Source organism: Pseudomonas alkylphenolica, assembly GCF_016009175.1.
In the GTDB taxonomy this organism is placed as follows: Bacteria; Pseudomonadota; Gammaproteobacteria; order Pseudomonadales; family Pseudomonadaceae; genus Aquipseudomonas; species Aquipseudomonas alkylphenolica_B.
On record NZ_JADUCM010000002.1, the window covers coordinates 340815 to 453941 of the forward strand.

Annotated in this window: 102 protein-coding genes, 1 other RNA gene and 3 pseudogenes (1 of these 106 cut by a window edge); 65 read left to right on the forward strand and 41 right to left on the reverse strand. The window is 60.7% G+C overall.

Annotated features, from left to right (window positions below):
- A protein-coding gene (gene arsJ / locus I5S59_RS03845) for an organoarsenical effux MFS transporter ArsJ (protein WP_197875465.1) crosses the window boundary here: on the forward strand, positions 1–588 show its final stretch. The gene continues 645 nt to the left of window position 1, outside the view; 588 of the gene's 1233 nt are visible here — the last part of the coding sequence; its start codon lies off the left edge, out of view; its stop codon occupies positions 586–588.
- A gap of 24 nt (positions 589–612) precedes the next feature.
- On the opposite strand, the gene I5S59_RS03850 is transcribed toward arsJ, so the two are convergent.
- Both I5S59_RS03850 and I5S59_RS26635 read right to left on the reverse strand, forming a co-directional pair.
- Entirely contained in the window at positions 613–1689 is a 1077-nt protein-coding gene (locus tag I5S59_RS03850) for an ArsO family NAD(P)H-dependent flavin-containing monooxygenase (protein ID WP_197875466.1), read from the reverse strand.
- A 254-nt stretch (positions 1690–1943) separates the two neighbouring features.
- Positions 1944–2135 (reverse strand): antitoxin Xre/MbcA/ParS toxin-binding domain-containing protein, encoded by a 192-nt coding sequence (locus tag I5S59_RS26635; RefSeq protein WP_420066432.1) that lies wholly within the window; start codon positions 2133–2135, stop codon positions 1944–1946.
- Between the two features lie 954 nt (positions 2136–3089).
- On the opposite strand from I5S59_RS26635, the gene I5S59_RS03860 reads away from it, so the two are divergent.
- Positions 3090–3371 carry a helix-turn-helix domain-containing protein gene (locus I5S59_RS03860; RefSeq protein ID WP_197875468.1) on the forward strand — a complete coding sequence of 94 codons (282 nt, stop codon included), beginning with the start codon at positions 3090–3092 and terminating at the stop codon, positions 3369–3371.
- Between the two features lie 250 nt (positions 3372–3621).
- Here I5S59_RS03860 and I5S59_RS03865 read toward each other — a convergent pair whose 3' ends face one another.
- From I5S59_RS03865 to I5S59_RS03885, 5 genes and pseudogenes are all read right to left on the reverse strand, one after another.
- Complete coding sequence (locus tag I5S59_RS03865) at positions 3622–4026, reverse strand: hypothetical protein (protein WP_197875469.1); 405 nt, start codon at positions 4024–4026, stop codon at positions 3622–3624.
- Positions 4019–6043 (reverse strand): hypothetical protein, encoded by a 2025-nt coding sequence (locus I5S59_RS03870; protein WP_197875470.1) that lies wholly within the window; start codon positions 6041–6043, stop codon positions 4019–4021. The genes I5S59_RS03865 and I5S59_RS03870 overlap by 8 nt, the downstream gene beginning before the upstream one ends.
- Position 6044: 1 nt before the next feature.
- The gene (locus tag I5S59_RS03875; RefSeq protein WP_197875471.1) at positions 6045–7646 is read right to left on the reverse strand and encodes a hypothetical protein; all 1602 of its coding nucleotides are present in this window, start codon (positions 7644–7646) and stop codon (positions 6045–6047) included.
- Positions 7647–7720: 74 nt separating this feature from the next.
- Positions 7721–9001, reverse strand: coding sequence for a tyrosine-type recombinase/integrase (locus I5S59_RS03880; RefSeq protein ID WP_197875472.1), 1281 nt, complete (start codon positions 8999–9001; stop codon positions 7721–7723).
- Positions 9002–9102: 101 nt separating this feature from the next.
- Positions 9103–9339, reverse strand: a pseudogene (locus tag I5S59_RS03885) (magnesium chelatase domain-containing protein); the annotation flags it as partial.
- A 206-nt stretch (positions 9340–9545) separates the two neighbouring features.
- Between I5S59_RS03885 and I5S59_RS03890 the strand changes: the two are divergent.
- The 4 genes from I5S59_RS03890 (at position 9546) to I5S59_RS03905 (ending at position 13866) form a co-directional block, all read left to right on the forward strand.
- Positions 9546–9932, forward strand: coding sequence for a hypothetical protein (locus I5S59_RS03890; protein WP_232239558.1), 387 nt, complete (start codon positions 9546–9548; stop codon positions 9930–9932).
- Between the two features lie 589 nt (positions 9933–10521).
- Entirely contained in the window at positions 10522–11151 is a 630-nt protein-coding gene (gene ycaC / locus I5S59_RS03895; RefSeq protein WP_128321881.1) for an isochorismate family cysteine hydrolase YcaC, read from the forward strand.
- Positions 11152–11242: 91 nt separating this feature from the next.
- Positions 11243–11809 carry an antibiotic biosynthesis monooxygenase gene (locus I5S59_RS03900; RefSeq protein ID WP_197875473.1) on the forward strand — a complete coding sequence of 189 codons (567 nt, stop codon included), beginning with the start codon at positions 11243–11245 and terminating at the stop codon, positions 11807–11809.
- 218 nt (positions 11810–12027) lie between these two features.
- Positions 12028–13866, forward strand: coding sequence for an amidohydrolase (locus tag I5S59_RS03905; protein ID WP_197875565.1), 1839 nt, complete (start codon positions 12028–12030; stop codon positions 13864–13866).
- Between the two features lie 134 nt (positions 13867–14000).
- On the opposite strand, the gene I5S59_RS03910 is transcribed toward I5S59_RS03905, so the two are convergent.
- Genes I5S59_RS03910 through I5S59_RS03920 form a run of 3 tightly spaced genes read right to left on the reverse strand, consistent with a single transcriptional unit; the run spans position 14001 to position 17040 of the window.
- Positions 14001–14912 (reverse strand): LysR substrate-binding domain-containing protein, encoded by a 912-nt coding sequence (locus tag I5S59_RS03910; protein WP_197875474.1) that lies wholly within the window; start codon positions 14910–14912, stop codon positions 14001–14003.
- Between the two features lie 51 nt (positions 14913–14963).
- Positions 14964–16751, reverse strand: coding sequence for a monovalent cation:proton antiporter-2 (CPA2) family protein (locus I5S59_RS03915; RefSeq protein WP_197875475.1), 1788 nt, complete (start codon positions 16749–16751; stop codon positions 14964–14966).
- Between the two features lie 25 nt (positions 16752–16776).
- Positions 16777–17040 (reverse strand): accessory factor UbiK family protein, encoded by a 264-nt coding sequence (locus I5S59_RS03920; protein WP_028942418.1) that lies wholly within the window; start codon positions 17038–17040, stop codon positions 16777–16779.
- Between the two features lie 407 nt (positions 17041–17447).
- Between I5S59_RS03920 and glnK the strand changes: the two genes are divergently transcribed.
- From glnK to sutA, 3 genes are all read left to right on the forward strand, one after another.
- Positions 17448–17786 carry a P-II family nitrogen regulator gene (gene glnK, locus I5S59_RS03925; protein WP_002555808.1) on the forward strand — a complete coding sequence of 113 codons (339 nt, stop codon included), beginning with the start codon at positions 17448–17450 and terminating at the stop codon, positions 17784–17786.
- Positions 17787–17826: 40 nt separating this feature from the next.
- On the forward strand, positions 17827–19158 hold the full coding sequence (locus I5S59_RS03930; protein WP_197875476.1) for an ammonium transporter: 1332 nt from the start codon (positions 17827–17829) through the stop codon (positions 19156–19158).
- Positions 19159–19632: 474 nt separating this feature from the next.
- Positions 19633–19956 carry a transcriptional regulator SutA gene (sutA, locus tag I5S59_RS03935; RefSeq protein WP_128321876.1) on the forward strand — a complete coding sequence of 108 codons (324 nt, stop codon included), beginning with the start codon at positions 19633–19635 and terminating at the stop codon, positions 19954–19956.
- Positions 19957–20019: 63 nt separating this feature from the next.
- On the opposite strand, the gene I5S59_RS03940 is transcribed toward sutA, so the two are convergent.
- Genes I5S59_RS03940 through lptM form a run of 6 tightly spaced genes read right to left on the reverse strand, consistent with a single transcriptional unit; the run spans position 20020 to position 24594 of the window.
- Positions 20020–20718 (reverse strand): HAD family hydrolase, encoded by a 699-nt coding sequence (locus tag I5S59_RS03940; protein ID WP_128321868.1) that lies wholly within the window; start codon positions 20716–20718, stop codon positions 20020–20022.
- Complete coding sequence (gene xerC / locus I5S59_RS03945) at positions 20715–21614, reverse strand: tyrosine recombinase XerC (protein ID WP_197875477.1); 900 nt, start codon at positions 21612–21614, stop codon at positions 20715–20717. Before xerC ends, I5S59_RS03940 begins: the two co-directional genes overlap by 4 nt.
- Positions 21614–22351 (reverse strand): DUF484 family protein, encoded by a 738-nt coding sequence (locus I5S59_RS03950; RefSeq protein ID WP_197875478.1) that lies wholly within the window; start codon positions 22349–22351, stop codon positions 21614–21616. Before I5S59_RS03950 ends, xerC begins: the two co-directional genes overlap by 1 nt.
- Before the next feature lie 13 nt (positions 22352–22364).
- Positions 22365–23195, reverse strand: coding sequence for a diaminopimelate epimerase (gene dapF / locus I5S59_RS03955; RefSeq protein ID WP_197875479.1), 831 nt, complete (start codon positions 23193–23195; stop codon positions 22365–22367).
- 4 nt (positions 23196–23199) lie between these two features.
- A complete protein-coding gene (lysA, locus tag I5S59_RS03960; protein WP_197875480.1) occupies positions 23200–24447 on the reverse strand; it encodes a diaminopimelate decarboxylase in 1248 nt (415 codons plus the stop codon).
- Between the two features lie 9 nt (positions 24448–24456).
- The gene (gene lptM / locus I5S59_RS03965; protein ID WP_128321863.1) at positions 24457–24594 is read right to left on the reverse strand and encodes an LPS translocon maturation chaperone LptM; all 138 of its coding nucleotides are present in this window, start codon (positions 24592–24594) and stop codon (positions 24457–24459) included.
- Positions 24595–24788: 194 nt separating this feature from the next.
- Between lptM and cyaY the strand changes: the two genes are divergently transcribed.
- The 3 genes from cyaY to rnk all read left to right on the forward strand — a co-directional run bounded on the left by cyaY (position 24789) and on the right by rnk (position 25897).
- The gene (gene cyaY, locus I5S59_RS03970; RefSeq protein ID WP_128321862.1) at positions 24789–25121 is read left to right on the forward strand and encodes an iron donor protein CyaY; all 333 of its coding nucleotides are present in this window, start codon (positions 24789–24791) and stop codon (positions 25119–25121) included.
- Between the two features lies 1 nt (position 25122).
- Positions 25123–25344, forward strand: a complete 222-nt coding sequence (locus I5S59_RS03975; protein ID WP_197875481.1) for a DUF1289 domain-containing protein — start codon at positions 25123–25125, stop codon at positions 25342–25344.
- A 133-nt stretch (positions 25345–25477) separates the two neighbouring features.
- Positions 25478–25897 (forward strand): nucleoside diphosphate kinase regulator, encoded by a 420-nt coding sequence (rnk, locus tag I5S59_RS03980; RefSeq protein ID WP_107026127.1) that lies wholly within the window; start codon positions 25478–25480, stop codon positions 25895–25897.
- A gap of 2 nt (positions 25898–25899) precedes the next feature.
- On the opposite strand, the gene I5S59_RS03985 is transcribed toward rnk, so the two are convergent.
- From I5S59_RS03985 to I5S59_RS03995, 3 genes are all read right to left on the reverse strand, one after another.
- Entirely contained in the window at positions 25900–28749 is a 2850-nt protein-coding gene (locus I5S59_RS03985) for a class I adenylate cyclase (protein WP_197875482.1), read from the reverse strand.
- A 206-nt stretch (positions 28750–28955) separates the two neighbouring features.
- On the reverse strand, positions 28956–29201 hold the full coding sequence (locus I5S59_RS03990) for a TIGR02647 family protein (RefSeq protein WP_128321859.1): 246 nt from the start codon (positions 29199–29201) through the stop codon (positions 28956–28958).
- 84 nt (positions 29202–29285) lie between these two features.
- Entirely contained in the window at positions 29286–29570 is a 285-nt protein-coding gene (locus I5S59_RS03995; RefSeq protein ID WP_197875483.1) for a hypothetical protein, read from the reverse strand.
- Positions 29571–29716: 146 nt separating this feature from the next.
- On the opposite strand from I5S59_RS03995, the gene I5S59_RS04000 reads away from it, so the two are divergent.
- Positions 29717–30379 carry a glutathione S-transferase gene (locus I5S59_RS04000; RefSeq protein WP_197875484.1) on the forward strand — a complete coding sequence of 221 codons (663 nt, stop codon included), beginning with the start codon at positions 29717–29719 and terminating at the stop codon, positions 30377–30379.
- Positions 30380–30431: 52 nt separating this feature from the next.
- Here I5S59_RS04000 and argH read toward each other — a convergent pair whose 3' ends face one another.
- Entirely contained in the window at positions 30432–31826 is a 1395-nt protein-coding gene (argH, locus tag I5S59_RS04005; protein ID WP_197875485.1) for an argininosuccinate lyase, read from the reverse strand.
- 219 nt (positions 31827–32045) lie between these two features.
- On the opposite strand from argH, the pseudogene I5S59_RS26640 reads away from it, so the two are divergent.
- The 8 genes and pseudogenes from I5S59_RS26640 to rsd all read left to right on the forward strand — a co-directional run.
- Positions 32046–32152: pseudogene (locus I5S59_RS26640) on the forward strand (sensor histidine kinase); the annotation flags it as partial.
- Complete coding sequence (locus I5S59_RS04010) at positions 32149–32895, forward strand: LytR/AlgR family response regulator transcription factor (RefSeq protein ID WP_128321855.1); 747 nt, start codon at positions 32149–32151, stop codon at positions 32893–32895. The pseudogene I5S59_RS26640 and the gene I5S59_RS04010, both read left to right, overlap by 4 nt.
- A 116-nt stretch (positions 32896–33011) precedes the next feature.
- On the forward strand, positions 33012–33953 hold the full coding sequence (gene hemC, locus I5S59_RS04015) for a hydroxymethylbilane synthase (RefSeq protein WP_197875486.1): 942 nt from the start codon (positions 33012–33014) through the stop codon (positions 33951–33953).
- Complete coding sequence (locus tag I5S59_RS04020) at positions 33950–34729, forward strand: uroporphyrinogen-III synthase (protein WP_197875487.1); 780 nt, start codon at positions 33950–33952, stop codon at positions 34727–34729. The genes hemC and I5S59_RS04020 overlap by 4 nt, the downstream gene beginning before the upstream one ends.
- 32 nt (positions 34730–34761) lie before the next feature.
- The gene (locus tag I5S59_RS04025; protein WP_197875488.1) at positions 34762–35856 is read left to right on the forward strand and encodes a uroporphyrinogen-III C-methyltransferase; all 1095 of its coding nucleotides are present in this window, start codon (positions 34762–34764) and stop codon (positions 35854–35856) included.
- Complete coding sequence (locus I5S59_RS04030) at positions 35853–37091, forward strand: heme biosynthesis protein HemY (protein WP_197875489.1); 1239 nt, start codon at positions 35853–35855, stop codon at positions 37089–37091. The genes I5S59_RS04025 and I5S59_RS04030 overlap by 4 nt, the downstream gene beginning before the upstream one ends.
- Before the next feature lie 215 nt (positions 37092–37306).
- The gene (locus tag I5S59_RS04035; RefSeq protein WP_197875490.1) at positions 37307–37828 is read left to right on the forward strand and encodes a disulfide bond formation protein B; all 522 of its coding nucleotides are present in this window, start codon (positions 37307–37309) and stop codon (positions 37826–37828) included.
- A 223-nt stretch (positions 37829–38051) separates the two neighbouring features.
- Entirely contained in the window at positions 38052–38522 is a 471-nt protein-coding gene (gene rsd, locus I5S59_RS04040; RefSeq protein WP_197875491.1) for a sigma D regulator, read from the forward strand.
- Between the two features lie 16 nt (positions 38523–38538).
- Here rsd and I5S59_RS04045 read toward each other — a convergent pair whose 3' ends face one another.
- Entirely contained in the window at positions 38539–39204 is a 666-nt protein-coding gene (locus tag I5S59_RS04045; RefSeq protein ID WP_197875492.1) for an FKBP-type peptidyl-prolyl cis-trans isomerase, read from the reverse strand.
- A gap of 226 nt (positions 39205–39430) precedes the next feature.
- Between I5S59_RS04045 and I5S59_RS04050 the strand changes: the two genes are divergently transcribed.
- The gene (locus I5S59_RS04050; protein WP_197875493.1) at positions 39431–40555 is read left to right on the forward strand and encodes an AlgP family protein; all 1125 of its coding nucleotides are present in this window, start codon (positions 39431–39433) and stop codon (positions 40553–40555) included.
- On the opposite strand, the gene I5S59_RS04055 is transcribed toward I5S59_RS04050, so the two are convergent.
- Entirely contained in the window at positions 40531–41013 is a 483-nt protein-coding gene (locus tag I5S59_RS04055; protein WP_197875494.1) for a TIGR02444 family protein, read from the reverse strand. The genes I5S59_RS04050 and I5S59_RS04055 overlap by 25 nt on opposite strands.
- Before the next feature lie 50 nt (positions 41014–41063).
- On the opposite strand from I5S59_RS04055, the gene I5S59_RS04060 reads away from it, so the two are divergent.
- The 5 genes from I5S59_RS04060 to I5S59_RS04080 all read left to right on the forward strand — a co-directional run bounded on the left by I5S59_RS04060 (position 41064) and on the right by I5S59_RS04080 (position 46860).
- Positions 41064–42974 (forward strand): ATP-binding cassette domain-containing protein, encoded by a 1911-nt coding sequence (locus I5S59_RS04060; protein WP_197875495.1) that lies wholly within the window; start codon positions 41064–41066, stop codon positions 42972–42974.
- Positions 42974–43561 (forward strand): mechanosensitive ion channel family protein, encoded by a 588-nt coding sequence (locus I5S59_RS04065; RefSeq protein ID WP_128321844.1) that lies wholly within the window; start codon positions 42974–42976, stop codon positions 43559–43561. The genes I5S59_RS04060 and I5S59_RS04065 overlap by 1 nt, the downstream gene beginning before the upstream one ends.
- 82 nt (positions 43562–43643) lie before the next feature.
- Positions 43644–44276, forward strand: coding sequence for a LysE family transporter (locus I5S59_RS04070; protein ID WP_128321843.1), 633 nt, complete (start codon positions 43644–43646; stop codon positions 44274–44276).
- A 163-nt stretch (positions 44277–44439) separates the two neighbouring features.
- Positions 44440–46338: a cytochrome c/FTR1 family iron permease gene (locus tag I5S59_RS04075; protein ID WP_197875496.1), complete on the forward strand. Its 1899-nt coding sequence runs from the start codon at positions 44440–44442 to the stop codon at positions 46336–46338.
- Positions 46339–46398: 60 nt separating this feature from the next.
- A complete protein-coding gene (locus I5S59_RS04080) occupies positions 46399–46860 on the forward strand; it encodes a YaiI/YqxD family protein (RefSeq protein ID WP_197875497.1) in 462 nt (153 codons plus the stop codon).
- Between the two features lie 156 nt (positions 46861–47016).
- On the opposite strand, the gene elbB is transcribed toward I5S59_RS04080, so the two are convergent.
- A complete protein-coding gene (gene elbB, locus I5S59_RS04085; protein ID WP_197875498.1) occupies positions 47017–47685 on the reverse strand; it encodes an isoprenoid biosynthesis glyoxalase ElbB in 669 nt (222 codons plus the stop codon).
- Between the two features lie 191 nt (positions 47686–47876).
- Between elbB and I5S59_RS26415 the strand changes: the two are divergent.
- Positions 47877–48425: pseudogene (locus I5S59_RS26415) on the forward strand (sterol desaturase family protein); the annotation flags it as partial.
- 501 nt (positions 48426–48926) lie between these two features.
- Here I5S59_RS26415 and I5S59_RS04095 read toward each other — a convergent pair.
- Positions 48927–49571 carry a DedA family protein gene (locus I5S59_RS04095; RefSeq protein ID WP_197875499.1) on the reverse strand — a complete coding sequence of 215 codons (645 nt, stop codon included), beginning with the start codon at positions 49569–49571 and terminating at the stop codon, positions 48927–48929.
- 207 nt (positions 49572–49778) lie between these two features.
- Between I5S59_RS04095 and hemB the strand changes: the two genes are divergently transcribed.
- On the forward strand, positions 49779–50789 hold the full coding sequence (gene hemB, locus I5S59_RS04100) for a porphobilinogen synthase (RefSeq protein WP_197875500.1): 1011 nt from the start codon (positions 49779–49781) through the stop codon (positions 50787–50789).
- A gap of 19 nt (positions 50790–50808) precedes the next feature.
- Positions 50809–53049, forward strand: coding sequence for a polyphosphate kinase 1 (gene ppk1, locus I5S59_RS04105; RefSeq protein ID WP_197875501.1), 2241 nt, complete (start codon positions 50809–50811; stop codon positions 53047–53049).
- On the opposite strand, the gene ppx is transcribed toward ppk1, so the two are convergent.
- Positions 53036–54538 carry an exopolyphosphatase gene (gene ppx, locus I5S59_RS04110; protein WP_197875502.1) on the reverse strand — a complete coding sequence of 501 codons (1503 nt, stop codon included), beginning with the start codon at positions 54536–54538 and terminating at the stop codon, positions 53036–53038. The two genes, ppk1 and ppx, sit on opposite strands and share 14 nt — an antisense overlap.
- A 242-nt stretch (positions 54539–54780) precedes the next feature.
- On the opposite strand from ppx, the gene trxA reads away from it, so the two are divergent.
- The 6 genes from trxA (at position 54781) to I5S59_RS04140 (ending at position 60822) form a co-directional block, all read left to right on the forward strand.
- Complete coding sequence (trxA, locus tag I5S59_RS04115; protein WP_045201042.1) at positions 54781–55110, forward strand: thioredoxin TrxA; 330 nt, start codon at positions 54781–54783, stop codon at positions 55108–55110.
- A 229-nt stretch (positions 55111–55339) separates the two neighbouring features.
- A complete protein-coding gene (gene rho, locus I5S59_RS04120; protein ID WP_010221159.1) occupies positions 55340–56599 on the forward strand; it encodes a transcription termination factor Rho in 1260 nt (419 codons plus the stop codon).
- Positions 56600–56726: 127 nt separating this feature from the next.
- Positions 56727–58193 carry a 4-hydroxy-3-polyprenylbenzoate decarboxylase gene (ubiD, locus tag I5S59_RS04125; RefSeq protein WP_197875503.1) on the forward strand — a complete coding sequence of 489 codons (1467 nt, stop codon included), beginning with the start codon at positions 56727–56729 and terminating at the stop codon, positions 58191–58193.
- Positions 58194–59162 (forward strand): CDP-6-deoxy-delta-3,4-glucoseen reductase, encoded by a 969-nt coding sequence (locus I5S59_RS04130; RefSeq protein WP_197875504.1) that lies wholly within the window; start codon positions 58194–58196, stop codon positions 59160–59162.
- 276 nt (positions 59163–59438) lie between these two features.
- Positions 59439–60089 carry a gamma-glutamylcyclotransferase gene (locus tag I5S59_RS04135; protein ID WP_197875505.1) on the forward strand — a complete coding sequence of 217 codons (651 nt, stop codon included), beginning with the start codon at positions 59439–59441 and terminating at the stop codon, positions 60087–60089.
- 91 nt (positions 60090–60180) lie between these two features.
- Positions 60181–60822: an energy transducer TonB gene (locus I5S59_RS04140; RefSeq protein WP_197875506.1), complete on the forward strand. Its 642-nt coding sequence runs from the start codon at positions 60181–60183 to the stop codon at positions 60820–60822.
- An 8-nt stretch (positions 60823–60830) separates the two neighbouring features.
- On the opposite strand, the gene I5S59_RS04145 is transcribed toward I5S59_RS04140, so the two are convergent.
- Positions 60831–61808, reverse strand: coding sequence for an NADPH:quinone oxidoreductase family protein (locus tag I5S59_RS04145; protein WP_197875507.1), 978 nt, complete (start codon positions 61806–61808; stop codon positions 60831–60833).
- 156 nt (positions 61809–61964) lie between these two features.
- On the opposite strand from I5S59_RS04145, the gene I5S59_RS04150 reads away from it, so the two are divergent.
- On the forward strand, positions 61965–62369 hold the full coding sequence (locus I5S59_RS04150; protein WP_197875508.1) for a flagellar basal body-associated protein FliL: 405 nt from the start codon (positions 61965–61967) through the stop codon (positions 62367–62369).
- Positions 62370–62373: 4 nt separating this feature from the next.
- Here the strand turns inward: I5S59_RS04150 and I5S59_RS04155 are convergent, their stop codons facing one another.
- The 4 genes from I5S59_RS04155 to I5S59_RS04170 form a co-directional block, all read right to left on the reverse strand.
- The gene (locus I5S59_RS04155) at positions 62374–63492 is read right to left on the reverse strand and encodes an ABC transporter permease (RefSeq protein ID WP_128321829.1); all 1119 of its coding nucleotides are present in this window, start codon (positions 63490–63492) and stop codon (positions 62374–62376) included.
- Positions 63492–66215 carry a ribosome-associated ATPase/putative transporter RbbA gene (gene rbbA, locus I5S59_RS04160; protein ID WP_197875509.1) on the reverse strand — a complete coding sequence of 908 codons (2724 nt, stop codon included), beginning with the start codon at positions 66213–66215 and terminating at the stop codon, positions 63492–63494. Before rbbA ends, I5S59_RS04155 begins: the two co-directional genes overlap by 1 nt.
- On the reverse strand, positions 66212–67171 hold the full coding sequence (locus I5S59_RS04165) for an HlyD family secretion protein (protein ID WP_128321827.1): 960 nt from the start codon (positions 67169–67171) through the stop codon (positions 66212–66214). Before I5S59_RS04165 ends, rbbA begins: the two co-directional genes overlap by 4 nt.
- Before the next feature lie 94 nt (positions 67172–67265).
- A complete protein-coding gene (locus tag I5S59_RS04170) occupies positions 67266–67715 on the reverse strand; it encodes an EVE domain-containing protein (protein WP_197875510.1) in 450 nt (149 codons plus the stop codon).
- A 181-nt stretch (positions 67716–67896) separates the two neighbouring features.
- Between I5S59_RS04170 and I5S59_RS04175 the strand changes: the two genes are divergently transcribed.
- Complete coding sequence (locus tag I5S59_RS04175; protein WP_197875511.1) at positions 67897–68037, forward strand: hypothetical protein; 141 nt, start codon at positions 67897–67899, stop codon at positions 68035–68037.
- Between the two features lie 18 nt (positions 68038–68055).
- On the opposite strand, the gene I5S59_RS04180 is transcribed toward I5S59_RS04175, so the two are convergent.
- The 4 genes from I5S59_RS04180 to I5S59_RS04195 form a co-directional block, all read right to left on the reverse strand.
- A complete protein-coding gene (locus I5S59_RS04180; protein ID WP_197875512.1) occupies positions 68056–68664 on the reverse strand; it encodes a 5-formyltetrahydrofolate cyclo-ligase in 609 nt (202 codons plus the stop codon).
- Between the two features lie 83 nt (positions 68665–68747).
- Positions 68748–68925: non-coding RNA, 6S RNA (gene ssrS / locus I5S59_RS04185), on the reverse strand.
- 18 nt (positions 68926–68943) lie between these two features.
- Positions 68944–69261: a cell division protein ZapA gene (locus I5S59_RS04190; RefSeq protein WP_128321824.1), complete on the reverse strand. Its 318-nt coding sequence runs from the start codon at positions 69259–69261 to the stop codon at positions 68944–68946.
- Entirely contained in the window at positions 69258–69467 is a 210-nt protein-coding gene (locus I5S59_RS04195; RefSeq protein ID WP_128321823.1) for a TIGR02449 family protein, read from the reverse strand. The genes I5S59_RS04190 and I5S59_RS04195 overlap by 4 nt, the downstream gene beginning before the upstream one ends.
- Before the next feature lie 151 nt (positions 69468–69618).
- On the opposite strand from I5S59_RS04195, the gene I5S59_RS04200 reads away from it, so the two are divergent.
- The 10 genes from I5S59_RS04200 to gcvP all read left to right on the forward strand — a co-directional run bounded on the left by I5S59_RS04200 (position 69619) and on the right by gcvP (position 81886).
- Entirely contained in the window at positions 69619–70173 is a 555-nt protein-coding gene (locus I5S59_RS04200; RefSeq protein ID WP_197875513.1) for a YecA family protein, read from the forward strand.
- Positions 70174–70196: 23 nt separating this feature from the next.
- Positions 70197–71531 carry a Xaa-Pro aminopeptidase gene (gene pepP, locus I5S59_RS04205; RefSeq protein WP_197875514.1) on the forward strand — a complete coding sequence of 445 codons (1335 nt, stop codon included), beginning with the start codon at positions 70197–70199 and terminating at the stop codon, positions 71529–71531.
- Entirely contained in the window at positions 71528–72721 is a 1194-nt protein-coding gene (gene ubiH / locus I5S59_RS04210) for a 2-octaprenyl-6-methoxyphenyl hydroxylase (RefSeq protein WP_197875515.1), read from the forward strand. Before pepP ends, ubiH begins: the two co-directional genes overlap by 4 nt.
- A 2-nt stretch (positions 72722–72723) precedes the next feature.
- Positions 72724–73206 carry a DUF4442 domain-containing protein gene (locus I5S59_RS04215; RefSeq protein WP_197875516.1) on the forward strand — a complete coding sequence of 161 codons (483 nt, stop codon included), beginning with the start codon at positions 72724–72726 and terminating at the stop codon, positions 73204–73206.
- 9 nt (positions 73207–73215) lie between these two features.
- Complete coding sequence (locus I5S59_RS04220) at positions 73216–74433, forward strand: 2-octaprenyl-3-methyl-6-methoxy-1,4-benzoquinol hydroxylase (protein WP_197875566.1); 1218 nt, start codon at positions 73216–73218, stop codon at positions 74431–74433.
- A 102-nt stretch (positions 74434–74535) separates the two neighbouring features.
- Positions 74536–75537, forward strand: a complete 1002-nt coding sequence (locus I5S59_RS04225) for an extracellular solute-binding protein (protein WP_197875517.1) — start codon at positions 74536–74538, stop codon at positions 75535–75537.
- A gap of 139 nt (positions 75538–75676) precedes the next feature.
- On the forward strand, positions 75677–77299 hold the full coding sequence (locus I5S59_RS04230) for an ABC transporter permease (RefSeq protein ID WP_197875518.1): 1623 nt from the start codon (positions 75677–75679) through the stop codon (positions 77297–77299).
- Between the two features lie 119 nt (positions 77300–77418).
- Positions 77419–78501 (forward strand): glycine cleavage system aminomethyltransferase GcvT, encoded by a 1083-nt coding sequence (gene gcvT / locus I5S59_RS04235; RefSeq protein ID WP_197875519.1) that lies wholly within the window; start codon positions 77419–77421, stop codon positions 78499–78501.
- Positions 78502–78547: 46 nt separating this feature from the next.
- Positions 78548–78931 (forward strand): glycine cleavage system protein GcvH, encoded by a 384-nt coding sequence (gene gcvH, locus I5S59_RS04240; RefSeq protein WP_197875520.1) that lies wholly within the window; start codon positions 78548–78550, stop codon positions 78929–78931.
- An 81-nt stretch (positions 78932–79012) separates the two neighbouring features.
- A complete protein-coding gene (gene gcvP / locus I5S59_RS04245) occupies positions 79013–81886 on the forward strand; it encodes an aminomethyl-transferring glycine dehydrogenase (protein WP_197875521.1) in 2874 nt (957 codons plus the stop codon).
- 86 nt (positions 81887–81972) lie between these two features.
- Here the strand turns inward: gcvP and I5S59_RS04250 are convergent, their stop codons facing one another.
- The 3 genes from I5S59_RS04250 to I5S59_RS04260 form a co-directional block, all read right to left on the reverse strand.
- Positions 81973–82287 carry a DUF2388 domain-containing protein gene (locus tag I5S59_RS04250; protein WP_197875522.1) on the reverse strand — a complete coding sequence of 105 codons (315 nt, stop codon included), beginning with the start codon at positions 82285–82287 and terminating at the stop codon, positions 81973–81975.
- A 53-nt stretch (positions 82288–82340) separates the two neighbouring features.
- A complete protein-coding gene (locus I5S59_RS04255; RefSeq protein WP_197875523.1) occupies positions 82341–84044 on the reverse strand; it encodes a GspE/PulE family protein in 1704 nt (567 codons plus the stop codon).
- A 99-nt stretch (positions 84045–84143) separates the two neighbouring features.
- Positions 84144–84464, reverse strand: a complete 321-nt coding sequence (locus I5S59_RS04260; protein ID WP_197875524.1) for a hypothetical protein — start codon at positions 84462–84464, stop codon at positions 84144–84146.
- A gap of 126 nt (positions 84465–84590) precedes the next feature.
- Between I5S59_RS04260 and I5S59_RS04265 the strand changes: the two genes are divergently transcribed.
- The gene (locus I5S59_RS04265; RefSeq protein WP_128321809.1) at positions 84591–85061 is read left to right on the forward strand and encodes an Lrp/AsnC family transcriptional regulator; all 471 of its coding nucleotides are present in this window, start codon (positions 84591–84593) and stop codon (positions 85059–85061) included.
- A 3-nt stretch (positions 85062–85064) separates the two neighbouring features.
- On the opposite strand, the gene I5S59_RS04270 is transcribed toward I5S59_RS04265, so the two are convergent.
- Positions 85065–86456 (reverse strand): inorganic triphosphatase, encoded by a 1392-nt coding sequence (locus I5S59_RS04270; RefSeq protein ID WP_197875525.1) that lies wholly within the window; start codon positions 86454–86456, stop codon positions 85065–85067.
- A gap of 127 nt (positions 86457–86583) precedes the next feature.
- Here I5S59_RS04270 and argE point away from each other — a divergent pair, with 127 nt between their 5' ends.
- A complete protein-coding gene (gene argE, locus I5S59_RS04275) occupies positions 86584–87741 on the forward strand; it encodes an acetylornithine deacetylase (RefSeq protein ID WP_197875526.1) in 1158 nt (385 codons plus the stop codon).
- Positions 87742–87856: 115 nt separating this feature from the next.
- Entirely contained in the window at positions 87857–89155 is a 1299-nt protein-coding gene (argA, locus tag I5S59_RS04280; protein WP_197875527.1) for an amino-acid N-acetyltransferase, read from the forward strand.
- An 88-nt stretch (positions 89156–89243) separates the two neighbouring features.
- Here argA and I5S59_RS04285 read toward each other — a convergent pair whose 3' ends face one another.
- The gene (locus I5S59_RS04285) at positions 89244–90620 is read right to left on the reverse strand and encodes a glutamine synthetase family protein (RefSeq protein WP_128321805.1); all 1377 of its coding nucleotides are present in this window, start codon (positions 90618–90620) and stop codon (positions 89244–89246) included.
- A gap of 581 nt (positions 90621–91201) precedes the next feature.
- On the opposite strand from I5S59_RS04285, the gene I5S59_RS04290 reads away from it, so the two are divergent.
- The 7 genes from I5S59_RS04290 (at position 91202) to I5S59_RS04320 (ending at position 99488) form a co-directional block, all read left to right on the forward strand.
- On the forward strand, positions 91202–92560 hold the full coding sequence (locus tag I5S59_RS04290; protein ID WP_028942349.1) for a glutamine synthetase family protein: 1359 nt from the start codon (positions 91202–91204) through the stop codon (positions 92558–92560).
- 47 nt (positions 92561–92607) lie between these two features.
- Positions 92608–93966: an aspartate aminotransferase family protein gene (locus tag I5S59_RS04295; RefSeq protein ID WP_197875528.1), complete on the forward strand. Its 1359-nt coding sequence runs from the start codon at positions 92608–92610 to the stop codon at positions 93964–93966.
- 154 nt (positions 93967–94120) lie between these two features.
- Positions 94121–95218, forward strand: a complete 1098-nt coding sequence (locus tag I5S59_RS04300) for a polyamine ABC transporter substrate-binding protein (protein ID WP_197875529.1) — start codon at positions 94121–94123, stop codon at positions 95216–95218.
- 166 nt (positions 95219–95384) lie between these two features.
- Positions 95385–96479, forward strand: coding sequence for a polyamine ABC transporter substrate-binding protein (locus tag I5S59_RS04305; RefSeq protein WP_197875530.1), 1095 nt, complete (start codon positions 95385–95387; stop codon positions 96477–96479).
- Between the two features lie 59 nt (positions 96480–96538).
- Positions 96539–97681 carry a polyamine ABC transporter ATP-binding protein gene (gene potA, locus I5S59_RS04310; RefSeq protein WP_128321801.1) on the forward strand — a complete coding sequence of 381 codons (1143 nt, stop codon included), beginning with the start codon at positions 96539–96541 and terminating at the stop codon, positions 97679–97681.
- On the forward strand, positions 97678–98598 hold the full coding sequence (locus I5S59_RS04315) for an ABC transporter permease subunit (RefSeq protein ID WP_197875531.1): 921 nt from the start codon (positions 97678–97680) through the stop codon (positions 98596–98598). Before potA ends, I5S59_RS04315 begins: the two co-directional genes overlap by 4 nt.
- The gene (locus I5S59_RS04320; RefSeq protein ID WP_197875532.1) at positions 98595–99488 is read left to right on the forward strand and encodes an ABC transporter permease subunit; all 894 of its coding nucleotides are present in this window, start codon (positions 98595–98597) and stop codon (positions 99486–99488) included. The genes I5S59_RS04315 and I5S59_RS04320 overlap by 4 nt, the downstream gene beginning before the upstream one ends.
- Positions 99489–99593: 105 nt before the next feature.
- On the opposite strand, the gene I5S59_RS04325 is transcribed toward I5S59_RS04320, so the two are convergent.
- Complete coding sequence (locus tag I5S59_RS04325) at positions 99594–100049, reverse strand: REP-associated tyrosine transposase (protein WP_197875533.1); 456 nt, start codon at positions 100047–100049, stop codon at positions 99594–99596.
- A 239-nt stretch (positions 100050–100288) separates the two neighbouring features.
- Between I5S59_RS04325 and I5S59_RS04330 the strand changes: the two genes are divergently transcribed.
- The 6 genes from I5S59_RS04330 (at position 100289) to I5S59_RS04355 (ending at position 109623) form a co-directional block, all read left to right on the forward strand.
- Positions 100289–101380, forward strand: coding sequence for an efflux RND transporter periplasmic adaptor subunit (locus tag I5S59_RS04330; RefSeq protein ID WP_197875534.1), 1092 nt, complete (start codon positions 100289–100291; stop codon positions 101378–101380).
- A complete protein-coding gene (locus I5S59_RS04335; protein ID WP_197875535.1) occupies positions 101377–102444 on the forward strand; it encodes an efflux RND transporter periplasmic adaptor subunit in 1068 nt (355 codons plus the stop codon). The genes I5S59_RS04330 and I5S59_RS04335 overlap by 4 nt, the downstream gene beginning before the upstream one ends.
- Complete coding sequence (locus tag I5S59_RS04340) at positions 102441–105494, forward strand: efflux RND transporter permease subunit (RefSeq protein WP_197875536.1); 3054 nt, start codon at positions 102441–102443, stop codon at positions 105492–105494. Before I5S59_RS04335 ends, I5S59_RS04340 begins: the two co-directional genes overlap by 4 nt.
- Before the next feature lie 77 nt (positions 105495–105571).
- The gene (locus I5S59_RS04345; protein WP_197875537.1) at positions 105572–106105 is read left to right on the forward strand and encodes an RNA polymerase sigma factor; all 534 of its coding nucleotides are present in this window, start codon (positions 105572–105574) and stop codon (positions 106103–106105) included.
- Between the two features lie 29 nt (positions 106106–106134).
- A complete protein-coding gene (locus I5S59_RS04350; RefSeq protein WP_197875538.1) occupies positions 106135–107082 on the forward strand; it encodes a FecR family protein in 948 nt (315 codons plus the stop codon).
- Between the two features lie 129 nt (positions 107083–107211).
- Positions 107212–109623, forward strand: a complete 2412-nt coding sequence (locus I5S59_RS04355) for a TonB-dependent siderophore receptor (protein WP_197875539.1) — start codon at positions 107212–107214, stop codon at positions 109621–109623.
- 68 nt (positions 109624–109691) lie between these two features.
- Here I5S59_RS04355 and ilvD read toward each other — a convergent pair whose 3' ends face one another.
- The gene (gene ilvD, locus I5S59_RS04360; protein WP_128321792.1) at positions 109692–111533 is read right to left on the reverse strand and encodes a dihydroxy-acid dehydratase; all 1842 of its coding nucleotides are present in this window, start codon (positions 111531–111533) and stop codon (positions 109692–109694) included.
- Between the two features lie 338 nt (positions 111534–111871).
- Here ilvD and I5S59_RS04365 point away from each other — a divergent pair, with 338 nt between their 5' ends.
- Complete coding sequence (locus tag I5S59_RS04365; protein WP_197875540.1) at positions 111872–112954, forward strand: phosphatidylinositol-specific phospholipase C; 1083 nt, start codon at positions 111872–111874, stop codon at positions 112952–112954.
- The last annotated feature ends 173 nt before the right edge of the window (positions 112955–113127 follow it).

Consider the following 113127-nt stretch of genomic DNA (forward strand, 5'->3'; position numbering starts at 1 on the left):
ATCAACATCCTCTCGGCCGCACGATTGTTTCTCTTTGGCGCTCGCGACGTCTGGTTCGTCGTAGCGCTGCCGGTCTACCTGAGCACCACATTTGGTTGGGACTTCTGGTTGGTCGGCGGCTTTCTTGCCGCTTGGATCATCGGCTACGGCATCGTGCAGTCGTTTGCCCCCAGCATCACCGGCAAGAAGCGTGGCCATGTGCCGGACGGCCAAGCGGCCTTCATCTGGGCCATCGCGCTGGCCGGGCTACCCGCATTAATTGCTCTGGGGCTGAGCACAGGCTGGTCGGCTCAGCTGGTACTGCTCGGTGGGCTGATGCTGTTTGGCGTGCTGTTCGCCGTGAACTCATCGCTGCACAGCTACCTGATTGTCAGCTATGCCAAGGAAGACGGCGTCTCTCTGGATGTGGGCTTCTACTACATGTCCAACGCTCTCGGGCGCTTGGTCGGCACGCTGCTGTCAGGTTGGGTGTTCCAGGCCTATGGGCTGGAGGCCTGCTTGTGGGTATCGAGCGCTTTTGTACTGGCTGCCGCCCTCATCTCAATCGCCTTGCCCCGGCACGGCGACACTACACAGCCGCCAAGCTGACCAACGACCATCAGGCGGGGGCTCTCATGCCTCCGCCTTTACCAGTAATTGTTCGATTTCAGCAACAGTGCTGCGGGCTGTACGGGTCACCCCGATCAAAGTCGCTGACGCCGATCCCGTCCACTCGCCATAGCCCACCAGCCATAGCCTCGGCTCGCTCACAGCACGAGTCCCCTCGACCGCCACGCGCCCATCCTCGGTAACCACTCCAAGACTGGCCAGGTGCCCCAACGCCGGTTTGAATCCGGTGCACCAGATCACCGCGTCGACTACCGTCTCCGTCCCATCGGCCCAGACCACACCATTAGATGTGAAACGCACGAATGGACGTACAGAATGCAGTACACCGCGTTCACGCGCTTCGACCACTGGCGGCACCATAACGACATCACCCAATCCGCCTACGGGCTGATCAATGACACGCCCTTCCATCTGGGCTTTCCAGCGTTCTGTGGCCCTCTCGAACAGCACACGACCATCCACATCGTCAGGCAGGAAAAGCGGATCAGTTGGTGTAACCCAGGTCGCGTCCGCCACCTTGGAAACTTCAGCGAGAACCTGTGCTCCGGAGTTACCGCCACCGACTACCAGCACACGCTTACCCGAGAAGGCCTGTGGTTCAACATAGTAGGCGGAATGCAGCTGTTGGCCACGGAATAACTCGGCACCGGGGTACATGGGAATATTGGGGTTGCTCCAGGTGCCCGTAGCACTGATCACGGCTTTGGCATCCCATTGACCCTGCTCCGAACGCACGCGTAAAGCGTCGGCGATTCGCTCGACTGAGTTGACTCGCACCGGCCGCTCGATGGGGAACTGATAGCGTGCTTCATACTGAGTCAGGTAATCGATGACATGCTCGCGAGCGGGATAGCCATCCTGCACCGGAGGCATCATCCAGCCAGGAATGGAGCTCCAAGTGGCCGGGGAGAACAATCGCAGGGAGTTCCAGCCGTGACGCCAAGCCCCGCCGGGTCCCTGCTCGGCGTCGAGAATGACAAACGACAGCCCAGTACGACGTAAAAAATACGCCGCTGCCAAGGCTGCTTGCCCACCGCCGATGATAACCACATCCCACAAGTGCTTTGTATGAGCTTTCATTCGGGCGCTCCAACGAACCAGTGAAGGGGTTATCTTTTCAGATAGCGAACTTTATTTCTAACATTCTTACCTCCTCAGGTTGAATGGAGGATTGTGGCAAAATCAATAACGCTCAACTGGCCTTCGGCCCAAAGCTCACTATCCAGATGGCTGCCATGACGGTCTGCAGGAGGTCGGGATAGGCCTATGCGATATGCCTGCATCTGAAAAGCGAAGAAAAGTACGGGGAAATGGCCAGAGTGGCAGTTAGATTGTTATGTGTAGACACCATGTTCGAGTCGTACCAAAAAATCTCTCACACTCTCGTATCCCCTATGGGTTTCCAATAGTTTGCAGGGTGAAAGCTGGCCAAGACCATACGCGGGCTGGGTAAACCAGATTTTGGCAAGCTTAGCGCTACCAAGCGCTTCCTCAGCCATTGCCAAAATCAGCTCGCGCCTTCGCATGAAGGAATAGTACTGAGTACTCCAGCACTCGATAGGATATTTTGCACAAGCTTCAAAAAATTGTGGTTTGTTCAGAGGGATCCCCCTAATAAGAACTGTTAAGCTAAATATCCAATTGTCAACGCGCGTAAAACAGAGCTAAATTCAGAAAGTCTAGATCTAGGCCAATACCATAAGTCATAACTGGGCTCGCTCTTAGGGCGGTGGTCGCTCACCACAGAGTCAGAGCTTGTGATGTGTAGATCCACTCGCAGAATTAGATAGTGCACATTATTGAAATTCTATAGGGAACTTTACCGACTTCATAAGTCAGCATATAGCCTTGGCGTAGATTTCACAGGGGGTTTAGCGACGGCCTCTGCATTATGCATATGGAGGAGCCGAGTGTTATAGAGTAGTCGAGTGGTGTTTTTCTTACGAAGGTCTAGTTCTCCAAGTTTGTAACTGGTGTTTTTAGTCTGATAGACCACGGCACTTTGATTGGTTTCGACACCGTTGTAAATAACGATTCGCTCGAGCTCTTCAAGGGCCCAGTGACAATGTCCGTTGATTGATGGTGGGGACATGAGCTGTATGTGCTTGATTGAAACATTCTTCGCGGTGAGCAAGTAATTCCGTAGCTCATATGCACACTCGACTACCGCTGCGCGCTCGTGCCCCGTCTGAATGCAGATGATTGTTACGATAAAACAGAGACCCTCGATCTCACAATAACTCGAAGTCCGTACATCGTGGTGCACGGGGTCAAAAACAAAAATCACTAATGGCTCCAAAGCTGAGTCAGGGAAAACCGCCGCTAACAAGCAGTACCAGTCGGCGTCAGAGAGCGTGGACGTCGATTGGAGGATTGGCTTGCAAGGGGGAGTAGGATACTGCCAAGGGCAAATGAACACTATAGTTTGTAGCGCTATAGGGCTCACAAAGGCTTCATCGTACCTTTTGTAGGGAACGATGATGGAATTGAAGGAAGCCTTTGGCTCTGCATTACGAAGCACGCGTCTCCGTCAACGTCTGACCCAGGAAGATTTCGGTGAAGTCAGCAGCAGAACGTACATCAGCATGCTCGAACGAGGGATTAAAAATGTAACCATTGAAAAAGTGGCAGAGCTTGCAGGAAGATTAGAGGTTCATCCGCTTAGCCTATTGGTCGAAACCTTCATGGTTTTGGATCCTGAGACAGACCTTGAGTCACTTTTCGAGCGCGTACGCAATGAGCTCGCACACCATTCAGGGTAGGTGCCTGTCCGGCAGTTGGCTTCTTCCGACGGCCAGCTCTTAGCCGCTCTGTGCCGGTCGTCATTGCGCCGCGCAATGGCCGAGTTGGACGCAACCACCGATCAGCAAGAATGGACTTGACGGGGCAGCGGCATAGCAAATTTTGCGATCCACCGGCTTGTAAGTAAGGTATGGACACTTTGCCGCGGTCTGCAGTGTCCTTCTTCCTGTCCATGGTCTGTGGGAAATTTTTGACCTCCATGGGTAATAGCTACCGCAGCCTTGTGACGTTGCTAGGAAGCGGTGAGGATCTGAGTTTTTCCAGTTCGAGAGTAAGCTCTAAGATTTTTGCATCGGCCTCTACGAGCTTTGAACAAACGATATCGCGCTGAATTTTCAGGTCCGCAATCTGTTCTCGAAGTGTTCTATTCTTTTCTCTTTGCTTCAATGCTGCCTGGCGGAGCGAAGGCGCTGCCGGAGCCGCATGGTGAGCCACCCAGGATTGGATCTCTATGACCAGTTCGGGGTATCTAGCTTTCTTCAATGCCGTCGGATCTGTGCCAGCTTCTTTTGCAACTAAGTTTTGTGAAAGTATAGAGCCTTTTGGCACCCTCAGTGGTTCATCTTTCTTTAGCCGTTCAAAAGCTTCCCTGAAAGCAAGTTCTGCTTTACCCATTTTTGGAGATCCTCAATGTGTCTAATATGTTGATAACGGCAACTCGTTGAAGCTCCAAAGAGTTATGGTATGGAGAGCCTCTCGGAACTTCAGCCAATCTATCGTCGATGAAGTCATGTAGCTCCATTAGCTGCGGTATTCGATCCTGATCGTACAGCGCATCTGTGCATGCCCCTTTGCCATGTCCACCACCACAATGTACAAGCGTATCTGCACCGCCCAATGAGCAATGCCCCCGCTTGGTACATCCTCCCGCTAGGGTCTCTCTCCAGCTGACAGCCCCTTTTTTTGCTGCCGACGCTAACTTATTGGCTTCTGTCGTCGTGACGATTTTAAGTATTTGAGCTTTGCGTATATCGCCGTGTGGGCTAACAAATCTCGGACTAAGTAGCCTAGTGATTTCTTTGCCTAGGACCTCATACATCGCCTTGAGGTACGTGGAGTAGGCTACACTATCAAGGTTCACCTTCGAAAACCCGCGGCCGTAGTAGAGACTCATCGCCCTAGTGACATGCTTTAATTGATATTGCAATGAGGCGTCAGATACAAGTCCAGAGGCCTGCATATTCACAGAGCCCGTGCGCCGGAGCTGGTGCCATGCAAAAGGCCAAGGTTTTCCGATTGCGTAACTGTTATCAAGTGATGGCGTCAATAGGCGGGCGTACTCAAGATCTAATTCGTTAATCCTGATTTCGTCTTCGCTGAAAAGTAATGGGTAGCTTTTCAATACGGACGAGTAGGATGAATAACTGGGGCGGGTTGTGAACTGTTTATCCATTCCGTTTCCTCGAGCCCAAGGTTCATATTGCCTTAGGTGATGCTGGGGGTTTGACTGTTGATCAAGCGGAATAGAAATACCAGATCGCTTGCTTGCTGTGATCGTCCTCAACTTGGCAACATGAGCTAATGTAGAGGTGGCTAAGGCCACTGACGGAGAAGTAATCCAGCGGGCATCCGGGTCGTTGATAGTCTTGGTGGTGATCCCACTGATAGTATAAATAGGCCCAAGTTGCGGGTCTTTCTCAATTTTGAGGCAGTCGCTACGCAGCCGCCACGCTTCATCTATACGCATTAGAGAGAAGTTTAGTAGATAAGCCACACCTACCTTGGACGCAAGCGTCATATAACTGCCTAGGCTTGAAATAGTACATTTTTCTTTAGGGGCGTTTGGTCCGACTATCCATTTTTTAAGATTTTCATAGATTCCATGTTTGATTGCATAGTCCGTGAAATGACCAAAGTTCCTAACAAAGCCGGACCCTTCAAGGTCTCGCGAGTCGCTACCATTAGTATATAGGGCATCAAGTGATCCAAACTTGCCTTCATACAAGGCTATGCATTCATTATAGCAATTCGAAATTCCGACGCTGACCTTTTGATAGTCATTAAGAAATTCTCTCAAGCGATTAACTTGATAGAGCCAAATTCTAGGTGGTATGTAGGCAGTTTGAGAACCTTCGTGTGCCGGAATTGCTGAGCTAAGGCGTCGAAGCGATTCTCGGTCGAGGATGACATGCCCGAACTCCGAGCGTTGCTCAAATAAATTATGTAAAAGGATAAGAGCTGCTTCGCCATGGGACGAAGAAAAATACGATGCCACTTTATCTACAATATCTGGGTGGCGGTACAGGCTCTCAATATTTACATCGTGCTCACTGCAGAGCTTGAAAATCGGTAATAGGTGGGTGAAGCGAGATTTCAGCGTGCCTGCATTGTTTACTGGTCGGGGTCCCCATAGCCACCATGCAGCAATAAGTTTCGCCATTTTAGAGCTGTTTGCTGATAGCTTTGATCGACCTCGGTTGTATTCAACAAAATTCAATCGCAAACTTCTTCCTGCCCAAGGTGAAAGATCCCATATGTCATCACCATAGTGGCTAACAACTAATCCGTTGGCGTCGATCACTACAGGAAAATTATCGCTGGGAGGCCATGTTTTTGGACGATAATTCGGTGATTTCGTGTTTACAAAGGGCAGATTGAGTCCGAGCGCCATGCGGTTGTTTGTGGATATCATCCTACATCCTCAATTCCATAAGTGTTACAAAGCCGGCCCACTTTGGATGGTAATTTCCTTCCTCGATCCTAACGGCTGATTCATCAACCCATGGTGACATTTTTGGTAAAGTCTTAAATAATTCTAACTTCTCTGTTACTCGCTCCATAGTCATCTCGGCCGGGTGTTTATCTCGGGTCGCGCCGGTTGGTCTATGTGCCGCTAATTCCAGCGATTTCAGGTAGCGATACGTCGTTAAAGACCAAACGTGATCCAAGTCTTCTATATCTCTGTGATGGTCACAGAAGAGGCAGCCAGCAGGATTCACACAGTCTGGTTTCGGGAGGTTTTTGGGGGCTTCAGGACGACCTGCGGGCTTGACTTTGACGCACACGCCTGGCCCTGGAGGTGAAAAGGCAGGGTCGTTTTTCTGATGATATCTGGTCAGCTCAGCGGCCGCGGCCTGATGGTTTGGTTGCTCGTAATTAAGCAAAAGTGTCAGCTCATCATGCTGTCCCATCTCAGCCGTCAGTTCGGGGTCTCTCGTTTTACGTAATAGCCAATTGATTTTAGACAGTCGTAATTGTCTTGGTGATGTGTATGGGATATTCAGCTTTTCTAATACGTTTCTAACCCCCCTAAAATTAGGCGAGGTTGTCGGGGCCCTATGGAAATGCGAAGAAAGCGGGAATAACAAACCGTCTTCCGGGTAGAGCTCATTACGCCAAGCTAGGTATTTTTCAAAATGAGCCCGATACTCGCTATATACATTAAATTCTACTTCGCCTTGTCGGCGATCCTTAAAAATTTTTTTGCAGTGATACCCGCCACTGTAGCTCTGGTATGCGAATCTACCATTTTTCATATCAAGCGTTTGCGCAAGATTAGACTGAGTTTGGGCTACAAAAATTAATAATTCTGCTTCAATTCGCAGATTCATCAAAGGGTGCCGGGTTCGCCAGGATCTATCTTCGACCCACGCCTTTCTTTTTCTGAGAGAGCTGCCTTTAAGGTGCCAGTCACCTTTCAGATTTGAGGGTGGTATTAGTTTGCTCCAGTGTTCGATAGTCTCACCCGTTCGAAATTTCAACATGACAGGTAGATCACCCTTAACGTTTTCAACTGATAGGGACTCGCACAAGTCGAGGAGCACATTGCCCATTTCAAATAAGTTTTCAAAGTTAATTTTGTCGGCAGCCTTACCCCAATTTTTGGGCGAGGATTTTTTCCTCAGTCGAGAGAAGCTCATGATTCGCCTGTCACGATCTAATACGCCGTCTATCACTGTCGCAATCCGTGTAGCCCGGCCAAATGCGGTTTGCAAACCCGTGCTGTTCCCTCTGCTATTGTCAAGCAACCAGTCAGTCCAATCCAAAAAGACTCTTTCAACTGTTGTTGCGGTCATTTCATAGTTGTTTTTATCTGCCCATGCATAAAGGGATCTTAGAATCTGATAAGAGCATTTTACTGTCTTTCCGCTTTTGCCAGCGGTGAGAGCACCGCGGAGGTGCTCGAAGAACCTAATAGCGAGGTCTTCCCGGGCTTGGAGCGGAGGTGATAAGTCTGAGGCTTCAATGGCGGCGGTCGCTTGGTCGATCGGCAACTCACTCAAACCCTTGTACAACAAGGAATTCAAGCTCCAAGGGGTTTCAAGTCGGCCATATGGCTGGCCGCGAAACGTAAGATCTGGAGGACTTCTCATACGTTTGACGCGTCACTATTTGCCGCTTCAAAAAAAGCCTTGGTGAAAGCGTTAGCCATCGATATCTTGATAGGTGTGCGTTCGACGAATTTAATGTATTTAATGGTAGTAGACTCATCTTTATGTAACAAGGCGTCTTTAACTATTCCAATAGCGTGAATCGCGCCGCCCGCGTTGATAGCTAGTCGCGTCAAATCTGTCGCGAAGGTACACCGCGTTTGATGAAACTTGAAGGTGTTGAGAACGCTTATGCCTCGCTGCTTCCCTACTGCCCTAAGTGTATGCATCGCCACATTAATGGCTGGAGACCTATCCTTGTCGCGGTCAGCGTAGGGATTGCCGTGTTTTGTTAGGAATACTAAGTTTTTGTTATGTTTCGACGCTTTGGACTCTCTTAATATCCTATCGGTACTATAGCAATAGCTCAAAAGCTCACTAAGCAAAGCTTTGGTAATCCAGATATGGCCTGTTACTCCATTTTTTGTTGATACTGGAGGAAAGGCGCCTGGCCCAACCGCTATCCTATAGAGCTCAGGAGTAGCTGGGTCTTCAACTGCGGCTTCGAGTGTTTGAATTGTCAGGCTTGCTAATGTTTGAATTCGCATGCCGGTAAAGAAGCCTGTCAAAAGTAGCAGATGAATTTCACGAGGGCAGCATTCTGCAGCCAAGTCTAATATTTTTTTTCGGTCCTGTTCAGAAACAGGAAAAAGACCGTCCTCCAGTTTTTCACCGACGGACGATTTGTTCGGTATGGACAGGCTTGTTGTGTTAACTGTAAGTGTCCGCTCTAGGCCAAAACTATTGTTGATTTTTACATTAATGAAGCTTTCTCTCCACATCGGCCATTCTGGGCTAAGTAGACTATTGTGTCTCAGCCAGCGATAAAACTGGATCACTACCCGCATACGTTGAGAGGTTGTCGAAGGTGCTATGTATGTGGATTTTCTGGATCTGATCAAGAACCCCCGATACTTCACCAAACATCTTTCGCTTTCTTTAATAGGGAAGTCACGCCAATCGGTACCTGTTCCTTCGAGCCATTTGGAGTATGCGTATATTGATGCACACTTGGACTTTACGGTAGCAGGGTCCTTTTTTCCTTGAGTAGCTTGGAGCATTAACCAAAGATTTGCTTCTCGCCATGGAGATCCATTGGACCAGAATATCTGAGGGAGTCCGTCGATGATTCGCGAAGCCGAAAGTTTTGACCATTCAACTTTGCCGTATTGCACTAAGGCACGATGTGGTGTGAATTGTATGTATTCTTGACGTGCCACGATTCGCCATCCTAATTCTGCTTTCGAGGAGAAGCTCTACCTGCTTTGTCCATAGCGTGCCAATTCAACTGTGCTTAGTCCATAGCGCCAACTAACCTGTGTCCGCCGTCTTTGGGCAAGTCGGCCGGGGCGAGGTTGAGGGTGATGCGCCGTGCGGGGAACTCGAGGCCTGAATTGAGGATCGCGCTACGCACCCGGTCCTTGCTTTCCTTCACCGTGGCTTCAGGCAGCCCCACCAGCGTCAGGGCAGGCAGGCCGTTGGCCAGATGGGCTTCAACGCTGACTGCTGGTGCGGACACACCCACCTGGGCGCGGCTGTGGACAAGGGCGAGTGACATGAACGCTCCATGATCTAGACGGGGCCGCGTCCTGCGGCGTTGCAAGGATAGTGGGGCGAACGGGGGGAGGCGGGAGAAGAGTGCGTCCGGGTTTTTCCGGACGACTCAAGGGCACATGAACAGCAGCCTCATTAAAGCCCGAAAGCTTCAGTTGAGTATTGGCTATACTTTTATCCGCCCCATAGTTCGAGCTTGGAGTTATTACCATGAAAAGCACGACACTTGGCAAACATCCGATGTCTATAAAGCGTAGTAAATTTTATTTCATGTGCGCCTTACTGCTACTGGCGGGTTGTGCACACAACCCTGATATAAGAACCAGCGGCGATAACGTTGACGGTATTACTTCAAAGAGTGATAAAGCCTACATCGACTGCGTCAAGGACGAAGTGCAGAGCTACACCTCAACGTACACGGTGGAAAACGGCGGTAAAACCGACCTGTTCATCGGCTCGACCAATCCCGGCACCACCGACGGCCTGGTCGAGGTTTCCAGCACAAACGGCCACAGCCTGTACACCGCCTACCAGCGCGATGCCTGGTATGACAAAGGCCGGCTGCTGGACGCCGCGCAAGCGTGCTCCAGAGGATAGCTGCCAGCCAACGGGTGGCTGCGTGGTAGGGAGATGACGAAAGCCGAGATGACTTGTCAGGGGCAAGCAGGTTGTCTCGATTTCGTCAGTAACACGTTGTTGTTTTGCGACTTTCATTTTTGTTGTGCTTTCTATATGGATACTCTCAACTATTTAGGTGGCAATACTTCTGTTATTCAAGAGAGGCTTGCGTGCTTTGTGCTTGTTTGTGTCAGAAGTTTCTGAATCGATACCATCGAAGGCACTGCGCCATTGAAGTTGCCGCCGTACGCACTTACCCTGCACAAGTCTTATCAGACTCGATTTGTATTGCAGGTCAATGGTGGCTGTGCGTGGGGCACTTTAGAGTGCGCCGGTTCCTGTGCCCGGTCTGCGAACCCGCACACAGCTGCCACCTTTCGATTCGCAGCGAGCGGTGGTTTGTACGTCCACCGACCCAACCCGGTCTGCACTCAGTAATCGTTCATAAAATAGAACGCTAGAGCCAAATTTCACCGTCTACCGCTCCAAAGGTGATGAATTTAATGTGTGTCCATCAACGCGAAACACCCAACACACACTGAGTCAACCACCTTTAGGAGCACCGACCATGACCTCGTTCAAATACAACCGCCTGAACAAAGACGACGCCGCTGTGCTGCTGGTCGACCACCAGGCCGGCCTGCTGTCGCTGGTTCGCGACATCGAGCCGGACAAGTTCAAGAACAATGTGCTGGCCGTGGCCGACCTGGCCAAGTTCTTCAACTTGCCTACCATTCTTACCACCAGTTTCGAGCAAGGCCCCAACGGCCCGCTGATGCCAGAGCTCAAAGCGCTGTTCCCGGATGCCCCGTACATCGCTCGCCCGGGCCAGATCAACGCCTGGGACAACGAAGACTTCGTCAAGGCGGTGAAGGCCACAGGCAAGAAGCAGCTGATCATTGCCGGTGTGGTGACTGAGGTGTGTGTGGCCTTCCCGGCGCTGTCGGCTCTGGAAGAAGAGTTCGAGGTGTTTGTGGTCACCGATGCCTCCGGCACCTTCAACGCGATGACCCGCGATGCCGCCTGGAACCGCATGAGCGCAGCCGGTGCGCAGTTGATGAACTGGTTCGGCGTGGCCTGTGAGCTGCACCGCGACTGGCGCAACGACATCGAAGGCCTGGCCGCCCTGTGCTCGAACCACATTCCGGACTACCGCAACCTGATGACCAGCTACAACGCGCTGACGGCTGGCAAATAAGCCCGAACGCTACAGCGTCGCTGCACAGACCAGGGCCCGCCCACTGGCACACAGTGGGCACCGGCCAGCCGCTCATGCCGAGGGAATGCCGATGAACACTGCAACCCCAGACAACCGCAACGTGGTAACCCTGGTGATCCAGCACAAGGCGCGTGCCGATGCATTGCCGCGCTACGAGGCATGGCTGCGGCGCGCAGTGGCCACCGCCCGCCAGCAACCGGGCCATCTGGACGTCAACGTGATTCGCCCGGATGACGGCGGTCGCCATTTCACCACGGTGGTGCGCTTTGCCGAAGCCGACCTGCTGCACGCCTGGGTGAACTCTGCCGAGCGTCAGGCACTGGTCGAAGAGGTGCTGCCGTTGCTTGAAGAGGGCGATCACACCCAGGTCCACAACGACCCGGAGTTCTGGTTCACCCCGCCCAGCAGCACCACGCCGCCACCGCCACGCTGGAAACAGGCGGTGCTCACCTACCTGGTGATCTGCCCGCTGACCTTGATTGTGCCCCAGCTGCTGGCGCCTTTGTTTGCCTACTTCCCGCAGTTGGGGCATGGGCTGGTCAGCAACCTGATCATCAACCTGTTCATCATTGTGCCGGTGGTGTTCTACATCATGCCCTGGCTGAGCCGTCGCTGCGCCGGCTGGTTGCGCCGCTGAAGCATCGATGTGACAGCAAGTGCAATACAGCGTTGCTAACCTCAACCGGTCGATGCCGTTTTCACATGGAGACCACCATGAGCCAGGACCCCAACGACAAGAGTCGCCGTCAGTTTCTCGCCACCAGTACCGTGCTCGGCGCCGCTGGCGCGCTTTGGTCCGCACTGCCGTTTGCCGGCTCAGCCGGTTCCGCCCACGCATCCACGCAAGGAGCTCCCATGACTGCCGACCTGATCCTGTTCAACGGTAAGCTGCACACGGTCGACCGTGAAAAGCCTACAGCCAGTGCAGTGGCCATCAAGGATGGCCGGTTTCTCGCTGTGGGCACTGATGCCGAGGCCATGACACACCGTGGCGATGCCACGCAGATGATCGACCTCAAGCAGCGCACGGTCATCCCGGGCCTGAACGACTCGCACCTGCACCTGATCCGTGGCGGCCTCAACTACAACCTGGAACTGCGTTGGGAAGGCGTGCCATCGCTGGCCGATGCCTTGCGCATGCTCAAGGACCAGGCCGATCGCACGCCGAGCCCGCAATGGGTGCGCGTGGTCGGTGGCTGGAACGAATTCCAGTTTGCCGAGAAGCGCATGCCGACTCTGGAGGAGATCAACCAGGCGGCGCCCGATACCCCGGTGTTCCTGCTGCACCTGTATGACCGCGCCCTGCTCAACCGTGCGGCGCTCAAGGCAGTGGGCTACACCAAAGACACGCCCAACCCGCCCGGTGGCGAGATTCAGCGCAACAGCCGTGGCGAGCCGACCGGCATGCTCATCGCCCGGCCCAACGCCACGATCCTCTATGCCACCCTGGCCAAGGGGCCGAAGCTGCCGCTGGAGTACCAGGTCAACTCGACCCGCCAGTTCATGCGCGAACTCAACCGCCTCGGTCTGACCAGCGCCATCGATGCCGGTGGCGGCTACCAGAACTACCCTGACGACTACCAGGTGATTCAGGAACTCGCCGACAACGGCCAGCTGACGGTGCGCATCGCCTACAACCTGTTCACCCAGAAGCCCAAGGAAGAACTCGCCGATTTCAAGAACTGGACCCAGAAGGTCAAGCCGGGCGATGGCAGTGATTTCTTCCGGCACAACGGTGCGGGTGAGATGCTGGTGTTCTCAGCCGCCGATTTCGAGGATTTCCTCGAGCCGCGCCCGGACCTGCCGCAAACCATGGAGGCGGAGCTGGAGCCAGTGGTCCGCCATCTGGTCGAGCAGCGTTGGCCGTTCCGTCTGCATGCGACCTATGACGAGTCCATCTCGCGCATGCTCGACGTGTTCGAGAAGGTCAATCGCGATATCCCGTTCAACGGCTTGCCGTGGTTCTTTGACCACGCCGAAACCATCACCCCGAAAAACATCGAACGTGTGCGTGCGCTTGGCGGTGGTATCGCCATTCAGGACCGCATGGCCTTTCAGGGCGAGTACTTTGTCGACCGTTACGGTGCCAAGGCCGCGGAGAAGACCCCGCCGATCCAGCGCATGCTCGCCGAAGGCGTCCCGGTGGGAGCCGGCACCGATGCAACGCGGGTGTCCAGCTACAACCCGTGGACAGCGCTGTACTGGATGGTCAGCGGCAAGACCGTTGGTGGTCTGGCGCTGCACGAGGAGGGCTTGAGCCGTGACACCGCATTGCAACTGTTCACCCAGGGCAGCGCCTGGTTTTCCAGCGAGCAGGGCAAGAAGGGCCAGATCAAGGTGGGCCAGTTTGCCGACCTGGCGGCGTTGTCGCTGGACTACTTCAGTGTCGATGAAGACTCGATCAAGTCGATCGAGTCGGTGCTGACGGTGGTCGATGGCAAGGTGGTGTATGGCGCCGAAGAGTTCGACAAGTACGGCCCTTCAGTACTGCCGGTGTTGCCCGAGTGGTCGCCGGTCACCAAGGTACCCGGGCACTGGCGTGCGGGCGCGCCGCTGGCGGCCGCCCTGCACCAGTGTGTCGGGCCGTGTGGTGTGCATGCACACAGCCATGAAAAGGCACGGCATTCCAGTGTGCCGGTCAATGACTACCAGGGGTTCTGGGGGGCACTGGGCTGTTCCTGCTTCGCTTTCTGATGCAGAAAAGGGGCGCTATGCGCCCCATCGCAGGCTTCGCCTACTCCTACAGTGTTAACTACTTGCCTTGAAACTGTGGGAGCAGGCGAAGCCTGCGATGGGCTGCGTAGCAGCCCCAACTACAGCCTCTGATCTCAAGCCATGTCACTGACGGCAAATTCTTCGGCCAGGTGATCGATCAACGAGCGCACCGACGGCAGCAAGCCGCGCCGCGACGGGAAGATCGCATGGACGATGCCGCAGCGCGGGTGCCATCCCGGCAGCAGTTCCACCAGCTTTCCTGCGGCCAGTTCCTCACGCACGGCCACCCGCGGCAGGTGAGCGATACCCACCCCGGCCACCACGAAATGACGCAGGGCAAACAGGTCATCGGTGACGATCCGTGGCCTGTGCGGGATCACCAGGCTGCGGCTCATGTCTTCACCCTGAAACAGTGTCCACTGGTATTCGCGCTGGTTGCCGCCCCAGTGCAGGCTGGGCAAATCGCCAAGCAACAAGGGATCGAAGCCCTCGGGCAATTGATCAAGAAACGCCGGCTGGCCCACCAGGCACTGGGTGCTGTTGCACAGCACTTTCATCACCATGTCGGTGTTTTCCAGCGGCGGGAAGCGTACCCGCAGTGCAACGTCGAACCCCTCGTGCAGCAGGTCGACGCGGCGGTTGGTGCTTTCGATGAACAGCTCGACCAGCGGGTATTTGTGCATGTAGCGGGTCAGCATCGGGCCCACCCAGGAGTTGAGCAGGGTGGTCGGGCAGCTGATGCGAACCAACCCCCGCGGCTCGCTGCGGTTGCGCTCGATCACTTCGGAGGCGCCCTCGGCCTCTACCCGCATCGCCAGGCAACTGCGGTAATACTCCTGGCCGATCTCGGTCAATGAACAGTGGCGGCTGGTGCGGTGCAGCAGCCGTACGCCAAGCCGGTCTTCAAGGTCGGCGATGCGCCGGCTGAGTTTCGACTTGGGCATGTCCAGCGCCCGGCCCGCTGGGGCGAAACCGCCGTGTTCCACCACCTGGGTGAAGAAGTAGAGGGAGTTGAGGTCTTCCAACGGTCGTTCTCCATTAAGACGCCAGGGTGCTCTTCAACTGCTTGCGCGCGATCAGTTTGAGTCGGACTCAAACAACCGTGCCAGCTCCACCCGGGCCTCCTTGGCGTTCTGCATGACCTTGGCGCGGTCATCGCGTACGCGGCCCTGGGTTTCCAGAAGCTGTTCGTCATGCTCGCTGAAACGCTGTATGCGGTCTGCAGCCTGCTCACGGGTAAGGCCCAGGCCAACGAGGGCGCGACGGGTCATTTCCAGGCTGGAGTAGAAAGTTTCGCGAATCGGTTCGGCGCCGACATCGGTGAGCTTGTGCACATGCTGGCGGTTGCGTGCGCGGGCGAGCACTTTCATTTGCGGGTACAGGCGCTTGATGTGTTCTGCGGTGCGGGTGGTGATCTCCGGGTCATCGGTGGTGATCACCACGTACTCGGCTTCGCCGACCTTGGCGGCATGCAGCACCTCGGCGCGCAACGGGTCGCCGTAAAACACCGGGGCCTGCTCGAAGGTGCGGGTCATCTCGATGGCATCCACCGAGGTGTCGAGGGCAATGAACGGGATTTTTTGCGCACGCAGAATGCGCGAAACAATCTGGCCCATGCGGCCCATGCCGACGATCACCACCCGCGGCGCATCGGTCTGGATGGTCTTGTACTGCTCAGGCACTTCGTGAGGCACAGGCGGGCGCTTGAGCAGGCGCGTGCAGGCCAGCATCAACAGTGGCGTGAGGGCCATCGACAGGGTGATGGTCATCAACAGCAGGTCATAGGTATGAGCATCGAACAGGCCTTGGTCCTTGCCCAGCTTGAACACCACGAAGGCGAACTCGCCACCGGCCGCCAACACCACGCCCAGGCGTATCGCACTGGCGGCGCCCAGGCCGCCGACGGTGCGACCGACAACAACCAGCAGCGGCAGCTTTACCGCCACCAGCAGCAAGGTCAGGCCAAGCAGCAGGCCGGGGGTCTCGAACAGGATGCTCAGGTTGGCACCCATGCCGACGCTGATGAAAAACAGTCCCAGCAACAGCCCCTTGAATGGCTCGATCTGCGATTCCAGTTCGTGGCGGTATTCCGAGTCGGCCAGCAGCATGCCGGCCAGGAACGCGCCAAGGGCCATCGAGACGCCTGCCTGTTCCATCAACCAGGCGGTACCGATCACCACCAGCAATGCGGTGGCGGTGGAGACTTCCGGCAGGCCGGTGCGGGCCACGGTGCGGAACACCGGGCGTAACAGGTAGCGACCGCCAACGATGACGATGGCGATGCTGGCAAACACTTTCAGGGCGTGCTGGAGGCTGTCGCCCTGGCCGGTATCCGGGCCGTTGGCGGCGAGCAGCGGTACCAAGGCAATCAACGGAATCGCGGCGATGTCCTGAAACAGCAAGATGGCAAAGGCCAGGCGCCCATGCGGGGCATTGAGCTGCTTGCGCTCGGCCAGGCTCTGCAGGCCCAGGGCCGTGGACGACAGCGCCAGGCCCAGGCCGACCACGACCGCGGCTGATAGCGATTGGACAAAGCCGAAAAAGGCAATCGCGCCGATCGCCGCGCCGCACAGCAGTACCTGGGCGAGGCCGGCGCCGAACACCGACTTGCGCATCAGCCACAGGCGCCGGGGCGAGAGCTCCAGGCCAATGATGAACAGCAGCAGGACCACGCCCAGTTCGGAGATGTGCGCAACGCTTTGGGTGTCGCGAATCAGACCCAGGGTTTGCGGCCCGATCACCACGCCGGCCAGCAGATAGCCGATCACCGCTCCAAGCTGCAGGCGCTTGGCCAGCGGCACCGTGATGACGGCGGCCAGGAGGAAGATCACCGCAGTTTGCAGAAGGCTGCCTTCATCTGGCATTGCGCGTCCTCCTTGAACGCAGGGTTTACTCGGCGGCTGGAGGGCTCAGGCGTGCTTCCATTTCAGCAACCTTGGCTTCCAGCGCCTCAAGGCGGGCACGAGTACGGGCCAACACCACCATCTGGCTGTCGAATTCTTCCCGGCTCACCAGCTCCAGTTTGCTGAAGCCGCTTTGCAGCAGGGCCTTGAACTGGCTTTCGAGTTCGGCGCGAGGTTGCGAGGTGTCACCGCTGAACAGGCGCGAGGCTTGGTCGCTCAGGGCGTCGAGAAAGGCTTTGGGCGCGAGCATGTTCGGCTATCCGCTGTATCCAAGAGGGGCGCCAGTGTAACACGCAGTATTGGCGTGCTTGCGCTGCACGCTTTTTGCGCATTGCAACGGAACGCGGCGCACCGTTGTTGTGCAGGCAAACGGTGCTGGCGACTGGCCAAGCGCCGGGTGTTATCGCAAGTGCCTGTAATTGGGAGACTTAGTAGATCTGGCAAGGTTTCTGCAAAGACCTTGGTGACCCATGCACTGATGCAGTCACCGTGACGAGGCAGGGTGCAGGCGGAGCATCACGCTGTTTCGTCAGGAGCGGTTTCTGGTGTCGACCGGGGAGAAGAGGTCGACGGTGCGTTACAAAGCCAGGCGCTGCGCTTAGACTTGAGTCGGGTTTGTTTTCCTGGGGCAAGTCCACCAATTCGGGAGAAAGTTTCATGAAGCTAGTCACTGCCATCATCAAGCCGTTCAAGCTGGACGACGTGCGCGAGTCGCTGTCCGAAATCGGCGTGCAGGGCATTACTGTCACTGAAGTCAAAGGCTTCGGTCGTCAGAAGGGTCACACCGAGCTGTATCGCGGCGCAGAGTATGTGGTCGATTTCCTGCCCAAGGTGAAGATCGACGTCGCCATCGACGACAAGGATCTGGACCGGGTCATCGAAGCGATTACCAAGGCAGCCAACACCGGCAAGATCGGTGACGGGAAGATTTTCGTGGTCAATCTGGAGCAGGCGATTCGCATCCGTACCGGCGAAACCGATACCGACGCGATCTAAAACAGCCTCACCAAACCCCAACGCCCCAGGAGATAACAATATGACTCTGCGTCAATTCGCAGGGCTAGGAGCCCTTTTGTCCCTCGTAATGCCCGGCATGGCCCTGGCAGAGGAGGCAGCCCCGGTCCTCAACTCCGGCGACACCGCCTGGATGTTGACCGCCACAGCCTTGGTGCTGTTCATGACCATTCCCGGTCTGGCGCTGTTTTACGGCGGTATGGTGCGTTCCAAAAACGTACTGTCGGTGATGATGCAGTGCTTTGCGATTACCGGCCTGATCAGCGTTCTGTGGGTGGTGTACGGCTACAGCATGGCGTTCGATACCACTGGTATGGAACAGGGCGTGGTCAACTTCAATTCCTTCGTTGGCGGTTTTTCCAAGGCGTTTCTTGCCGGCGTGACCCCAGCGAGCCTCACCTCTTCGACGGCATTGTTCCCCGAGGCGGTCTTCATTACCTTCCAGATGACCTTCGCGATCATCACCCCGGCACTGATCGTGGGTGCCTTTGCCGAGCGCATGAAGTTCTCGGCCATGCTGATCTTCATGGCCATCTGGTTCACCCTGGTCTACGCACCGATCGCCCACATGGTGTGGAGCGGCAACGGTGGCCTGATGTGGGACTGGGGCGTACTCGACTTCGCGGGCGGCACCGTGGTGCACATCAACGCCGGTATTGCCGGGCTTGTAGCCTGCCTGGTGCTGGGCAAGCGCAAAGGTTTCCCGACCACGCCGATGGCGCCGCACAACCTCGGTTACACCTTGATGGGCGCGGCCATGCTGTGGATCGGCTGGTTCGGTTTCAACGCAGGCTCCGCTGCTGCGGCTAACGGCACTGCCGGCATGGCCATGCTGGTGACCCAGATCGCCACCGCCGCCGCCGCCCTGGGCTGGATGTTTGCCGAGTGGCTGACCCACGGCAAGCCAAGCGCACTGGGTATCGCTTCGGGCGTGGTCGCAGGCCTTGTCGCCATCACCCCGGCGGCCGGTACTGTCGGCCCGATGGGCGCCCTGGTGATCGGCCTGGTGGCCGGTGTGATCTGCTACTTCTGCGCCACCAGCCTCAAGCGCAAGCTCGGCTACGACGACTCCCTGGATGCCTTCGGCGTGCACGGTATCGGCGGTATCGTCGGTGCGATCCTCACCGGTGTGTTTGCTGCCCCCGCACTGGGTGGCTTCGGCACCGTGGAAGACATCGGCGCGCAAGTCTGGATTCAGGCCAAGGGCGTGGGCTTTACCGTGATCTACACCGCGATCGTCACCTACGTGATCCTCAAGGTCCTGGACCTGGTGATGGGCCTGCGGGTCAACGAAGAAGAAGAGTCGGTCGGTCTCGACCTGGCGCAACACAACGAGCGCGGCTACAACCTGTAACGGCCTCGGAAAAAATTTGCCCGGCTTGCCGGGCATTTTTTTGTCTGCAGTTTGTCGCTTTCAGTCAGCGCAAACGGTTTACCACGGCGCTTTTGGCGTTACTTTTCCGACGCCGCTCACGTAGGCAGAAAACTTACAGCTCAGAGTGCTAGTTAGGCACTTTGCTTTTTCTCTGAGCGCGCTAGAATGCGCGCCGAAGGGAGCTGACAAGCTGTCCGCAAATTTCGTTACCCTTTGCTAGGCTTGCCAATGAGCGGGCCGATCATGCCAGGGTAGGCCGACGACTTCTGTCGGCAGCTCTTTAATTTCGTCAGGCCTTGCCAAGAGCGGGGCCTGCACGGTGCTCACCAGGTACCTGGCGGGCACCCGAGGTGGCGGCAAACCCGCGACCCTATGGATTTTCTCCGGCCGCTGTCGATTCCCGGCGCAGCTGGTCTATAACTAATCTGCTTTTCGCAAGTCATGAGGTAGAACATGAGCGACGACGATCTGGAAAATGACGACCTCGAAGTAGGCGATGATGACGAAGGCGACGAAGGCCTGGAAGCGGCAGCTGATGACGTCTCTGACGACAGCGGCGACGACAGCCCGGCACCGGTAGCCAAAGGCAAGTCCAAGGCGGCCGTTTCGGTTGACGAAATGCCTAGCATGGAAGCCAAGCAAAAAGAGCGCGACGCGCTGGCCAAGGCCATGGAAGAGTTCCTGTCCCGTGGTGGCAAGGTGCAGGAAGTGGAGGCCAACGTGGTCGCCGATCCGCCCAAGAAGCCGGACAACAAGTACGGCAGCCGCCCTATCTGAGTGTCCCGCCCACAAAAAAGCCCGCCGTCGCTGCGGGCTTTTTTGTGGGCGTAGGGTCGGTGTTCAGCTGCGCCAGCTGTTGAGCAGTTCGGGCAGTTGCGACAGGCGTTGGATCTCGGCGTCGGGCCGGTAGTCGGCGTCCCATGCCTTACCCTGCGGGTTGAACCAGACCGCACGCAGACCGGCGCGCTGGGCTCCGGCAATGTCGTCGCCGGGATGATCGCCGATATGAACGGCTGCCTGAGCCTCGACCTGACCTTGGCGCAGCGCCTCGAGGAAAGGTTGCGGGTCGGGTTTGCCGATCCCGATGTCTTCGGCACACAGGGCGAACTTGAAGTAGTCGGCCAGCCCCAGGCGGCGCACGTCGGCATTGCCGTTGGTGACCACCCCCAGGGTGTAGGTGTGGCGCAGAATCTCCAGCACCGGCTGGACCTCAGGGAAGATATCGACCTGATGGCGGGCATGCAGGAAAACTTCAAAGCCTTCATTGGCCAGCTCGCGGGCCTTGTTTTCGCTGTAGCCGACATCTTCGAGGGCGTGAAACAGCACGCGGCGGCGCAAGGCGCTGATGCGGTGGCGCAGGCCAGGCTCGGCGCTTACCAGGCGCTCACGGATGGCGTACAGGTGCTCGACGGGCACCGCACCGAGGTCGGGGGCATTCGCCGCGAGCCAGTCGCGCAACACGGCCTCGGCGCTGACGATGACCGGGGCGGTATCCCACAGGGTGTCGTCGAGGTCGAACGTAATCAGCTTGATGCTCATGAATCGCTGCCCTTGCTGCGTTTTGCCCGAGGATGGGCGCTGTCATAGACGGCGGCCAGATGCTGGAAATCAAGGTGAGTGTAGATCTGGGTGGTGGCGATGTCGGCATGGCCGAGCATTTCTTGCACGGCGCGCAGGTCCTGGGACGACTCCAGCAAGTGGCTGGCGAACGAGTGACGCAACATGTGCGGGTGCAGGTTCTGGCCCAGCTCGCGCTCGCCCGCCGCCTGCACGCGCAATTGAATCGCTCGAGGGCCGAGGCGGCACCCTTGGCGGCTGACGAACACGGCGTTGTCCTGGGGGGCGCTGATACCGCGTAGCGCGAGCCATTGTTCGAGGGCTTCGCGGGCCTTGCGACCGACCGGCAACACCCGGGTTTTGCTGCCTTTACCACGTACTTGTACCAGGCCTGCGGCGAGGTCGAGCTGGTCGGTGTCGAGGCTGGTCAGCTCGGACAGACGCAGGCCAGAGGAGTAGAACAGCTCAAGCATGGCCTGGTCGCGGCGCGCGAGAAAATCATCTTCCACTGCGCCTTCGAGCAGTTGCAATGCGCGGTCGGTGTCCAGGGTCTTGGGCAGGCGCCGCTCACCTTTGGGCGCCGAAAGACCGTTGGCCGGGTCGTGGCTGCACAGGCCTTCGCGATTGAGGTAGCGGTAAAAACCCCGAACGGCCGAGAGCAGGCGCGCCAGGCTGCGCGACGATTGCCCCTGATGGTGCTGGCGGGCAATGAGCTGGCGCAGGTGCTGGATCTGCAGGGCATTCCAGCTGTCGATGTGCTGCTTGGCGCAAAACGCCAGAACCGTCTCGAGGTCGCGACGGTACGCCAGTTGGGTGTGCTCGGACACTTGGCGCTCAGTGCGCAGGTGCGCACTGAAGGCCTGGAGCTGGCGCTCCATCAGCGCACCGGGCGCAGGGTCTGGGTAAAGCGTGGTACCACGCGGCCAAGCACTTCGGCGATGTAGCTGAGGAACAGGGTGCCGACGCTGCTTTTGTAGTGCTGCGGGTCACGGCTGGCGATGGCCAGCACACCATGCAGGCCCTGGTGGTTCAGGGTGGCGACGGCGGTGGAGCCGACTTCCTTGCGCTGCTCTTCACCAAACAGAAAATCCAGCTCGTGATCGCGCAGGTTGCCGCTGACGGTCTTGCCGCTGCACAGCAGGCCGCCGATGGCTTGCTGGGCGTCGGCGCTGTTGACCCAGCGACCGACCGGCGCGGCGGCCTCGCCGAACAGGATCAGGCTGACGAAGGGCACCTTGAATTCCTGGCGCAGGCTGTCTTCGACAGCCATGACCACGCTTTCGAGGCTGTCGGCATCGAGCAGGTCGAGGATCAGCCGGCGGGTCTTGTCGAACAGCCGGTCGTTGTCGCGAGCCACGTCCATCAACTGCGAGAGGCGGTGACGCATCTCGATGTTGCGATCGCGCAGCAGCTTGAGCTGACGCTCCACCAGCGACACGCTGTCGCCGCGCTGGTGAGGAATGTGCAACTCGCTGAGCAGTTCATCGTGTTCGGCGAAAAACGTCGGGTTGTCACGCAGGTAGGCCACCACGGCGTCAGCCCCGAAGGCGGGCGTCGAGCCCTCGGCGCGAAGGTCGGTGGGCTGCTCGGCAGGAGCCTGGGGCTGATCGGTCATGGTTGGCACTCACTCATAGACGAACCTGTCCTTCGAAAACGCGTACGGCAGGGCCGGTCATCAGCACCGGCTTGCCCGGGCCTTCCCATTCGATGGACAGGCGCCCACCAGGAAGGTCGATCAGCAGTGGCGAATCCATCCAGCCCTGGCTGATGGCTGCGACAGCGGCAGCGCAGGCGCCCGTACCGCAGGCCTGGGTTTCCCCGGCGCCGCGTTCCCATACGCGCAACTGGGCGCGGTGGCGGTCGATGACCTGGATGAAACCGACGTTCACCCGTTGCGGGAAGCGCGGGTGGTGTTCGATCTGCGGGCCCAGTTCGTGAACCGGAGCGCTGTTGATGTCGTCGACCCGGATCACGGCGTGGGGGTTGCCCATCGACACCGCGGCCAGCTCGACCTGGCGCCCGGCCACGTCCAGCGGATAGCTCAAGGCCTGGGCCGGCGCATCGAACGGCACTTCGGCCGGCGACAGGCGCGGTGGCCCCATGTCGACGCAAATCTGCCCGTCGTTGCGCACGTCCAGCTCGATGATGCCGCCTTTGGTTTCGACGCGGATGAGCTTTTTCGTGGTCAGGCGCTTGTCCAGCACGAAGCGGGCGAAGCAGCGCGCACCGTTGCCGCACTGCTCGACCTCAGATCCGTCAGCGTTGAAGATCCGGTAGCGAAAATCCACTTCCGGATTGCTCGGCGCCTCGACGATCAGCAACTGGTCAAAGCCGATACCGGTGTGGCGATCACCCCATTGCTTGGCGTGCTTGGGCAAGATGTGCGCATGTTGGCTGACCAGGTCGAGGACCATGAAGTCATTGCCCAGCCCATGCATTTTGGTAAAACGCAGCAGCATGGGTTTACTCCGGCAGCAGGCTTTCGCCGGCGAACAACTCGGCTACGGTTTCGCGGCGGCGCACTTCGAAGGCCTGGTCACCGTCGACCAGGATTTCGGCGCAGCGGCCACGGGTGTTGTAGTTCGAGCTCATGACAAAACCATAGGCGCCCGCCGAGTGCACCGCCAGCAGATCGCCTTCGGCCAGGTTGAGTGTGCGCTCTTTGGCCAGGAAGTCGCCGGTTTCGCAGATCGGTCCGACCACGTCGTAGGTACGGCCTTCGCCCGCGCGCGGTTGCACGGCGGTGACGTTCATCCAGGCCTGGTACAGGGCAGGGCGGATCAGGTCGTTCATCGCCGCATCGACGATGGCGAAGTCTTTGTGTTCGGTGTGCTTGAGGTATTCGACGCGGGTCAGCAGGACGCCGGCGTTGGCCACGATGTAGCGGCCGGGTTCGAACACCAGGGCCAGGTCACGCTCGCCGAGGCGCTCGCGGATGGCCTTGATGTAGTCGCCCGCCAGCGGCGGCTCTTCATCACGGTAACGCACGCCGACACCGCCACCCAGGTCCAGGTGACGCAGGTGGATACCGCAATCGCCGAGGCGGTCGATCAGCGCCAGCAGGCGGTCGAGGGCATCGAGGAAGGGTTCCAGGGTGGTCAGCTGCGAGCCGATATGGCAGTCGACACCGACCACTTCCAGGTTCGGCAACTGGGCCGCGCGGATGTAGACCTCTTCAGCATCGGCAATGGCGATACCGAATTTGTTTTCTTTGAGCCCGGTGGAGATGTACGGGTGGGTGCCGGCGTCGACGTCCGGGTTGACCCGCAGCGAGATCGGGGCACGCAGGCCCATCTCGGCTGCCACCACTTGCAGGCGCTCCAGTTCGTCGGTGGACTCGACGTTGAAGCAGTGCACGCCGACTTCCAGAGCGCGGCGCATGTCTTCACGGGTTTTGCCAACCCCGGAGAACACCACGCGATCGGCACGGCCGCCAGCGGCCAGCACACGCTCAAGCTCGCCACCGGAAACGATGGCGAAGCCTGCGCCCAGGCGGGCCAGCAGGTTCAGCACGCCGAGGTTGGAGTTGGCCTTGACGGCAAAGCAGACCAGGTGCGAGACACCCTGCAGGGCATCGGCATAGCTACGGTACTGGGCCTCGATGTGGGCGCGCGAGTAGACGTAGGTAGGTGTGCCGAAACGTTGGGCAATGGCCGACAGGGCCACGCCTTCCGCGAACAGTTCACCGTCGCGGTAGTTGAAAGCGTCCATGGGGTACCCTTACTGATGCTTGTGCGATTGCGACTTTTGACCGTCTTTGCTGTCGTCTGGCAGGTACAGCGGGCCCTTCTGGCCACAGGCGGAAACAAGGCAGGCAATCGCGACGAGCGCCGCGAGGGAGGAGATCAGGCGCTTCATGGCGTAATCCTTTGAAATATGCAGTATTGCGCCCGAGTATACCGAGCACCTGCCGCCTTGCCTATGCGGGTGGCCAGCCGTCGGGCGGGGGGTGGCTGTCGGCAGGTGCGCAGGGCGGTATCCTTTGCATTCGGCGCGCTGCACTCGTATCTTGCCCGGCTTGCGTGTGTGCAGACAATTTTGAGGTTCTTGCAATGAGTTTGACTGAAGCGCGTTTTCACGACCTGGTCGACGCGACCCAACAGGCACTGGAAGACCTGTTCGACGAGAGCGGTATGGATCTGGACATGGAAAACTCGGCCGGCGTGCTGACCATCAAGTTTGAAAACGGCAGCCAGCTGATCTTCAGTCGCCAGGAGCCGTTGCGCCAGCTGTGGCTGGCCGACAAATCCGGCGGCTTCCACTTTGACTTCGACGAAGAGTCGAAGAAGTGGACCTGCGAGAAAACCGAAGAGCTGCTCGGCGAGATGCTCGAGCGCATTGTCTGGGAGCGGGCTGGCGAAAAGCTGGACTTCGACGAAATCTGAGATGAGTACTGCAGCCAAGCCGGTCAAGCCGCTCTACAGCAATGTCAGCCCGGCGGTGCCGTCACCGTGTATCAGCACGTGTCGACTGGATGAGCACAAGGTCTGCATTGGCTGTTTCCGCCATGTCGAGGATATTCGCCAGTGGCGCTCGGCCGATGACGAGCAGCGCCGTGTGATCTGCCAGCAGGCCCAGGCGCGCCGGCAACAGGCTGAAACGCCTTAAACCCTGCGGGTATTGTGTATTTACTTGGCTGTGTTAGTGTCGATGGTGTTTCGGCGATGCCGAATTCCTGCAAACCCCGCCCTTGGGCGGGGTTTTGCTTTATATCGCTCAAAAAAAGGAGTCTGACTGGATCATGAGCACCAAGCCTTCCATTATCGTCACCCGATTGGACGTTCAGCGTCTCGAGCGTCTGATCGACAGCCTCGATGAGAAGACGCAGGATTCTCCGGGTGTGCTCGCCTTGCAGGACGAGCTGGACCGTGCCGAGCAGGTCGGTCACGAGGAAGTTCCGGCCGGTGTCGTGACCATGAACTCCCGGGTTCATTGCCGCGAAGAAGCCAGCGGCAAGGACTATCACCTGACGTTGGTGTACCCGAAAGACGCCAATGCCGACGAAGGCAAGATTTCCATCCTCGCGCCGATCGGCAGCGCACTGCTGGGCCTGTCGGTGGGCGAGCAGATTGACTGGCCGGCGCCGGGTGGCAAGACCCTCAAGCTCAAGCTGCTGGAAGTCGAGTACCAGCCTGAAGCCGCGGGCGATTTCGACCTCTGAGTTCACACATGCGCCAGGGCCTCGTTGAGCGCCAGCTCCAGCTCGCCCTTGTAGCGTAAGTAAAGATTGCTCGAACCTTGACCGTCGGCCAGCAGGCCGGAAAGGTCAAGGTCGGTGATGTAGCAACGGTAGCGCTCGGCATCCCGGCGCTGCCCGATGATCTGGCGAGCGACCTCTGCATAGAGCTGGTCGCCATGCTCCAGCCCGGAAAACTCCTGTTCGTTGCAATACAGCGTGACCTGAACGTTGTCGCCGCTGCCCGGCTGCACGATGGCCTGGACATCATAGTACGGCGTGCCGATGGTGCGCGTCGGCGCCGGCCGTGGTTCCACGCTGCGAGCCTTGCCAGGCCCTGCAGGCAGCAGTTGATAGTAGAGAATGTCCAGCGACCCCTGGGCGTGCAGCTTGTCCAGCGGCAGCTGCGCATCGCGACGGAACACAATCGACTCCAGGAAGCGCTGCAGCGGCAGCAACAGGCTGCTTTCGTCATGGTACGCCAGGCGTTGTTGCCACAGGGCATTGTGCTCATCCAGCACGTAAACATCGGCCCAGACATCCTGAACCCGGTAGAACACCTGGATACACGCGGGTTGGCCCAACGGCAGTACGTGCGCCAGGTCGTGATCCTCCAGGGCGTTACCGTCCAGGTGAAGCGGGCTGTAGTCGAGCCGCTCTTCGCACAGGTAGTTCACCAGTGCTTCGGTGCTGTCGAGGGTGATCAGCTCGACCGCTGCCGGGTGCAGCTCCAGTACATGGGCATGCTGCTGGACCTGCAGCAGGTAACGATGATTCAGGCCCTGGCCGAGCAGCGCCTGGGCGGTGTCGAACACCGCTTCGACCCGTTGGGCAATGGCTTGGGCACGGTTGTGGCAAAAACAGCGGACCTGCAGCCGGGGCCGGTGCTCGGCGCTACCCAGGCTGTTGAGGTAATCGCGCAGGCAGTTCAGCAGGGCATGCTCGCTGTCGTAACGCTTTACCTGGACTTCGTTCCAGCTATTGAGCGTGACCTGGTCCAGGGTCAGCACCAGGTTCTCGCGTACGCCGGCGTAACTGAGCGAATCGGTGCGTTCGGTGGTCATTACGATGTTGAGGTCGCGGTGGTGTTGCAAGGGGTCGACGCCGACATTGACCAGTAACAGCATTTCGTCGACAACGCTCGGTTGCAGCAGGCGTTCATCGCTGACACCCGGCAGAGGCAGGGGCACGCTGTGCTGCAGGCTGCCCAGCAGGTTGAAGAGTTCGAACTCGCTGAGGTCGCTGCTGCCCGGGTGCAAGGCCAGGCGGGTGCTGCTGTCGATCACACCGTTGCGGTGGGCCCATGCCAGCAGGTCGAGCAGCTCGCGGCAGCGTTTGATCGGCGCGAAGTGCTCCCATTCATGGGCGCCCAGATTACCGTTGTACAAGCCCCAGAGGTGTTGCCCTGGCTCTTTGCGGTTGGCTGACTGGACCAGGGTCAGGGTGTCTTCGGCGAGGTCCGGGGCGATGCCGGGGTTGATGAATTCGATCTTGCCGGCCCGGCGTTCGAAGGCGGCATACAGGCGACGACCCAGGACGTTGAGGTCGCGTTGGTCGATGCGGTTGCTCGCATTCTGGGTACGGGCGAACTGGCAAAGAAAGCGATAGCTGTGGTTCAGTTCGGCCACCAGCGTGCGCCGTTCGACCGCGACCTGGCGCACCTTCCACTCACTGCGGCTGTCGAGCAAGGCAAGCTGGCGCTCGTCCCATCCCCATTCCTGGCTCAAGCGGCGCAAGAGGTTGCGCTGCCAGCTGTTGGCGCGCTGACGTGCCAGGCCGCTGAGTTTCTTGTTGACCTTCAGGTACAGGCTGCGCCGTACCAATTCCAGGCGTTCGTGTTCACCGCGGGCCTGCAGGTACTGCTCGATACGGCGGTAGACCATCATGTAAGGGTCCAGCTCGTCGAGGTCCAGGTGATTGGCGAACACCGCCTGCTTGAACTGCAGGCTCAGGCACTGCACCTGAGGGTGTTCGCTGGCGTAGACCTCGGTCAGCAGCAGCTTGAGCACCGATTTGTAAGGCGAGTCGATACCTTTGTACAACTGCCACAACCCTGCACCGACAAACTCCCCCGGCGGAATGTGCGCCAGGTGGCCGAGGTCCAGGCAGTCATCAGCGCGGATGAAGCGTTTGCTCAGCAGGGTCTGGGTATAGCGCTGGTAGCGAGACTCCTCGTACACCGGCACCAGCCACCACAGCGGTGTGCGGCCGGCCAGCCAGATCGCGGTGCGGTAGAACTCATCGAGCAGCAGGTAATGCTGGGTGGTGCCGCAATCATCGGAGCTCAGCTGGTTATCGCGTTCGCCCTGCACAAAGCTGTGCGGCTCGATCAAAAACAGGTGGGCCTCGGCGCCCTGGCTGGCCGCCCAGGTTTCCAGCAGCTGGCACTTTTTGCGCAGCTCGGCCAGCTCGTTGTCGCTCAGGTCGGCTGCATGGCAGACCCAGACATCCATGTCGCTTTGTTCGGCCTGCGCCAGGGTGCCCAGGCTGCCCATCAGGTACAGGCCATGAATGGGACGCGGCGGGTTGCCGTGGCGGGCTTTGTAGGCGAACGAGCGGGTCAGGCGCTGGGCTTCGACCAGCAGTCGGGGGTCAGGCTCGAAGTGCGAGATGCCTGCAGGCGTGGTGCCGGACACATAGCCGGGCAACAGCGGGTGATTGACGTGGAAGAATAGCGGCAGCAGGGTCAGCACCAGTTGCTGGCGGCTGGACAATCCCTCCATGGCACGCTCCAGGCGCCCATGGTTGAGCTTCAGGAAGCGCGTGCGCAGCTGGCTGAGCACCTTGCGGTCGATGCCCTCGTCTAGGTCGGGGCGGATTTCGTGTGGGTGATTCATCGCAAGCTAAAACCGGCCATGTGGAGGGACGCTATGGCGAGTTTAAGCGGTATTTGAATTTTGACGCCATTTTACCAGCGTGAATCCCCGCAGCGGGGCTGCGCTGTGGATCCTGTAGGAGCGAGGCTTGCCCGCGAAAACCGAAAATGCGGTGCAGCTGCTACACCGCAGCGCCTGGTTCGCCCGCAAGCCTGGCCCCTACAGTATCAGGCCGGCTGGGCGACGTTGAGGATGGTCAGCAACTGCTGCGCGTGTTCGGCAGCATCATGCCCCAGACTGGTCAGGTAGCCGCCATCCGGCTGGTCGGTCAGTCCTTTGTCGTACAGGCGTTGGGCCGCAGCGATGAGCTCTTTCGATGCAGTGTTATGGACCTTGATGCCTTCCTGGCTGCTATCCAGGTTAAACAGGGCAAGGACTTCCAGCTCGGCAATCAGTTCGGGGGTAAACGACATAGAGACTCCGACTTCCAGACAAGGAGGGCAGCACCGTCGCCGGTGCCTGGTTTTGCAGTGTAGTCAGGGAAATCCTGCTTTGCTTCAGTCCTTTTCCGGCGGCAGCTCGGGCAGGGCGCGCAAGGCGGTTTCGTACCATTCGGTGTTGAAGGCGCGGTCGTCTTCGAGCATCGCATCGATCTCGTAGGCCAGCACGTGGGCCATGAGGTTGAGGATGTCGTCGCGCTCGTAACCAACTAGGGTGAGCTTGTTGAACGTGGCTTTGGCCGCCGGTGGGTTGTCGCTTTCGATCTGGTTTTCGATCGCTTCGATCAGGGTCGACTCGGCGAACTCTTCTTCGTCGTTGTCGATATCGGTTGGCTCGCTCATGGGCGATCTCCTCTGAAGGGGCGTCCAGTTTGCCACGAGCCCGAGGCCAATGCCTTGCTATCGACAAACTCCATGATGCTGGTCAGTACCCGGCCTTGGGTCTATAACTCCTCGGCCAACCCCTTTCCGGCCTGGAGGCTGTATTCATGCTCAAGCTTCATGGATTTGCTGTCAGTAACTACTACAACATGGTCAAGCTGGCGCTGCTGGAAAAAGGCCTGCCATTCGAAGAAGTGCTGTTTTTCGGTGGTCAGACCCCGGATGCACTGAAGAAAAGCCCGCGCGGCAAGGTGCCAGTGCTGGAAACCGAGCACGGGTTTCTCAGTGAAACCAGCCTGATCCTCGATTACATCGAGCAGACCCAGGCGGGTAAGGCGTTGTTGCCTGAAGGGGTTTTCGACCGGGCCAAGGTGCAGGAGCTGGCCAAGGAGATCGAGCTGTACATCGAGTTGCCGGCCCGCGCTTGCTACCCAGAGGCGTTCTTCGGTGCCCAGGTCGACCCGGCCATCAAGGACAAGGCCAAGGCCGAGTTGCTGGCAGGCCTGGCTACACTCAAGCGCAATGGCAAATTCAGCCCGTATGTAGCCGGCGACAGCCTGACGATCGCCGACCTGCTGTTCTGCTTCAGCGTCGACCTGGCGTATGCGGTGGGCAAGAAGGTGTTCGACATGGATGTGCTGGAAGACTTCCCGCAAGCGCGCGAGCTGCTTGAGCGCATGAAGAACAACCCGAATGTGCAGAAGATCGCGACGGACAAGGACGCACAGATGCCGGCGTTCCTCGAAATGGTGCGCAGCGGCAAGCGCTGATCACCGATGCAGCAGGCTCGCGGCGTTGCGCCGACGAGCCTGTGCGCAGGGCTTAGCGGCTGGCCAGCAGCGCCTTGCCGCGGGCCACGGCGGCGCGGACTTGAGCCGGCGCGGTACCACCAATGTGGTTACGGGCGTTGACTGAGCCTTCCAGGGTAAGCACGGCAAACACGTCCTGTTCGATCTGGTCGCTGAACTGACGCAGCTCGTCCAGGCTCATTTCCGCCAGGTCTTTACCGGTGTCGACACCATATTTCACCGCATGGCCGACGATTTCGTGGCAATCACGGAATGGCAGGCCACGGCGTACCAGGTAGTCGGCCAGGTCTGTCGCGGTGGAGAAGCCACGCAGGGCCGCTTCGCGCATGATCGCGTGGCGCGGTTTGATCGCCGGGATCATGTCGGCAAAGGCACGCAGCGAGTCGCGCAGGGTGTCGGCGGCGTCGAACAGCGGCTCTTTGTCTTCCTGGTTGTCCTTGTTGTAGGCCAGCGGCTGGCCTTTCATCAGGGTCAGCAGGCCGGTGAGCGCGCCAAAGACGCGGCCGGTCTTGCCGCGTACCAGTTCCGGGACGTCCGGGTTCTTCTTTTGCGGCATGATCGAGCTGCCGGTGCAGAAGCGGTCGGGCAGGTCGATGAACTGGAACTGGGCGCTGGTCCACAGCACCAGCTCTTCGGAGAAGCGCGACAGGTGCATCATCGCCACGCTGGCGGCTGCGCAGAATTCAATGGCGAAGTCGCGGTCGGACACGCCGTCCAGCGAGTTGCCGCCCACTGCCTCAAAGCCCAGCAGCTGGCAGGTCAGTTCACGATCGATCGGGTAGGTGGTACCGGCCAGCGCCGCACTGCCCAGTGGCATGCGGTTGGTGCGCTTGCGGCAGTCGACCAGGCGCTCGTAATCGCGGCTGAGCATTTCGAACCAGGCCAGCAGGTGGTGACCAAAGGTCACTGGCTGGGCGGTTTGCAGGTGGGTGAAGCCGGGCATGATGGTGTCGGCTTCGCGCTCGGCCTGCTCGAGCAGGCCCTGCTGCAGGCGGGTAATCTCGGCCAGGATCAGGTCGATCTCATCGCGCAGCCACAGGCGGATGTCGGTGGCGACCTGATCGTTACGGCTACGGCCGGTGTGCAGCTTTTTACCGGTGATGCCGATGCGGTCGGTCAGGCGTGCTTCGATGTTCATGTGCACGTCTTCAAGGTCGACGCGCCAGTCGAAATTACCGGCTTCGATTTCGCCCTGGATGGTTTTCAGGCCATCGATGATGGTGTCGCGCTCGGCATCGGTCAGTACGCCGACCTTCGCCAGCATGGTGGCGTGGGCGATCGAACCCATGATGTCGTGGCGGTACAGGCGCTGGTCGAAATTGACGGAGGCGGTGAAGCGGGCGACGAAGGCGTCGACGGGCTCACTGAAGCGGCCGCCCCAGGACTGATTGGTCTTGTCGGTGCTCATGGATTCACTCGTTGAAGGCGTGAACGGAAAAGTGGCGTCGATAATAGCAGGGTTGAGCGCCAAGCCGCAGGGCGGCGGTCGGCGCAGATGCGTGAATATGTCGCGGCAGGGGTACGCGACAGCGCTCCTGCAACAGGATATTTATCGATTGAACGGCAGCGTTCCGGCAACCGTCTACAGTTGGACAGAGGATCTGCATGTTTCCTGCCGATCCAGTGAATCTTTAGCCTTCGTGCGAGTCAGAGCGTGGATCGCCGTGACGGTCGTACCTCACTTGTCTACGCTACCCTTGTGCGAGACTCACGCAGGAATCCAGCGCAATATGAATGTCCTGATCGTTGATGACGAACCCCAAGCCCGGGAACGCCTGAGCCGACTGCTTGGCGAACTGGAGGGTTATACAGTGCTGGAGCCCAGCGCCACCAATGGCGATGAAGCTCTGGCCCTGATCGACAGCCTCAAGCCTGAGGTGGTGCTGCTCGACATTCGCATGCCCGGCATGGACGGCCTTCAGGTCGCCGCCCGGTTATGCGAGCGCGAAGCGCCGCCGGCTGTGCTGTTTACCACTCACGAAGACGAGTTCGGTGTACAGGCCTTCAAGGGCAGTACGTTGAGCTATGTGCTCAAGAGCACCGATGCTGCCGGGCTGCGCGAAGCCTTGCGCAAGGCCGAGCGGCCCAATCGGGTGCAACTGTCGGCACTGACGCGGCCGGCCGCCGAAAGCGGCAACGGGCCGCGCAGCCATATCAGCGCGCGAACCCGCAAAGGCATCGAGCTGATCCCCCTGGACCATGTGATCTACTTCATTGCCGATCACAAGTACGTGACCTTGCGTCATGACGGCGGGGAAGTGCTGCTCGATGAGCCGCTCAAGGCCCTGGAAGACGAATTTGGTGAGCGCTTTGTGCGTATTCACCGCAACGCCCTGGTTGCGCGCAATCGCATCGAGCGGATGCAGCGTACGCCGCTGGGGCATTTCCAGCTGTTTCTCAAGGGGCTCAATGGCGACGCGCTGATTGTCAGCCGCCGGCATGTTGCGGGCGTGCGCAAGATGATGCAGCAGCTTTAGCCCGCAGCAGTTCGAAGTTTCCGCCAGGGATGGTGGTTTTTCCTGTGACATAGATCTGCAGGCGAGCCGGATTGAGCTGTTATCATCCGTAGCATCTATCTTGTACGGATCGATCCATGTCCACTCGTGAAATCCGCATTGCCACGCGCAAAAGTGCCCTTGCCCTGTGGCAGGCCGAATACGTCAAAGCCCGTCTGGAGCAGGCTCACCCCGGCCTGTTGGTAACACTGGTCCCGATGGTCAGCAGGGGCGACAAGCTGCTCGACTCGCCATTGTCGAAAATTGGCGGCAAGGGCCTGTTCGTCAAAGAGCTTGAAACCGCGTTGCTGGAAAACCAGGCTGACATCGCCGTACATTCGATGAAAGACGTACCGATGGACTTCCCCGAAGGCCTGGGGCTGTACTGCATCTGCGAGCGCGAAGACCCGCGTGACGCCTTCGTTTCCAACACCTTCAAGAGCCTCGATGAGCTGCCTGCCGGGAGCATCGTCGGGACCTCCAGCCTGCGCCGTCAGGCCCAGCTCCTGGCTCGCCGTCCGGACCTTGAAATCCGCTTTTTGCGCGGCAACGTCAACACCCGCCTGGCCAAGCTGGATGCCGGCGAGTACGACGCGATCATCCTCGCGGCCGCCGGCCTGATCCGTCTCGGCTTCGAAGATCGCATCACTTCCGGCATCAGTGTCGAAGACAGCCTGCCCGCCGGTGGCCAGGGCGCGGTGGGTATCGAATGCCGCAGCGCCGACAGCGAGATCCATGCGCTGCTGGCACCGTTGCACCATCAGGATACCGCTGACCGGGTGACTGCCGAGCGCGCGCTGAACAAGCACCTCAATGGCGGCTGCCAGGTACCGATTGCCTGCTACGCCGTGCTCGAAGGCGAACAGCTGTGGCTGCGGGGCCTGGTGGGCGAGCCGAGTGGCGGCAAGCTGCTCACCGCAGAGGCTCGAGCACCGCGCGACGACGCGCAGGCGTTGGGTGTGCAGGTGGCCGAAGCGCTGCTGCAGCAAGGCGCTGAAGACATCCTCAAGGCGGTTTATGGCGAGGCTGGCCACCCGTGAACCGCTGGCGCCTGCTCCTGACCCGGCCGGCGGAAGAATGCACGGCCCTGGCGCAGAGCCTGCTTGAACACGGCGTGGCGAGCAGCAGCCTGCCACTGCTGGAAATCGAGCCCGTGGGGCTGGATGAGCAGGCACTGGGCAGGTTGCGCGCTGTCGATCGCTACGCGGCGATCATCGTCGTAAGCAAGCCGGCCGCCCGTCTTGGCCTGGCCGAACTGTCCCGCATCTGGCCGCAATTGCCACCCCTGGCATGGTTCACCGTGGGCGCCGCCTCCGCACAGATCCTCCAGGCACAGGGCTGTCAGGTCAGTTACCCGCCCGTGGGTGACGACAGCGAGGCGTTGCTGCAGTTGCCGGCGCTGCGGCAAGCCATTGCCGGCCCGGCACCCCAGGTGCTGATCATGCGTGGCGAGGGCGGGCGTGAATGGCTTGCCGAGCGTCTCGCCGAGCAAGGTGCTAGTGTCGATTATCTGGAACTCTACCGCCGTTGTTTGCCGGCCTATCCGCATGGCACCCTGGCCGGGCGCGTTTGCAGTGAACGCCTGAACGGCCTGGTGGTCAGCAGTGGGCAGGGTTTTGAACATCTTTGCCAGTTGGCCGCGGATGATTGGCCGAGGTTGGCGCAGCTGACAGTGTTTGTGCCCAGCCCACGCGTAGCGGCACAAGCCCGGGAAGCCGGTGCACAGAATGTAGTGGACTGTCGCGGCGCTAGTGCCGCGGCGTTGTTGGCAGCGTTGCGGCAAACTCCCGCACCTGCCCTTGAGGCGCTAAGCTGATTGGCGTCGAGCCCAATGCAAAGGATGGATACGTGAGCGAAACTGTCTTGCCCAACGATGACCTGCAATCGACGCCCGAGGCGTCTGAACCCACTGCCGCCACGCCGAGCAAGCGTTCGACCAATGGCCTGGCGATCCTGGCATTGTTGCTCGGTGCTGCGGGCGTTGCAGTAGGCGGGTGGGGCGTGTGGCAGGTGCGTCAACTCCAGGGGGCCGAACAAGGCCAGGGCCAGTACCTGCAATCCTTGAGCGAAAAAACCCAGGCGCTGCAGTTGCGTGAGCAACAGATGTCGGCACAGTTGGCAGCGTTGCCGGCAGCGGACGAGCTTGAAGACCGTCGCCGTCTGGTTGCACAACTGCAGGGTGATCAGCAGCGTCTCAGCCAGCGCCTGGAAACCATTCTGGGTGCCAGCCGCAAGGACTGGCGCCTGGCGGAGGCCGAACACCTGCTGCGCCTGGCAAGCCTGCGCTTGTCTGCCCTGCAGGACATCGTCAGTGCCCGTGCGCTGGTTCAGGGGGCTGATGAAATTCTGCGTGAGCAAAGCGACCCGGGCGCCTTTGCCGCACGCGAGCAGCTGACCAAGAGCCTGGCAACCCTCAACAGCGTTCAGCAGCCGGACCGTACCGGGCTGTTCCTGAAGCTGGCGGCGCAGCGTGAACTGGTGCAGCAGCTCAGCGCGGTGTCGCCGGAGTTCAACAGCGATGCCGACGCCCTGGGGGCACTGACCGCCGATGGTGATGGCGCCAGTCGCTGGTCGCAGTGGTGGGCAGAAATCTCCAAGTACTTCCAGATCGACTTCAATGCCGACGAAAACATTCGTCCGTTGCTGGCCGGGCAATCGCTCAACCAGTTGCGCCTGGCTTTGAGCCTGACGATCGAACAGGCCCAGTGGGCCGCGCTCAATGGCGAAGCGAAGGTCTACACCCAGGCCCTGGACGATGCACGCAGTATCTTGCTGGCCAACTTCAATGCGGATAATCCGCAGAGCAAGGCCATGCTCGACAGCCTCAACGCCCTGTCAGAAGAGCCGGTGTCGGTGGTGGTTCCGGACCTGGCGGACAGCCTGAGCGCCGTGCAGGCGTACCTTGAGCGTCGGCACCTGCCAGCCGAGGAGGCCAAACCATGAAACGCGTTTACCTGCTGGCAGTCGTGGCCATTGCGGCCGCTGCCGCGCTCGGGATCGCGATCGCCAAACACAGCGGTTATGTGTTGATTTCCTACGGCAGCTTTCGCTATCAGTCCGGCCTCTGGGCAGCGCTTGCGGTATTGGCCTGTCTCATTCTGGGTGTGTTGCTGGTGCGCTACCTCGTGGGGCTGGTGCTGACCTCCAGCGGCGTGGTCAATCCCTGGTCACGGCGCAACCGCAGCCGTCGTACCCGCTTGGCCATCGAGCAGGGGCAACTGGACCTTGCCGAGGGGCGCTGGGCCAGTGCCCAACGCCACCTGCAGCGCGCCGCCGAGGCCGAGCGGCAGCCATTGCTGTATTACCTCGGCGCCGCACGCGCCGCCAATGAGCTGGGTCGCGTGGAAGACCGCGACAACTTGCTGGAGCGCGCGCTGGAGCGTCAGCCGCAAGCCGAGCTGGCCATTGCCTTGAGCCATGCCCAGTTGCAGATGGATCGCGGCGAAAGCGATGCTGCCCTGACAACCCTGCAGGCCATGCAGGAGCGTCATCCGCATAATGCGCAGGTGCTGCGCCTGTTGCAGCGGCTGTACCGGGAACGTGGCGACTGGTCGGCGCTGATCCGCCTGTTGCCCGAGCTGCGCAAAGACAAGGTCTTGCCGCCAGCCGAGCTGGCAGAACTGGAGCGCCGCGCCTGGGGTGAAAACCTCAGCCTGGCCGTCAGCCGTGAAGGCGAAGATCAGAGCGCTCGTCAGTCGCTGGAGCGCGCCTGGCAGCAGCTTACTGCTGCGCAACGCCAAGAGCCGCAACTGGTCTCGGCATACGCCGAACAGCTTCGCCAGCTGGGTGCGCAAAGCGAGGCCGAGGAAGTGCTGCGTACCGCGCTCAAGCGTCAATACGAAAGTCACCTGGCCAGGCTGTATGGCCTGGTGCGCGGGTCTGATGTGGCGCGTCAGCTGCAAACGGCCGAAGGCTGGTTGAAGGACCATGGCGATGATCCCGGCCTGTTGCTGACCCTGGGCCGATTGAGCCTGCAGAACCGCCTGTGGGGCAAGGCGCGTGATTATCTGGAAAGCAGCCTGCGCCTGCAGCGCAACCCCGAAGCCTGCGCAGAGCTTGCGCGCCTGCTGGCCGGGTTGGGTGATAACGAGCGCAGCAATCAGCTGTTCCAGGAAGGCTTGGGCCTGCTGGACGAGCGACTGTTGGCATTACCGTTGCCGGAGGCTGTTCGCGCTTGATTACCCATTAGGCTCGTGGCATGCCGCGAGCCTAATGCCTTGTAGAAAATACCTACGCCTTCCTGCGTACTTGCCTTACTGAGTACTAAGTAAGTTCTTGGGCATTCCGCGAAAATTCCCTTCCCAGACAATGATTTGTCCCAATTCTTGCGCCTTGAAACAATACGCGCCTTTCCACTACCGTTGATGCTTGTCCACTCGATTCCGGAACTGCCATGCCGTTGGCCCGCATCCGCCTGTTGTTCCTGCCGGCGCTACTCGCCTCGGTACTGATGTTGGCTGCCGCGTTCTATCTGGAGTGGGGAATGGCACAGGTGCCTTGCGCCTTGTGCCACCGCCAGCGGCTGGTGCTGGCTGTGTTTGCAGGGGTGTGCCTGTGCGCGGTGGTGCAGTCGCCCGGGTACCGGGGTACGCGGGTTTATGCCGCGTTGACGCTGCTTCTGGCCTTTGCCGGAGCGCTGCTGGCGGCTCGGCAGGTCTATTTGCAGAGTATGTCGCTGGTGCCGGGCGATAGTTGCCAGGCGCCGTTTGGCTATACCGTCGAGAACCTGCCATTGAGTGAGCTGCTCAAGACCATGGTGGTCGGCAACCCTGACTGCGTACGAATCAACTGGAGTTTTCTCGATCTGACGATTCCAGAGTGGAGTCTGTTGTCGTTCTTGTTACTGGCCGCGTTGTCCCTGAATCAGGTGTTTGGGCGCTGGCGTTCGAATTTCCGTCATCGGGCCGAAAAATAAAGCCCTCAGTCGATGTTGTAAACGACCGATGGCAAGTAGGAACGGGATTAAACACTTGTATGAACTTTGTAGCCTGAGTACCTTGAAGCCAAGGGCGCACGGGAATAATCTCCCTGCACGCATACCGAAAACACAGCTGCTCGATGTGGCCTGCTGATTTCACCATTGCTGCGCACACTTGCGAGCGGGGGCAGGCGCATTACCCAGAAGGGAAGAGATCGCCATGCTAGATAGTTGTCAGAATGCTCAAGAACGCTGGGGCGGAGTTCACAAGCTCATTGACCGCTGGTTGGATGAGCGCGCAGAGCTGGTAACAGCCTTTCGCGCGTTACGCGATGCCAAGCCGGCCTTTGCCGACAAGGACAAAAGTCGGGACTTCTGTGCGGTGCTGATCGACTACGTGTCGGCCTGGCATTTTGAGGTGAGCGAACAGCTGGTCAGCGAGGCGAAAGCCTTCGGCGATACGCGCGGCCTGGAACTGGCCAAGCAGATCAGCCCGCGTATCGACGCGACGACCGAAATTGCCTCGGCCTTCAACGATCACTGCGACAAGGGCGACTGCAACGACCCTGAGCGTTTCGCGAAAAAGTTGAACGAACTCGGCAGCCTGCTGCACGAACGTTTCGAACTTGAAGACTGCCTGATCGAGGTGTTGCACAACGCCCATAGCGAAGAAGGCGCCGTGCAGGCCTGATCGGCGTGCCGGCTGTTCAGTCGGCGACTCCGAGCAATTCAATCTCGAATACCAGTGGCGTGTAGGGCGCAATCAGGTCGCCCGCGCCTTCGGCGCCATAGGCCTGAGCCGAAGGAATCACCAGGCGCCACTTCGACCCCGTTGCCATCTCCGGCAGCGCCACTTGCCAGCCCTCGATCACGCTATCCAGATTGAACCATTGCGCTTGCTGGCTCTGATCAAACACGGTGCCGTCGGGCAACATTCCGACATAGCGAACCTGGACTTTGCCCTTGGCATTGGGTTTGGCACCACTGCCTTTGTTCAGCTCACTGACCAGAATGCCTGCGGCTAATTCGCGCACGCCTGCGCGGGCGCGCTCGGTGGCCATGAAACGTTTTTCGGCGCTCAGCAACTGTTCGCTTTGTGCGTGCAGCGCCGCTTCATTGGCTCGGGTTTCGTGTTCGCTGAGCAGTGCCGCCATGCGTGCTTCGCTCAGCGCCAACGGCTTGTTCTGATAGGCCTGGCGCAGCCCTTCAAGCAAGGCGTCCAGTTGCAGGTCAGGCACCTGCGTACGCAGGCGTTCGCCAAGGCTTGCGCCCAGGCTGTAGGCCAGGTCGTGATCATCTGAAGAGGGCTGGACAGGCGCTGCGATGAGCGCTGCCGGCCATAGAAAAACAGCTAGTACGAGATGGCGTGACACGGGCTCACTCCTGCTTCAACGAGCGCAAAGTATGCCAGCCTTCGCCAGTGACTTTGGCTAAATATCAGCAGCACTTTGTGAAGCATCTACACTGATTTCGAGCTGCAGCAATAACAACTTTGCCCAGGCATGCAACGCGGCGAATTTAATACTGTCAACATGCCCTAGCGGCGGTAGCAGCAGAAGCATAGTATGAGCCGCACTCTCGTCAGCCAGGAGGTAAGCCATGTCGGCCAATAAGAAGCCAGTAAGTACGCCGTTACATCTGCTCCAGCAACTCTCGGGCAGCCTGCTCGATCATTTGGAAAATGCCTGCTCGCAAGCGCTGGCTGATGCTGAAAAACTGCTCGCCAAGTTGGAGAAACAACGCGGCAAGGCACAAGAGAAACTGCACAAATCCCGTCTCAAACTGCAAGACGCTGCCCACGCTGGAAAAGCCAAGGCACAGGCCAAGGCGAAGTCTGCGGCCGCTGAACTTGAAGAGCTGCTCGACTCGCTCAAAGAGCGTCAGTCGCAGACCCGCACCTACATTCAGCAGCTCAAGCGCGATGCCCAGGAAAGCCTGAAACTGGCCCAGGGTGTTGGCAAGGTCAAGGAAGCAGCAGCCAAGGCGCTGACCCAGCGTGCAGCCAAACCTGCACCGGTTGCAGCGGCCAAGCCTGCAAGCAAACCAGCAGCACGTACAGCCGCTGCGAAACCTGCTGCCAAGCCAGCAGCCAAACCTGCTGCTGCCAAGGCGCCTGCCAAACCAGCCGCTAAAACTGCTGCTGCAAAACCTGCTGCCAAGCCAGCAGCCAAACCCGCTGCCGCCAAAGCACCTGCCAAGCCTGCGGCTAAAACCGCTGCGGCAAAACCAGCTGCCAAGCCAGCAGCCAAACCGGCTGCAGCCAAAGCACCTGCCAAGCCTGCGGCTAAAACTGCTGCGGCAAAACCTGCTGCCAAGCCAGCAGCCAAACCTGCTGCTGCCAAGGCGCCTGCCAAACCAGCCGCTAAAACTGCCGCTGCAAAACCTGCCGCCAAGCCGGTTGCTGCAAAGCCTGCCGCTAAACCCGCGGCCAAGCCAGCTGCTGCTGTGAAACCTGCTGCGAAACCGGCGGCCAAGCCAGCTGCTGCGAAGCCCGCGGTGAAACCCGCAGCCAAGCCAGCTGCTGCCAAACCCGCAGCCAGGCCTGCAGCCAAGCCGGCCGTAAAACCTGCTGCCAAACCGGCAGTTGCTGCAACGCCAGCGGCTCCGTCCGCGGCTCCAGCCTCGGCAGCCTCGGCACCGGTACCCGCCGCACCTGCCGCTACACCGTCGAGCACACCCGTGACGTCGGTAACCAACCCTCAGACACCGTCTTCGGCGTCCTGAGTCATTTGCATTGCGGCGCGCAGCACATGCAGCGCGTCGTGATGCAAGCGGGTGTCTGCCGAGGTCAGCAACGGCAGCCAGTCCGTACCCTCTTCGGCATTCGTTGCCCAGCCTTCGCTTAGCGCTTGCAGGCGCTCCAGCAACAGTCGCTCTGCCGCCAGCTCCAGTCCTTTGACCTGATCGCGCAAGCTTGCCAAGGGCAGGTCCTGCAAGGCTGCCGTGCGCCATTGCCGGCGCAAACTACGCAGTGGTTTTACCACCGCGTCCTGCCACGCATCGGCCAGGGAGCGGAGCGCCTGCAGGCGCGATTCGTCAGGGGTGACGCCACGCTCACCGAGCCAGGCCAGGCACAACAGCAGGCAAACATCGCCGCCCTGATCCTGCCATTGCAGGCAGGCTGCCTCCACCCCTGGGCGGGCGTACAGATTCAGGGCAAAATTCCACAGGTCGGTGTGCATGGTCCCACTCGCGCCAGTTGCCGACGAAGCTGGTAGACTCCGCGGCCATTATGATCAGACTATCGAACCTCACTTTACAGCGTGGTCCCCAGCGCCTGCTAGAAGGCGCTGAAATGACCCTGCACGCCGGTCAGAAGGCCGGCCTCATCGGTGCCAACGGCGCCGGTAAATCCAGCCTGTTCGCCATGTTGCGCGGTGAGCTGACGCCCGACTCCGGCGACTGTCAGCTCCCGGCCGACTGGCGCATTGCGCATATGCGCCAGGAGGTTGATACCCTCGACCGGCTGGCGGTCGACTATGTGCTCGACGGCGACGCGCGTCTGCGCAAGGTCCAGGCTGACCTCGCGGCGGCCGAGGCTGCGCACGACGGCACCGCCCTGGCACGCCTGCACATCGAGCTCGATAGCGCTGATGGCTACACCGCCGATGCCCGGGCACGCAAACTGCTGGCCGGCCTGGGCTTCACCAACGACCAGATGGACCGCCGCGTCGGAGACTTTTCCGGTGGCTGGCGGATGCGCCTTAACCTGGCCCAGGCACTGATGTGCCCCTCCGACTTGCTGCTGCTCGATGAGCCCACCAACCACCTGGATCTCGACGCGATCCTCTGGCTCGAAGACTGGCTCAAGGGCTACCCGGGCACGCTGCTGCTGATCTCCCACGACCGCGATTTCCTCGATGCGGTGGTCGATCATGTGGCCCACGTCGAGCAATGCAAGCTGACTCTTTACCGGGGCGGTTACACCGCCTTCGAGCGCACCCGTGCCGAGCGCCTGGCGCAGCAGCAACAGGCCTACGAGAAGCAGCAGGCCCAGCGCGCGCACATGGAAAAGTACATCGCCCGGTTCAAGGCCCAGGCCACCAAGGCCCGTCAGGCGCAGAGCCGGATCAAGGCCCTGGAGCGCATGGAAGAGCTGTCGGCTGCGCATGTGGACTCGCCGTTCGATTTCGTCTTCCGCGAGTCGGAGAAAATCTCCAGCCCGTTGCTCGACCTGTCCGAAGGGCGCCTGGGCTATGGCGACAAGACCATCCTCGAGAAGGTCAAGCTGCAGCTCACGCCGGGCGCACGTATCGGTTTGCTGGGCCCCAACGGTGCGGGCAAATCGACCTTGATCAAGAACCTCGCCGGTGAGCTGGAGCCCCTGAGCGGGCGCCTGGTGCGCGGTGAGAACCTGTCGGTAGGCTACTTTGCCCAGCACCAGCTCGACTCGCTGGACAACAAGGCCAGCCCCTTGCTGCACCTGCAGCGCCTGGCGCCGACCGAGCGTGAGCAGACATTGCGCGATTTCCTCGGTGGCTTCGACTTCCGTGGCGGGCGTATCGACGAGCCGGTGCTGAATTTCTCCGGCGGCGAGAAGGCGCGTCTGGCCCTGGCGTTGATTGCCTGGGAGCGCCCGAACCTGTTGCTGCTCGACGAACCGACCAACCACCTGGACCTGGAAATGCGCCTGGCGCTGACCATGGCCCTGCAGGAGTTCAGCGGTGCGGTGCTGGTGGTTTCCCACGATCGGCACCTGCTCAAGAGCACCACCGACGACTTCCTGCTGGTGGCTGACGGCAAGGTCGAGACCTTTGATGGCGACCTCGACGACTACACCCGCTGGCTGGTCGAGTACCGTCAGCGCAACGCGCCGGTCAGCACCGCACCGGTCAACGCCGACAAGACCGACAAAAAAGCCCAGCGCCAGGCCGCCGCCGCGCTGCGTCAGCAGTTGGCGCCGCACAAGCGTGAGGCCGACAAGCTGGAGCGCGAGCTGGGCACCCTGCATGAGCAGCTGGCGAAAGTCGATGCCAGCCTCGGCGACAGCGCCATTTACGAAGCCGCACGCAAGGATGAGCTGCGCGACCTGCTGGCCCAACAGGCCAAGCTCAAGGTTCGCGAGGCCGAACTGGAAGAAGCCTGGATGGCCGCCCTCGAGCAGCTGGAGACCATGCAGGCGGAGCTGGAGGCGTTGTCTTGATGGCGTCATTGCAATTGCCGGTGCCGCCAGAGTGGATTGCGCCGTTCTGGATGGGGTTGCAGATTCTCCTGATCCTGTGCGCTGCGTTTGTGCTGCAGCGCCTGGTCGGGCGCTGCCTGCGCCGTCTCGGCGAACGGTACCCGTTGCCGCCGGAACTGATGATGCCGGTGCGTGGCGGCCTGCGCTGGTTGATCATGGGCAGCGCGCTGGTGTTCGTTCTGGAGCGCCTGGGTGTCTCTGCCACGGTGCTGTGGACAGCCCTGTCAGGTTTCGTTGCCGTGGCTGCAGTGGCGTTCTTCGCCATGTGGAGTGTGCTGTCGAACCTGTTGTGCGCGGTGCTGATTTTCACCGTCGGCCCGTTTCGTATCGGCGATGTGGTGGAACTGGTCGAGACCATCGACAAGCCCGGGGTGAAGGGGCGGGTGGTCGCGATCAACCTGCTGTTCACTACCCTGATCGAAATGCCGGAAGCGGGCGGTGCGACCGTGCAGGTACCCAACAGCCAGTTTTTCCAGAAGTCGGTGCGGCGCTGGCGCGGTGCCGAGATCGTGCCGCTGGTGGGCGACGAGAAATCAGTCGGCAAGTGATCGGTATCTGAAAAAAAGCGTGGTTATTTTTTCGCCTGCACACTAGCTTAGAGTTTTGTAACAAGTCTTGGCGAGGTGTGTGATGTCGTTGGAAACGTGGTTGGCGTTTTTTGCCGCTTGTTGGGTGATCAGTCTGTCGCCGGGTGCCGGGGCCATTGCCTCGATGTCCTGTGGCCTGCAGTACGGCTTCTGGCGCGGTTACTGGAACGCCCTGGGCCTGCAGCTGGGCCTGGTGCTACAGATTGCGATCATTGCCGCAGGCGTCGGCGCCATCCTCGCCACCTCAGCCACTGCCTTCCATGTGATCAAGTGGTTCGGTGTCGCCTACCTAGTGTACCTGGCGGTCAAACAATGGCGTGCATTGCCGAGCGACCTGAGCGACGAGTCGACCGTGCGGCCTATCGGCAAGCCCCTGAGCCTAGTGTTCCGCGGCTTCCTGGTCAACGTCAGCAACCCCAAGGCGCTGGTCTTCATGCTCGCGGTGCTGCCCCAGTTCATCAACCCGCATGCGCCGTTGCTGCCGCAGTACCTGATCATCACTGCGACCATGGTCACCGTAGACTTGCTGGTCATGGCCGGGTACACCGGGCTGGCGGCGCGGGTATTGCGTTTGCTGCGTACGCCCAAGCAACAGCGGCGCATGAACCGCACTTTCGCCGGCCTGTTCCTGGGCGCAGCGACCCTGCTGGCGACGATCCGCCGCGCACCGGTCTGAATTAAGAGCGTTGCCCAGAGGCAAGAAAGCGACCTTCGGGTCGCTTTTCTTTTGTGCGGATGAAATTGTCACTAAATTTTACTTAGTTTGTTTCACACACCTTGAGCGATGGCCAATGGAAGTGAACAATGCAATACCTCGCATTGTTATTTGAGATTGGCTCATGACTCCCCGTTCCCGCTTGCTCGCCTGGCTACTGTGGCCCCTGTTGGCGCTGAGCAGCACTGTGTCGCTGGCCGACACAGCCGATGACGCTGCCAAAGCACTGCACCTGCTCGACTACATTGGCGCCGACTATCCGGCCACGGTAGCGGCGGGCAAGGTGGTGGATGATGGCGAATACCGTGAGCAGCTGGAGTTCACCGATGTCCTGCAGGGTCTGATCGGCGGTTTGCCGGCCCGTGCCGAGCGCCAGGCGCTGGAGCAGGGCGTGGTCAACCTGCGCCAGGCGATCAGTCAGCATCAGGACGGTGTCAGCGTCGCGCGCATGGCCCGCCAGCTCGGTGCTCAACTTGCAGTGGCCTATGAAGTCAGCCAGGGCCCGCTGATCACCCCGGATCCTACTCGTGGTGCGCCGCTGTACGCGCAGCACTGTTCGGTCTGTCATGGTGACAGCGGTGCCGGTGACGGCCCGGCGGGTGTCGGCCTGGAACCGCCACCGGCCAACCTGCGCAGCAGTGAACGGCTGGCGCGCCTGAGCCTGTACGACCTTTACAACGCTCTGGGGCAAGGGATCGAAGGCACCGACATGCCTTCGTTTGCCGACCAGCTCGACGAGCGCCAGCGCTGGGACCTGGCCACCTATGTCGCCAGTTTCACCGCCGATCCTGCCAAGGCAAAAGGCGACACCCCCTTCAACCTGGCGGATCTGGCACGTCAGACGCCATTGGAGGTTGAGGCGGCGCAAGGCCCGGACGCAGCAGCGCAGTTCCGCGCCCAGCGCGCCCAGCCACCGCAAGTACAGCGGGGCCCTGCGCAACTGCTCGACTACACCGCCAACACCCTGGACAAGAGCCTGGCGGCCTTCCAGAGCGGTGATCACGACCAGGCCTACGATCTGTCTGTGGCGGCTTACCTGGAAGGTTTCGAGCTGGTCGAAAGCTCGCTGGACAACGTCGACGCCAACGTGCGCAAGGACACCGAAAAATCGCTGATGGCGTACCGCCAGGCGCTGCAGGACGGGTTGCCGCTGGAGCAGGTGAAACAGCGCCTGGACGTTGCCAAGGGCAAGCTCAAGGAAGCTGCCGATCTGCTTGGCGGCGATGGCCTGAGCTGGTCGCTGAGCTTCATTTCCGGCCTGCTGATCCTGCTGCGTGAAGGCCTGGAGGCTATCCTTGTGCTGGCGGCGATTCTCGCCTTTCTGCGCAATACCGGGCAGCAGTCGGCGGTGCGCAGCGTCAACATCGGCTGGGGCCTGGCCTTGCTGGCCGGTTTTGGCACCTGGGCGCTGGCCGCCTATGTCATCGACGTTGGTGGCGCCCAGCGCGAGCTGCTCGAGGGCTGTACGGCGCTGTTCGCCAGCGTCATGGTGCTGTGGCTGGGCGTGTGGATGCATGACCGCCGGCATGCGGCGGCCTGGCAGAACTACATCAAGAGCAGCCTGGTGAGCGGCGGCGGGCGATTCGGCTTTGCCCTGCTCGCCTTCTTCTCGGTGTACCGCGAACTGTTCGAAGTGATTCTGTTCTACGAAACCCTGTGGCTGCAGGCCGGGCCTGCTGGCCATCAGGCAGTGCTGGCCGGTGGCGCAACTGCGCTGGTGCTGCTGGTGGGCCTGGCCTGGGTGATTCTGCGTGGCTCGGCGAAGCTGCCGCTGTCGCTGTTCTTCAGCATCAATGCGGCGCTGCTGTGTGCCTTGTCGGTGGTGTTTGCCGGCCATGGTGTCAAAGCATTGCAGGAGGCCGGCGTGTTCGGCACGCGTCCGGTGGCGTTCTTCGACTTCGACTGGCTGGGTATCCACGCCGACGCTTACTCGCTCGCGGCGCAAGTGGTGGCCTTGCTGGCGATCGCGTTCCTGTACGGTCGCAGTTACCTGGCGTCCAGACGTCGGGTGCCGGCAAGCTGATTTGAAGCCAGGCGGGCGAGCAGGGATACTGGTCGCCCGTTTTCGTTGGAAGTGTTTGCTATGCGTGTCTGGATCGATGCCGATGCCTGCCCCAAGGCGGCCAAGGATCAGGTCGTCAAATTTGCCCTCAAGCGCCAGATCGAGGTGGTGCTGGTCGCCGGGCAGAGCCAGATCAAGCCGGCGTTCGCCTGTGTCAGGTTGATCGTCGTGCCCAGCGGGCCGGATGCAGCCGACGATTACCTGGTCGAGCACGCCGTGCCGGGTGAGCTGGTGATCTGCAGTGATGTACCGCTGGCCGACAGGCTGGTCAAGAAGGGCGTTGCCTGCCTTGATCCGCGCGGTCGCGAGTTCGATGAGCGCAACATGGGCGAGCGCCTGGCGGTACGTAACCTGTTCACCGACCTGCGCGAGCAGGGGCAGGTCGGTGGCGGTCAGGCGCCTTATGGCGATCGCGAGAAACAGGCGTTCGCCAATTCCCTCGACCGCATCCTGACGCGGCTGGCGCGCCAGGTTCCCAACTGATCGCTGGCTTGTAGGGGCAACTGTCTGTCACTTGGTTAACTGTGGGAGCTGGCGCTAGCCTGCGATGGGCTGCGTAGCAGCCCCGAGGGCGGAGTTGGCTGAAAAACCTGCGACCGCTGCGCGCTCGATCGCAGGCTGTCGCCAGCTCCTACAGGCTCAGTCTTTTTCGTGGGTCAGTTCCAGCACCCGGTCGACCAGCTTGTAGATACCGCCCGCCGCTTCACTGATCGACTGCGCCAGCATGTAGGCCGGGGTGCTGACCAGTTTGCGCTGGGTGTCTTCGACGATGTCATGCACATCGCATTCTTCATGGGTGCCGCCCATCTTGACGATGGCGGCGCTGGTGTCGGCGTCGTTGCCGATGGTGCAGACCACGCCGGGGCCGTAAATCTTCGCGGCCAGGGCAGGGGAGATGCAGATCAGGCCGACCGGTTTGCCTGCTTCGGCGAAGGCTTCTGCCAGGCTCAGCACGTCCGGGTTGACGGTGCAGGCGGTACCTTCAACGGCAAAGTTGGAGAGGTTTTTAGCCGCGCCGAAACCACCCGGTACGATCAGGGCGTCGAAGTCCTTGGCGTCCGCTTCGCGCAGGTCCTTGATGTTGCCGCGGGCGATGCGCGCCGACTCCACCAGGACGTTGCGCGATTCAGGCATCTCTTCGCCGGTCAGGTGATTGAGCACATGCATCTGCGCGATGTTCGGCGCAAAGCACTGCACCTCGGCACCTCGCTGGTCCAGGCGCAGCAGGGTGATCACGCTTTCGTGGATTTCGGCGCCGTCATAGACACCACAGCCGGAAAGAATCACTGCAACTTTTTTTTTGGTCATGCTCACTACTCCCGAGTCGAGGCGCTAAATGTCCTCTAAATTGGCAGATGTCGCCATAGGGTTTGCCGCATTCCAGGCCTAATCTTGTGCAATAGCCTGGAGATGGATGACCCATGGATCTGATTCTGTTGGCGGTACCGTTCTTCTTTGTCCTGATTGTGGTCGAGTTGCTCGCCGACCGCCTGCGCGGCATGCGCACCTACCGTCTGGCAGATGCGATCAACAGCCTCAGTACCGGGGTGTTGTCGACCACCACGGGCCTGCTGACCAAGGGCGTCGGCCTGGTCACCTACGCGTTGGCCTGGGAGCACCTGGCGCTGTTCAAACTGCCAGGCGACGCAGTGTGGGTGTGGGTACTGGCGTTTGTGCTGTATGACTTGTGTTACTACTGGCTGCACCGCTTCGGGCACGAGCGCAATATCCTCTGGGCTGCGCATTCGGTGCACCACCAGAGCGAGGACTACAACCTTTCCACGGCCTTGCGCCAGACCAGCAGCGGCTTTCTGCTGTCGTGGATCTTCTACCTGCCGCTGGCGGTACTGGGCGTACCGCCGCTGGTGTTCATCACCGTCGCTGCGCTGAACCTGCTCTATCAGTTCTGGGTGCACACCCGTCACATTCCCAAGCTGGGCTGGTTCGAGTGGCTGTTCATTACGCCGTCCAATCATCGCGTGCACCATGCGCAGAATCCTTTGTACTTGGATCGCAACTACGGCGGAGTGTTCATTATCTGGGACCGCCTGTTTGGCACCTTTCAGGAAGAGGACGATAACGAGCCGGTGATCTTTGGCGTGACCACCCCGCTGGCCAGCTGGAATCCGCTGTGGGCCAACCTGCAGTTCTATGCCCAGTTGTGGCATGACGCACGCCATGCCGAGCGCTGGTGGGACAAGGTGCGGATCTGGTTCATGCCGACGGGCTGGCGTCCGGCGGACGTGGCGCAGCGCTTTCCGCAGCCCAAGCAGGACCTGAGTCGCTTCAGCAAGTTCGAGGTGGCACTGGGCTGGCCGCAGCAACTGTACGTGGTGCTGCAGTTTGCGCTGTACGTTGCACTGGGCAGCTACCTGATGGAGCACGCGGAACGCTTGTCGGCTGCCGCCTTGTTGCTGGGCTGGGGGGTGATGGCGTTGGGGTTGTTTACGCTGGGCACTCAGCTGGAAAACCGCCCGTGGGCGTTCAAGTGCGAGCTGCTGCGCTTGGCGCTGAATGTCCCGGCCATGGTGCTGGCCGGGATGAGCGGTTTATGGCCGGTCGCTGCCCTGGCCTGGGTCGCGCTTTTCGTCTACAGCCTGCTCAGCGTGATCGGCCTGTACGGCAGCCGCTTCTTTGCGGGCGATGCGCGCGGCCTTGATGCGGCGGCGCAGCCACAGGCAGCCACCAAGGCCCAGCAGGCCGCCGAGCACCCATAGCTCGTACTTCTTCACGTTACCCAGCAGGCCTTCGAGAATGGCGCCAAAGTGATACGCGGCGGCGCCAAGTGCCAACGCCCAGACCGCCGCACCGATGCCGTTGAGCAGCAGGTAGCGACGCGGCGGGTAGCCGGACAGGCCGATGGCAACCGGCATGACCGTGCGCAAACCGTAAACGAAGCGAAAGCTCAGCACCCAGATGTCCGGATGGCGGCGGATGTGCTCCAGCGCGCGGTCGCCCATCAATTGCCAGCGTGGTTTGCGTGCAAGCAATTTGCGCCCGTGCTTGCGGCCCATGAAGTACCACAACTGGTCACCGGCATAGCTGCCGAAGAAGGCCACCAGGACCACCAGGTTGATATCCATGTATCCGCGGAACGCAAGGAAGCCGGCGAGAACCAGGATGGTCTCACCTTCGAAAAACGTGCCAAGAAAAAGGGCAAAGTAGCCAAAATCTTGAAGGAATTGCTCGAGCATTTTCTGGGTGCTGGCGAAATGAACGCGCAGCCTAACCCTTCGTGGGCTTTGGGGAAAGTGTCTAAATGTGTCTCGACGTGATCATGTCCTACAAGGACAATGGCTGCGTCCTCCAGTCGCAGGGTTGCCCCTGGCTGTCATACAAGCGTCATAATGGCCGCTTATAACTGTCGCGCTCGCCCGCCTGCGCGGGCTCAGGAGTCTGCCGTGAGCTTTACCCCCGCTAACCGTTTGTTTCCTGCCACTCGTCTGCGTCGCAACCGTCGTGACGACTTTTCCCGTCGCCTGGTTCGCGAAAACGTACTGACCGTCGATGACCTGATCCTGCCGGTGTTTGTTCTGGACGGCGAGAACCGCCGCGAAGAAGTCGCCTCCATGCCGGGTGTCGAGCGTCTGAGCATCGACTTGTTGCTGGAAGCTGCACAAGAGTGGGTAAACCTGGGTATCCCGGCGCTGGCCCTGTTCCCGGTGACCCCGACAGAGAAAAAGTCGCTGGATGGCGCCGAAGCGTGGAACCCGGACGGTATCGCCCAGCGTGCCACCCGCGCCCTGCGTGAGCGTTTCCCTGAGCTTGGGGTGATCACCGACGTTGCCCTGGACCCGTTCACCACCCATGGTCAGGACGGCATCCTCGACGAAGAAGGGTACGTGCAGAACGACATCACCGTCGATGCGCTGGTGCGTCAGGCCCTGTCGCACGCCGAGGCCGGTGCCCAGGTGGTAGCCCCTTCAGACATGATGGACGGCCGTATCCAGGCCATCCGTGAGGCACTGGAGCTGGCCGGTCACGTCAACGTGCGTATCATGGCCTACTCGGCCAAGTACGCCAGTGCCTATTACGGCCCGTTCCGCGATGCGGTCGGCTCGGCCCTGAACCTGGGCAAGGCCAACAAGGCGTCCTACCAGATGGACCCGGCCAACAGCCACGAAGCCCTGCATGAAGTGGCGGCGGACCTGGCCGAAGGTGCCGACATGGTCATGGTCAAGCCAGGCATGCCGTATCTGGATATTCTTTATCGGGTCAAGGATGAATTCAAAGTCCCGACCTTTGTCTATCAGGTCAGTGGCGAATATGCCATGCACATGGCGGCGATTCAGAATGGCTGGCTCAGTGAAGGGGTGATCCTGGAATCCCTCACCGCCTTCAAACGGGCAGGAGCCGATGGCATCCTGACCTATTTCGCTGTTCGCGCTGCACAATTGATGAGAGGGCAGTAAGGCCCTTCAGGAACGCCAGATGAATAACGAAGTACTCAGTGATGTCGATATGAAGCAAGCCCAGCCTGTGCCGGAGCAGATGCTCGAAACGCCGCCGGAGCCTGCTGCGGTGCCTGTGCCGGTCAACGAGGTCGAGGCGCCTGCGCCCACCCCGGCACCGGCGGCACCGGCTATCGCTATCCCCGGTCTGGATGACAGCAGCCTGTACATTCACCGCGAGCTGTCCCAGTTGCAGTTCAACATCCGCGTGCTCGAGCAGGCGCTGGATGAGAGCTACCCGTTGCTGGAGCGGCTGAAGTTTCTGCTGATCTTTTCCAGCAACCTGGATGAGTTCTTCGAAATTCGTGTGGCGGGCCTGAAAAAGCAGATTACCTTTGCCCGTGAACAAGCCGGCGCTGATGGCCTGCAACCGCACCAGGCGCTGGCGCGGATCAGTGAGGTGGTACACAGCGAGGTCCATCGCCAGTATGCGATCCTCAACGACGTACTGCTGCCAGAGCTGGAAAAACACCAGATTCGCTTCATCCGTCGCCGGCACTGGAACACCAAGCTCAAGACCTGGGTGCGGCGCTTCTTCCGTGACGAGATCGCGCCGATCATCACCCCGATTGGCCTCGACCCGACGCACCCGTTCCCGTTGCTGGTGAACAAGAGCCTGAACTTCATCGTCGAGCTGGAAGGCGTCGATGCCTTCGGCCGAGATTCGGGTCTGGCGATCATTCCGGCGCCGCGCCTGTTGCCACGGGTAATCAAGGTGCCGGAGGAGGTGGGTGGGCCGGGGGACAACTATGTGTTCCTCTCCTCGATGATCCATGCCCATGCCGACGACCTGTTCCAGGGCATGAAGGTCAAGGGTTGCTATCAGTTCCGCCTGACCCGTAACGCCGACCTGGCGCTGGACTCCGAAGATGTCGAAGACCTGGCCCGGGCCCTGCGTGGCGAGCTGTTCTCGCGTCGCTATGGCGATGCGGTGCGTCTGGAAGTGGCAGACACTTGCCCCAAACACCTGTCGGACTACCTGCTCAAGCAGTTCAGCCTGAGCGAAAGCGAGCTGTACCAGGTCAACGGCCCGGTCAACCTGACCCGTCTGTTCAGCATTACCGGCCTGGATAGTCACCCGGAATTGCAATACACCCCGTTCACACCAGCGATTCCAAAGCTGCTGCAGAACGCCGAGAACATTTTCAGCGTGGTCGGCAAGCAGGACATCCTGCTCATGCACCCGTTCGAGTCGTTCACCCCGGTGGTGGATCTGTTGCGTCAGGCCGCCAAGGACCCGCATGTCCTGGCCGTGCGCCAGACCCTGTACCGCAGTGGTGCCAACTCGGAGATCGTCGACGCGCTGGTCGATGCGGCGCGTAACGGCAAGGAGGTCACCGCAGTGATCGAATTGCGCGCGCGCTTTGATGAAGAGTCCAACCTGCAACTGGCCAGCCGCCTGCAGGCTGCCGGTGCGGTAGTGATCTACGGTGTGGTCGGCTTCAAGACCCACGCCAAGATGATGCTGATCCTGCGCCGCGAAGCCGGCGAGATTGTGCGTTATGCCCACCTGGGTACCGGTAACTACCACGCCGGCAACGCCCGTCTGTACACCGACTACAGCCTGCTGACCTCGGATGACGCCTTGTGCGAAGACGTCGGCAAGCTGTTCAGCCAGTTGATCGGCATGGGCAAGACCCTGCGCATGAAAAAGCTGCTGCACGCGCCGTTCACCCTCAAGAAGGGCATGCTCGACATGATCGCGCGCGAGACCCAGTTTGCCCTTGATGGCAAGCCAGCGCACATCATCGCCAAGTTCAACTCGCTGACTGATCCGAAGATCATCCGCGCCCTGTACAAGGCCAGCCAGTCCGGGGTGCGTATCGATCTGGTGGTGCGCGGCATGTGCTGCCTGCGGCCAGGGATTGCCGGGGTGTCGCACAACATCCAGGTGCGCTCGATCATCGGACGCTTCCTCGAGCACACGCGGGTGTTCTACTTCCTCAATGGCGGTGAAGAGCAGATGTTCCTCTCCAGTGCCGACTGGATGGAGCGCAACCTCGACAAGCGCGTCGAGACCTGCTTCCCGGTCGAGGGCAAGAAGTTGATCCTGCGGGTGAAGAAGGAGTTGGAGGGATACCTGACCGACAACACTCACGCCTGGATCCTGCAGCCGGATGGTCGCTACGTGCGCAGCACACCAACCGGCAACCAGAACCCCCGCAGTGCCCAGGCGACACTGCTCGAGCGTTTGAGCAACCCGGTCCTCAGCGTACGCTGAGGACGAAGCCGACCCGGGTCAGCCACTCGGCCTCCAGGCCGAAGTCGGCCTGGGTCAGCTGGTTCTGCTCCAGCCAGCCGGCCGGGAATTCCACGTCGAGGCTGTCGCCTGCTGCGTGCAGGGTGACTGTCGGCATCTGCTGGGTGCCGCGGATGTGGTGGAACAGGATCGCAAAGCGCAGCAGCACGCACAGGCGGATCAACTTGGCGCCGTCTTCGCCGAACTCGGCAAACTTGTCCTTTGGAATATTGCGGCGGTGGCCACGCACCAGCAGGGCGAGCATTTGCTGGTCTTCGCGGGAGAAGCCGGCCAGGTCCGAGTGCTCGATCAGGTAGGCGCCGTGCTTGTGATAATGATAGTGGGCGATGTCCAGACCCACTTCATGCACCTTTGCAGCCCAGCCGAGCAGCTCGCGCCAGATCCCGTCTTCGAGGTCCCACGCTTTGGCCACCTGGTCGAAGGCGTGCAAGGCCTTGCGCTCTACCCGTGCGGCCTGGCCCTGGTCAACGTGGTAGCGCTCCATCAACGAGCTCAGGGTGCGCTCACGCACGTCTTCATGGTGATGGCGGCCCAGCAGGTCGAACAGTACGCCTTCGCGCAGCGCGCCGTCGCAGTGGTCCATGCGCTGCAGTTCCAGTGCATCGAAAATGGCTTCGAGAATCGCCAGGCCCGCCGGGAAAATCGCCCGGCGGTCAGGTTTGACGCCGTCGAAGTCGATCTTCTCGACATCCCCCAGTTTGAACAGCTTTCGTTTGAGCCAGGCCAGGCCCTCGGCATTGACCTCGCCGTTGCCCATGCCGCCATCTTTCAGGGCCAGGCCGATGGCGCGGATGGTCCCCGAGGAGCCGATGGCCTCGTCCCAGGTCAGGCGGTGCAGGGCGTTTTCGATGCTCATCAGTTCCAGGCGTGCGGCGGTGTAGGCCTGGGCGTAGCGTGCCGGGGTGATCTTGCCGTCACGGAAATAACGCTGGGTAAAGCTGACGCAGCCCATCTGCAGGCTCTCGCGCAGCAACGGCTCGAAACGCTGGCCGATGATGAATTCGGTACTGCCGCCGCCAATGTCGGCGACCAGGCGTTTGCCGGGAGTATCGGCCAAAGTGTGGGAGACGCCCAGGTAGATCAAACGGGCTTCTTCACGGCCGGAAATCACTTCGACCGGGTGACCAAGAATCTCTTCGGCGCGGCGGATGAACTCGCCGCGGTTGCGTGCTTCGCGCAGGGCGTTGGTGCCGACGATGCGCACGGCACCGGCCGGCATGCCGTTGATCAGCTGGGCGAAACGCTTGAGGCAGTCCAGGCCGCGCTGCATGGACTCTTCATTGAGTTGGCGCTCTTCGTTGATGCCGGCGGCCAGCTGAACCTTCTCTCCAAGGCGCTCAAGGATGCGGATCTCGGTATGGTGGGCCTTGGCCACAACCATATGGAAACTGTTGGAGCCCAGGTCGATGGCAGCGATCAAGGACAGATTCTTGGCTGTGGTTTGCGGCATGGTCGTGATTTCTCGTTCGATAACCCGGCAATCCTGCCACGATCCACCGCTGACGCCAACGCGCAGCGTATCAAGGCTTGATATGGGGCAGGTTGATTGAGGAAATATGACTTTCCCGTGACAGCACCGATATGCGCGGTCATGCACAACTATAGTTACACTCAATCGCCTGCGACTTCCTGTAGGGCGTCGGTGCAGCTATGATGGGCCACGTTTTTTTGCTTACGACCTTGGAGACTTCCATGAGCAGCGATCTTATCAAACACGTCACCGACGCCACCTTCGAAGCCGAAGTGCTCAAAGCAGAAGGCCCGGTGCTGGTCGACTACTGGGCTGAATGGTGCGGCCCTTGCAAAATGATCGCTCCGGTTCTGGACGACATCGCCGCTACCTATCAGGGCAAACTGACTGTCGCCAAGCTGAACATCGACGACAACCAGGAAACCCCGGCCAAGCACGGCGTTCGTGGCATCCCGACCCTGATGCTGTTCAAGAACGGCAATGTCGAGGCCACCAAGGTCGGCGCACTGTCCAAGTCTCAGCTGGCAGCCTTCCTGGACGCCAATATCTGAGTCAAAAAAGCCCCGCATTCGCCGGGGCTTTTCTTTATCTGGTGACTAGACGCCAGAAAAAGCAGGTGTTACATTCGGCCTCGCACTGTTTTTTTGGTGCCCTCTGCACGCCGTCGCCGACGCATCCCTAATTCGAATCAGTACGCGATCCTGTCGCCTTCTTTGCGGCGCGGCTTCATTAAGCCAGAAGCTTAATTCCCCCTTCTTACATGATTACGTCATCCCCCTTATGAACCTGACTGAACTCAAGCAAAAGCCGATTACCGATCTGCTCGAAATGGCCGAACAGATGGGCATAGAAAATATGGCCCGTTCGCGCAAGCAAGATGTGATTTTCTCCCTGTTGAAAAAGCATGCGAAAAGCGGCGAGGAAATCTCCGGTGACGGCGTGCTGGAGATTCTCCAGGACGGCTTCGGCTTCCTGCGCTCGGCTGATGCCTCTTACCTGGCCGGCCCGGACGACATCTACGTGTCGCCAAGCCAGATCCGTCGCTTCAACCTGCGTACCGGCGACACCATCGTCGGCAAGATCCGCCCGCCAAAAGAAGGCGAGCGTTACTTCGCCCTGCTGAAAGTCGACACCATCAACTTCGACCGGCCGGAAAACGCGAAGAACAAGATTCTGTTCGAAAACCTGACGCCGCTGTTCCCTAACGAGCGCCTGAAGATGGAAGCCGGTAACGGTTCCACCGAAGACCTCACCGGCCGGGTGATCGACCTCTGCGCCCCGATCGGTAAAGGTCAGCGTGGTTTGATCGTTGCACCGCCAAAAGCGGGCAAGACCATCATGCTGCAGAACATCGCGGCCAACATTACCCGTAACAACCCCGAGTGCCACCTGATCGTTCTGCTGATCGACGAGCGCCCGGAAGAAGTAACCGAAATGCAGCGTACCGTACGCGGCGAAGTGGTTGCCTCGACCTTCGACGAGCCACCAACCCGCCACGTGCAGGTTGCCGAGATGGTCATCGAGAAGGCCAAGCGCCTGGTAGAGCACAAAAAAGACGTCGTCATCCTGCTCGACTCGATCACCCGTCTGGCCCGTGCCTACAACACCGTGATCCCGAGCTCCGGCAAGGTCCTCACCGGTGGTGTCGACGCGCACGCCCTGGAGAAGCCAAAGCGTTTCTTCGGTGCTGCCCGTAACATCGAAGAAGGCGGCTCGCTGACCATCATCGCCACCGCGCTGGTTGAAACCGGCTCGAAGATGGACGAAGTGATCTACGAAGAGTTCAAGGGCACCGGCAACATGGAGCTGCCACTGGACCGCAAGATCGCCGAGAAGCGTGTGTTCCCGGCCATCAACATCAACCGTTCGGGTACCCGTCGCGAAGAGCTGCTGACCGCCGACGACGAGCTGCAGCGCATGTGGATCCTGCGCAAGCTGCTGCACCCGATGGATGAAGTCGCTGCCATCGAGTTCCTGGTCGACAAGCTCAAGCAGACCAAGACCAACGATGAGTTCTTCTTGTCGATGAAACGCAAGTAAACTGTTGCGTTGCGCAAGAGCCGGGGCAACCCGGCTTTTTGCTATCTGTACTTTGGCTATTCTGGCTGGCCGGGTTAGGCGATACACTTTGCACCCCCGACCGGTACGGCGAATACGAGGCTTTTGCATGCAGTATCGCGATTTGCGCGACTTTATCCGTGGCCTGGAACAGCGCGGCGAACTCAAGCGCATCCAGGTTCCGATTTCTCCAGTCCTGGAAATGACTGAAGTCTGCGACCGCACCCTGCGCGCCAAAGGCCCGGCGCTGTTGTTCGAAAAGCCAACAGGCTTCGACATCCCGGTGCTTGGCAACCTGTTTGGCACCCCGGAGCGGGTGGCCATGGGCATGGGCGCCGAGTCGGTCAGCGAGCTGCGTGAGATCGGCAAGCTGCTGGCCTTCCTCAAGGAGCCCGAGCCGCCCAAGGGCCTGAAAGATGCCTGGTCAAAGCTGCCGATCTTCAAGAAGGTCGTGTCGATGGCGCCGAAAGTGGTCAAGGACGCGGCCTGCCACGAAGTGGTCATCGAAGGCGACGACGTTGACCTCGGCATGCTGCCCGTGCAGCACTGCTGGCCGGGCGATGTCGCACCGCTGATCACCTGGGGCCTGACCGTGACCCGCGGTCCGAACAAGGAGCGCCAGAACCTCGGGATCTACCGCCAGCAGGTGATCGGCCGCAACAAGGTCATCATGCGCTGGCTGAGCCACCGCGGCGGCGCCCTGGATTACCGTGAGTGGTGCGAGAAGCACCCGGGCCAGCCGTTCCCGGTCTCCGTGGCGCTGGGCGCTGATCCTGCGACCATTCTCGGCGCCGTGACGCCGGTGCCCGACACCCTGTCCGAATACGCCTTTGCCGGCCTCTTGCGCGGCAACCGCACCGAGTTGGTGAAGTGCCGGGGCAATGACCTGCAGGTGCCGGCCGCGGCCGAGATCATCCTTGAGGGGGTGATTCATCCGGGTGAAATGGCCCCGGAAGGCCCGTACGGTGACCACACCGGTTACTACAACGAGGTCGACAGCTTCCCGGTGTTTACCGTGGAGCGCATCACTCATCGCAAGAACCCGATCTACCACAGCACCTACACCGGCCGTCCGCCGGATGAGCCGGCCATTCTCGGCGTGGCGCTCAACGAAGTGTTCGTGCCGATCCTGCAGAAGCAGTTCCCGGAAATCACCGACTTCTACCTGCCGCCAGAAGGCTGTTCCTACCGTATGGCGGTGGTGACCATGAAGAAGCAGTACCCGGGGCACGCCAAGCGCGTGATGCTCGGTGTCTGGTCGTTTTTGCGACAGTTCATGTACACCAAGTTCGTTATCGTCACCGACGACGATATCAACGCCCGTGACTGGAACGATGTGATCTGGGCGATCACCACGCGCATGGACCCCAAGCGCGACACGGTGATGATCGAAAACACCCCGATCGACTACCTGGACTTCGCTTCGCCGGTGTCCGGCCTGGGCTCGAAGATGGGCCTGGACGCGACGAACAAGTGGCCGGGAGAAACCACCCGTGAATGGGGACGTGTCATCGTCAAGGATGAAGCGGTCACCCGGCGGATCGATGAGCTGTGGCAGCAGTTGGGAATAGACTAAATGCAGGTAACCTTGCAGCCGTCCGGGGCCGTGTTGACGCTCAACCCCGGTGAAAGGATTCTGGATGGGGCGCGACGTCTGGGCTACGACTGCCCGCAGAGCTGTCGCAATGGCAACTGCCATGTCTGTGCCGCCTTGCTGGTCGAAGGGCGGGTGCGTCAGGACGGGCAGGAGCGTGATCATGGCGAGCTGTTCACCTGCATCGCCGAACCACTGGAGGACTGTGTCTTGTTGTGGGATGGCGTGCTCGCCCTGGGCGAGTTGCCGGTGCGGACGCTGGCCTGTCAGTTGAGCGAGTGCGTTGAGGTCGGTGGCGACGTCTGGCGGGTGCGCCTGCGCGCGCCAGCGGGGAAGCCACCGCGTTACCACGCCGGGCAGTACCTGATGATCGAGCGCGATACGGGCGACAAGGCCGCCTTCTCCCTGGCCTCGGCGCCCCATGGCGGTCGTGACCTCGAGCTGCACGTGCTGGCCCGCGAGAACAGTGCGGTCGAACTGATCGCGCAGTTGCAGCGCAACGGCATGGCGCGGCTGGAGATGCCCTTTGGCGATACGCACCTGGCCGAGCTGCCTGATGGCCCGCTGGTACTGATCGCCGCCGGCACCGGTATGGCGCAGATGCACAGCCTGATCGAGCACTGCCGGGCCCAGGGCTTCAAGCATCCGGTGCACCTGTACTGGGGCGTGCGCCTTCCGGAAGACTTTTATCAGATCGAGCACTGGGCGCAGTGGGAACAGTTGCCGAACCTGTACCTGCACAGGGTGGTCAGCGACCTGTGTGGCTGGGAGGGGCGCTGCGGGATGCTGCATGAGGCGGTCTGTGAGGATTTGAAAGACCTGGCAGGTGTGCACGTTTATGCCAGTGGATCACCGAACATGATCTACGCCACGCTGGATGCACTGGTTGAGGCCGGAATGGATGCTCATCAGATGCGCGCCGATGTCTTCGCTTATGCTCCTCGCGGTTGAATGACGGAATAAGGCACGCTGCAATAGCGTGCCGGGTTTAATAACCACTGTTGTTCTTGCCGGGCATAATGCAATTATTATTGCCAGCAGCGCAAATAACTTTCGCTACACTTGAAATAACACCCGGTTGTTTGCGCAAGGCCTTGTTGCAGGGCGCTTCCGGGGTGAGGTGAGGCTTGTGTTCAATACGCAATCTGCCGTACGGTAAGTACACGGATAACGTATTCGTTTACAGTGACTCACTTCAGTAGTTCACGAGGAATTCTGGCGGCAGCTATGTCGGCGATTGAATCTGCATCTTTGAATGTGGCTTATCCTCCGTTGCTCGACTTCGGACAACAACTGTCCCATGAGCAACTTAAACTTTCGGTTCAACACACCATGTCCCTGCACCAGGGTGGACCGGTCTGGTTGTTTGCCTACGGTTCGCTGATCTGGCGCCCGGAGTGCAATGCCGCCGAGCGCCGGCGCGCCAAAGTGCATGGTTATCATCGTGGTCTGTACCTCTGGTCTCACGAGCATCGTGGTACGCCGGAGTGCCCGGGCCTGGTGTTCGGCCTCGACCGGGGCGGTTCGTGCGGCGGTTTTGCCTATCGTCTGCCGGACGAATGCCTGGAGGACTCGTTGCTGGCCCTGTGGCAGCGCGAGATGCCGTATCCGGCCTACCGGCCACACTGGCTGACCTGCCGCCTCGATGATGGCAGCAAGGTGCAGGCACTGGGCTTCGTGCTGGAACGGCACCTGCCGTGTTATGCCGGTAACCTGCCGGATGATCTGCTCAGCCAGATATTCGCCAATGCCAAGGGGCGCTACGGCAGTACCCGCGATTACGTCGAACAGACACTCAATGCCCTGCGCAGCCATGCCATGCCCGACCGGAACCTTGAAGCGCGGTTTCGCCGTTGCCATTTCCAGGGGAAGGTTTGACGCTGTAGTAATGAGAATTGTTATTTGGTAAGCGTCGCGCCGGAGCGCTATCATCGCGCGCTCTACATGGCAGGTTTGGCAAGGATCAGGGATGAAGTGGTTTGCTGCGCTTTTGTTGTTGGGGGCAAGTAGTGCCCAGGCCGATATCAAGTTGGAGTGGGTCGAAAAGACCATTCCCGTTTACCCGGAAGCGTTGCGCAAGTCGGCCATCACCGGCTCGGTCAGAGTCCGTTTTGATGTGAACGCCGACGGCTCGGTCAGTGACGTCCACATAATCCAGGGCAGTGAACCGGCGTTTGCCGATGCCGCACTGCAGGCCGTTCGGCAATGGCGCTTCAAGCCCTGGGCGGTGTCGGACGAGAACCCGGCGAAAGTCGAGGTGGTCAACGAACTCAAGTTTCGTCTCAACGACAAGAAAGCCTGGTGGGATATCTATGAACGGGCCGGGCTGATCGTCATGACCTGTAGCCAGTTCAACGATGAAGTGGCGTCGTACCGCAAAGACGATCCCGCCCGCTCGCTGGATGACATGAAGACCACGCTGCTGTCGGTACGAATGATCTCGCCTGCTTCCGAAGACGGCGTCACCAGCTACACGCAGTCGCGAGCCAGTTCCACCGCCTTCATGGACGCGTTGCCGAACATCATCAAGCGCTGCCAGACCTACCCGGGCCTGGACTTTGTCGACATCTGGCCCGCGTCCCTGCGCGAACGTCTGGTTCAGAAGCGCTGAGCGCTCGCTCAGCGCATCGTCACCACCAGTTTGCCTACGGCCTTGCGCTGCCCGAGTACGTCGATGGCAGCGCCGGCTTGCGCCAGTTCAAAGCTCTGCGACACCAGCGGCTTGAGCTTGCCTTCGGCGTACCAGGTAAACAGCTGCTGGAAGTTCGCCGCGTTGTCGGCGGGCTGGCGCTGGGCAAAAGCCCCCCAGAATACCCCGAGTACCGCCGCGCCTTTGAGCAGCGCCAGGTTGACCGGCAGTTCGGGGATGCGCCCACTGGCAAAACCGACTACCAGCAGACGGCCGTTCCAGGCAATGCCGCGCACCGCCTGATCGAACAGGTCGCCGCCCACCGGGTCGTAGATCACGTCGGCGCCATTGCCCCCCGTCAGGCGTTTGATCTCGTCCTTGAGGCTGTGCTCGCTGTAGTTGATCAGTTCGTCGGCACCGGCGGCCTTGGCCACGGCGAGTTTCTCGGCGCTGCTGGCGGCGGCAATCACCCGTGCGCCCATGGCCTTGCCGATTTCTACGGCGGCCAGGCCGACGCCGCCTGAGGCGCCGAGGACCAACAGCGTTTCACCGGCTTTGAGTTGCCCACGTTGCTGCAGGGCGTGCATCGAGGTGCCGTAGGTCATGCCAAAGGCGGCAGCACTGGAGAAGTCCATCTGCGCCGGAATCGGTATGGCGTTGTAGGCCGGTACGGCCACTTCTTCGGCAAAGCTGCCCCAGCCGGTGAGGGCCATGACGCGGTCGCCGACCTTGAGTGTGCTGACTTTTTCGCCCACCGCACGCACGATACCGGCGGCCTCGCCACCGGGAGAGAACGGTAGCGGCGGCTGGAACTGATACTTGCCTTCGATGATCAGGGTGTCGGGGAAATTCACCCCGGCCGCATGCACCTCGAGGAGAATCTCGTTTTTCTTCGGTACCGGGCTTTCGACCTCTTCCAGTACCAGATTCCGGGCCGGGCCCAGTGCTTTGCACAACACAGCTTTCATCGGGGCTATTCCTTTGCGCGTAGTGGCCGATAAGTGTAGGTGGGGCGCACGTCGGGTCAACGAGCATGGCCCGGCCTGATAGGCCGGCATAAGCCCGGGCTTGGGTTTGACCGGTGCGCTGGGTATGCTGGCGCCAACTGTTTGAGGAGCGAATTCGTGAAAGCGTGGATCTTGATGGTACTGGCCTTGATGCTGCCGGTGGCGGCGATGGCCGAAGAAGCCAAGGAAGGGGAACCGAAAGTCTCCTACATTTCCCTGACCCCGCCGTTTGTTGGCAACTACGCCCTGGACAGTGGTCCGAAGCTGCGTGTGTACAAGGCCGATGTCGCCCTGCGGGTCAACAGCGATGCGGCAGCAGCGGCGGTCAAACACCATGAGCCGTTGATCCGCAACCAGCTGGTGGCGTTGTTCACCCAGCAGGGTGTGGACAACATGAGCAACGTCGAGGCCAAGGAAAAGCTGCGTCAGGAAGCCCTGAAGCAGGTTCAGCAAGTGCTGGAAAATGAAGAAGGCAAGCCGCTGGTGGATGACCTGCTGTTCAACAACCTGATCGTCCAGTAAGGCATCAGGACGTCAGGCTGCGGCGAAAGCGTCCCAGGGCAATACCGAAAAACACCAGGCCGATGGTGGCCAGCGCCAGTACATCGGGCCAGACCACCGTCAGGCCGGCGTCGCGAAACAGGATCGCGGCACTGAGGCTGACAAAATGGGTGGAGGGCGAAAGCTGCATCACCCATTGCAGCCACTGCGGCATGCTGTCCAGCGGGGTACTGCCGCCAGACAGCAAGAGCATCGGGATGATCACCGGAATCGCCAGCAGGCCGAATTGCGGGGTCGAACGCGCCAGGGTGGCGAGGAAGATTCCCAGGGCCGTGCTGGCAAACAGGTAGAGTGCGGTCACCGCCAGGAACAGCCCCAGTGAACCCGCCAGCGGCACGCCCAGTGCCCCTTTGACCACCACCTCCAGCGATACCCAGGTGCACAACACGACCACCAGTGCGTTGCTGCCGATCTTCGCCAGCATGATCTCCAGTGCCGTCAGTGGCAGCACCAGCAAGTGATCCAGGGTGCCGTGCTCGCGCTCGCGTAACAGGGCGGTACCGGTGAGCACAATGGCGAGGATCGTGATGTTGTTGACGATCTGGATCACCGCCAGGAACCAGCCACCCTCAAGGTTCGGGTTGAACAGCGCCCTTGGGCTGATCAGCGCCGGGCTGCTGGCTGCCGCCGAACCCTGGTTGGCGTACTCGAGCAGTTCCCGTTCGAAAATCCGGCCAATGTAGCCGGCGCCCATGAAGGCCTGGCTCATGGCCGTGGCATCGACATTGATCTGCAGTTCCGGTGAGCGGCCCGCCAGCAGGTCGCTCTGGAAGTTGACCGGTACATTGATCACGAAGGTATACAGGCCGCTATCCATCGCCGTGTCGAGCTGGTCATAGGCCAGCGGCGCCGCCGCCTGGAATTCGGGGGGCTGCAGGGCCTCGGTCATTTTGCGCGACAACTGGCTGTGGTCTTCGTCGATCACAGCAACGCTGGCGTTGTGTACGCCAATGATTGAGCCGGCCGCCGGCATGTAGATCGCCACGCTGAATGCGTAGAGCAAAAACAGTAGCAGGACGCTGTCGTGGCGCAGGCTGGTCAGCTCTTTCAGGCCCAGGCGCAGGGTGTGTGCCAAGCGATGCATCAGACCTCCTGCTTCTTCAGCATGGCCAGGCTCAGGCCGGTGAAGCCGACGAAAAAGCCCAGCAGCGCCAGGCACTGCGGCCACAGTTCACGCAGGCTCAACGCCTTGGTGAAGGTGCCGACGGCGATGTCGAGAAAGTAGCCGGCCGGGAACAACTGGCCCATCAGGGCCGCCGAACCGTCGAGTGACGAGCGCGGCACGATCAGCCCGGAAAACTGGATGGTGGGCAGGCTGGTGATGATCATGGTGCCGAGGATGGCGGCGATCTGGGTGCGGGTGAACGCTGATATCAGCAGACCCAGGCTGGTGGTTGCCAACAGGTACAGCAGGCCACCGCAGGCCAGCGCCAGGGCGCTGCCCTTGAACGGTACGCCGAACAGCCAGCGGTTCATGGCTACCAGCAATGCCAGGTTGACCAGGCTGATCGCCAGGTATGGCGCCTGCTTGCCGAGCAAAAACTCCAGGCGGGTCAGCGGCGTCGCATAGAAGTTGGTGATCGAGCCCAGTTCTTTCTCGCGGACAATCCCCAGCGCAGTCAGCATGGCCGGGATGAAGGCGAGGATCAGCGCCATGACGCCGGGGCCGATGGCGTTGACGCTGACCACGTCCTGGTTGTAGCGGAAGCGGGTTTCCAGGCGCACCGGGGATTGCACTGGCGATGCCTTGCTGCTCAGGGCGGCCAGTTGCTCAAGGTTGGCCTGGTGCACCGCTTCTACATAGTTGCGGCTGGTCTCGGCGCGAAACGGCATGCCGCCATCGAGCCAGGCGGCTACTACCGGCTGGCGTCCGGCGTGCAGGTCACGACCAAAGCCCGGGGGGATCTCCAGGGCGAGTTTGATTTCCGAGCGTTGCAGGCGCTTGTGCAACTGCGCCGCGTCCTGAATGGGCGGCTGCTCGGCAAAATAGCGTGAGCCACGAAACGCTTCGAGATAGGCGCGGCTTTGCGGGCTCTGGTCCTGGTCGTAAACGGCGAACGCGAGGTTCTCCACATCGAGCGAGATACCGAAGCCGAAGATCACCATCATGAACATGGCGCCCAACAGTGCGAAGGCCATTCGCACTTTGTCGCGCATGAGCTCTTTGCCTTCGCGGGTGGCCACGGCGAAAAGACGCTTGAGGCTGAAGCCGTGTCGCATAGCATGAGGCGTTGTATCCGCCGGGGAGCCCAGTTGGGCGCTGGCTTGCGGGGCGTCACTCGCGCCCTGGGCCTGCTCCAGACAAGTAACGAAAGCGTCCTCGAGGGTGTCGCCAGCAAACTGCCGCTGCAAGGCCGCAGGTGTGTCGCAGGCCAGTACCTTGCCCGCATGCATCAGGGAAATACGGTCGCAGCGCAGGGCTTCGTTCATGAAGTGGGTGGACAAGAAAATCGTCACGCCCTGTTCCCGCGACAGCTCGATCAGCAAGCGCCAGAAATCATCCCGTGCCGCCGGGTCGACCCCTGAGGTGGGTTCGTCGAGAATCAGCACTTCGGGCCGGTGCAGGACCGCGACCGCCAGCGACAGGCGCTGGCGCAGGCCCAGGGGCAGGGCGCCGGACTGCTGGTCGGCAATTTCGCCGAGATCGAAACGTTCGATCAGTTCGGCGATACGCGGCGCACTCTCGGCCTTCGGCAGGTCGAACAGGCGTGCATGCAGTTCAAGGTTCTGGCGCACGCTGAGCTCGCCATACAGCGAGAAGCTCTGCGACATGAAGCCGACCCGCTTGCGCGTGGCCAGGTCCTTGGCATCCACCGGGCGGCCGAGCAGGGTGGCGCTGCCTTCGCTGGCCGGCATCAGGCCGGTGAGCACTTTCATGGTGGTGGTCTTGCCGCAACCGTTGGAGCCGAGGAAGCCGAAAATCTCGCCACGACCAATGGCGAAGCTGACCTTGTTCACGGCGGTGAAATCACCGAAACGCAGGGTCAGTTCATGGGCTTCGATGGCAATCGTAGTGTCACCGGCCGGGCGTGGTGGAATCAGCAACGGCTGTGGGTCGTGGCCGCTGTCGCCTTGATAGTGGGTGAAGGCATCGTCGAGCTTGCCGCTTGGCGTGACGCTGGCCAGCGTCTGGCTCAGGCCCGAGGCGATCAGCTTGCCGCGATCGAGCATCAGGCAGTGCTCGAACTGTTCGGCTTCCTCCATGTAGGCGGTAGCCACCAGCAGAGTCAGTTGCGGTCGCTCCTGACGGACCTGCTCGACCAGCTCCCAGAAGCGCCGGCGCGACAGCGGGTCTACGCCCGTCGTCGGTTCGTCGAGAATCAGCAGGTCGGGCTCGTGGATCAGCGCGCAGCACAACCCGAGCTTCTGCTTCATGCCGCCCGACAGCTTGCCGGCCGGCCGTTCGGCAAAGCGCGCCAGGTCGGTGGCCAGCAACAGGTTGTGCATGCGCTGCTCGCACTCGGCCGAACCGAGCCCGAACAGGGTGGCGAAAAAACGGATGTTTTCGCTGATCGACAGTTCCGGATAGAGGTTGTTGCCCAGGCCTTGGGGCATGAAGGCGATGCGCGGGTACAGGCTGTTGCGATGGCGACGTTTGCGGATCGAGCCGCCGAGCACCTGGAGTTCGCCGGCCTGCAGCTTCTTCACCCCGGCGATCAGCCCGAGCAGGCTGGACTTGCCGGCGCCGTCCGGGCCGATCAGGCCGCAGCGGGTTCCGGCAGGCAGGCTGAAGGCAATGTCGTGCAGGGCCGTCAGCTCACCATAGCGATGGCTGAGGGCCTCGGCCTGCAGCGCCAGCGTGTTCATTGCAGATTGGCCGGCCAGTCCACTTCAGCCGTCCTGACATAACCGGCGCCAGGCATGCCGGGCTTGGCTTGTGGCACAGCACTGGGTTCGGTCAGGCGCAGCTTGACGCGGAACACCAGCTTTTGCCGCTCGTCACGGGTCTCGACCTGTTTCGGGGTGAATTGCGCCTTGGCGGCAACGAAAGCGATTTTCGCCGGCAGGGCTTTTTCCGGCAGGGCGTCGAGCACTATCCGTGCCTGGTCACCGACGGTCAGGCGGCCTGTGGTCGAGGCGGGCAAGTACAGGTTCATGTACTGATCATTCGGATCAATCAGCGTGAGCACCCGCCCTCCGGCGCCCAGCACCTCGCCCGGCTCGGCCAGGCGCAACTGGATGATGCCGTCGATCGGCGCCCGCAGGCTGCTGTCGTCGATTTCGCTGGTCAGTTGCGCTACCTGGGCCTCGGCGGCGCCGATGGCGGCCTTGATCGCTGCCAGCTGCGCGCGCGATGCGGTCACGGCAGCGTTGGCGGTGTCGAAGCGCGCCTGCTGCTGGTCGAGCAACTGCTGGCTGGCGTATTTGCGCTGGAAGATTTCGCGTACGCGCTTGAGTTCCTGGCTGGCCAGCAGCAGTTCGCTCTGGCGCAATTGCACGTTGGCCTCGGCGGCCGCGTAGTTTTCCTGCGCGCGCAGTACTTCGGCCTCGGCCTGGCTGCGCTGGGCTTCGAGGGTGCGGGTATCGATACGCGCGAGTAACTGGCCCTGCCGGACCTTGTCACCTTCATCGACCAGTACTTCGGCGAGGCGTCCGGGCACCTTGCTGGCAATCTGCACTTCGGTGGACTCGAGTCGCCCGTTGCCCATGCTCAGGCCTTCAGGCAAACGATCGTGCAGGGACTTCCAGTAGCCCAGGCCGCCGGCAGCCAGGAGTAAAGCGATCAAGGCGCTGGCGAAGATTTTCGGGGTATGTTGGCTCATCTCTCTGCATCCTGCTGCATTCGCGTCAAAGTGTGACGCGTCACCGACCCTGGTGCGTTGATTCTGGTCAAACGAGGGGTAATCGTAGCTTGCTTTAACGCAAGGCGAGGATTGCTGCCCATTGTTCTGCCGTAACCGGCATTACCGAGAGGCGACTGCCTTTTTGTACCAGCGGCAATTCGGCCAGGTTGGCCTGCTGTTTCAGGTAGCCGAGGCTGAGGACCTTGCTGAAGGTTTCGACATGGGTGACATCCACGGCGCTCCAGGGGTTCTTTACTTCGTTGGCCTTTGCGTCGAAGTAGTGACTTTGCGGGTCGAGTGCCGTCGGGTCCGGGTAGGCTGCGGCGCTGATGCGCGCGATCCCGGCGATGCCAGGCTCGGGGCAGCTGGAGTGATAGAAGAAAAACTCGTCGCCCACGGCCATGGCACGCAGGAAATTACGTGCCTGATAGTTGCGGACCCCGTCCCAGCGCGCCTCTTTCAAGCGGGCCAGATCCTTGATCGAAAGTTCGTCCGGCTCGGACTTCATCAGCCAATAGGCCATGGGTGCTGCTCCTGACAAAATTTGAAATAACCTGTTGCATGAAACCGACAGTCGGTTGGCGTCAACGTTTGCGTGTCGACGCAGGTTGTCGGAGAATGCGGCAATTTTAAGCTAGACGCTGTTGCAACCAACTATAAAACGTTGCCGACAACGTGATCAGTTTGCCTGAGGGGGGCAATCAATGAACCGCAAACCGGACCTGCTCTGGATTTTGGTATTTCTGTTCGGTCTGGGTGTGGTCACTACCGGTTATGCGCAAAGCCTTTGGGAGCGTAATCTTGACGCCCCGTACGAAGTGCCGGTCAATCCGCAACAACGCTGAATGCTCTGCGGCTGCCTGCTAGGCAGGCGCCAGGTACCACGCACGGTCAGAGACCGTTCCCTGTAGCGGCACATCCCAGCTGGCCTGCGCCAGTTTCTCGACTTTCTGGCATTCATGCGCCAGGCCCAGCAGCAAAGGCTTTTTCCAGGCCTTGCGGCGGGCCTGATAGGCCAGGCTTCGATCATAGAAGCCGCCGCCCATGCCCAGTCGCCCACCTGTTTCGTCAAACCCCACCAGCGGCAGCAGGATCAGGTCCAGCGCCCAGACCGGCCGTTGCCGGGCCAGGCTGATGTGCGGTTCGGCGATGCGAAAGCGGTTGGGGCGCAGCTTTTCGCCGTGTTCTATGCGCTGGAAGGCCATCTTGGTTTTCGGCCAGGCGTGCAGCACCGGTAGGTAGGTGCGCTTGCCGCGCCGCTGCGCTTCGCGCAGCAACAAGCGCGGATCAATCTCGCAATCATTGGGCAGGTACAGGGCGATGTGCCGGGCGCGGCGGAACAGCGGGTGCTGCGCCAGTTGCCGGTACAGGCCACGCGCAGCCTGACGTTGCTGGGCCGGGCTCAGGGCGCGGCGGGCATCGCGTAGCAGGCGGCGAAGTTGGGGGCGGGTTAGCGGCGCGGTGTCGGTCATGGCACGGGCGTTCCCAGAGAGGGCTGCCGCGCAGTGGGCGGCAGCTCGATTTGCTCGCGTGAACACACGAGCAAAGCTGATTCAGGCTCCCCGACGAACCGCTGTCGGTGTAGCCCTTGAACCCGAAAGTTCAAGGTGGAGATTGCAGGAGGCGTTAAGGCTTTCCGTCAAGCGGACATGCACACCGGCCCCACGTGCAACCCCCGTGGTTGTGCGTATCGGCTCAGGGACATGACCGACTGGCAAGCACTCCAGGGAGTGGCGCCAGTATACTGAATCTCAACTGGTTTTTGTATTCGGATCGTCGGCCAGTGCCTGATCGACACGTTCGAGCAGGTCGCGAACCTGTTCGCGGGTGGCACCACCGGCAGGTGTTTCGGGGCGTTCCTGGTTGTGCAGCAGGTCATGGGTGATGTTCAGCGCAGCCATCACCGCGATACGGTCGGCACCGATCACTTTGCCGCTGCTGCGGATTTCACGCATTTTGCCGTCCAGGTAGCGCGCGGCGCTGACCAGGTTGCTGCGCTCTTCAGGCGGACAGATGATCGAATACTCTTTGTCGAGGATCTGAACGGTGACGCTATTGCTTGAACTCATGAGTCTTGCTCCAGGGCCTTGAGTCGCAAAATCATCGATTCGACCTTACGCCGGGCGATTTCATTTTTTTCGATGAGGTGGGCGCGCTCCTCGCGCCAGGACTTTTCCTGAGCTTGTAGGAGTGCATTTTGCCGTTTTAGTTGCTCGACTCGCTCAATCAGCTGTTCGAATCGGCCCATCAGCGTTTGCAGATCGTTCTCTTGCATTGGTTGCACTCGATTCGGTCTGGCGGGTGATTGCCTGGTTTATGCCCAGGCCAGCTCCGAGTTGGCCACGTCGATAGTCTTGGCGCGCCTGCCGGTGCTAGGATACAAGGTCTTCATTCTAGTCATTGCGCCGTCTGGCGCCTAGTTGCCCATGCCTAATACCAATTCGCCGTACACCGCATTCGCCACCTTGCTCAGCAGCAACGGGCATCCTGTCTCGCCTGCCGAACTGCACGGCCTGTTGCTCGGCCGTAGCTGCGCCGGTGCCGGCTTCGACGCCGAAGCCTGGCTGGCCGATGCCGCCCAGCTGCTGGAGTCGGAACCTGCCGACAACGTTCGTAACGCCTTGATCGGCCTGCAGGAAATGGTCAAGGGCGAACTCACCGGTGAAGATATCACCATCGTCCTGTTGCTGCCGGGCGACGAGTTGCCGTTGACTGAGCGTGCACAAGCGCTGGGCCAGTGGTGCCAGGGCTTTCTGACCGGCTTTGGCCTGAACTCCGGCGGCCTGGTGCTGAGCACCGAAGCCAAGGAAGTGCTCGGTGACCTGGACGCCATTTCCCAGGTTCAGGATGCCCTGGAAGAGTCCGAAGACGGCGAAAGCGACTATATGGAAGTAATGGAATACCTGCGCGTCGCACCGCTGCTGCTGTACACGGAGCTGGCCAAGCCGGCCGAGCCTGCGGCCAAACCTTCGTTGCACTGATCAATCAGGAAGCACCACTGCCCATGAGCCATATCCCCAAGTCGGAATACGCCCGTCGACGCAAGGCGCTGATGGCGCAGATGGTGCCCAACAGTATTGCCATCCTGCCCGCCGCCGCCGTTGCCATACGCAACCGCGACGTCGAGCACGTCTACCGTCAGGACAGCGACTTCCAGTACCTCAGCGGCTTCCCCGAGCCAGAGGCAGTGATTGCCCTGATTCCCGGCCGCGAGCACGGCGAATATGTGCTGTTCTGCCGCGAGCGCAATCCGGAACGCGAGCTGTGGGACGGGCTGCGCGCAGGCCAGGAAGGTGCGGTGCGCAACTATGGCGCCGACGACGCGTTTCCCATCACCGACATCGACGACATCCTGCCCGGCCTGATCGAAGGCCGTGACCGGGTGTATTCGGCCATGGGCAGCAACCCGGAATTCGACCGCCACCTGATGGAATGGATCAACGTGATCCGTTCCAAGGCTCGCCTCGGTGCCCAGCCACCGAACGAATTCGTTGCCCTGGATCATCTGCTGCACGACATGCGCCTGTATAAATCGGCGGCAGAGGTCAAAGTGATGCGTGAGGCCGCGGCCATTTCCGCCCGTGCCCATATCCGTGCCATGCAGGCCTGCCGCGCTGGCTTGCATGAGTACAGCCTGGAAGCCGAACTGGATTACGAATTTCGCAAGGGCGGGGCAAAGATGCCGGCATACGGCTCGATTGTCGCGGCCGGGCGCAACAGCTGCATCCTGCACTATCAGGAAAACGATGCGCCGCTCAAGGACGGCGATCTGGTGTTGATCGACGCCGGTTGCGAGATCGACTGCTATGCCAGTGACATCACTCGCACCTTCCCGGTCAGCGGCCGGTTCTCGCCGGAGCAAAAGGCGATCTATGAACTGGTGCTCAAAGCGCAGGAAGCCGCCTTTGCGGTAATTGCGCCGGGCAAGCACTGGAACCATGCCCACGAGGCAACGGTTCAGGTGATCACCGAAGGGCTGGTGGAATTGGGCCTGCTCAAGGGCAACGTGCAGGAGCTGATCGACAGCGAAGCCTACCGGGCGTTCTACATGCACCGTGCCGGGCACTGGCTGGGCATGGATGTGCATGATGTCGGTGAGTACAAGGTGGGTGGGCAGTGGCGCGTGCTGGAACCCGGCATGGCCCTGACCGTGGAGCCTGGCATCTACATCGGTGCCGACAATCAGGATGTTGCGAAGAAATGGCGCGGCATCGGTGTACGTATCGAGGATGACGTAGTGGTAACCAGACAGGGCTGTGAAATCCTGACCTCAGGCGTGCCGAAGACGGTCGCTGAAATCGAAGCGCTGATGGCTGCCGCGCGCAGTGTGGCGGCATGAGCAGGGTCAATCTGGCAATAATTGGCGGCGGTCTGGTCGGTGCCAGCCTGGCGCTGGCCTTGCAGGCCGGGGCCAAGGCCCGTGGCTGGAAGATCCTGCTGATCGAACCCTTTGCACCGGGCGATACCTTTCAGCCCAGCTATGACGCGCGCTCTTCAGCGTTGTCGTTCGGCACCCGGCAGATCTATGAACGCCTGGGCCTGTGGCAGGCCATCAGCCGCCGCGCCGAGCCGATCCGCCAGATCCAGGTGTCCGACCGCGGCCGTTTTGGCGCCACCCGCCTGGATGCGCTGGAAGAGGGCGTTCCCGCGCTGGGTTACGTGGTGGAGAACGCCTGGCTGGGTCAATGCCTGTGGAAAGGCCTGGATGCCGACGTGGTGAGCTGGCGCTGCCCGGCTGAAGTGACCACCCTGCAAGCGCTGGAAGATGGCTACCGGTTGACGCTCAACGACGACACGGTGGTCGAGTGCGACCTGGCCGTACTGGCCGATGGCGGGCGTTCCGGCTTGCGCGAGCAATTGGGTATCCATGTCAGCCAGCGGCCTTACAACCAGAGTGCGCTGATCGCCAACATCACCCCGAGCGAAGCCCATCGTGGCCAGGCTTTCGAGCGTTTCACCGACGAAGGGCCGATGGCGCTGCTGCCGCTGCCGGAAAACCGCTGTGCGCTGGTCTGGACCCGCGTCGGCATGGACGCCAAGCGCCTGGCCGAACTGGACGAGCGCAGCTTCCTGAATGAATTGCAGGGGGTGTTCGGCTACCGCTTGGGCACTTTGCGTCAGGTCGGTGCCCGGCACCTGTACCCGCTGTCGCTGGTCGAGGCCCAGGAGCAGGTGCGCCCGCACCTGGTGGTGCTGGGTAACGCCGCGCACAGCCTGCACCCGATAGCCGGGCAGGGTTTCAACCTGTCGCTGCGCGATGTGCAGTCGCTGGCTGAAGGCTTGTTGGCAGGTCCTGCCGTGCCGGGTGATTTTGCCACCCTGCAGGCCTACCGCGAACGCCAGCGCCTCGACCAGGACCTGACCGTGGGCTTCTCCGACCGGGTCACCCGCCTGTTCGGCAGCGCTCAGCCGCTGATTGCCACCGGGCGTAACCTGGGACTGCTCGGGCTTGACCTGTTGCCCCCTGCCAAGCGTTGGTTCGCACGACAGGCCATGGGCCTGGGAACCCGTCCGGACCTACGGAGCTGAGCATGGCCGACGCAAAGAAACTGGCACGGCGTGCGCGCATGCTGCGCTGGTTGCTGAACTTTTATCCGCCGTACATCGGTGCCGGCATTCGCGTGCAGAGCATCAGCCCGGATTTTTACCAGGTAAAAGTGCGCATGGGCCTGTCGCGGTTCAATCGCAATTATGTCGGCACCCAGTTTGGCGGCAGCCTCTACTCGATGGTCGATCCGTTCTACATGCTGATGCTGATGCAGCTGTTGGGACGCGAATACATCGTCTGGGACAAGGCCGCCAGCATCGACTTCATCGCACCGGGCAAGGGCCCGGTGTTTGCCGACCTGCGCATTGACGAGGGCTTGCTGACCGAGATTCGCGAGCACACAGCAGGCGGCAAGAAATACCTGCCACGACTTCAGGTCGATATCCGTGACGCTGCCGGCGAGCTGGTAGCACGGGTCGACAAAACCCTTTATGTGCGGCTCAAGCCGCAAGCGAGACAGGCTTAAGGCATGGAAATGCGCGCAGATCTGTTGATTGTCGGTGCCGGTATGGTCGGCAGCGCCCTGGCCCTGGCGTTGCAGCACAGTGGCCTGGAAATTCTCCTGCTCGACGGCAGCCCGATGTCGGTCCCGCCGTTTGATGATCAGTCGGCTTTCGAGCCGCGGGTCAGTGCCTTGTCGATGGCCAGTCAGCGCATCCTTGAGCGTCTGGGGGCGTGGCAAGGCGTCAGTGCACGGCGCCTGAGCCCGTATTCGGACATGCGGGTGTGGGATGGCAGCGGTACCGGGCAGATCCACTTCTCGGCCGCCAGTGTGCACGCCGAGGTGCTCGGGCACATCGTCGAGAACCGGGTGGTGCAGGACGGTCTGCTGGAGCGCCTGCACGACAGCGAGATCGGCTTGCTGGCCAATGCCCGTCTGGAGCAGATGCGCCGCTCCGGTGACGAGTGGCTGCTGACCCTTGCCGATGGTCGTACCTTGCGTGCACCGTTGGTGATTGCTGCCGACGGTGCGAACTCGGCTGTGCGCCGCCTGACCGGCTGCGAAACCCGCGAATGGGACTACCTGCACCACGCCATTGTCACCAGCGTGCGCTGCGCCGAGCCTCACCAGGCCACCGCCTGGCAGCGCTTTACCGATGACGGCCCGTTGGCCTTCCTGCCATTGCTGCGTGACGGCCGGCAGGACTGGTGCTCGATCGTCTGGTCGACCACGCCGGAGCAGGCCGAGCACCTGATGAAGCTGGACGATGTCGCGTTCTGCGCCCAGCTTGAGCGCGCCTTCGAAGGACGCCTGGGGACGGTGCTACAGGCTGACCCCCGCGTGTGTGTGCCGCTGCGCCAGCGTCATGCTAAACGTTATGTGGCCGAAGGCCTGGCCCTGATTGGTGATGCCGCGCACACCATTCACCCGCTGGCCGGGCAGGGGGTGAACCTGGGCTTTCTCGATGCGGCAGTACTGGCCGAAGAGCTTCTGCATGCCTACGAGCGCGGTGAGCGGCTGGCCGATGTGCGCGTATTGAGTCGTTACGAGCGCCGGCGCATGCCGCATAACCTGGCGTTGATGGCGGCCATGGAAGGTTTCGAGCGTTTGTTCCAGGCCGACCCCTTGCCGCTGCGCTGGCTGCGCAACACCGGTTTGAAGTGGGTTGAGCAATTGCCCGAAGCCAAGGCCTTGTTCGTGCGCCAGGCCTTGGGCCTGAGCGGCGATTTGCCGGAACTGGCGCGCGCCTGAACGGGCAGCAACATCTGGTAACTCCTCCCTTGTGAGTTCGGTTGAGAAGGCAAATGGGATTAACTACCATTTGCGCCTTAATTGAATTCCGAGGACTGCACCATGTTGCCACGCAAGCACGTATTGGCCGCCCTGGCTCTGACTCTGTTGGGCGGCACCGCCCAGGCGGCAGACGAGGTGGTGGTGTATTCCTCGCGCATCGACGAGCTGATCAAGCCGGTGTTTGATGCCTATACCGCCAAGACCGGGGTCAAGATCAAGTTCATCACCGACAAGGAAGCGCCGCTGATGCAACGGATCAAGGCCGAGGGGCAGAACGCCACCACCGACCTGCTGCTGACCGTTGATGCCGGCAACCTCTGGCAGGCAGAGCAGATGGGCATTCTGCAGCCGATCAAGTCCGAAGTGATCGATGCCAACATTCCCTCGCAATACCGCGCCTCGTCCCACGACTGGACCGGCCTGAGCCTGCGTGCGCGGACCATCGCCTACTCCACAGAGCGGGTCAAACCCGAAGAGCTGAGCACCTACGAAGCCCTGGCGGACAAGCACTGGGAAGGTCGCCTGTGCCTACGCACGGCGAAGAAGGTCTACAACCAGTCGCTGACCGCTACCCTGATCGAAACCCACGGCGAGCAGAAAACCGAAGAAATCATCAAGGGCTGGGTCAACAACCTGTCCACCGATGTGTTCTCCGACGACACCGCCTTGCTGCAAGCCATCAATGCCGGCCAGTGCGACGTCGGTATCGTCAACACCTACTACTACGGTCGCCTGCACAAGGAAAACCCGAAACTGGCGGTCAAGCTGTTCTGGCCAAACCAGGCCGACCGTGGCGTACACGTCAACCTCTCGGGTATTGGCCTGACCAAGTACGCACCGCATCCTGAGGCAGCGAAAAAACTGGTCGAGTGGATGACCGGTGAAGAAGCACAGAAGATTTTCGCCGGTGTGAACCAGGAGTTCCCGGCCAACCCGAAAGTCGCTCCCTCTGAAGAAGTCGCGGCCTGGGGTAGCTTCAAGGCTGACACCATCCCGGTCGAAATTGCCGGCAAGCGTCAGGCAGAAGCCATTCGCCTGATGGATCGGGCTGGCTGGAACTAAGCGCAAGGCTTTATCCTTTCGGGGCCTGGTCAGGCCCCATTCGCTGACAAGGCCGGTTCCCGTGTTTTAACACCTGTGGCCCCGGCCTTGCTTGCGATCGACCGCCACGCGGTCGTCATCACTGCACAGAGAGTTCCTTTTGGCTCACCCCGCCCAACGCCGCTGGTATCCCCTGGTTTTCGCCATTGCCGCCCTGGTGCTGCTGCCGCTGAGCGTACTGCTGTTGTCGTGGCAGTCGGTCGACACGCAGATCTGGTCGCATTTGCTCGATACCCAGATGAGCCGTCTGCTGGGCAATACCCTGACCCTGATTGCCGGGGTCGGCGTGGGCGTCACCTTGCTGGGTGTGAGCCTGGCCTGGCTGACCAGTTTGTGCGAGTTTCCCGGTCGGCGCTGGCTGGACTGGGCGCTGATGCTGCCGTTTGCCATTCCGGCCTACGTCCTGGCGTTTGTCTTCGTTGGCCTGCTGGACTTTGCCGGGCCGGTGCAAACCCTGCTGCGTGAATCGTTCGGGCCCATGCGCCTGCCGCGAGTGCGTTCCACCGGCGGGGTGATCATCGTGCTGGTGCTGGTGTTTTACCCCTATGTCTACCTGTTGGCGCGCAACGCGTTCCTGGCCCAGGGCAAAGGCCTGATGGAGGCGGCGAGGGTCTTGGGGCATTCGCCGTTGCAGGCGTTCTGGCGGGTGGCAATACCCATGGCGCGTCCGGCCATTGGCGCCGGTGTTGCCTTGGCGTTAATGGAAACCCTGGCCGATTTCGGTGCGGTGTCGGTATTCAATTTCGACACCTTCACCACTGCGATCTACAAGACCTGGTATGGCTTCTTCAGCCTGTCGAGTGCCGCTCAACTGGCCAGCCTGTTGCTGCTGGCGGTGATGCTGGTGCTCTACGGTGAGCGCCGTGCCCGGGGCGCCGTGCGTGGCAGCAATGAACGGCCGCGAGCCAAGGCGCTGTACCACCTGCGTGGGGTCAAGGCGTTGGCTGCCTCAAGCTGGTGCCTGTTGGTGTTTGCCTGTGCGTTCGTCATCCCCGTGCTGCAATTGCTGGTGTGGTTCTGGCAGCGTGGTCGCTTCGACCTGGATGAGCGCTATACCAACCTGATCCTGCACACCCTTTACCTGGGCGCGATGGCGGCGCTGATTACCGTGAGTGTGGCCCTGGTACTGGCATTTGCCCGCCGGCAAGCGCCGACACCGGGCATCCGTGCCGGTGTTGGCCTGGCGAACATGGGCTATGCCTTGCCGGGCTCGGTGCTGGCGGTGTCGATCATGCTGGCCTTCAGTTACCTGGATAACCAGCTGGTGGTGCCGCTGTCGAACGTGCTGGGCGGGGCGGGCAGGCCACTGCTGCTGGGTAGCCTGTTTGCCTTGCTGCTGGCCTACCTGGTGCGCTTCATCGCCGTGGCCTACGGCCCGCTGGAAAACAGCCTGGAGCGTATTCGTCCGTCACTGCCCGAGGCTTCCCGTAGCCTCGGGGTCGGTGGGCCACGATTGTTTATCAAGGTGTATCTGCCTTTGCTGGTACCCGGTGCCTTGAGCGCCGCCTTGCTGGTGTTTGTCGATGTGCTCAAGGAAATGCCGGCCACCTTGCTGATGCGTCCGTTTGGCTGGGACACCCTGGCCGTGCGCATCTTTGAAATGACCAGCGAAGGCGAGTGGGCGCGGGCGTCGCTACCCGCGCTAACGCTGATTCTGGTGGGCCTGCTACCGGTTATCGGGTTGATTCGACGTTCGTCCCGGCACCTCGGTCAAACGCGCTGAGGGTGCCAGCGTCCAAGCTTGCAGCTACAATGCGCGGCATTCTGTGGTCGGTCTTACAGACCGGGTAGCGCAAACGCTGCCTAAAGCCGAAGCCTCGCCACGCCCGGAAGGAGAAACCCATGGGACTGCGCACGCCTCTTTATGACCTGCACCTGGCGCTAGGCGCCAAGATGGTCGATTTTGGCGGTTGGGACATGCCGTTGCACTATGGCTCGCAGGTCGAAGAGCACCATCAGGTGCGCCGTGACTGCGGGGTATTCGATGTTTCCCACATGACCGTTATCGATGTAACCGGCGATGACGCCCCAGCCTGGCTACAACGTCTGCTGGCCAACGACATTGCGCGACTGGATGAAGTCGGCAAGGCCCTGTACAGCACCATGCTCGATGAGCAGGGCCGGGTTATTGACGACATGATCGTCTACCGGTGCGAGAGCGGCTATCGCCTGGTGGTCAACGCCGCCACCCGGGACAAGGACCTTGCCTGGCTGAACGCCTGCACAGGCGATTTCAAGGTGACCCTCAACGAGCGTCCGGAACTGGCCATTCTGGCCATCCAGGGGCCCGAGGCCCGCGCCAGGGTTGCCGAGCTGGTGTCCGCTCCCAGAGCGGCGCTGATCCGTGACCTCAAGCCTTTTGAAGGGCGCGCCGAAGGCGACTGGTTTATCGCCCGTACCGGTTATACCGGCGAAGACGGCCTGGAGATTATCTTCCCGGCGCTGCAGGCCCCGGCGTTTTTCAACGACCTGGTCGGTGCCGGTATTGCCCCGAGCGGCCTCGGTGCCCGCGATACGCTGCGCCTTGAGGCCGGGATGAACCTGTATGGCCAGGACATCGACCAGGCCCACACGCCGCTGACCTCGAACCTGGGCTGGAGCGTCGCCTGGGAGCCTGCCGAACGCGACTTCATCGGTCGCAGCGGCTTGCTCGCGGAAATCGAGAGCGGCGTGGAGCAAAAAATGGTCGGCCTGGTGCTGGAAGAGCGTGGCGTTCTGCGCGCTCATCAGGTCGTGCGTGTCGCTGGTATTGGCGAGGGGGAGATCACTAGTGGTAGCTTCTCACCTACGCTGAGCAAATCCATCGCCCTGGCGCGGGTGCCGATGGCAACCGCCGATCGTGCCGAGGTGGAGATTCGTGGCAAGTGGTACCCGGTGCGAGTGGTCAAGCCGACCTTCGTGCGCCATGGCAAGATTTTGATCTGAACCTAATTCTGGCGGGCCTACCGCTGACCCTATTGAGGAAAACAAGATGAGCAATATCCCCGCCGACCTGCGTTTTGCCGAAAGTCACGAGTGGGCCAAACTGGAAGCCGACGGCAGTGTGACCGTGGGTATCAGCGATCACGCCCAGGAAGCCCTGGGTGACGTGGTGTTTGTCGAGCTGGCCGAAGTTGGCAAGGTCTTCGCTGCGGGCGATGCTGCCGGTGTGGTCGAGTCGGTCAAGGCCGCTTCGGACATCTACGCGCCCGTCAGCGGTGAAGTCATCGCCGTGAACGAGGCCCTGGGTGACAGCCCTGAGTCGCTGAACAGCGATCCTTACGGCAGCTGGATCTTCAAGCTCAAGCCAAGCAACACCGCCGAACTGGAGAAGCTGCTCGACGCTGCCGGCTACGCTGCCGCCATCGGCGAATAGTTTTCACACAAAGCGGCAATCTCTTCCTAGACTCAATATGCCTCGACTGGTCGGGGCTTGGTCTAGGAAGAGAGAGCCGCTATGTCCCAGTCGCCGTCCCTGAGCCAACTGCACGACCCCAATCCCTTCTTGCGTCGCCACCTGGGGCCTGATGCCTCGGAGCAGCAGGCGATGCTCCAGGCCCTTGGCCTGGCCAGCCGTAGCGCGCTGATCGAGCAGACCGTGCCACCGGGCATTCGCCTGAACGGGCCACTGAAACTGCCCGACGCACTGGATGAACAGGCTGCCCTCGCCAAACTCAGGGGCTACGCCGAGCAGAACCAGGTGTGGACCAGCCTCATCGGCATGGGTTATCACGGTACCGTCACACCCACCGTCATTCTGCGCAACGTCCTTGAAAATCCGGGCTGGTACACCGCCTATACCCCCTATCAGCCGGAAATTGCTCAAGGTCGCCTGGAAGCCTTGCTGAATTTCCAGCAGATGGTCATCGACCTCACCGGGCTCGACCTGGCTAACGCCTCGTTGCTCGATGAGGCCACGGCGGCCGCTGAAGCCATGGCCCTGGCCAAGCGCATGGCCAAGTCGAAAAGCAATGTGTTCTTTGCCGACGAGCACTGCCACCCACAAACCCTGTCGGTGCTGCAGACCCGTGCCGAAGGTTTCGGTTTCGAGCTGGTCGTCGATGCTGTGGATAACCTGGGTAATTACCAGGTGTTCGGGGCGTTGTTGCAGTACCCCGATACCCATGGCGAAATCCGCGACTTGCGCCCGTTGATCGAACAGCTGCACAAGCAACAGGCACTGGCCTGTGTTGCCGCCGACCTGCTCAGCCTGCTGATGTTGACCCCACCGGGTGAGCTGGGCGCTGACGTGGTATTGGGTACGACACAGCGCTTTGGCGTGCCGATGGGCTATGGCGGCCCGCATGCTGCCTACTTTGCCTGTCGCGATGCCTTCAAGCGAGCCATGCCCGGGCGCATCATCGGCGTGTCCAAGGACGCACGCGGCAACGTCGCGTTGCGCATGGCCCTGCAAACCCGCGAGCAGCATATTCGCCGCGAGAAGGCCAATTCCAACATCTGCACGGCACAGGTGCTGCTGGCCAACATCGCCGCCTTCTACGCGGTCTATCACGGCCCGGAAGGCTTGCAGCGCATTGCCCAGCGTGTGCATGCGCTGACCTTCGTGCTGGCGGCGGGGCTGGAAAGCAAAGGCATCAAGCGCCTCAACCAGCACTTCTTCGACACCCTGACCCTGGAGGTCGGCGGCAGCCAGACGGCGATCATCGAGAGTGCCGAGGCCGCGCAGATCAACCTGCGCATCCTCGGGCGCGGGCAGTTGGGCGTGAGCCTCGACGAGACCTGTGACGAATCCACTGTGCTACGGCTGTTTGATATCTTCCTGGGTGCCGACCACGGCCTGGATATTGCCACCCTCGATGCACAGGCCTTGCCGGAGGGTATTCCGGCAGCGCTGGTACGGCGCTCGACCTTTCTTACCCATCCGGTGTTCAACCTGCACCACAGCGAAACCGAGATGCTGCGCTACCTCAAGCAGCTGGAAAACAAAGACCTGGCGTTGAACCAGTCGATGATTCCGCTGGGTTCCTGCACCATGAAGCTCAATGCCAGCAGCGAGATGATCCCGATCACCTGGCCGGGTTTTGCCTTGTTGCACCCCTTCGCCCCCGCCGGGCAGGTGCAGGGCTACAAGGCAATGATCGATGAGCTGGAAGCCTGGCTTTGCGCGATCACCGGTTTCGATGCCATCTGCATGCAACCCAACTCGGGCGCCCAGGGTGAATACGCCGGGTTGATGGCCATTGCCAAGTATCACCGCAGCCGTCATCAGCATCAGCGCGATATCTGCCTGATTCCCTCTTCCGCGCATGGCACCAACCCGGCATCGGCACAGATGGCCGGTATGCAGGTGATGATTGTCGAGTGCGACGAAGCCGGCAACGTCGACCTCGCGGACCTCAAGGCCAAGGCGCTCGCGGCGGGCGAGCGGCTGTCCTGCCTGATGGCAACATACCCTTCGACCCACGGTGTCTATGAAGAGGGTATCAGCGAGATCTGCGAAGTTATCCACAAGCAGGGCGGCCAGGTGTACATGGATGGCGCCAACCTCAATGCGCAGGTTGGCCTGGCGCGGCCGGCCGATATCGGTGCCGATGTGTCGCACATGAACCTGCACAAGACCTTCTGCATCCCCCATGGGGGTGGCGGTCCCGGCATGGGGCCGATCGGCGTGCGTGCGCACCTGGCACCTTTTGTCGCCAGTCACCCGGTTGTCCCGGTGCTGGGGCCGGACCCGAAAAATACCGCGGTGAGTGCCGCCCCTTGGGGCAGCGCGAGCATCCTGCCGATCAGCTGGATGTACATCGCCATGATGGGGCCGCAACTGGCCGATGCCAGTGAAGTGGCGATTCTTTCGGCCAACTACCTCGCCGAGCGGCTAGGCGGCGCGTTCCCGGTGTTGTATCGCGGGCGCAATGAGCGCGTGGCGCATGAATGCATTCTCGATCTGCGGCCGCTGAAAGCCCTGACCGGAATCAGCGAGGAGGATGTGGCCAAGCGTCTGATGGATTACGGCTTCCATGCACCGACCATGTCGTTTCCGGTGCCGGGGACCTTGATGGTCGAGCCGACCGAGAGCGAGTCCAAGGCTGAACTGGACCGCTTTATCGAAGCGATGCTGAGCATCCGTGCAGAAATCCAGGAAGTGCAGGACGGCAACTGGCCTGCAGAAGACAACCCGCTCAAGCATGCGCCGCATACCTTGGCGGATGTAGTGGGTATCTGGGAGCGTCCCTACAGCATTGCCCAGGGCGTTGCGCCCAGCGACCACGTGCGTTTGCACAAGTACTGGCCGGCAGTGAACCGGGTAGATAACGTGTTCGGTGACCGCAACCTGTTCTGTGCTTGTGTACCGGTGGACGACTATCGGTGAGGCAAGGATCGCCAGCAAGCCGGCTCCTACAACGCTCCGCCCGTAGGAGCCGGCTTGCTGGCGATGGGGCCCTAAAAATCGGTGTATTAATGGTCTACAGCATTCTTGGCCAGGATCGCGTTGGCCAGGTCCATGTCGCTGACCTTGAGGTCCGGGTTTTCAGCCCGGGCAGTGCGCATGGCCGCTTCCAGATAGGGACCTCGAATGGCGCCTTCGCTGGCGACAAAGCTGCTGGCATCATCCTGCGCGGCCGCGACCAGCTTGTGGTCCTTGGACGTCAGGTAGGTGGAGCCGGTGGTTGCGCCGGAGGTAATGACATTGCGCCAGAAGGTATCGGCCATGGCCGAACCGACAGGCAGGGAAAGCAGGGCAAGGGTTGCGACTGCAACGTTGAGACGCATCGGGGGTGACTCCAACTGAGGTGAACTGGCCGATTGGATTGGTTCGCCCGAATCTAGTTCCCTGGCGCCACGCTCAATACTTCTGCCTGTGTGGTCAGGCCGGCAGCCACTTTCTGTTCACCGCTCTGCAGCAAGCTGAGCAGGCCTTCTTCGACGGCCTTCTGGCGCAGCAGGGTAAGGTCGGTATCGTGGCAAATACCGGCTTTGAAGGCGGTGCTTACTCTCAGCAGCTCATGAATGGCGCTGCGGCCGTGATAACCGGTCTGCCGACACGCGTTGCAGCCTGCGGCGCTATAGCCGCTCCCTTGGTTCGGTACTTTGCACCGTGTGCAGAGGGTGCGCACCAGGCGTTGAGCCAACACACCGATCAGCCCGGCGTTGATCAGGTGCGGCGCTACCCCCAGCTCTAGCAAGCGGCTGATCGCACTGCAGGCATCGTTGGTGTGCAGGGTGGATAGCACCAAGTGGCCGGTCAATGCCGCCTGGAAGGCCACCTGCGCTGTTTCCAGGTCGCGGATCTCGCCGATCATGATGATGTCCGGGTCCTGGCGCAGCAGAGCCCGGGCGCCCTCGGCAAAGCCCAGGTCGATCGCCGGATGGACCTGCAGCTGGTTGAACCGGGGTTCGACCATTTCAATCGGGTCTTCAACCGTGCACACATTGACCTGAGGCGTTGCCAGGTACTTCAGGGTGGCGTAAAGGGTGCTGGTCTTGCCGGAGCCGGTCGGCCCTGTGACCAGGATCAGGCCGTGGCGCTGGCTGATCATGGCTTGCCAGCGTGTCAGGGTGTCACCCGTGAGGCCCAACTGGTGGAAGTCGTGCTGCATCAGGTGCGGGTCGAAGATGCGCATCACCAGCTTCTCGCCGAAGGTGGTCGGCAGGGTCGACAGGCGCAGCTCAATGTCATTGCCGGCCGGCAGGTGCGTCTTGATCCGGCCATCCTGGGGCCGACGCTTTTCCGCCACGTTCATGCGCCCAAGGGTTTTCAGGCGGCTGACCACAGCCAAAGTGACTTCAGCCGGAAACTCGTAGACCGGGTGCAGCACGCCATCGATGCGAAAGCGCAATTGCCCCTGGTCCCGCCTGGGCTCCAGATGGATGTCGCTGGCCCGTTGATCGAAGGCGTACTGCAGCAGCCAGTCGACAATGGTGACGATATGGGCATCCTCATCTTCTGCTCGTTGGCCTTGCGCGCCCAGTTCGAGCAGGTGCTCGAGATTGCCCGGCGAGGGCAGCCCCCTTTGCTGACGGCTGGCGCCATGGACCGAATGGGCCAGGTGGAAGAACGCCTGGCTGAACTGGCGAATCTGTACCGGGCTGGCCAGCACATGCCTGATCGGGCGTCGCAGCACCTGGGCCAGGTCCGCTTCCCATGACCTGACATAAGGCTCGGCGCTGGCCACGGTGATGCCCTGGGCATCATCGGCAATCACCAGGATGCCGTGGCGTTGGGCGAAGGTGGCCGACATCAGCCCCGTGGTTGCTACCAGGTCGAGTTGCAGCGGATCGATGTGCAGGTACGGCAGCCCGGCGTGCTGACCCAGCCACTGGCACAGGGCTTCCAGGCTCAGGCGCTGGCCCGGTTGGCGAGGGTCAGGCAGACCCTGGCAGGCAATGTGTTCAAGAGGATGGGAGTTGCTGGCGGGGGCTTGAGCGCGCAGTGCCTGGACAGTGTCCTGGCTGAGAAGCCGGGCATCAAGCAGGTCGCCCAGTAGGCGCTCGAGCGTCAGCCTGCGGTCCTGTTGGCTGACAGTCATGTGGCGTCCTTGCCTTGCTGCCTGAAGGGGTGGCAATCACAAGCTTAGCTGGCTGTGGGGAATAGCAAGGCCCGGATGCGTTTCCAGGCGTTTCCCGGTTCAGACCGGGCGATGGGCCAGCGTCAGACGGACCTCGTCGACACAGATCAGGTTGCGCATTTTTTGTGCGATCAACTCGGCCCGGTGCCAGCTCAGGCCGCCAATCTCGAGCTCTACCTGCAGCACATCGTCGCACTGGTTCATCACCACCTTGTGGGGCGTCAGGAACTGCAGGGCAAACAGGTTCAGCACCCGGCAAAGGCTGTCTGGCTCGGCTTCGACCTGCAATTGGTAGCGCACGTAGCTCAGGGCGCTGCTGGCGGCCCAGACGTCGTCACGCAACGGGGTGGCAGGGCTGTCGAAGCGTTCGAGTGCGCTCATGAGATTCTCCGGTTTCAGTGCGAGAGATTTTTACATGCGCAAGCCGGAATTTTTTCTCTAAAATCAGCAGATATGGCGATTTGTTGAATTGATCAATTCGCCCTGGTGTATTGAAAGGAAATTATTATGCAAAGCGAGTTGGACGCTTATGACCGACGCATCCTGGCCCTGTTGCAGGAGGATGCTTCGCTTTCCAGTGCGCAGATTGCCGAGCGGGTAGGGCTGTCGCAGTCGCCTTGCTGGCGGCGGATTCAGCGCTTGAAGGAGGAGGGGGTGATTCGCGGTCAGGTGACCTTGCTCGACCGCAAGAAGATCGGCCTGAACACGCAGATATTCGCCGAGGTGAAACTCAACGCCCACGGCCGCTCCAACTTCACCGAGTTCACCGAGGCGATCCGCGGTTTTGAAGAAGTGCTGGAGTGCTATGTGCTGATGGGGGCGGTGGATTTCTTGCTGAGGATCGTCACCCCGGACATCGAAGCCTACGAACGGTTCTTTTTCGAAAAGCTGTCGATGGTGCCGGGGATCCAGGAGGTCAACTCGATCGTGGCCTTGTCTGAAATCAAGTCCACGACGAGTCTACCGGTGCTGCGCTAGGGCTTATTTGCGCAGCAGGTGTTTCCAGCCACGGCTCTGGAACACGGCCATGACCTGGTGGGCACGGGCGTCCAGCACCTCGGTGCGCACGTCTGCTTCCACTTCGTCGCTGATCGGCAGGTTGGCCAGTTCGTGCAGCTTGTTCAGTTCTCCGAACAGGCGGTCCAGGTCCGGGCTTTCCAGCACCTGACGGGCATGGTGCAACCAGGCCAGCAGGCGCTCGATACGCGGCAGCTGTTCGGCCAGGTCTTCCGGCTGGCGATGGTACAGCGGCAGGTTCAGCGCCTTGGCCTCGTCAGCCAGCAGCACGTTCAGCCAGTTGGCCAACTGGGCAGCGCCCTGGCGGTCGCCGCGCTTGTTGCGCTCGACGGTCCAGCCGCGGGCCAGCAGCCAGCGCGAGGTTTCCAGGGAGAACTGACCCCAGCGGGTGTCGAGCAGCTCTTCGGCGAACTGCTCTGGCGCAGCGCGACGAACGTCTTCGTCGTCGTTGCCGGCCAGCACCAGTGGGCGCCAGTCTTCGAGCAGGGCATCGAGGCTGCTGCGCAGTGCTGCAGTGGTGGTACGCGGCGCTGCCTGGCCAAGGCTGCTGGCCAGGGCGCGCAGTTCGGCGAGGGACTGCACCCAGTCTTGCAGCAGGCGCCAGTGGCCGTTGAAGCGATACTGCTCAGCCAGGCGCTGGCTGGCGCCGAGCAGTTGCAGGGCGAGCGCGGCAAAGGCGTCGTCTACCGACATCTCGGCGCTGAGCTCGCTCGCTGGCAGGCTCAAGGCGTAGCTGGCCGGGTCGAGCAGGCGATAGCCGCGTTCGGCCTTGCTGATGTCGCAGGGGAACAGCGGCAGGCTGGCGGACAGTTCGGCAGCCAGTTCCAGCAGCGCTTCGGGTTCGCCTTCGCGCAGTTCCAGTTCCAGCTCGCAGATTTCTTCTTTCTGCTTGCCCGCGACCACTGTGCCCAGGTCCAGGGCTGCTTCGATCACCACCTTGGACTTGCCACGGCCCCAGGCGATTTCAGCGTATTCGCGGGTGAAGTCGGTGGTGAACAGCGCCTTGATGGTCTTTTTGTCCAGCTCGGCCAGTTCGGCCGGCCAGCACGTGTCGTCGAGCTTCTTCAGGTCCAGCTTGGCCTTGGGCAGCTCCCACTCGTGTTCGTTGCGCTGCGACAGGCCGGCGACGCTTTGGCCGCGGGTCTTGAGGGTCTGGATGACCACATCGCCATCGCGGCGCAGGCGCAGGGCGACCTTGGCTGCAGCCAGGTCACGCTCGGGGGTGTCGAAGTACTGGTTGAGCAGCTCGCGCTGCTGCCAGCCGGACTTGTTGCGCTTCTTCAGCAATGGGTGCTCGCGCAGGGCGGCGAGCGTCTCGCGGCTGACGCGCAGTTTGATTTCGGTTTCTTTGTGCATTGCTGGGTAATCCAGGCTCGGATGACAGGGAGCGTCTTGGCCGTGCAGTGTACAGGACTCGGCCGCCGACGGTTTATTCCAGGTGCCCGATGGCCCTATGATGGGTTTCGTCCCGAGGAGAAAGCGCATGCCCTGGCCATCGCTCAAAGACCAGTTTGCCGCGCTGATTGCCGCACCCTCGGTCAGCTGTACCCAACCTGTGCTGGACCAGTCCAACCGTGCGGTGATCGACCTGCTGGCCGGGTGGCTGGGCGACCTTGGTTTTGACTGCGACATACAACAGGTGAACCCGGGCAAGTTCAACCTGCTGGCGTCCTATGGCAGTGGCCCGGGTGGTCTGGTGCTGGCCGGGCACAGCGATACGGTGCCTTACGACCCACAGCTGTGGAGTACCGACCCGCTCAAGCTGACCGAAGTCGATGGCCGTTGGGTGGGCTTGGGCAGTTGTGACATGAAAGGCTTCTTCGCCCTGATCATCGAGGCCGTGCAGCCGCTGCTGGCCCATGATTTCAAACAGCCTCTGCTGATCCTTGCCACCTGTGACGAAGAAAGTTCGATGTCGGGTGCCCGTGCATTGGCCGAGGCTGGCCGGCCGCTGGGGCGTGCGGCAGTGATCGGTGAGCCGACCGGGCTCAAGCCGATCCGCCTGCACAAGGGGGTGATGATGGAACGCATCGACATCCTCGGGCGAAGTGGCCATTCGTCGGATCCCAGCCTTGGACACAGCGCGCTGGAAGCCATGCATCAGGTGATGGGCGAACTGATGGGGTTGCGCCGGCAATGGCAGAAGGAATTCAACAATGCCCAGTTCAGCGTGCCGCAACCGACCCTGAACTTCGGCTGCATCCATGGCGGCGACAATCCCAACCGGATATGCGGGCAATGTGCGCTGGAGTTCGACCTGCGGCCGCTGCCGGGGATGGACCCGCAGGCCCTGCGTGCGGCCATTCGCCAGAAGCTGGCACCGCTGGCCGAGCAGCATCAGGTGCAGATCGACTACGCGCCGCTGTTCCCCGAAGTGCCGCCCTTCGAGCAGGCCGCCGATGCGGAACTGGTCAAGGTAGCCGAACGTCTTACCGGTCATCGCGCCGAAGCGGTAGCCTTTGGCACCGAAGCGCCTTATCTTCAGCGCCTGGGCTGCGAAACCCTGGTATTGGGCCCCGGTGACATCGCTTGTGCCCATCAGCCGGGCGAGTACCTTGAAATGTCACGCTTGCAGCCTACTGTGCGTCTATTGCGTGAACTGATTGAACATTATTGCCTGAGCCCGGTAATTGCCCGCTGAGTTCAGCCGTTTTCCCCAAGGAGATTGCGCGTGACGCCAAGCCTGTTCCGACGATAACCCTTCGAGCGCTGTGTGCTTTCCCGTTCTTGTCCAATTTTTTACAGGCTCTGTGGTTATGCCCGATTACGTCAACTGGCTGCGTCATGCTTCGCCTTACATCAACGCTCACCGGGAATGCACCTTTGTGGTCATGCTGCCCGGCGACGGCGTTGAACATCCCAATTTCGGCAACATCGTCCACGACCTGGTGCTGCTGCACAGCCTCGGGGTTCGGCTGGTACTGGTGCATGGTTCGCGCCCGCAGATCGAAACCCGCCTGAGCAGCCGCGGCCTGACTCCGCACTACCATCGCGGCATGCGCATCACTGATGCCGCCACGCTGGAGTGCGTGATCGATGCGGTGGGGCAGTTGCGTATTGCCATTGAAGCGCGCCTGTCGATGGACATGGCCGCCTCGCCGATGCAGGGCTCGCGGCTGCGCGTGGCTTCCGGCAACCTGGTGACGGCGCGGCCGATCGGTGTGCTCGAAGGGGTCGACTATCACCACACCGGCGAAGTGCGCCGGGTTGACCGCAAAGGCATCAATCGCCTGCTCGACGAACGTTCGATCGTGCTGTTGTCGCCTTTGGGCTATTCGCCCACCGGGGAAATTTTCAACCTCGCCTGTGAAGACGTCGCAACCCGCGCCGCCATCGAGCTGGAAGCCGACAAATTGCTGCTGTTCGGCGCTGAACGCGGCTTGCTTGATGAGCAAGGGCGGTTGGTGCGTGAACTGCGTCCGCAGCAGGTCCCCGCGCACCTGACGCGCCTGGGCAGCGATTATCAGGGTGAACTGCTCGATGCCGCCGCCGAGGCGTGCCGTGGTGGCGTGGCGCGTAGCCATATCGTCAGTTACGCCGAAGACGGTGCCTTGCTCACCGAACTGTTCACCCGCAATGGTGGTGGCACCCTCGTGGCCCAGGAGCAGTTCGAGAAGGTGCGTGAAGCGGAAATTGAAGACGTCGGTGGCCTGCTTGACCTGATCAGCCCGCTGGAAGAGCAGGGCATCCTGGTACGTCGCTCGCGTGAGGTGCTGGAGCGCGAAATCGAGCAGTTCAGTGTGGTCGAGCGGGAAGGCATGATCATCGCCTGCGCAGCCTTGTACCCGATCGCAGATTCCGATGCTGGCGAGCTGGCGTGCCTGGCGGTCAATCCCGAGTATCGCCACGGTGGGCGCGGTGATGAGTTGCTTGAGCGTATCGAGACGCGGGCGCGGGAAATGGGGCTCAATACACTGTTCGTACTGACGACCCGGACTGCGCACTGGTTCCGCGAGCGGGGCTTCGTCCCAAGCGGGGTCGAGCGGCTACCGGCGGCAAGGGCTTCGCTGTACAACTATCAGCGCAATTCGAAGATTTTCGAGAAGACGTTGTAGTTTTTGGGGCTGCTTTGCAGCCCATCGCCGGCAAAGCCGGCTCCCACAGGTGTGGGAGCCGGTTTACCGGACCGCCGCGAAGCGGTTGTTACACGGTATGCAGGTACCAGTTGTACTCGAGGTCGGAGATGGAGTGTTCGAACTCCTCCAGCTCACTCTCTTTGCAGGCCACGAAGATATCGATGTATTTCGGGTCGATGTACTTGGCCAGGATCTCGCTGTCGTCCAGCTCGCGCAGTGCATCACGCAAGTTGTTCGGCAGGCTCTGCTCGTTCTGCTCGTAGGAGTTGCCTTCGGTCGGCTCGCCTGGTTCAACCTTGTTGGTCAAACCATGGTGAACGCCGGCCAGCACGGCGGCCATCAGCAGGTACGGGTTGGCGTCGGCACCGGCAACACGGTGTTCGATGCGCACGGCATCCGGTGAACCGGTTGGTACGCGCAGGGCCACGGTACGGTTGTCCAGGCCCCAGCTCGGCGAGTTGGGTACATAGAACTGGGCACCGAAACGGCGGTACGAGTTGACGTTCGGGCAGAGGAACGCCATCGACGCCGGTAGGGTCTCGAGCACACCGCCGATCGCGTGACGCAGTGCGGCGTTCTGCTCGGGATCCTCGCTGGTGAAGATGTTCTTGCCATCTTTGTCCAGCACCGAGATATGGACATGCAGACCATTACCCGCCTGGCCCGGATAGGGCTTGGCCATGAAGGTGGTGTCCATTTCATGGTCGTAGGCGATGTTCTTGATCAGGCGCTTGAGCAGTACCGCGTAGTCGCAGGCCTTCATCGGGTCGGCAACGTGGTGCAGGTTGACTTCGAACTGTGCCGGAGCGCTTTCCTTGACGATGGCGTCGGCAGGAATGCCTTGTTCCTTGGCGCCTTCGAGGATGTCCTGCAGGCAGTCGACGTACTCGTCGAGGTCGTCGATCAGGTAAACCTGGGTCGAAATCGGGCGTTTGCCGGAAATCGGCGAGCGTGGTGGCTGTGGACGGCCGTTCACGTTCTCCTGGTCGATCAGGTAGAACTCAAGTTCAAAGGCGGCGCAGATGGTCAGGCCCAGCTCGTCGAACTTGGTCACGACCTGACGCAGGACTTCCCGCGGGTCGGCAAAGAACGGCTCGCCTTCGAGTTCGTGCATGGTCATCAGCAGCTGAGCGGTCGGGCGCTTCTGCCAAGGCTCGTTGGACAGGGTATCGGGGATCGGATAGCAGATGCGGTCGGCATCGCCGATGTCCAGGCCCAGGCCGGTACTTTCGACGGTCGAACCGTTGATATCCAATGCGAAGAGGGAGGCCGGCAGGTTGATGCCTTTCTCGTAAACCTTGTGGAGGCTGGTGCGCTCAATGCGCTTGCCACGCACCACACCATTCATATCTGCAATCAGAAGGTCAACGTAGAGAACCTCAGGATGTTCCTTAAGGAACGCGTTCGCTTCGTTAAGCTGAACGGCACGCGGGGGTACCGACATGATGCAACACCTTTGTTGTTAAAAATATCAATCAATGGGGGCTTGCAGCTCCAGTCAATCGGAAAGCCCTACTGAAGTCAAGCCAACCCCATGATGCCCTAAAATGGCCCTCGAGCGGCATTTTTGCTGCAATTAAGGGCGCAGACAATCGCTGCTTTCGTACGATACGAGCGGTTTTGAGCATGCCGTGTTCTATTTTTTACGGGGGTGTTGTGTAAAAAAATGAACAAGGCTAAGCTCGGTGGCAACCCATAACATCAATAATACCGGGGGTTACATGTCACGCTTGCCGACAACCGGCATCACCGTCTGCCGCTCGCAGATCGGTCTGCACGCATTCTACGCGGGCGGCTTTCGCCGCGCGCCAGCATCCTGCACCCCGGCTGAAATAATTGACGGCCCGGGCAGCCTGCCCGTTGTCGCCACCTCTTTGAATACCTTATGCCTTCACTATAGCGGCCCTCGCCGCGGTATGCCCTCGCGTGGCTTTTGCTTTAGCGTTGCCCGGCATCCAGAATGTCTGGGACGGCCCACTCCGGGTGTCCTGACGACAGTCCAGACATTTACCTCCTGAGGTATTTATGAGTAACAACCTCGACCAGCTCACCGATTGGTTGAAAGAACACAAGATCACTGAAGTGGAGTGCTTGATCAGCGACCTCACCGGGATCACACGTGGCAAGATTTCTCCAACCAACAAGTTCATCGCCGAAAAAGGCATGCGCTTGCCCGAGAGCGTCCTGCTGCAAACCGTTACTGGCGACTACGTCGATGACGACATCTATTACGAACTGCTGGACCCGGCCGACATCGACATGATCTGCCGTCCAGACGAGAACGCGGTGTTTCTCGTGCCGTGGGCGATCGAGCCGACCGCCCAGGTGATCCACGATACCTACGACAAGCAGGGCAACCCGGTCGAACTGTCGCCGCGCAACGTGCTCAAGAAGGTGCTGAAACTCTATGCCGACAAGGGCTGGCAGCCGATCGTGGCGCCAGAAATGGAGTTTTACCTGACCAAGCGCTGCGAAGACCCTGACTTCCCGCTGCAGCCACCGATCGGCCGCTCGGGGCGCCCGGAAACCGGTCGTCAGTCGTTCTCTATTGAAGCCGCCAACGAATTCGATCCGCTGTTCGAAGACGTCTATGACTGGTGCGAACTGCAGAACCTCGACCTGGACACGCTGATCCACGAAGACGGCACAGCACAGATGGAAATCAACTTCCGTCACGGCAATGCCCTGGCCCTGGCCGACCAGATCCTGGTGTTCAAGCGGACCATGCGTGAAGCGGCGCTCAAGCACAATGTCGCGGCCACCTTCATGGCCAAGCCGATGACCGGCGAGCCCGGCAGCGCCATGCACCTGCACCAGAGCATCATCGACGTGCACACCGGCAAGAACATCTTCTCCGATGAAGACGGGCGCATGAGCGAGCTGTTCCTCAACCATGTGGGCGGCCTGCAGAAGTTCATCCCGGTGGTGTTGCCGCTGTTCGCGCCGAACGTCAACTCGTTCCGCCGCTTCCTGCCCGACACCTCGGCGCCGGTGAACGTGGAGTGGGGCGAGGAAAACCGCACCGTTGGCCTGCGCGTTCCGGATGCCGGCCCACAGAACCGCCGCGTCGAGAACCGCTTGCCAGGCGCCGATGCCAACCCGTACCTGGCGATCGCCGCCAGCTTGCTGTGCGGCTATATCGGCATGGTCGAGGGCATCAAGCCCAGCGCGCCGGTACAGGGCCGCGGTTATGAGCGCCGCAACCTGCGCCTGCCGCTGACCATCGAGGACGCGCTGGAGCGCATGGAGAACTGCCAGGCACTGGAACCGTACCTGGGCAAGAAATTCATTACCGGCTACGTCGCGACCAAACGCGCCGAGCATGAAAACTTCAAACGCGTAATCAGCTCCTGGGAACGTGAGTTCCTGCTGTTTGCGGTCTGATCAACCCGGAGCCGCAGGAGTGCGGCCGTCAGAAAACGGAGAAGCACATGAGCGTCAACAACCCGCAAACCCGTGAGTGGCAAGCTTTGAGCAGCGAGCATCACCTGGCGCCTTTCAGCGATTACAAACAGTTGAAAGAGAAGGGGCCGCGAATCATCACAAAAGCTCAAGGCGTGCACCTGTGGGACAGCGAGGGCAACAAGATCCTCGACGGCATGGCTGGCTTGTGGTGCGTTGCCGTTGGCTATGGCCGTGAGGAGCTGGTCGAGGCTGCCTCCAAGCAGATGCGTGAGCTGCCGTACTACAACCTGTTTTTCCAGACGGCCCACCCACCGGCACTGGAACTGGCCAAGGCCGTTTCCGACGTGGCGCCGGAAGGTATGACCCATGTGTTCTTCACCGGCTCCGGCTCCGAAGGCAACGACACCATCTTGCGCATGGTTCGCCACTACTGGGCGGTCAAGGGCAAGCCGAACAAGCAAGTGATCATCGGCCGCATCAACGGCTACCACGGCTCCACCGTGGCCGGCGCTGCCCTGGGCGGCATGAGCGGCATGCACGCACAGAGCGGCACGCTGCCAGGCATCGTGCACATCCCGCAACCGTACTGGTTCGGTGAAGGCGGCGACATGACCCCGGACGAGTTCGGGGTCTGGGCCGCCGAACAGCTGGAGAAGAAAATCCTCGAAGTCGGCGAAGACAATGTCGCTGCCTTTATTGCCGAGCCTATCCAGGGCGCTGGCGGGGTGATCATTCCGCCAGATACCTACTGGCCGAAGATCAAGGAGATTCTGGCCAAGTACGACATCCTGTTCATCGCCGACGAAGTGATCTGCGGTTTCGGTCGCACCGGCAAGTGGTTCGGCTCCAACTACTACGACCTCAAGCCCGACCTGATGACCATCGCCAAAGGTCTCACTTCCGGTTACATCCCCATGGGCGGTGTGATCGTACGTGACGAAGTGGCGCGTGTGGTCAGTGAAGGCGGTGACTTCAACCACGGTTTCACTTACTCGGGTCACCCGGTGGCGGCCGCTGTGGGCCTGGAAAACCTGCGGATTCTGCGCGATGAAAAAATTATCGAGCAGGTCGAGGAAGAAACGGCACCGTATTTGCAAAAACGTTTGCGCGAGTTGAACGATCACCCGCTGGTTGGCGAAGTGCGTGGCCTGGGCATGCTCGGTGCAATCGAGCTGGTCAAGGACAAGGCAACGCGGGCGCGTTACGAAGGCCAGGGCGCAGGCATGATCTGCCGCCAGCACTGCTTCGACAACGGCCTGATCATGCGCGCCGTAGGCGACACCATGATCATTGCACCACCGCTGGTCATCAGCCGTGAAGAGATCGACGAGCTGGTTGAAAAGGCACGCAAATGCCTGGACTTGACGCTTGAGGCGCTGAAATAGCCAAGTGCTAGGCTAGCCTAATGGCATCATCGTGTTTCGAGGCGCGCGTTGGTTGAAAGTGCGCCTTGGAACTTGCCAGACTAGCGACTGTTTCAGTCGCCCGACAGCCGGCCACTGAACAGATGGCTAAATAAAAAATTCTGGAGCATTACGCATGAAGAAATTGGGCAAGACGTTGTTGGCTATGTCCCTGATGGGCGCCATGGCCAGTGCTGTTCAGGCGGATGACAAAGTGCTGCATGTGTACAACTGGTCGGACTACATCGCGCCAGACACCGTCGCCAACTTCGAGAAGCAAACCGGCATCAAGGTCGTTTACGACGTCTTCGACAGTAACGAAACCCTGGAAGCCAAACTGCTGGCCGGCAAGTCCGGTTACGACGTGGTCATCCCGTCGAACAACTTCCTGGCCAAACAGATCCACGCCGGTGTTTACCAGGAGCTGGACAAGTCCAAGCTTCCTAACTGGAAGAACCTCGACGAAGACCTGCTTAACGCTGTTGGCGCTGCTAGCGACCCGGGTAACAAGTACGCCTTCCCGTACATGTGGGGCTCCATCGGCATCGGCTACAACCCGGAGAAGGTCAAGGCCGCGCTGGGCGTGGACAAGATCGATTCGTGGGATGCCGTGTTCAAGCCTGAGAACATTGCCAAGCTCAAGAGCTGCGGTGTGAGCTTCCTCGATGCACCGACCGAGATGATTCCGGCTGCGCTGCACTACCTGGGCCTGCCGAGCGACAGCACCAAGAAGGAAGACCTGAAGAAGGCTGAAGAGCTGTTCCTCCAGATCCGTCCTTCGATCACCTACTTCCACTCGTCCAAGTACATCTCGGACCTGGCCAACGGCAACATTTGCGTGGCCGTGGGTTACTCGGGTGACCTGGAGCAGTCCAAGGCCCGTGCCCATGAGGCCGGCGACAAGGTCAAGCTGAGCTACACCATTCCGAAGGAAGGTGCAGGTACTTTCTACGACATGGTCGCCATTCCGAAAGACGCCGAGAACGTTGAGGCTGCTTACAAGTTCATGGACTTCCTGCTGCAACCGAAAGTGATGGCCGGCATTACCAACGCCGTGCGCTTCCCGAACGGCAACAAGGCGGCCACCCCGCTGGTGGACAAAGACATCACCAGCGATCCTGCCATCTACCCGTCCGACGAAGTGAAGGCGAAGCTGTACGCCATCAAAGCGCCGGAAAAAGCTGCCCAGCGTGATATCACGCGTAGCTGGACCAAAATCAAATCGGGCAAATAATTCCCCGGTTTTCCTCCCGGATGCTGCGAAAGCAGCGTCCGAGAGGGCTTGAAGGGCAAATTTTTTTTGCCGCGTGAGTGTATCGAAGGTAAGTTGCGCGCCGGTTTGCTTGTCCGGCAGGGATTACTGCCGCAAGACATGGGCACTTTTGTAGAGGACCTCTCACTTGTCTATTTCTGTATTTCGCAAGGCCATGCTGGCTGGAGCGGGTCTGACGCTGGCGATCAGCGTCCAAGCGGCGCCCACGGTGCACATTTACAACTGGTCGGACTACATCGGCCAGACCACACTCGCGGATTTCGAAAAGGCCACGGGCATCAAGCCTGTGCAGGACGTTTTCGACTCCAACGAAACCCTGGAAGGCAAACTGCTGGCCGGTCGCACCGGCTATGACGTGGTAGTGCCGTCCAACCATTTCCTTGGCAAGCAGATCAAGGCGGGCGCGTTCCAGAAGCTCGACAAGTCGCTGCTGCCAAATTACTCGAACCTGGACTCGGCGCTGATGAAGCGTCTGGAAAAGAACGATCCGGGCAACCAGTACGCTGTTCCCTACCTGTGGGGCACCAACGGCATCGGCTACAACGTCGAGAAGGTGAAAGCGGCGCTGGGCACCGACACGATCGATTCCTGGGCCATGCTGTTCGAGCCGGAAAACATCAAGAAGCTCTCCAAGTGCGGCGTGGCGTTCCTCGACTCGGCCGACGAGATGCTTCCGGCGGTGCTCAACTACATGGGGCGTGACCCCAACAGCACCGACCCCAAAGACTATGCCGACGCCGAGAAAAAACTGCTGGCAGTACGTCCCTACGTGACCTACTTCCATTCCTCCAAGTACATCTCGGACCTGGCCAACGGTGACATCTGTGTGGCTGCAGGCTTCTCCGGCGACGTGTTCCAGGCCAAGTCCCGTGCCGAAGAGGCTGGCAAGGGCATCGACGTGGCCTATGTGATTCCCAAAGAAGGCGGCAACCTCTGGTTCGACATGCTGGCGATTCCGAAAGACTCCGCCAACGTCAAAGAGGCCCATGCCTTCATCAACTATTTGCTTGAACCTGCGGTGATTGCCCAGGTAAGCGATTACGTCGGTTATGCCAACCCTAACCCAAAGGCTGGCGAACTCATGGACCAGAGTGTGCGAACCGACGCAGCGGTATATCCACCGCAAGAAGTGCTGGACAAGTTGTACGTCAACTCTGAGCTACCCCCCAAAGTGCAACGTTTGATGACCCGCATCTGGACCAAGGTCAAGTCGGGCAAGTAACAATCCAGGGTTCGTCACGGCAGGGGCGAGCGCAAAAAATCTTGTTGGGAGTTTCACAAATGGCAGTTGCCTCCGGTGCCTATAAGAAAGCCCTCGAGGGCGACCAGCAACCTAAACAGGTGCTGGTCAAAATCGACCGGGTCACGAAAAAATTCGACGAAACCATCGCGGTGGAGGATGTCTCCCTCGAAATCAAGAAGGGCGAGATTTTCGCCCTGCTGGGTGGCTCCGGTTCGGGTAAATCCACCTTGCTGCGGATGTTGGCCGGTTTCGAACGGCCAACCGAGGGGCGTATCTTCCTCGATGGCGTAGACATCACCGATATGCCGCCCTACGAGCGGCCGATCAACATGATGTTCCAGTCCTATGCGCTGTTCCCGCACATGACCGTGGCGCAGAACATCGCCTTCGGTCTGCAACAGGACCGCATGCCCAAGGCCGAGATCGATGCACGCGTTGGCGAGATGCTCAAGCTGGTGCACATGACCCAGTACGCCAAGCGCAAGCCGCACCAGCTCTCCGGTGGCCAGCGTCAGCGTGTGGCCCTGGCCCGCTCCCTGGCCAAGCGTCCGAAGCTGCTGTTGCTCGATGAGCCGATGGGTGCGCTGGACAAGAAGCTGCGTTCGCAGATGCAACTGGAACTGGTCGAGATCATCGAGCGGGTCGGCGTGACCTGCGTGATGGTGACCCACGACCAGGAAGAGGCCATGACCATGGCCCAGCGCATCGCGATCATGCACCTGGGCTGGATCGCGCAGATCGGCAGCCCGATCGACATCTACGAAACCCCGACCAGCCGCCTGGTCTGCGAGTTCATCGGTAACGTCAACCTGTTCGACGGTGAAGTGGTCGAAGACGCCGAAGGCCACGCGGTGATTGCTACCCCTGAGCTTGAGCGCAAGATCTACGTCGGCCACGGTGTCACCACCTCGGTGGAAGACAAGCGCATCACCTACGCGCTGCGTCCGGAGAAGCTGCTGGTGACCACCGAGCAGCCAACCTGCGAGCACAACTGGTCGCGCGGCAAAGTACACGACATTGCCTACCTGGGCGGCCATTCGGTGTTCTACGTCGAACTGCCTGGCGGCAAGATCGTCCAGTCGTTTGTGGCCAACGCCGAGCGCCAGGGCACCCGACCTACCTGGGACGACCAGGTCTACGTCTGGTGGGAGGATGACAGCGGCGTGGTACTGCGGTCATGAACATGCGCAAGCTCACGCGAGCATTCAACCGAATAAAGCCTGAAGGCCGTCATGTCGTGATCGGCGTGCCCTTCATCTGGCTGTTCCTGTTCTTCATGCTGCCGTTCTTCATCGTCCTGAAGATCAGTTTCGCTGAAGCGGACGTGGCGATCCCGCCGTACACCGAAATCTACAGCTATGTCGAAGACAAGCTGCAGGTGGTGCTCAACATGGCCAACTACGGCCTGTTGACCCAGGATGAGCTGTACATCTCGGCGTACCTGGGTTCGTTGAAGATGGCCTTTTTCAGCACGCTGCTGTGCTTGCTGATCGGCTATCCGATGGCCTATGCCATTGCCAATGCGCGCAAAGAAACGCAGACGGTGCTGTTGCTGCTGATCATGATGCCGACCTGGACCGCGATCCTGATCCGCGTGTACGCCTGGATGGGTATTCTCAGCAACAACGGCCTGCTCAATGCTTTCCTGATGTGGCTGGGCCTGATCGACCAACCGTTGCAGATCCTCAACACCAACCTCGCGGTGTACATCGGTGTGGTCTATTCCTACCTGCCGTTCATGATCCTGCCGTTGTACGCCAACCTTGTGAAGCACGACCCGAGCTTGCTCGAGGCCGCGTCGGATCTTGGTTCGAGTACCTTCAACAGCTTCTGGAAGATCACCGTTCCGCTGTCGAAAAACGGCATCATTGCCGGATGCATGCTGGTATTCATTCCAGTGGTCGGTGAGTTCGTCATCCCTGAACTGCTTGGCGGTCCGGAAACCCTGATGATCGGTAAAGTGCTCTGGCAAGAGTTCTTCAACAACCGTGACTGGCCGGTGGCGTCTGCCCTGGCGGTGGTAATGCTGGCAATCCTGATCGTGCCGATTCTGCTCTTCAACCGTAGTCAGGCCAAAGAGATGGAGGGCAGGGCATGAAGCGTTTCAGTTTCTCCAAGCTGATGTTGATCGTGGGCTTGCTGTTCATCTACCTGCCCATGCTGATCCTGGTGATCTACTCGTTCAACGCCTCGAAGCTGGTAACCGTGTGGGGCGGCTGGTCGGTGAAGTGGTACGTCGGCCTGCTCGACAACACGCAACTGATGGGCTCGGTGATGCGCTCGCTGGAGATCGCTTGCTACACAGCGATCGCCGCGGTGGCGCTGGGTACCCTGGCGGCCTTCGTGCTGACCCGGGTCACCCGCTTCAAAGGCCGTACCCTGTTCGGTGGCCTGGTCACCGCGCCGCTGGTAATGCCTGAGGTGATTACCGGTCTGTCGCTGTTGCTGCTGTTCGTGGCCATGGCCCAGTTGATTGGTTGGCCACAGGAGCGTGGCATCGTCACCATCTGGATCGCCCACACGACGTTCTGCGCGGCGTATGTGGCGGTCGTGGTGTCGGCGCGCCTGCGCGAGCTGGACCTGTCGATCGAGGAAGCCGCCATGGACCTGGGCGCCAAGCCGTGGAAAGTGTTCTTCCTGATCACCATCCCGATGATCGCGCCTTCGCTGGCGGCGGGCGGCATGATGTCCTTCGCCCTGTCGCTGGATGACCTGGTGTTGGCCAGCTTCGTGTCCGGCCCGGGTTCGACCACGCTGCCGATGGAAGTGTTCTCGGCCGTGCGTCTGGGCGTGAAACCGGAAATCAACGCCGTTGCCAGCCTGATCCTGCTGAGTGTATCGATTGTGACCTTCATGGTCTGGTACTTCAGCCGTCAGTCCGAAGAGCGTCGTCGCAAGGCGATTCAACAGGCGATCGAAGAAGGTGCTGCGGCCAACATGTCGCAGCCGCAACCCAAGCGCCAGGCGCCGGTTGCAGCGTCCGCCTGACCGGCCTATTCGCGGGTTAACCCGCTCCCACAGGAAGAGTGCAATGGCTGAGACCTGCACCGTACCTGTGGGAGCGGGTTTACGCTCGAAGATCCCACTGCCGATTCATAGCCAGACCGTATCCCAATGCGGGTAGTCGCCGACACGGTTGACCAACCCCGCCCGCAATGGATTGGCAACGATGTACCTGGCGACCCGCACGACATGCTCCTCCCGCCGCAGCGCCCGATCCTGATAACCATTCTGCCAGATCGGCCCATGTTCAACGCCCGCCCTGTGCAAGGCGAGACTGCACCGTGACTTGAACCTGCGCATCAGTGTGCCCAGCGTGACCGTTTTCAATTCGATCAACCAGTGCAGATGATCCGGCATCACGACCCAGGCCAGTGACTGGCAGGCCTTTTCCTGTTCTGACTGGCGCAATTGCCGAACGACCATGCGTGCGTGAGCGAAGTCATGAAACAACGGTTTGCGCTGATGGGTGGTCGTGGTCAGCAGGTAGAGCCTTCCGGGTTGCGAGCACCGACCACGGCGAAGCAGGTGGGATTGGGCTTTGGGCATCAGCGTTCTCCTTGATAAGTGGATACCTTCTCAACGGTAGTGGCTGAGGCACAGCTACCCACTGGCCGATGGTTTCCGGATATGCCAAGGGACTGCACATCAACCCTGTGGGAGCGGGTTTACCCGCGAACAGGCCAGCCTTGCCGCTAAAACTTTCCCTCCCTAGCGCCGTTTCCCAAACCCTGATCTACGCTAACACTCGCATACCTGTATCGATCTGACGCGTGGAAGGAGCCTGCATGACGGTGTTGCGTACGGTATTAGTCGTCAGTCTGGGCTCGGTGCTCATGCTTGCTGGCTGCAAAAAGAAGGAAGTGGACGAAATCTTGTTACCCCGGGTGGCCGTGCAAAAGGTCCAACCCAGCGATTTTGCTGCGTTGGTGACACTGACGGGAGATGTCCAGGCGCGGGTACAGGCGGACCAGTCGTTTCGCGTCGGTGGCAAGATCATTTCCCGCAGCGTTGATGTCGGTGACCATGTAAAGGCCAACCAGGTGCTGGCCCGTCTCGACCCCAAGGACCTGCAAGCCAATGTCGACTCGGCCAAGGCCGAAGTGTTCGCCGAGCAGGCGCGGGTTACCCAGACCAGCGCGGCGTTTGTTCGTCAGCAGAAACTGTTGCCCAAGGGCTACACCAGCCAGAGCGAGTACGATTCGGCCCAGGCCGCGCTGCGCAGCAGCCAGAGCGCCCTGACCGCTGCCAAGGCGCAGCTTGCCAACGCCCAGGACCAACTGAGCTACACCGCCCTGGTGGCCGATGCCGCCGGCGTCATCACCGAACGCCAGGCCGAAGTCGGGCAGGTTGTGCAGGCCACGGCACCGATCTTCAGCCTGGCCCACGATGGCGACCGCGACGCGGTGTTCAATGTTTATCCGGCGCTGCTGGTCGCCCCGCCCAGCAGTGAAACCATTACCGTCAGCCTGGTGGACGACCCGAAGGTTCAGGCCCAGGGTCACGTGCGTGAAATCACCCCGACCGTGTCGGCACAGAGCGGCACCGTGCAGGTCAAAGTGGCGTTGCGCGATGTGCCGACGAGGATGGAACTGGGCTCACCGGTGACTGCCACCGGTCATGCCCAGGGCACATCAAGTGTCGTGCTGCCCTGGTCGGCGTTGACCAAGGACCTGCATGATCCCGCCGTGTGGTTGGTGGGCGACGGCGACAAGGTCAGTTTGCAGCCGGTCAAAGTCAGTCAGTACCTCACCGGCAAGGTGGTCATTGGTGAAGGCCTCAAAGCCGGGCAAACCGTGGTGGTGGCCGGCGGGCAGTTGCTCACCCCCGGCATGCAGGTAGAAATTGCACCGTTCAAGGACATCGGGGTAGCGCAATGAGAGCAGTCACACTGCTGTGCAGCGCTCTGCTTCTGGCGGGGTGCGGAAAGGAGTCCGCGGACTCGGAACCGGTGCGGCCGGTGCTGTCGGTGATTGTCCAGCCACAGGTACAAGCCAATCTTGGCCGCTTTGCCGGCACTATTCAGGCGCGCTTCGAGAGCACCCTGGGCTTTCGTGTGGCAGGCCGCATTGCCCGGCGCTGGGTTGATGTCGGCAGTGCGGTGAAAGCGGGCGATATTTTAGCCAGCCTTGACCCGGCCGATCAGCGCAACCAGTTGCGCGCTGCCGAAGGCGATCTGGCAAAGGTCCAGGCGCAGTGGATCAACGCCCAGGCAGACGCACGCCGGCAGCAGCAGTTGTTTGACCGTGGCGTGGGTGCCCAGGCGCAGCTGGACATTGCCCAGACCAATCTGAAAACCACCGGGGCGTCGCTGGAGCAGGCCCGCGCGGCCGTCAGCCAGGCGCGTGACCAGCTCGGCTACAGCGAATTGCATGTTGATCACGACGCCGTGGTCACCGACTGGCAGGCAGAGGCGGGGCAGACCGTCAGTGCCGGGCAGGCGGTGGTGACGGTAGCCCGTCCGGATGTGAAGGAAGCGGTCATCGACTTGCCGACCTACCTTGCCGAGCAATTGACGGGTGACATGAAGTTCGTGGTGGCTTCGCAACTTGATCCGGGCATCAACACCACCGCCACCTTGCGCGAGCTCGAACCCCAGGCCGACGCCGCGACGCGAACCCGTCGTGCACGCTTGACCCTGACGGATACCCCAAGGACTTTTTACCTGGGCACGGCGATCAGCGTCACGCTGACCTCGTCGGTATCACCGCGCAACGAACTGCCCGCGACGGCGTTGCTGGAAAGCGACGGGCAGACCCGTGTCTGGGTGGTCGATCCACAGCAGAATACGGTCGCAACCCGTGAGGTGAAAGTGCTTGAGCGCACGCCCAACAGCGTGGTGTTGAGTTCGGGTGTTCAAGCAGGAGAGCGTGTGGTGACAGCCGGTGTGAACAGCTTGAAGCCGGGCCAGAAGGTCAAAATCGATGAGGAAGATCCACGATGAAAGGAAGCTTCAACCTGTCGGAGTGGGCGCTGAAGCACCAATCCTTTGTCTGGTACCTGATGTTCGTCAGCCTGCTGATGGGCGTTTTCTCCTACATGAACCTGGGGCGCGAAGAAGACCCTTCATTCACCATCAAGACCATGGTGATCCAGACCCGCTGGCCGGGCGCTACGCAGGAAGAAACCCTGAATCAGGTCACCGATCGCATCGAGAAAAAGCTTGAGGAGCTGGACTCGCTCGACTATGTGAAGAGCTACACCCGGCCGGGCGAATCGACGGTGTATGTCAACCTGCTGGACACCACACCGTCCAAAGACATCCCTGAAATCTGGTACCAGGTACGCAAGAAAATCCAGGATATTCGTGGTCAGTTTCCCCAAGGCATCCAGGGCCCGGGCTTCAACGACGAGTTCGGTGACGTCTACGGTTCGATCTACGCCTTTACCGCCGACGGTCTGACCCTGCGCCAGCTGCGTGACTATGTCGAACAGGTGCGTGCCGAGATTCGCGAGGTTCCGGGCCTGGGCAAGGTCGAGATGATCGGCACCCAGGATGAAGTGTTGTACCTGAACTTCTCCACCCGCAAGCTGGCCTCGTTCGGCATTGATCAGCGACAAGTGCTGCAAGCCCTGCAGGCGCAGAACGCGGTGACCCCGGCAGGGGTTATCGAAGCCGGGCCGGAACGCGTGTCGGTGCGTACTACCGGTCAGTTCGCCTCGGAGAAAGACCTGGAGACGGTCAACCTGCGCATCAACGACCGCTTCTTCCGCCTGGCCGATATCGCCGAGATCGAGCGCGGCTACGTTGATCCTCCGGCGCCGCTGTTCCGTTACAACGGTCAACCGGCCATAGGTCTGGGCATCGGTATGAAAGCCGGTGGCAACATCCAGGTATTTGGTGCCGACCTGCACAAGATGATGGATCGCGTGGTCAGCGAATTGCCCGTGGGCGTCGGGGTGCATACCGTCTCCGATCAGGCAGTGGTGGTGGAAGAGGCCGTCGGCGGTTTCACCAGCGCCCTGTTCGAGGCAGTGGTCATTGTGTTGGTGGTGAGTTTCATCAGCCTGGGGATCCGCGCGGGGCTGGTGGTGGCCTGTTCGATTCCGCTGGTGCTGGCCATGGTGTTCATCTTCATGGAGTACAGCGGCATCACCATGCAGCGGATTTCCCTGGGTGCATTGATCATTGCCCTGGGCTTGCTGGTAGACGATGCGATGATCACCGTCGAGGTGATGGTGACGCGCCTGGAAATGGGGGAAACCAAGGAGCAGGCCGCGACATTTGCCTACACCTCGACCGCCTTCCCGATGCTCACCGGTACGCTGGTGACGGTAGCCGGCTTCATGCCGATCGGCCTCAATGGCAGTTCGGCGGGGGAGTACACCTACACGCTGTTCGCGGTGATTGCGGCCGCCTTGCTGGTATCGTGGGTGGTGGCGGTGGTGTTTGCGCCCGTACTGGGCGTGCACATCCTCAATGCCAAGGTCAAAGCTCATGACGAAGAGACCGGCCGTGTCGGCAAGGCTTTCGAGCACAGTTTGCTGTGGTGCATGCGCCACCGCTGGCTGACCATCGTCGGGACCATCTTGCTGTTTGTGCTGGCGTTGTTCTGCATGCGCTTTGTGCAGAACCAGTTCTTCCCCTCGTCGGACCGACCGGAAATCCTTGTCGATCTCAACCTGCCGCAAAACGCCTCGATCGAGGAAACCCGCAAAGCCGTGGACAAGCTGGAGGCAACGCTCAAGGGCGACTCGGACATCGATCGCTGGAGCACCTACATCGGCCAGGGTGCGATTCGCTTCTACCTGCCGTTGGACCAGCAACTGCAAAACCCGTACTACGCCCAGTTGGTTATCGTCAGTAAAAGCTTCGAGGCACGCGAAGCGCTGATCAAGCGCCTGAAGGAACGCTTGCGCGAAGACTTCGTCGGCATCGGCAGCAACGTCCAGTCGCTGGAAATGGGCCCGCCGGTGGGCTTGCCGATCCAGTACCGGGTGATGGGCAAGGACATCGACGAGGTGCGCAAGCACGCCATTGCCCTGGCCACCTTGCTCGACAGCAACGACCACATCGGCCAGATGATCTACGACTGGAACGAGCCGGGCAAAGTGCTGCGGGTCGAGATCGCCCAGGACAAGGCACGGCAACTCGGCCTGTCGTCCGAGGACGTGGCCAATGTGATGAACAGCATTGTCAGCGGTACGCCGATCACCCAGGTCAATGACAGCATCTACCTGATCAACGTCATCGCGCGTGCCGAAGACAGTGAGCGCAGTTCGCCGCAGACCCTGCAGAACCTGCAGATCGTCACCCCCAATGGCACCTCGATCCCGTTGCTGGCCTTCGCCACCGTGCGCTATGAAATGGAGCAGCCGCTGGTCTGGCGGCGTGACCGCAAGCCCACCATCACCATCAAGGCGGCGGTACGCGGTGATATCCAGCCCACCGACCTGGTGCGCGAACTCAAGCCGCAGATCGACGATTTCGCCAGCAAGCTGCCAGTGGGTTACAAGGTCGAGACCGGCGGTACTGTGGAGGCCAGTGGCAAGGCCCAGGGGCCAATTGCCAAGGTCATACCGCTGATGCTGTTCCTGATGGGCACCTTCCTGATGATCCAGCTGCACAGCGTGCAGAAGTTGTTCCTGGTGGCCAGCGTGGCGCCGTTGGGCCTGATCGGTGTGGTGCTGGCGCTGGTGCCGACGGGCACACCGATGGGCTTTGTGGCGATCCTGGGGATTCTCGCCCTGATCGGTATCATCATCCGCAACTCGGTCATTCTGGTGACCCAGATCCACGAGTACGAGGAGCAGGGGTTTTCACCATGGGCAGCGGTGCTGGAAGCAACCAACCATCGCCGGCGGCCGATCCTGCTGACGGCGGCGGCTGCGAGCCTGGGCATGATTCCCATTGCGCGGGAGGTGTTCTGGGGGCCGATGGCCTACGCGATGATTGGCGGGATCATTATCGCGACGCTGCTGACCTTGCTGTTCCTGCCGGCGCTGTATGTGGCCTGGTACAAGATCAGGGAACCACAGGAGCAGCGTGCATAAAAATACATATCAATTGCGAATACATCTCATCTTCTGCTAGCGTGCGCTCACCTTGAGATTCGCTGCCAGGACGTGCCGTGTCTTCGTGGAATATGCAGATTGCCCGGTTGTTTGCCGAGCACAAGAAAGCGCTGGAAGCCTTTGTTGCCCGGCGCATCGGCAACGCCCAAGTTGCCGCTGACCTGACGCAGGAGTCGTTCCTGCGTCTGGCGCGGCTGCCTGCCGACAAAAAGATCGACAATCTGCCAGCGTTCCTCTTTACGATTGCCAGCAACCTGGTGCGTGATCATCAGCGTCAGATGATCCGCCGCGAGCGCCTGGATGGCGGCGAACCCAGCGATGAACTGCCCTGCCAGGCACCCGGTGCAGAAGAGCAATTGTCGGCCCTGCAAGAGCATGCGCTGATGCATGACGCCATTCAGGCCCTGCCCGAGGCGACTCGGCACATCTTCCTGCTTTACCATGTCGATGAATGCTCCTACCGGGAAATTGCTGAGCGTCTCAACGTTTCCCCGCGTAGCGTCGAATACCAATTGCGTCGCGCGCTGATCGACTGCCGGGCCTTTATCAAGGCGCGGTTGCTCAGCGGTGCGTCGGAGCCGCGCGGATGAGCCGGCCATTTGCAGCTACGGACACACTGATGATTGACCCGAATGCCATGGATGCCGATGACGACCTGTTCGCCGAGGCCAGTGGCTGGTACTACCGCCTGCAGGCTGAAGACCTCGACGACACCGAGCGCGAAGCTTTTGCCGCCTGGTTGGCACGCGGGCCTGCCCAGCTCAAGGCCTGGAACGAAATGCTCGACTTGCTGGGCGCCTTGCGTGAGCCTGCTCGGCACATCCGCCAGGCCCAACGTGCGCGCTGGCGTAAACCGTCGGTGCGGGCATGGGCGAGCGCTGCCGCCGTGTTGTTGATGCTTGGCGTGCTGGCGTCCAGTCCTTGGCCGGACCGCTGGCGCGCCGACTATGCAACGGCTACCGGCGAGTCGCGTGCGGTTACCCTGGCCGATGGCTCGCAGCTGCAACTCAACACCGACACCGCAGTGCAGGTCGAGCTGCGCGACGGTGAGCGCCGCGTGCGGTTGCTGCGTGGCGAAGCGTGGTTCGACGTCAGCCATGATGCTTCACGTCCGTTCCTGATTCGCTCCGGTGACGGTTGGGTCAAGGTGGTGGGGACGCGCTTCAGCGTTGCCCGGCAGGGCGATCAAACCCGCGTGCGGGTTGCCCAGGGCAAGGTCCAGGTCAGCGCAGATAACCGCCAGTCGGTATTGCTCGAGCCTGGCCGTGGTGTCGAATACCGCGGTGCGCAACTGGGTGCAGAGCATGCTTTCGACGTTGCCGCCGAGTTCGCCTGGCGTCAGCGTCAACTGGTGTTCCGGCAACAGCCACTGGCCGAGGTGGTGGATGCCCTCAACCGCTACTGGCCGGGGCAGACACTGGTGCTCGGCGACGCCTTGCGTCAGCGCAAGGTCTCGGGTGTGTTTGAAATCGACAAGCCCGACGCTGTCCTCAAAGCCTTGACCCACACCCTGGGCCTGCGCGCCGAGCAGTACACCCCGTACTTGCGGGTGCTGCGCGAAGGTTGAAGAAAAATTCGAGAAAGTTTCAGGGTTTCCCTGGCGTAGGTCGTCCTTGAACTCGTAAGCGCAAATAATAAGCACTCTCAGACAGTGCGGCGCAGCTAAACGACTTCGACGATTTGGGGAGCACCACTGATGGATACCACCACCGCCACCCGGCGCCTGTCCGGTCTGCCGACGCTGCTGAGCCTGGCCATTGCCCTGGGGAGCAGTACCTTGGCCATGCCGGCGCTGGCAGCCTCCGCCGTGCAGGCTCAGGCTTATCAGTTCGACATTCCGCCACAATCGCTGGACGGCGCTCTGGCCGCCTTCAGCGCTGTGACCCGGGTGCAGGTACTGGTGAGTGCTGAAATGACCCAAGGCTTGCGCTCATCCGGGCTCAAAGGCAGTTATCCACAGGAGCAGGCCTTGGCGCGCCTGCTGACGGGTACCGGGCTGAACGCCAGCTACATCGACAGCGACAGTGTCACGCTGGAGAAACGCCTGAGCAGTGACGGTGATGCAGCGCTTCAGCTGGGCGCGACCATGGTCGGAGGCAAGGCGCTGGGGGCCACCACCGAAGGCAGTGGTTCCTACACCACCGGTGCCCTGACCATCGGTAAAGGCGAGCAGAAGCTCAAGGACATCCCGCAGTCGGTGTCGGTGGTTACCCGCCAGCGTCTCGACGACCAGAACATGAACAGCCTGCAGGACGCCATGCGCCAGGTTACCGGGGCGACGATCAAGAGCTACAACTCCGGTTCCAGCCTCAATGACGTTTACATGCGCGGCTTTCTGGTCGATCAGGTGCAAGTCGATGGCGTCTCCCAGATCACCGGCCAAGGCGACCTGATGACCAGCTTCGACCTGGCGATGTTCGACCGGGTCGAGGTGCTGCGCGGGCCTTCAGGCTTGTATCAGGGAGCCGGCGAGCCCGGCGGCACCATCAACCTGGTGCGTAAACGCGCATTGGGTGAGTTTGCCCTGAGCGGCGAACTGTCTGCAGGCTCTTATGATCACTACCACACGACGGTGGACGTCACCGGGCCGTTGAACAGCGACGGCAGCCTGCGTGGGCGCTTTGTCACAGCCTACGAGGACAACAAATCCTTCGTCGACTACGCCCAGAATGAACGGCCGATGGTCTATGGCCGGCTGGAATACGACGTTACCCCGGACACCACCCTGTCGCTGGGCGGCGCCTACCAGCACAACCATTCCACCCCGGCCTTCGGCCTGCCGGCGTACGCCAACGGCAAGCTGCTGGACGTCAGCCGCTCGACCTTCGTCGACGCCAAATGGAACGAACTGGATGAGCACGTCTGGGAGAGCTTTTTCGAAGTTGACCATGCACTGGAAAACGGCGGCCAGTTCAAGACCTCGCTGACCTACCGCGATGCCGAGACCCCGACCCGCAACTTCACCTGGAGCGACGGCGCTGTCGATCCGGATACCGGTGCCAGTTCGGCTGTAGCCTATTCCTACTACACCCATATCAAGACCCTGGGCGTGGACAGCTTTGTCACCTTGCCGGTGGAAGCCTTCGGTCGCACCCATGAGTTCACCGCGGGCGCCGAGTACCAGCACCTGGACAAGGACTTCACCTACGGTGGCGGCGAGTACTTCGATACCAATGTGTTCGATCCGGGCAGCATCAACATCCCCAAGCAAAAGTACGAGATGGACAACGGCAACTGGTCGAAATCGCACCAGTATGGTCTCTATGTCCGGACCAAGATCAGCGCTACCGACTGGCTGGACGTGATCCTCGGCAGCCGGGTGACCTGGTTTGAAAGCGAGGCGCACAACGCCAACGCGTTCTTCAACAACTTCAGCACCACCGATACCAACATCGACCGCAAGTTCATTCCTTACGGGGCGCTGGTGGCCAAGCTGACCCCGGAGCTGTCGGCCTACGCCAGCTACACCAGCGTGTTCAAACCGCAGACCGAGGTCGGCAGCGACAACGAGATCATCGAGCCTCGCAAGGGCAAGCAGTATGAGTTGGGTCTCAAGCGTGAGTTCTTCGATGGTCGTCTGAACGGCAGTGTGGCGGTGTTCCGCATCTACGACGAGAACCGGGCAGAACTGGTCGCCAACAACCAGTACTACGAAGCGCAAGGCAAGATCCGCAGCCAGGGCTGGGAGACCGAACTCAGCGGTAACCTGACCGATAACTGGAGCATCAGCACCGGTTACGCGTTCACCATGCTCAAGTCGCTCAGTGGCGAAGACACCAACCAGGGCACCACCATCACCCCCAAGCACAACTTCAACGCGTGGACGCGCTACGCATTCAGCGAAGGGCCGCTCAAGGACTTCAGTGTCGGTGGCGGCGTGCGTGCCGTGAGCGCCACCTACTACAAGCGTGACGTGGATTTCGTCCAGGGCGGTTACGCCATCGCCACCGCCCAGGTGGGTTACGCATTCAACCGCAACCTGTCGGCGACGCTGACGGCCAACAACCTGTTCGACCGTACCTATTACGAGCGCGTCGACAGCTCCTGGGGCTCGAACTTCTACGGTGAGCCGCGCAACCTGACTCTGACCCTGCGCGCCAAGTACTGACTGCCCGGCGACCTGCATGCATAAAAAAACCGGCGCACAAGGCGCCGGTTTTTTATGTTGCAGACGGCTTACAGCCCGTCGAGCAACGCCTTGTTGCGTACGGCACCCTTGTCGGCACTGGTGGCCAGCAGGGCGTAGGCTTTCAGGGCGGTGGTCACTTTGCGTGGGCGCACTTCCACCGGCTTCCAGCCTTTCTTGTCCTGCTCGACGCGACGTGCTGCCAGCTCTTCATCGCTGACCAGCAGGTTGATCGAACGGTTAGGGATGTCGATCAGCACTTTGTCGCCGTCCTGCACCAGGCCGATGGCACCGCCAGCAGCCGCTTCAGGCGAAGCGTGGCCGATGGACAGGCCCGAGGTGCCGCCAGAGAAGCGACCGTCGGTGAGCAGGGCACAGGCTTTGCCCAGTCCCTTGGACTTCAGGTAGGACGTCGGGTAGAGCATCTCCTGCATGCCCGGGCCGCCTTTCGGGCCTTCGTAACGAATGATGACGATGTCGCCGGCCTTCACTTCGTCGGCGAGGATGCCGCGAACGGCGCTGTCCTGGCTTTCGAAGATCTTTGCGTTGCCTTCGAACACGTGAATCGACTCGTCGACACCGGCGGTTTTCACCACGCAGCCGTCCAGTGCGATGTTGCCGTAGAGCACGGCCAGGCCGCCTTCTTGCGAGTAGGCGTGCTCGACGCTACGGATGCAACCGTTCTCACGGTCATCGTCCAGGGTTTCCCAACGGGTCGACTGGCTGAACGCGGTCTGGGTCGGGATACCGGCCGGACCGGCCTTGAAGAAGTGGTGAACCGCTGCATCGTCGGTCTGGGTGATGTCCCACTTGGCGATGGCTTCTTCCATGCTCGGGCTGTGCACGGTCGGCAGGTCGGTGTGCAGCAGGCCACCACGGGCCAGCGAGCCGAGGATGCTGAAGATGCCGCCAGCGCGGTGGACGTCTTCCATGTGGTACTTCTGGATGTTCGGCGCCACTTTGCACAGCTGCGGCACTTTGCGTGACAGGCGATCGATATCGCGCAGGTCGAAGTCGATTTCCGCTTCTTGTGCGGCAGCCAGCAGGTGCAGGATGGTGTTGGTCGAACCGCCCATGGCGATGTCGAGCATCATGGCGTTTTCAAACGCCTTGAAGTTGGCGATGTTGCGCGGCAGGACGCTCTGGTCGTTCTCGCCGTAGTAGCGTTTGCACAGCTCGACGATGGTCCGGCCGGCCTGCAGGAACAGTTGTTCGCGGTCGCTGTGGGTGGCCAGGGTCGACCCGTTGCCCGGCAGGGCCAGGCCCAGGGCTTCGGTCAGGCAGTTCATCGAGTTGGCGGTGAACATGCCCGAGCACGAACCGCACGTCGGGCAGGCGCTGCGTTCGTACTCGGCAACCTTCTCGTCGGAGGCGGTGGAGTCGGCGGCGATCACCATGGCATCGACCAGGTCCAGGCCGTGGCTGGCCAGTTTGGTCTTGCCGGCTTCCATCGGGCCACCGGACACGAAGATTACCGGAATGTTCAGGCGCAGGGCGGCCATCAGCATGCCGGGGGTGATCTTGTCGCAGTTGGAGATGCAGACAATGGCGTCAGCGCAGTGGGCGTTGACCATGTACTCGACCGAGTCGGCAATGATCTCGCGGCTGGGCAGCGAATAGAGCATGCCGTCGTGGCCCATGGCGATGCCATCGTCGACCGCAATGGTGTTGAACTCTTTGGCTACGCCACCGGCGCGTTCGATCTCGCGGGCGACCAGCTGGCCCAGGTCCTTCAGGTGCACATGCCCCGGGACGAACTGGGTGAACGAGTTGGCGATGGCGATGATCGGCTTTTTGAAGTCCTCATCTTTCATCCCGGTGGCACGCCACAAGGCGCGTGCGCCGGCCATATTGCGACCGTGGGTGGACGTTTTCGAACGGTAATCAGGCATGAAGCACTCCTGGCGGCTAATCAGGTAACAAAAAGGGGAGTGAGCTTCTCTAGTCCTTTGCACCGAAGGCATGTGGCCGCTGGTACGGATGGGGCCGAAGACAGCGCGGGATCGCCGCGTGCTCGACCAGAGCTCATAAACCCGCCGGGGATGACTGGCGATGAATAGACCGATTCTACACCGCTGGCGCGTATAGGGAATGAACAAGCGCATGCAACCCGAGGTTCGGTCATATTCAATCCTTTCGGCAGGGCTGCGCGGGTATCTATTTAGTGCCTTTTTCGGCACCCGGACGCTTAGCGTGCTGGTGGATCAATCGCGCCAAGGAGGGCCCGAACATGTCAACCATTCACCACCTGATCAGCCTGGGTTGCCTGTTGTGTTGCCTTAACCAGGCGGCCACTGCAAACCCGCACCTCGATGATGCCTATTCCCATGATGCCCATGACAGTTTCACTGACAAAAGCCGCTGGATGAAATCAATACGCGATGACGTTCAGCTGAGTGAACTGGCGCTTCCCGGCACCCATGATTCGGCCACCTTCGATGTCAGTCTGTTCCCGGTCGTTGACGACATCGTCGTCACCCAGACACTTAATTTCGACGAGCAGCTGCGGTACGGCATCCGCGTCCTTGATTTGCGTATCCGGCGAACCGGCGATGTTTTCGCTTTGCACCATGGTCCGGTTTTTCTCGACAAGATGTTCGGCTCCGCATTGCGCTCGGTCGAACGATTTCTCCAGGCCAACCCCAGCGAGACCGTACTGTTCAGGGTCAAGGAAGAGCATGCGGCGGACAGCAATGTAACTGCCAGCCTGGTGGAGGTCTTCGATCACTACATGAAACAGTTTTCCAGCACCTACCTGAAAGCACCGCGCAAAAACATCACGCTGGGCGAGGCACGAGGGAAGTTCGTGGTGCTTTCCAATATCGCCAACCTCAATCCTTATGGACTGAGCTATGGCAATTTCGACATCCAGGATGATTCGACGCTCCAAACCAACTGGGAGCTGCATGAGAAGTGGCTGAAGATCAGGCGCCAGCTACACCGCGCCGCAGCAGGAGACAAGCACATGTTCTATGTGAACTACCTGTCGGGCAGCGTCGGGGCCTTCCCTTATTTTGTGGCGAGCGGACATGTTTCTTCGGGCACGGGTGCGCCCCGGCTGTCCACCGGTCTTCTGGCATTGAAGGAAGTTGACTGGTATCCGTTTTTTCCGCGGACAACCTGTGTGCTGGGGGTCTGCACGATTTCTTTCGAAGGCACCAACACCCTGGCGCGTGACGACATCAAGGACTACAACGGCCCGGACCCGATACGAAGAACGGTGGGCATCATCATGGCGGACTTTCCGGGGGAGTCCCTGATTGCCAACATCATCGCCAACAATCACCACCCTGCCCATGAGCTTGGGCAATGAGTTTGGCGACACATCGGTCGCGATTTTGCTGGTTTGTCGTAGTGCTTGTCTGATTTGGCTCCCAGGGCGGGTTTTGCTACAGACGGCCAGGCGCAACCTGCCTACTATCCCCGCGCCGCATGTGCGGCTAACGAGACGACACCCTTAATGGACCTTCCCAGTTTCAGTTCATC

Bases quoted from the DNA above. Each gene is read 5' to 3' on its own strand.
- I5S59_RS03850 (WP_197875466.1), bottom strand. From the start codon at position 1,689: ATGAAAGCTCATACAAAGCACTTGTGGGATGTGGTTATCATCGGCGGT.
- I5S59_RS26635 (WP_420066432.1), bottom strand. From the start codon at position 2,135: ATGCGAAGGCGCGAGCTGATTTTGGCAATGGCTGAGGAAGCGCTTGGT.
- I5S59_RS03860 (WP_197875468.1), top strand. From the start codon at position 3,090: ATGGAATTGAAGGAAGCCTTTGGCTCTGCATTACGAAGCACGCGTCTC.
- I5S59_RS03865 (WP_197875469.1), bottom strand. From the start codon at position 4,026: ATGGGTAAAGCAGAACTTGCTTTCAGGGAAGCTTTTGAACGGCTAAAG.
- I5S59_RS03870 (WP_197875470.1), bottom strand. From the start codon at position 6,043: ATGATATCCACAAACAACCGCATGGCGCTCGGACTCAATCTGCCCTTT.
- I5S59_RS03890 (WP_232239558.1), top strand. From the start codon at position 9,546: ATGAAAAGCACGACACTTGGCAAACATCCGATGTCTATAAAGCGTAGT.
- ycaC (WP_128321881.1), top strand. From the start codon at position 10,522: ATGACCTCGTTCAAATACAACCGCCTGAACAAAGACGACGCCGCTGTG.
- I5S59_RS03900 (WP_197875473.1), top strand. From the start codon at position 11,243: ATGAACACTGCAACCCCAGACAACCGCAACGTGGTAACCCTGGTGATC.
- I5S59_RS03905 (WP_197875565.1), top strand. From the start codon at position 12,028: ATGACTGCCGACCTGATCCTGTTCAACGGTAAGCTGCACACGGTCGAC.
- I5S59_RS03915 (WP_197875475.1), bottom strand. From the start codon at position 16,751: ATGCCAGATGAAGGCAGCCTTCTGCAAACTGCGGTGATCTTCCTCCTG.
- I5S59_RS03920 (WP_028942418.1), bottom strand. From the start codon at position 17,040: ATGCTCGCGCCCAAAGCCTTTCTCGACGCCCTGAGCGACCAAGCCTCG.
- glnK (WP_002555808.1), top strand. From the start codon at position 17,448: ATGAAGCTAGTCACTGCCATCATCAAGCCGTTCAAGCTGGACGACGTG.
- I5S59_RS03930 (WP_197875476.1), top strand. From the start codon at position 17,827: ATGACTCTGCGTCAATTCGCAGGGCTAGGAGCCCTTTTGTCCCTCGTA.
- sutA (WP_128321876.1), top strand. From the start codon at position 19,633: ATGAGCGACGACGATCTGGAAAATGACGACCTCGAAGTAGGCGATGAT.
- I5S59_RS03940 (WP_128321868.1), bottom strand. From the start codon at position 20,718: ATGAGCATCAAGCTGATTACGTTCGACCTCGACGACACCCTGTGGGAT.
- xerC (WP_197875477.1), bottom strand. From the start codon at position 21,614: ATGGAGCGCCAGCTCCAGGCCTTCAGTGCGCACCTGCGCACTGAGCGC.
- I5S59_RS03950 (WP_197875478.1), bottom strand. From the start codon at position 22,351: ATGACCGATCAGCCCCAGGCTCCTGCCGAGCAGCCCACCGACCTTCGC.
- dapF (WP_197875479.1), bottom strand. From the start codon at position 23,195: ATGCTGCTGCGTTTTACCAAAATGCATGGGCTGGGCAATGACTTCATG.
- lysA (WP_197875480.1), bottom strand. From the start codon at position 24,447: ATGGACGCTTTCAACTACCGCGACGGTGAACTGTTCGCGGAAGGCGTG.
- lptM (WP_128321863.1), bottom strand. From the start codon at position 24,594: ATGAAGCGCCTGATCTCCTCCCTCGCGGCGCTCGTCGCGATTGCCTGC.
- cyaY (WP_128321862.1), top strand. From the start codon at position 24,789: ATGAGTTTGACTGAAGCGCGTTTTCACGACCTGGTCGACGCGACCCAA.
- I5S59_RS03975 (WP_197875481.1), top strand. From the start codon at position 25,123: ATGAGTACTGCAGCCAAGCCGGTCAAGCCGCTCTACAGCAATGTCAGC.
- rnk (WP_107026127.1), top strand. From the start codon at position 25,478: ATGAGCACCAAGCCTTCCATTATCGTCACCCGATTGGACGTTCAGCGT.
- I5S59_RS03985 (WP_197875482.1), bottom strand. From the start codon at position 28,749: ATGAATCACCCACACGAAATCCGCCCCGACCTAGACGAGGGCATCGAC.
- I5S59_RS03990 (WP_128321859.1), bottom strand. From the start codon at position 29,201: ATGTCGTTTACCCCCGAACTGATTGCCGAGCTGGAAGTCCTTGCCCTG.
- I5S59_RS03995 (WP_197875483.1), bottom strand. From the start codon at position 29,570: ATGAGCGAGCCAACCGATATCGACAACGACGAAGAAGAGTTCGCCGAG.
- I5S59_RS04000 (WP_197875484.1), top strand. From the start codon at position 29,717: ATGCTCAAGCTTCATGGATTTGCTGTCAGTAACTACTACAACATGGTC.
- argH (WP_197875485.1), bottom strand. From the start codon at position 31,826: ATGAGCACCGACAAGACCAATCAGTCCTGGGGCGGCCGCTTCAGTGAG.
- I5S59_RS04010 (WP_128321855.1), top strand. From the start codon at position 32,149: ATGAATGTCCTGATCGTTGATGACGAACCCCAAGCCCGGGAACGCCTG.
- hemC (WP_197875486.1), top strand. From the start codon at position 33,012: ATGTCCACTCGTGAAATCCGCATTGCCACGCGCAAAAGTGCCCTTGCC.
- I5S59_RS04030 (WP_197875489.1), top strand. From the start codon at position 35,853: ATGAAACGCGTTTACCTGCTGGCAGTCGTGGCCATTGCGGCCGCTGCC.
- I5S59_RS04035 (WP_197875490.1), top strand. From the start codon at position 37,307: ATGCCGTTGGCCCGCATCCGCCTGTTGTTCCTGCCGGCGCTACTCGCC.
- rsd (WP_197875491.1), top strand. From the start codon at position 38,052: ATGCTAGATAGTTGTCAGAATGCTCAAGAACGCTGGGGCGGAGTTCAC.
- I5S59_RS04050 (WP_197875493.1), top strand. From the start codon at position 39,431: ATGTCGGCCAATAAGAAGCCAGTAAGTACGCCGTTACATCTGCTCCAG.
- I5S59_RS04055 (WP_197875494.1), bottom strand. From the start codon at position 41,013: ATGCACACCGACCTGTGGAATTTTGCCCTGAATCTGTACGCCCGCCCA.
- I5S59_RS04060 (WP_197875495.1), top strand. From the start codon at position 41,064: ATGATCAGACTATCGAACCTCACTTTACAGCGTGGTCCCCAGCGCCTG.
- I5S59_RS04065 (WP_128321844.1), top strand. From the start codon at position 42,974: ATGGCGTCATTGCAATTGCCGGTGCCGCCAGAGTGGATTGCGCCGTTC.
- I5S59_RS04070 (WP_128321843.1), top strand. From the start codon at position 43,644: ATGTCGTTGGAAACGTGGTTGGCGTTTTTTGCCGCTTGTTGGGTGATC.
- I5S59_RS04075 (WP_197875496.1), top strand. From the start codon at position 44,440: ATGACTCCCCGTTCCCGCTTGCTCGCCTGGCTACTGTGGCCCCTGTTG.
- I5S59_RS04080 (WP_197875497.1), top strand. From the start codon at position 46,399: ATGCGTGTCTGGATCGATGCCGATGCCTGCCCCAAGGCGGCCAAGGAT.
- elbB (WP_197875498.1), bottom strand. From the start codon at position 47,685: ATGACCAAAAAAAAAGTTGCAGTGATTCTTTCCGGCTGTGGTGTCTAT.
- I5S59_RS04095 (WP_197875499.1), bottom strand. From the start codon at position 49,571: ATGCTCGAGCAATTCCTTCAAGATTTTGGCTACTTTGCCCTTTTTCTT.
- ppk1 (WP_197875501.1), top strand. From the start codon at position 50,809: ATGAATAACGAAGTACTCAGTGATGTCGATATGAAGCAAGCCCAGCCT.
- ppx (WP_197875502.1), bottom strand. From the start codon at position 54,538: ATGCCGCAAACCACAGCCAAGAATCTGTCCTTGATCGCTGCCATCGAC.
- trxA (WP_045201042.1), top strand. From the start codon at position 54,781: ATGAGCAGCGATCTTATCAAACACGTCACCGACGCCACCTTCGAAGCC.
- rho (WP_010221159.1), top strand. From the start codon at position 55,340: ATGAACCTGACTGAACTCAAGCAAAAGCCGATTACCGATCTGCTCGAA.
- ubiD (WP_197875503.1), top strand. From the start codon at position 56,727: ATGCAGTATCGCGATTTGCGCGACTTTATCCGTGGCCTGGAACAGCGC.
- I5S59_RS04130 (WP_197875504.1), top strand. From the start codon at position 58,194: ATGCAGGTAACCTTGCAGCCGTCCGGGGCCGTGTTGACGCTCAACCCC.
- I5S59_RS04135 (WP_197875505.1), top strand. From the start codon at position 59,439: ATGTCGGCGATTGAATCTGCATCTTTGAATGTGGCTTATCCTCCGTTG.
- I5S59_RS04140 (WP_197875506.1), top strand. From the start codon at position 60,181: ATGAAGTGGTTTGCTGCGCTTTTGTTGTTGGGGGCAAGTAGTGCCCAG.
- I5S59_RS04145 (WP_197875507.1), bottom strand. From the start codon at position 61,808: ATGAAAGCTGTGTTGTGCAAAGCACTGGGCCCGGCCCGGAATCTGGTA.
- I5S59_RS04155 (WP_128321829.1), bottom strand. From the start codon at position 63,492: ATGCATCGCTTGGCACACACCCTGCGCCTGGGCCTGAAAGAGCTGACC.
- rbbA (WP_197875509.1), bottom strand. From the start codon at position 66,215: ATGAACACGCTGGCGCTGCAGGCCGAGGCCCTCAGCCATCGCTATGGT.
- I5S59_RS04165 (WP_128321827.1), bottom strand. From the start codon at position 67,171: ATGAGCCAACATACCCCGAAAATCTTCGCCAGCGCCTTGATCGCTTTA.
- I5S59_RS04170 (WP_197875510.1), bottom strand. From the start codon at position 67,715: ATGGCCTATTGGCTGATGAAGTCCGAGCCGGACGAACTTTCGATCAAG.
- I5S59_RS04175 (WP_197875511.1), top strand. From the start codon at position 67,897: ATGAACCGCAAACCGGACCTGCTCTGGATTTTGGTATTTCTGTTCGGT.
- I5S59_RS04180 (WP_197875512.1), bottom strand. From the start codon at position 68,664: ATGACCGACACCGCGCCGCTAACCCGCCCCCAACTTCGCCGCCTGCTA.
- I5S59_RS04190 (WP_128321824.1), bottom strand. From the start codon at position 69,261: ATGAGTTCAAGCAATAGCGTCACCGTTCAGATCCTCGACAAAGAGTAT.
- I5S59_RS04195 (WP_128321823.1), bottom strand. From the start codon at position 69,467: ATGCAAGAGAACGATCTGCAAACGCTGATGGGCCGATTCGAACAGCTG.
- I5S59_RS04200 (WP_197875513.1), top strand. From the start codon at position 69,619: ATGCCTAATACCAATTCGCCGTACACCGCATTCGCCACCTTGCTCAGC.
- pepP (WP_197875514.1), top strand. From the start codon at position 70,197: ATGAGCCATATCCCCAAGTCGGAATACGCCCGTCGACGCAAGGCGCTG.
- ubiH (WP_197875515.1), top strand. From the start codon at position 71,528: ATGAGCAGGGTCAATCTGGCAATAATTGGCGGCGGTCTGGTCGGTGCC.
- I5S59_RS04215 (WP_197875516.1), top strand. From the start codon at position 72,724: ATGGCCGACGCAAAGAAACTGGCACGGCGTGCGCGCATGCTGCGCTGG.
- I5S59_RS04220 (WP_197875566.1), top strand. From the start codon at position 73,216: ATGCGCGCAGATCTGTTGATTGTCGGTGCCGGTATGGTCGGCAGCGCC.
- I5S59_RS04225 (WP_197875517.1), top strand. From the start codon at position 74,536: ATGTTGCCACGCAAGCACGTATTGGCCGCCCTGGCTCTGACTCTGTTG.
- gcvT (WP_197875519.1), top strand. From the start codon at position 77,419: ATGGGACTGCGCACGCCTCTTTATGACCTGCACCTGGCGCTAGGCGCC.
- gcvH (WP_197875520.1), top strand. From the start codon at position 78,548: ATGAGCAATATCCCCGCCGACCTGCGTTTTGCCGAAAGTCACGAGTGG.
- gcvP (WP_197875521.1), top strand. From the start codon at position 79,013: ATGTCCCAGTCGCCGTCCCTGAGCCAACTGCACGACCCCAATCCCTTC.
- I5S59_RS04250 (WP_197875522.1), bottom strand. From the start codon at position 82,287: ATGCGTCTCAACGTTGCAGTCGCAACCCTTGCCCTGCTTTCCCTGCCT.
- I5S59_RS04255 (WP_197875523.1), bottom strand. From the start codon at position 84,044: ATGACTGTCAGCCAACAGGACCGCAGGCTGACGCTCGAGCGCCTACTG.
- I5S59_RS04260 (WP_197875524.1), bottom strand. From the start codon at position 84,464: ATGAGCGCACTCGAACGCTTCGACAGCCCTGCCACCCCGTTGCGTGAC.
- I5S59_RS04265 (WP_128321809.1), top strand. From the start codon at position 84,591: ATGCAAAGCGAGTTGGACGCTTATGACCGACGCATCCTGGCCCTGTTG.
- I5S59_RS04270 (WP_197875525.1), bottom strand. From the start codon at position 86,456: ATGCACAAAGAAACCGAAATCAAACTGCGCGTCAGCCGCGAGACGCTC.
- argE (WP_197875526.1), top strand. From the start codon at position 86,584: ATGCCCTGGCCATCGCTCAAAGACCAGTTTGCCGCGCTGATTGCCGCA.
- argA (WP_197875527.1), top strand. From the start codon at position 87,857: ATGCCCGATTACGTCAACTGGCTGCGTCATGCTTCGCCTTACATCAAC.
- I5S59_RS04285 (WP_128321805.1), bottom strand. From the start codon at position 90,620: ATGTCGGTACCCCCGCGTGCCGTTCAGCTTAACGAAGCGAACGCGTTC.
- I5S59_RS04290 (WP_028942349.1), top strand. From the start codon at position 91,202: ATGAGTAACAACCTCGACCAGCTCACCGATTGGTTGAAAGAACACAAG.
- I5S59_RS04295 (WP_197875528.1), top strand. From the start codon at position 92,608: ATGAGCGTCAACAACCCGCAAACCCGTGAGTGGCAAGCTTTGAGCAGC.
- I5S59_RS04300 (WP_197875529.1), top strand. From the start codon at position 94,121: ATGAAGAAATTGGGCAAGACGTTGTTGGCTATGTCCCTGATGGGCGCC.
- potA (WP_128321801.1), top strand. From the start codon at position 96,539: ATGGCAGTTGCCTCCGGTGCCTATAAGAAAGCCCTCGAGGGCGACCAG.
- I5S59_RS04315 (WP_197875531.1), top strand. From the start codon at position 97,678: ATGAACATGCGCAAGCTCACGCGAGCATTCAACCGAATAAAGCCTGAA.
- I5S59_RS04320 (WP_197875532.1), top strand. From the start codon at position 98,595: ATGAAGCGTTTCAGTTTCTCCAAGCTGATGTTGATCGTGGGCTTGCTG.
- I5S59_RS04325 (WP_197875533.1), bottom strand. From the start codon at position 100,049: ATGCCCAAAGCCCAATCCCACCTGCTTCGCCGTGGTCGGTGCTCGCAA.
- I5S59_RS04330 (WP_197875534.1), top strand. From the start codon at position 100,289: ATGACGGTGTTGCGTACGGTATTAGTCGTCAGTCTGGGCTCGGTGCTC.
- I5S59_RS04335 (WP_197875535.1), top strand. From the start codon at position 101,377: ATGAGAGCAGTCACACTGCTGTGCAGCGCTCTGCTTCTGGCGGGGTGC.
- I5S59_RS04340 (WP_197875536.1), top strand. From the start codon at position 102,441: ATGAAAGGAAGCTTCAACCTGTCGGAGTGGGCGCTGAAGCACCAATCC.
- I5S59_RS04350 (WP_197875538.1), top strand. From the start codon at position 106,135: ATGATTGACCCGAATGCCATGGATGCCGATGACGACCTGTTCGCCGAG.
- I5S59_RS04355 (WP_197875539.1), top strand. From the start codon at position 107,212: ATGGATACCACCACCGCCACCCGGCGCCTGTCCGGTCTGCCGACGCTG.
- ilvD (WP_128321792.1), bottom strand. From the start codon at position 111,533: ATGCCTGATTACCGTTCGAAAACGTCCACCCACGGTCGCAATATGGCC.
- I5S59_RS04365 (WP_197875540.1), top strand. From the start codon at position 111,872: ATGTCAACCATTCACCACCTGATCAGCCTGGGTTGCCTGTTGTGTTGC.